Genomic DNA, 112,844 nt, shown 5'->3' with positions numbered 1-112,844 from the left:
GCAGGAGTTCGACCTTCTCGTAGTGGGTGGTGGCCCCGGCGGGTACGTCGCGGCCATCCGGGCCGCGCAGCGCGGCCTGTCGGTCGGCGTGGTGGAGAAGGAGAAGGCGGGCGGTGTCTGCCTCAACTGGGGCTGCATCCCCACCAAGGCGATGCTGCGCTCGGCCGAGGTCTACGAGACCGTGCTGCACGCCGCCGACTTCGGCATCAACGTCGGGGACGTCAGCGTCGACTACGACGCGATCAGCCGCCGCAAGGACGACGTCGTCAAGGGCCTCACCGACGGGGTCGCCGGGCTGCTCAAGGCCAACGGCGTCACCGTGATCAACGGTCACGCCCGGTTCACCGGACCAACCACCCTCGACGTCTACGCCACCGGCGAGTCCCCGCTCGGTGCGGGCGGCCCCCGCTACGCGGCCGAGCCGACCGGCGCGGAGCCGATCGAGCAGGTCTCGGCGCGCGACGTCATCATCGCCACCGGCTCGGTCCCCGTGCAGCTCCCGCTGCCCGGCGCCGACCTGCCCGGCGTGATCACCTCCGACGGGGCGTTCGGCCTCCAGGAAGTGCCGAAGCGGCTCACCGTCATCGGCGGCAGCGCGGTCGGCGCCGAATGGGCCAGCCTGTTCAACACCCTCGGCAGCGAGGTCACGATCGTCGAGATGCTCGACACCCTGGTGCCCGCCGAGGACGCCGAGATCGGCAAGGCGCTGGGCCGCTCGTTCGGCAAGAGCGGCATCAAGGTCCTCACCGGTGCCACCGTCTCCGGGATCGAGCAGGCCGACGGTGCGCTGCGGGTCGCCGTGGACGGCGCCAAGCCGCAGCAGGTGGACGCCGACGTGGTCCTGTTCGGCGTGGGGCGCAAGCCCAACACCGCGCAGCTCGACCTGGAGCGCGCCGGGGTGAGCACCGACCAGCGCGGCTTCATCGGCGTGGACGAGGCGCTGCGCACCGACGTCGAGCACGTCTACGCGATCGGCGACGTCACCGGCAAGGCGCTGCTCGCGCACGTCGCCTCGCACCAGGGCGTGGTCGCCGCCGAGACGATCGCCGGGCACCACGCCCGGATCGACTACGACGTCATCCCCGCCGCCACCTTCACCCACCCCGAGATCGCCAGCGTCGGCCTCACCGAGGCGCAGGCGAAGGAGGCCGGGCACGAGGTGGTCGTCGGCAAGATGCCGTTCGCGGCCCTGGGCCGGGCCAAGTCCTACGGCGACACCGAGGGCTTCATGAAGGTCGTCGCGGGCGCGAAGTACGGCGAAGTCCTCGGCGTGCACATCATCGGCCCGTCGGCCAGCGACCTGATCACCGAGGGTTCGCTGGCGATGGCTCTGGAGGCGACGCTCGACGAGCTCGCCGAGACCATCCACGCGCACCCCACGCTCGGGGAGATCGGCATGGAGGCGGCGATGGTCGCGCTGGGACTGCCGATCCACGTAGCACCGCCCAAGAAGCGCTGACCTGACGTCGAAAGGACATCCCGATGGCGCAGCAGACCGCCACCCGCGGCAAGACGTCCTCCCGCAGCACCAAGTCGCGGCGCGCCGCGAGCTCGGCGCACGGCTCGCAGAGCGGACCGCTCGCCGGTGAGCCGCAGGAACTCCTCCGGGACTACTTCCGCGAGATGACCCTGATCCGCCGCTTCGAGGAGCGCGCGGCGCAGGGCTACACCCAGGCCAAGATCGGCGGCTACTGCCACCTGAACCTGGGTGAGGAGGCCACCGTCGTCGGCCTGATGCGCGCCCTGCGCAAGACCGACGTGCTGTTCACCAACTACCGCGAGCACGGCTACGCCCTGGCCAAGGGCATCGAGCCGGGCCGCGTGATGGCCGAGCTCTACGGCCGCACCACCGGCACCTCCCGGGGCTGGGGCGGCTCCATGCACATGTTCGACGTGGAGGCCGGGCTGCTCGGCGGCTACGGCATCGTCGGCGGGCAGATCCCGCTGGCCACCGGCGCCGCGCTGGCCATCGACTACCGCGGCGGCGACGAGGTCGTGATGTGCCAGATGGGCGACGGCACGACCAACATCGGCGCCTTCCACGAGTCGCTGAACATCGCCGCGCTGTGGAACCTGCCGGTGGTGTTCGTGGTGGTCAACAACCAGCTCGGCATGGGCACCACGGTGGAGATGTCCTCCGCCGAGCCCGAGCTGCACAAGCGCGCCGCCGCCTACCGGATGCACGGCGAGCGGGTGGACGGCAACGACGTGCTGGCCGTCCGCGATGCCGCCGCCAGGCTGGTCGAGCAGGCCCGCTCCGGCGGGGGCCCGGCGCTGCTGGAGCTGGTCAGCGAGCGGCTCAAGGGCCACTCCGTGGTCGACCCGGGCAAGTACCGCAGTGACGAGTCCATCACGAAGGCGCGCGAGTCCGACCCGGTGGCGGCCTTCCGGGCCCAGCTCATCGAGGCCGGTGTGCTCGACGAGGACGCCGCGGCGGAGATCGAGTCCGCGGCGCAGGCCGACGCCGACGCCGCGGTCTCCTTCGCCGACGACAGCCCGCACCCGGACCCGTCGACGCTGTTCGACTACACCTACGCCACGCCGGTGGCCAACGACTCGCGTCGGCTGCCGGCCGACCCGGTCTTCTGACCGGACCGCTCCCACCACCACCGCGCAGGCCGCCCGCGCCACCGGGCGGAACCGACGCCCCGCCACAGCGGACCGCGGCTCGTCGCCGAGACGCCACGAGGTCACGAGCCGCGGTCCTCACCCAGGAGAATCACCCTTGGCCGTCATCACCTACCGCCAAGCGCTGCACGACACGCTTCGCGAGGAAATGCTGCGCGATGAGGACATCTTCCTCATCGGCGAGGAAATCGGGATCTTCGAAGGTTCCTACAAGATCACCGCCGGGCTGCTCGACGAGTTCGGCGAGAAGCGGGTGCGCGACACCCCGATCGCCGAGGAGGGCTTCGTCGGCGCCGCGATCGGTGCCGCGATGCTCGGGCTCCGCCCCGTCGTGGAGCTCATGACGATCAACTTCTCGCTGATCGCGCTGGACCAGATCGTCAACCACGCGGCCAAGATCTACGGCATGTTCGGCGGTCAGACCAGCGTGCCGATGGTGCTGCGCACCCCCGGCGGCGGCGGGCAGCAGCTCGGCGCCACCCACTCGCAGAACATCGAGCTGTACTACGCCTTCGTGCCGGGCCTCAAGGTCGTCGCGCCGAGCACCCCGGCCGACGCGAAGGCGCTGCTCAAGGCCTCCATCCAGGACGACGACCCGGTCCTGTTCCTGGAGAACCTCTCGCTCTACAACACCAAGGGCGAGGTGCCCGACGTCACCGAGCCGGTCGAGATCGGCAAGGCCAAGGTGACCCGGCCGGGTGCCGACATCACCATCATCGGCTACTCCCGGATGGCGATGGTCGCCCAGCAGGTCGCCGACAAGCTGGCCGACGAGGGCGTCGACGCGGAGGTCATCGACCTGCGCAGCCTGCGGCCGCTGGACCGGGAGACCATCGTGGAGTCCGTGCGCAAGACCGGATGCGCCGTGGTGGCCGAGGACGACTGGCTGACCTACGGCATCGGGGCCGAGATCGCCGCGTCGATCTCCGACGGTGCGTTCGACTACCTGGACGCCCCGGTGCGCCGGGTCGCCGCGGCCGAGGTGCCGCTGCCGTACGCCAAGCCGCTGGAGAAGGCGGCGCTGCCGTCCGCCGAGTCCCTGACCGCCGCGGTCCACCAGACGCTGGAGGCCGTCGGCCGCCGCCGCTGAGGCCCGTCTCTTCCGAGGAACTGATGACTGAGATTCAGATGCCGAGGCTCTCCGACACGATGGAGGAGGGCGTCATCTCGACCTGGAACAAGCAGGTCGGGGACCAGGTCAGCCGCGGCGACGTGGTGGCCGAGATCGAGACCGACAAGGCCATCATGGAGCTGGAGGCCTACGACGAGGGCGTGCTGGAGAAGATCCTCGTCGGCGAGGGCCAGACGGTGCCGATCGGGACCCCGATCGCCGTGGTCGGCGACGGTTCCGGCGCCGCGGCCGAGGCTGCCGGCCCCACCGAGTCCGCCCGCCCCGCCGAGCCCGCTCCGGCGGCCGAGCCGGAGCAGGAGGCCGAGGCGGAGCAGCCCGCGCCCGCCGCCGAGCCCTCGCCGCAGCCGGCCGCGCAGCCGCAGGCCGCGCCCGGGTCCAAGCCCAAGGCTTCGCCGCTGGCCAAGGCGGTCGCCCGGGAGCTGGGCGTGGACCTGGCGGGGATCCGGGGTTCCGGCCCCGGCGGCCGGATCATCCGCGCCGACATCGAGGCCGCCGCGGCGTCGGCCCCGGCCGCGCCGCCGCAGGCCCCCGCCGCCGAGGCCGCCCCCGCCGCGGCCGCGCCCGCGGTGGCGAGCGAGGACGTCGAGGAGATCCCGCTCAGCGGCGTCCGCAAGGTCACCGCGAAGCGGCTGACCGAGAGCAAGCAACAGGCCCCGCACTTCTACCTCACCAGCGCGATCGACGTGACCGACCTGGTGGAGTTCCGCGGGCACCTCAACGAGCGGCTGCAGGCCTCCGGGGGCCCGAAGGTCAGCCTCAACGACCTGGTCGTCAAGGCGGTCGCCACGGCGCTGCGGGCCAACCCGTCGGTCAACGTCTCCTTCGCCGGGGACAAGATGCTCCAGCACAAGCGGATCAACCTCGGCGTGGCCGTCGCGGTCGACGCCGGGCTGCTGGTGCCGGTGATCCCGGACGCCGACCGCAAGAGCGTCTCGGAGATCGCCGCGGAGAGCCGGGAGAAGGCGCTCAAGGCCCGCGACGGCAAGCTCAAGCTCGACGAGATGTCCGGTGGCACGTTCACCATCTCGAACCTGGGCATGTTCGGCGTCGAGCAGTTCTCCGCGGTGATCAACCCGCCGGAGGCGGGGATCCTGGCGGTCGGCTCGGCCAGCGACGAGGTCAAGGTGCGCGACGGCGAGTTCGTCGTCCGCAAGATCCTGCGGGTGACGCTGTCGGCCGATCACCGCGCCGTGGACGGCGCCGTGGGCGCCGCCTTCCTGCAGCAGTTCACCGCGCTGCTGGAGGACCCGATCCGGATCATCGCCTGACGGTCCCCCGATCCGACCCCTCCCGCGACGAGCCCGGCTCTCGCGGGAGGGGTTCGCCCACGCCCGCAACCCGCCCGGGTGAGCTGAGCTGAGTGAGGGGCACCCTTGTCCGAGTAACTCGGGCAAGGGTGCCCCTCACTCATGTCACGTTCGGGTGAGGTCCTTTCAGGATGCGGCGGAGCCGCATGCGGTGCGGCACGCAGCGTGCACCGCTGAGGTTCCGCCACCCGCACCGCCACGCAGGCCATTGGCGAAAGCAGTCCTCACCGGGACATCACTCACGTCGCTTCCGGGCGGCCTCGGCGTGCGGCCGGGCTGCTGGGGGTGCCCGGCCGCACGTCCGATCAGACCTGCAACGCCTGGGCGATCTTCGGGGTCAGCCGGTCCAGCGCGAACGGGATGCTGGAGACGGTGGCCGAACCCAGCGCCATGGTGAGGTCGTAGTCGTCGAGCAGCACCAGCGAGCCGCGCTTGGCCGCCGGGAGGTTGTTCAGCAACGGGTCGTTGCGCACCGCCGCCACGTCGGTGGGCTTGGCGGTGGTCACGATGACCACGTCGGCGTCGAGCAGCGACACCCGCTCCTTGCTCACCTTGACGTTGAACTTGCCGCCGCTGTCCAGCCCGTCGATCGACGGTGCCAGCACCAGGCCGAGCTGCTCCAGCAGCACGGTGCGGGCGTCCTGCTTGGTGTAGGCCGCGTAGGTGCCCGCCGAGTCGGTGCGGACGGTGACGTGGGTCCGGCCGGCGAAGCCGGGGTTGGCGGTGCGGGTCTGGTCGATCCGCGCCTGGGTGTCGGCGATCAGCCGGGCGACCTCCTCGACCTTGCCCACCGCCTTGCCGATCGTCTCGGCCTGCACCCGCCAGTCGACGCCGTAGTCGATGGACCCCGGCGGCTGCGCCACGACCGGGTTAAAGCTGGTCAGCCGGTTGTACTGCTCGGCGGTCAGCGCGCTCTGCAAGGCGAGCATCACGTCCGGGTTCAGCGAGAGGACGCGCTCCACGTCCACCTCGCCGCTGAGCAGTTCGGGGCGCTGCCCGTCGAGCATCGGCTCGACCCACGGGCCGACGCCGCTGTCCCACGGGCCCCACTGGGTGAGCCCGGCCGGGACCAGGCCCAGCGGCAGCAGCACGTCGTGGTCGGTGATGCCGAGGGAGGCGATCCGCTGCGGGGCGGCCGGGATCTCGGCGGTGCCGTAGCGGTTCGGGATGCTGGCGGGGAAGCCGGGACCGGCGGGGCGCGCCTGGTCGGCGGGGGCCTGGTCACCGCCTCCGGTGCCGCACGCGGCGAGACCGGCCGCCGCCAGCACGCCGGTCGCGCCGAACAGGAAACCCCGGCGGTTCAACTGCCGAGGACCAGCGAGGGGAGGAGTCATGACCGCATCCTTCTCGTGCCGTGGGCGGGACGCCCGTGTTGCGAAGCAAGGCTAACCTAACAAACTGGTGGCGCACTGTGGTCGTCGTCGGCTCCGGTCACCCGCTCCGCGGCCCGCGCCGCGGCGCTGCGCAGCGCGGCGAGACTTCCGTGATCCGCCTCACCGGCAGCGCGGCGGCCTCCCTTCGGGCTCCGCTGCGCAAGTCCCCCGGCTCCTATGATGGACGTGGGGTGTTCGCGCCACTTCGGGGAGTCGCGATGGGTGACGACGTCTTCAGCCGCCGATGGGTCCTCGCGGAGGACGAGCTGCTGCGCCTGCTGTGGCGGTGCCGGGCCGGGGAGGACCCGGACGCCGTGCTGGTCGAGCTGCACGCCCTCCGCAGCAGCCACCGCGACCGGGGGATCCGCCGGGGCAGGCGGCGCACCCCGCCGCCCTCGCGCGGGGCGCGGCGGCGGTGGCACGTCGCGCGGCACCGGTGACCTCTCGGTCCCGCCCCACGCGCGGGTGACGGGGCGGTAGCGTGGGCTCCTGATCGACGATCACCTGGAGAGCCCACCCCGATGAGTTCCTTCTTCGCGGGCGCCCGCACCCTCGGCACCGGGTTCGGCGTCCTCGTCCGCCACCCGAAGCTGCTGCTGCTCGGCGCCATCCCCGCACTGATCAGCGCCGTGCTGCTGCTCGTCAGCCTGGGCACCCTGATCTGGTTCAGCCCCGACCTGGTCACCTGGATGACCCCGTTCGCCGACGGCTGGGCGGAGGGCTGGCGCACCGCGCTGCGGGTGCTGATCGGCGTCGTGCTGGTCGGCTCCACCGCGCTGGTGGCCTCGGTGTCGTTCATCGCGCTCACCCTGCTGATCGGCGGGCCGTTCTACGAGCACATCGCCGAGGTCGTGGAGCAGCGGCTCGGGCTGGACACCTCCGACGACGGCGCCGGGCTGATCCGCTCGACCGGCCGGGGCGTGGTCGACTCGCTGAAGCTGGTGCTGGTGGCGCTGGTCGGCGCGGTGCTGCTGTTCGGCCTCGGGTTCGTCCCGGTGCTCGGCCAGACCGCGGTCCCGGTGCTGGGCGCGCTGTTCGGCGCGTGGCTGGTCACCCTGGAGATGATCGGCATGGTGTTCACCCGGCGCGGCCTGAAGGTCGGCGCCCGGCACCGCGCGCTGTGGCGGCGCAAGGGCACCGCGCTGGGCTTCGGGCTGCCGACCTACCTGCTGTGCCTGGTCCCGGTGGCGCAGCTCGTGGTGATCCCCTCCGCGGTGGTCGGCGGCACGCTGCTCGCGCACCGGCTGCTCGGGCCGCGGGAGCGCGCTAGCGCCGACGACCCCTCGCCGACGCCCTAGGGTTCGGGGTGTGACGCTGCATGACGAGCCAACCCAGCCGGACGACTCCTACCTCCGCTCGGTCGCCGCGGCCACGGCCCGCGCCGTGGCCGGCGCCGAGCCGCTGCGGTCCCCGTTCAGCGGTGCCGATCCGGCGGTGCGCGCCGCGGCCGACCGCTGGATCGAGCGGCACGGCGCCGACCTGGTGGAGCTGAGCCGCGACCTGCACGCGCACCCGGAGGAGGCGTTCGAGGAGCACCGCTCCGCCGCCCGGGTCGCCGAGCTGCTCGGCGCGCACGGTCACGACGTCGAGGTGGGCGTCGGCGGGCTGCCCACCGCGCTGCGCGCCGAGGCGGGGTCGGGCGGTCCGCACCTGGCGGTGCTGGCCGAGTACGACGCGCTGCCCGGCATCGGTCACGGGTGCGGGCACAACGTGATCTGCGCGGCCGGGACCGGCGGGTTCCTGGCCGCCGCGGCGGCGGTGGAATCGGTGGGCGGCCGGGTCAGCCTGATCGGCACCCCGGCCGAGGAGGGCGGCGGGGGCAAGGAGCTGCTGGCCCGCGCCGGGGTGTTCGAGGACGTGGACGCGGTGGCGATGCTGCACCCGTTCTCGCACGACATCGCCGCCCACCCGTTCCTCGGCAGGCGGCAGGTCGAGGTGGTGTTCCGCGGTGTCGCGGCGCACGCCTCGGCGCAGCCGTTCATGGGCCGCAACGCGCTGGACGCGGTGGTGGCGACCTACCAGGGCGTGGCGATGCTGCGCCAGCACCTGCCCTCCACCGACCGGGTGCACGGCATCATCACTGATGGCGGCAAGCGCCCGAACGTGGTGCCCGACCGGGCGGCCGCGGTGTTCTACGTCCGCTCCGCCGACCCCGGGTCGATGTCCGACCTGGTGCGCCGGGTGGAGGCCATCGCGCGCGGTGCTGCGGAGATGACCGGCTGCGGCGTCGAGCTGCACTGGGACCGCAGCCCCGGCTACCTGCCGATCCGGCACAACGCCGCGCTCGCCGCCCGGTGGGCCGTGCACCAGGCCGGGCGGGGGCGCACCGCGCTGCCGCGCGGCGTGGTGCCGGAGCACATCACCGGCTCCACCGACCTCGGCAACCTCAGCTACCGGATGCCCGCGATCCACCCGATGATCGGGCTGGGCGAGGAGTCGCTGTCGCTGCACACCGAGGAGTTCGCCGCCGCGGCCGGTTCGGCGGCCGGTGACCGGGCGACCGTCGACGGTGCCGCGGGCCTGGCGCTCACCGCGCTCGACTACCTCGCCGATCCCGAGCTGCGCGAGGCGACCCGCACCGAGTTCGCCGAAGCGGGCGGCCCCCTCGACGTCAGCGCCTACTTCGCCTGATCACCCGTTCGGGACGTGAGTGAGGGGCACCTTCATCCGACTGCGCCGGATGAAGGTGCCCCTCACCTGGTTCAGCGTCCGGTGCGGAAGGCTTCGAGGTTGTTCCTGGTGACGACCTGGACCGGGATGCTGGTCGTGGTTCCCGCGTCGGCCGGGACCTCGCCGCGGGCGGCGCGGACCGCCTGCTCCACGGCGGCCCGGCCGAGCAGCTTCGGCTGCTGGGCCACGGTCGCGGTCGCCGTTCCGGCGCCCACCGCGTCGAGGCCCTCCGGGGTGCCGTCGAAGCCGACCACCTTCACCTGATCGCCCGCGCGGTCGCCCAGCGCCTTGATCGCGCCCAGCGCCATCTCGTCGTTGGCCGCGAAGACGCCGCGCACGTCGGGGTGGGCCTGGGCGATGTTCTGCATCACGTTCAGCGCGCGGGTCCGGTCGAAGTCGGCGGGCTGGGAGGCCACCACCTCGATGCCGGGGAAGCGGGCGATCTCCTCGGTGAAGCCCCGGCCGCGCTCCCGCGCCGCCGACGTGCCGGGCTGGCCCTCCAGCACCGCCACCGGACCGGACCCGACCAGCCGGGCGAGTTCCCGCGCCGCCAGCCGGCCGCCCTCGACGTTGTCCGAGGCCACCGTCGTGACCACGGTGCCGGAGCTGGGCGCGCGATCCACCGCGACCACCGGGATCCCGGCGCGTTCGGCGGCCTCGACCGAGGGCACCACCGCGTCGGAGTCCACCGGGTTCACCACGATCGCGTCGACGTCGCGGGCGATCGCGTTCTGCACCGCGTCGGCCTGCCGGGAGGCGTCCTCCCCGGCGTCGGTGACGTTCAGGTCGACCCCGAGCCGCGCGGCCTCCTGCTCGGCGCCGGCCCGCAGGTCCACGAAGAACGGGTTGTTCAACGTCGACACCGACAGCGCGATCTCCAGCCTGCCGTCCTCGGCGCCCTGCTGGCGCTGGTACACCGCCCAGCCCCCGGCGACGACCACCAGCGCGACCACCGCCGCCAGACCGCGCCGCAGCGCGGGGGAGCGCAGCGGGGGCGGTCCGCGCCGCCCGGTGCGCCGCCGCTGCCGCAGCGTGTCGAACAGGACCGCCGCGGCGATCACGGCGCCGATCACCACCTGCTGCCAGAACGCCGAGACGTCCAGCAGGTTCAGGCCGTTGCGCAGCACCGCGAGGACCAGCGCGCCGAGGAAGGTGCCCAGCGCCGAGCCGACGCCGCCGGCGAGGCTGGCCCCGCCGATCACCACGGCGGCGATCGCGTCCAGCTCGTACCCGGTGCCCGCCTCGGGCTGCGCCGAGGCCAGCCGCGCGGTGAGCAGGATGCCCGCGACGGCGGCGAACAACCCGGACAGCGCGTAGATCAGCAGCTTCTGCCGGGTGACCTTGATGCCGGACAGCCGCGCCGCCTCCGCGTTGCCGCCGATCGCGTACATCGCCCGGCCCGCGTAGGTGCGGCGCAGCACCAGCGCGGTGAGCAGCCCGATCACCACCATGACCAGCACCGGGTAGGGCAGGAATCCGAACAGCTCGCCGCTGCCGAGTTCGCCGAGCCAGCCGCCCACCGAGATCGGCCGCCCGTCGGCGATCACCAGCGCCAGACCGCGCGCCACGCTGAGCATCGCCAGCGTCGCGATGAACGGGGGCACCCGGCCCGCGGTGACGAGCACGCCGCTGACCAGCCCGGCGGCGGCCCCGGCCGCCAGACCCAGCGGCACCGCCAGCCACAGCGGCAACCCGGCGCCCGCCACCGCCCAGCCGGTGACGATCCCGGCGAGTCCGGCGACGCTGCCCACCGACAGGTCGATGCCGCCGCTGACGATCACGAACGTCATGCCGAAGGCGAGCACCGCCACCACCGACGCCTGCACGCCGACGTTGAGCAGGTTGTTCGCGGTGAGGAAGTCCGGCGACAGCAGTGCGAGCAGCACCACCAGCACGACCAGTCCGCCGAGCGGCCCCGCGGCCCGGCCGAGCGCGGCCGTCCGCCGCTGCGCGCTGACCCCGTCGTCAGGCATCGTCATCTCCCGTGGTGTTGTCCGCCGAGACCGCGAGCGCCAGCACGCGCTCCTGGGTGGCCTCGGCTCCGTCCAGTTCGCCGCGCAGCGCGCCGTCGGCGAGCACCAGCACGCGGTCGCTGAGCCCGAGCAGTTCGGGCAGGTCGCTGGAGACCACCAGCACGGTGGTGCCATCGCGGGCGAGTTCGCCGATCAGCTCGTAGATCTCGGCCCGCGCGCCGACGTCGATGCCCCGGGTGGGTTCGTCGAGGATCAGCACCCGGGGCGCGGCCTGCAGCCACTTGCCGATCACGATCTTCTGCTGGTTGCCGCCGGAGAGGGTCAGCGCGGGCTGGTCCAGCCCGGCGACCCGGATGCCCAGCCGCCGCACCGAGTCGGCGGCGCGGCGCCGCTGCTCGGCCAGGTCCACCAGCCCCGCGCGGGTGCGGTCGGCGAGGGTGGCCAGGCCGAGGTTCTCGACCACCGAGGCGCCCAGCACCAGGCCCTGCCCGGCGCGGTCCTCGGGGACCAGCGCCAGGCCCGCGGCGCGGGCGGCGGCGATGTCGCCCGGCGGCAGCGCGCGGCCGTCGACCAGCACCTCGCCGGAGTCGTAGCGGTCGGCGCCGAACAGCGCCCGGACCAGCTCGGTGCGGCCCGCGCCGACCAGCCCGCCGATGCCGACGACCTCGCCGGCCCGCGCGGTGAAGCTGATGCCGTCGAGCACGCCGCGCGCGGTCAGGTCGCGCACCTCCAGCCGCACGTCGCCGACCTCGGCCCGGCGCGGCGGGTACTGCTGGTCCACCGAGCGGCCGACCATCAGCCGCACCAGCTCGTCGGGGTCGGTGTCCGCCGGGACCTGCGCCACCGCCGCGCCGTCGCGCAGCACGGTCACCCGGTCGCCGATCTCGGCGACCTCGCCGAGCAGGTGCGAGATGAACACGACGCCGACGCCCCGCTCGGTGAGGTCGCCGACGATCCCGAACAGCGCGTCCACTTCGGACCGGCTGAGCACCGCCGTCGGCTCGTCCATGATCAGGAAGCGGGCGTCGAGGCCGAGGGCCTTGGCGATCTCCACGGTCTGCCGCTGCGCGACGCCCAGCTCGCCGACGACCGCGTCCACGTCGAGGTCCAGGCCCATCCGCGCCAGCAGCGCCGCGGCCCGCGCGCGCATCCGGGACCGGTCGACCAGGCCGAAGCGGCGCGGCGGGCGGCCGAGGTGGATGTTCTCGGCGACGGTGAGCTGCGGGACCAGCGCCATCTCCTGGTGGATGGTGGCGATGCCCAGCGCTTCGGCGTCCTCCGGGCCGGTGAGCCGCACGCGGTCGCCGTCCACCCGGATCTCGCCGGTGTCGGGCGGGTGCACCCCGGCCAGCATCTTGATCAGCGTGCTCTTGCCCGCGCCGTTCTCGCCGAGCAGCACGTGGACCTCGCCGGGGCGCACGTCGAAGTCCACCGCGTCCAGGGCGCGCACGCCCGGGTAGATCTTGGAGACCCCGACCAGCTCCAGGTGACCCCGGCGCGCTTCGTCGGCCATCAGCGCTTCACTCCTCGTTGAGCCGCGTCCGCCGTGGAAATCGGTTTCCACGGCGGGGCTACAGTGAACCACGCGGATTCGGGCGTCCACTAGGGTGTGGCGGAGGCAACCGATTTCCACGGCGAGGTCCAGCGCGCCGGAGAGTGGGGGAGCGGGTGGGCGTCACCATCCACGACGTCGCGGCGCGGGCCGGGGTCTCGGTGGCGACCGCGTCGCGGGCGCTGTCCGGGCAGCGCGGCGTGCGCCCGGAGAACCGGAGCAAGGTGCTGGCCGCGGCCGACGCGCTGGCCTACCAGCCCAACGCGGTGGCCGCCGCGCTGCGCAGCCGGACCACGCGCAGCCTCGGCGTGGTGGTGCCGCGGATCGCCAACCCGTTCTTCGCGACGCTGGTCGAGGAGGTGGAGCAGCGCCTGCACGCCGCGGACCGCAGCCTGCTGCTGGCCAACTCGCGCTACGACCCGGAGCTGGAGCGCCGCCAGGTCGGCGCGCTGCTGGACCGCCAGGTGGACGCGCTGCTGATGGTCCCGTGCCACCGCGCCCGCAGCGCCGAGGTGCTCGCCGAGGCCGCCGGACGGGTGCCGGTGGTGCAGCTCGACCTGCACGTCGACGGGCCCGCCGCGAGCTGGGTCGGGGTGGACAACGCGGCGGGGATCTCCCTGGTCGTCGAGCACCTCGCCGCGCTGGGCGCCCGCCGCACGGCGTTCGTCGGCGCCGAACCCACCGACTCCGCCGCGCAGGCCCGGTTGGACGGCTACCGGCGGGCGGCCCCCGGCGAGGCCGACGACGTGCTGCTCGGCGACTTCAGCAAGGAGTGGGGGCAGCGCGCGGGGGCGCTGCTGCTGGACCGGGCGGAGCTGCCCGGGGCGATCGTGTGCGGCAACGACACCATCGCGCTGGGCGTGCTCAGCGCGCTGGCCGAGCGCGGCGTCGCGGTCCCCGACGAGGTCCGGGTGACCGGCTTCGACGACATCCCCTACGCCGCGCTGGCCCAGCCGCCGCTGACCACGGTCCGCCAGCCGCAGGGCGCCATCGCCGCCGAGGCGGTGCGGCTGCTCACCGCGCGGTGGGAGGGCGCCGAGCCGGTGTCGCAGCGGACCGCGATCGCGCCGGAGCTGGTGGTGCGGGCCTCGACCTGACCGGCGGACGGCGGCGGATACGCTGCCGGTGCCCCTGCACTCGATCGGTGGATGGCCCGTGGACGCTCCTGCTCTGGCCGATGTGGTCCGCGACTGGACCGACCGGCTGCTCGACTCCAGCAGCACCGCGGCGCTGCTGACCGCGGCGGCGGCGCTGCTGCTGGTGGCGCACCGGCGGAGCTGGCGGCTGCTGCGCAACGTGGTGACGATCGCCCACGAGGGCGGGCACGCGGTGGTCGCGCTGCTGTCCGGCCGCACCCTCAACGGCATCCGGCTGCACTCGGACACCTCCGGGCTGACCGTGTCCACCGGGCGCTCGCGCGGGCCGGGCATGGTGCTCACCCTGTTCGCCGGGTACCCGGCGGTGTCGCTGCTCGGGCTGGGCGGGGCGTGGCTGGTGGCCGAGGACCGCGCCCGGCTGGTGCTGTGGGTCCTGATCGGACTGCTGGCGGCGATGCTGCTGGCGCTGCGCAACGCCTACGGCGTGCTGTCGGTGCTGCTGACCGGGGGTGCGCTGTTCGCGGTATCCTGGTTCGCCACGCCGGGGTGGCAGGCGATCTGCTGCGCGCTGGTGAGCTGGTTCCTGCTGATCGGCGGCATCCGACCGATCGGTGAGCTGGCCCGGCTGCGGTCGCGGGGCCGCGCCCCGGACTCCGACGCCGACCAGCTCGCCCGGCTGACCCGGGTGCCCGCCGCGCTGTGGCTGGGGCTGTGGCTGGTGATCGGGGTGGCCGCCCTGGTCTTCGGCGCGCGCTGGTTGCTGCTGATGCCGCAGTGGTGACGGGCGCGAACCGGCCCCGGCGGTGACTACCATCCGGGGCATGACGACTTTCGCGCCGCGCCCCGGTGGCACCTTCCCGCTCTCGGCCCAGGTCACGGTCAACCGCGTCGGGTTCGGCGCGATGCAGCTCGCCGGTCCCGGCGTGTTCGGCCCGCCCGCCGACCGCGACCGGGCGATCGGCGTGCTGCGCCGCGCCGTCGAGCTCGGCGTCGACCACATCGACACCAGCGACTTCTACGGCCCGTGGGTGGTCAACGAGCTGATCGCCGAGGCGCTGCACCCGTACCGGGACCTCGTGGTGGCCACCAAGATCGGCGCCTACCGCGACCACCGGGGCGGCTGGCTGCCCAGCGGGCACCCGGACTCGCTGCGCGCGCAGGTGCACGACAACCTGCGCCGGCTGCGGGTCGACTCGCTCGACCTGGTCTACCTGCGGCACATGGGGGACGGGTCCGGCTACGGGCTGGCCGACCAGCTCGGCGCGCTGGCGGAGCTGCGCGAGCAGGGGCTCGTGCGCCTCATCGGACTGTCCAACGTGGAGGTCGAGCACCTGGAGCGGGCGCGGGAGATCACCCCGATCGCGGCGGTGCAGAACCGCTACAACGTGGTGGACCGCGGTTGTGCCGCGCTGCTGGACCGCACCACCGAGCTGGAGCTGGCCTTCGTCCCGTTCTTCCCGCTCGGCTCGGGCTTCACCGCCAGCCAGGCGCGCGATCACCCGGTGCTGCGCGCGGTCGCCGAGCGGGTCGGCGCGACCCCGGCGCAGGTGGCCCTGGCGTGGCTGCTGCACCACGCGGCCAACGTGCTGCTCATCCCGGGCACGTCCACGCCCGAGCACCTGGAGGAGAACACCGCCGCGGGCCGGGTGGAGCTGTCGTCCGAGGACGTCGAGGAGCTCGGCGCGATCGTGGCCGAGGGCCAGTCGCTGGAGGGCGAAGCGCACTGAGCCCCCGTTCCCGCTCGCCTTGCGTGGCGGTGCCGGTGGCGGAACCTCAGCGGCCTCCTCGCTCCGGGAGCCGCTCCTGATGTACCAAGCACGTACACGGCGTCGCGGCTGTCCTCGCGAGAAGGCCGCTGAGAGCCCGCGGCGGTGCGAGCGCCGTAGGTGGCCGCAAGGCGGCTACCGCCGCTTCGGCGGCACGCGCTGAGCCCCCGTTCCCGCTCGTCCGGCGGTGCCGGGACTCGTGATCCTCGGTAACACTTCCGGAACCCGATCGACGATCGATACGGTGGGTCGCGGCCCGGCTACTGGTCGTCCGGTCGCGCACCGTGACGCAGTAGGGTGGAGCGACACGCGACGGCCGGACTTCCGAGGGGTGACCGTGACCGAACAGGCGACGTGGGTGCCGAGCGGCGTGGACGAGGAGATGCCCAGCGCCGCCCGGTTGTACGACTACCTGCTCGGCGGTGCGCACAACTTCGCGGCGGACCGGGAGCTGGCCGAGCGGTTCCTGGCCGCGCTGCCCAGCGCCCGCGACGTCGCCCGGCTGAACCGGGCGTTCCTGCGCCGCGCGGTGGTCTTCCTGGCGCAGCAGGGCGTGCGGCAGTTCCTCGACGTCGGTTCCGGCATCCCCACCGTGGGCAACGTGCACGAGATCGCCCAGGAGATCGCGCCGGAGTCCCGGGTCGTCTACGTCGACTACGAGTCGGTGGCCGTGGCGCACAGCCAGCTCCTGCTCGCCGACGACCCCCGGTCGACGATCGTGCAGGCCGACCTGCGCGATCCGGACGCGGTGCTGGACGATCCGGAGACCCGGCGGTTGCTGGACTTCGACCGGCCAATCGGGCTGATCATGGCCGGGGCGCTGCACTTCGTGCCGCTGGAGGCCGACGCGCCCGGCATCCTCGCGCGGTTCCGGGACCGGCTGGTGCCGGGCAGCTACCTCGCCCTGTCCCACTTCACCGCCGACATCAGCCCGTCGGAGATGGCCGGGGTGGTGTCGGTGATGAGCCGCAGCGCGGACCCGATCCACCCCCGCAGCCGCGCGGAGTTCCTGGCGCTGTTCGACGGGTTCGACCTGGTGGAGCCGGGCGTGGTGGGCACCGCGCTGTGGCGGCCGGAGCGACCGGAGCGGGCCGGGTCCGAACCGGGCGGCTCGCAGATCTACGCCGGTGTCGGACGCAGGAGGTGAGCGGCACCGCACCGGCGCGGCGCGGCGCCCGGGTGCGATGACCGCGCGCCCGCCGGAGGTGCTGCGACCGCAGCGGTACGACGAGCTGTGGCGCGCCGAGGTCGCCGAGCGCTGGGCCGAGGAGCTCAGCACCGCCTCCTACCTCCCGCTGGCCCGCGAGACGATCGAGCGCTGCCTGCGGGACCTGGTCGAGGACGTGGTCGCCGCGCTGGACGAGCCGTCCCGGATCCAGGAGGCCGGGCGGGCCGTCGGCAGGCGGCTGGTGGAGATCCACGCGCGCGGGCAGGACAGCCTCGCGGTGAGCCTGCGGCTGATCCGCGAGGCGCTGCTGGGCGAGGGCGCCGCCGATGCGGTGCACGACGTCCTCGGGCTGCTCACCGCGATCGCCGTGGAGTACGCGCGGGCCGACCGGGCGAGCACCTTCGAGCAGCAGGAGAACCTGAAGCGGGCGCTGCTGCGCTCGAAGCTGCGCGCCGACCGGGAACTGGCGGCCAGCGAGGCGCAGCTCTCCGAGGTGTTCCTGACGACCCCGATCGGCGTCGCGATCTGCGCGCTCGACGGCCGGTTCGTCGAGGTCAACAGCGCGTTCGAGGAGACCCTCGGCTACCGGGGCGAGGAGCTCGACGGACTCACCATCCACGACCTGTTCCACCCCGACGACGCGGAGTTCCTCGCCGCCGCCTACGCGGAGCTGGTCGAGGGCGGCGAGGCCCGGCGGCTGACCGACCGCAAGCGGCTGCTGCGCGCCAACGGCGAGGAGGCCTCGGTCTACCTGGCGGTGTCGGTGCTGCGCGGCCCCGACGGCGCTCCGGCGAAGCTGGTCACGATGGTGGAGGACATCACCGAGCTGCACGCGTTGCAGGAGCGGTTCCACTACCAGGCGCTGCACGACGCGCTGACCGGGCTGCCGAACCGCCAGTACTTCCGGACCCGGTTGGAGGCCGCGCTGGCCGGGTTCCCGCCGGATGCCGCGCTCGCCCTCTACCACCTCGCGTTGGAGGGCTTCGAGCTGATCAACGACGGTCTCGGGCACGAGGTCGGCGACCAGGTGATCCGGCTGGTGGCGCGCCGGCTCGCCGAGCTGGTCGAGGGCGAGGAGGCCCTGGTGGCCCGCTTCGGCGGCACCGAGTTCGCGATCCTGGTGCGGCAGGGGTCCGCGACGCCGACGGTCCCGGAGTTCGCGGCGCTGATCAACGAGGTGCTGGCCGAGCCGTTCAGCACCGAGACCTACGGGATCGCGGCCTCGGCCAGCATCGGCGTGGTGCAGCGGGCGGTGCGCGACGGCGACGCGACGAACATGCTGTGGGCGGCCGACGTCGCGCTGCGCCGGGCGGAGGCGGCGGGCACCCGGCAGTGGGCGCTGTTCGACCCGGACCGGGCACCCGAGGAGCGCACCGAGGCCCGGCTGGCCGCGGTGATGCCCGGTGGCCTGGAGACCGGCGAGTTCGACGTGGTGTACCGGCCGCTGGTCGCGCTGGCCACCGGCGGCGTGGTGGCGCTGGAGACCGAGCTGCTGTGGGACACCGCGGGCGACGGCGCCATCGGGCACGCCGAGTGCCTGCGGCTGGCCGAGCGCTCCGGGGTCACGCTGTCGCTGCGCGACTGGATGCTGGTCACGGCGTGGGAGCAGCTCGACGACTGGCACTCGACGGGCCACCCGGTGCGGCTGGCGCTGGCGCTGAGCGAGAACCAGACCCGCGACCCGGATCTGGTCGTGGTGATCCGCCGCGCGCTCGCCCAGCGCGCCCTCGACCCCCGGTGGCTGCGGCTGCTGGTGCCGATGTCGGCGCTGCTCGGCGAGCGGTGCGAGGAGGCCCGGGACAACGTCCACCACCTGAACCGGATGGGCGTGCGGTCGTCGGTGCACGGCTTCCGCGGCTCACCCGAGGAGCTGCACCACCTGCGGGCGCTGCCGGTGGACGTCGTCCGGTTGGACGACCACCTGGTGCGCCTGGTCCACGAGGCCGAGTCGCCGGACGTCCCGGAGATCCGCGCGCTGCACGCGATCGTGCCGCTGATCGAGGCGGTCGGTGCCCGGCTCTGCGTCGACGGCATCCGGACCGAGGAGCAGGCGGCGCGCTGGCGCGAGCTGGGCTGCGCGGTCGGGGCGGGCGAGCTGTTCAGCCGCCCGGTGCACGCCTTCGACGTGCCGGACCTGCTCGGCAGGATGCCCGTCGAACCGGACTGATGGTTCGCGGGCGCGAAGAACCCCCGCCCGGATCACCGGACGGGGTTCTCCGTGTTCGTGGTTCAGCCTTCGTAGCGGCCGGTCTTGATGGCGCCGAGGAACGCCGACCACTGGGGGCCGGTGGTGGTGAAGTACCCGGCGGCGCGGTCCTTGGTGTCGCGCACGGCCACCGCGGTCGCCGTGACCGCGACTTCGACGCAGGCGCCGTTGTTGCCGGAGCGCGAGCTCGTGCGCCACCGGTCGTCGAACTGGGTGGGGATCACAGGTGGTCTCCACTCTGATCGATCATCGTGCGGGAGTCCGCCGCGGACAGCGATTCGTCGAGCAAGGCGCTGGTGACCAGCGTGTACTCGTCGATCGAGTCCGGGTCGTCGATGACGCGGCCACCAAGCCGGTCCTCCACGTAGACGAGTCCATCATCCCCAGGCAGCCCGAATTGCATCTGGATGAACGGGCCGGACAACGCGATGGGAACGACCGTGGTGTAGGGCAGGACCCGGATGCTGACGTTGGGCAGGGTGCTGATCTCGCTGAGGTGACCCAGCTGCGCGCGGAGCACGTCGGGCCCGCCGACCTGCCTGCGCAACACGGACTCGTCGAGGATCGCGGTGACCCGCACCGCGTCGTGATCGCGGTGGAGCGCGGCCTGACGGCGGAGCCGCTGCTCGACGCGGCGCTGCACCTCTCGTGCGGTGATGCCACCGGTTTCACCGGAAGCGAGCACGGCGGTGGCGTACTCGCGGGTCTGGAGCAGGCCGGGCACGGTCATCACCCCGAACTCGGTGATCGCGGTCGCGCCTTGCTCAAGCGTGGCCGGAGCAGCGGATACCGTGCTCCTGGGGAGAGGACGCCATGTGTCGGCGATCGAGGACTTGGCCCGCAGGCTCGGGGCGATCGAGGGGATGCTCGGCCGCGCCCGCGAGGCGCTGCTGATGGCGCGGGACCGGCACGCCGAGGCCGAGGCGCCGCTGTGGCTGCTCGACGGCACCCACGACCCCGAAGCGCTACGACGCGCTGCAGAACTACGCGGCCGGCGGCGCCGAAATGCTCCGCGCGTGGCAGTTGCTCACGCCCGTCATCGACGCCGTCACCGCCTACCGGGCCGGCCTCGACGTCGCCGAGGCCGTCGAGCGGACACCGCCGAGCGCCTCGCACCCGTCGACCACGGGGAAGGTGCCGACCGATGCCGCCCGCGACCGGTCATGGATCGCCGCCGTCCGCGCTCGGCTTCCCGAGCGGCCGGGCGGCCGGGGCAGACCAGCGGCATCGTCTTCGACCGCGACGGCAACGAGCACCGCCTCGTCAGCGGCATCGAAGACGTGTCCGAGCGGGCAAGGCTGATCTTGCACAACTCGGACAGCTTCACCCCTACAGCGATGCGGGGCCGCCGTCGATGGTTACCCATGTCGAGACCAAGTACGCCACCATGATGCGCGAGAGCGGGCAGACCTACGGCGTGATCGTGCTCAACAACGCGGTGTGCAACCTGAAAACGGGGTGCGGCGCGTCGGCGCGCGCCATCCTGCCCCGCGGCTCCACCCTCGTCATCTGGGAGCCCGGAGCCACGTCGCCCGTCGAGATCCACGGAGAGGCCAGGCCATGACAGCGATCGACACCACGACCGTGATCACGGTCGTGTTCCACCACATCTTCCGCTACGCGAGCACGCCCGGTGAGGTTGAGGCGCTGGTCGGTGAGATCGTCGAGGCGCCGCCGCAGGTGACGTGCGAGGTCTACGTGTGGGACCGGCCGTGCGTGTCGTTCCGCGAGCCGACCGGCCCGGCCTTCCCGGACGGGCGCCTGCGGGTCACCAGCGAACCCGGTCTCGGGTGGGGTGCCCTGAACTACGTCCACCGCACCCGGGAGGACGGCGCGCTGGTCGACTCCTTCAACCCTGCTGCGGACGACACCACGCCGGTCGTGCCATTCGACGACGAGGGCGGCATCGACTTCCCCCGCTCGGCGTCGCTGCCGCTGGACCAGGTGCGCGAGGCCGTCGCCGAGTACGCCCGGACGGGGGCGCGGCCGACGTGTGTGCAGTGGCAGCCCGGCTACTGGTACTAGACCAGCGGAACGACGAACGCGCCCCGTGCCGCTGATCGAGGCGGTCGGTGCCCGGCTCTGCGTCGACGGCATCCGGACCGAGGAGCAGGCGGCGCGCTGGCGCGAGCTGGGCTGCGCGGTCGGGGCGGGCGAGCTGTTCAGCCGCCCGGTGCACGCCTTCGACGTGCCGGACCTGCTCGGCAGGATGCCCGTCGAACCGGGCTGATGGCTCGCGGGCGGCACCGGCCGGTGGTGGGTCCACTTCGGACGGACGAACGGCCCCGCCGGGGTGGCGGGGCCGTTCGTCGTCAGCGGATCAGCGGCGGCCGTAGACCGGCTGGGTCTGCGGGTTGAACTCCTCGAAGCGGACCTTCTTGGCCGGGTTGGTCCGGTGGTCCCGGATGTCCAGCACGTCCAGTCCTTCCTGGATGCCGCTGGAGTAGATGTAGCCGTTGTAGTAGTACGCCGACCACGAACCGGCGAGCTGCAAAGAGCCCTCGTCGAAGGTCGTGCGGTCGAAGAAGCCGATCTCGTGCGGGTTGTCGGAGTCGGTGAAGTCCCACACCGACACGCCGCCCTGGTACCAGGCCTGGACCATGATGTCGCGGCCCTCGACGGGGATCAGCGAACCGTTGTGCGCCACGCAGTTCTCGGTGTCGGCCTGGTGGCGGGGGATCTTGTAGTAGGAGCGGAACTCCAGCTTCGCGTCCGCGCCGCTGCCGACGATGTCGTAGACGCCGTTGGCGCCGCGCTGCGGGCCGGTCTCGGCGTTGCAGGTCGCCGCCGCGCCGCCGCCGAGCTCGTCGGTGAACACGACCTTGCTGCCGTCGTTGTTGAAGGTGGCGCTGTGCCAGAACGCGAAGTTCTCGTCGTCGCGGACCTGGTTGATCACCCGCGGCGCGGTCCGGTCGCTGATGTCGAACAGCACGCCGTCACCCATGCAGGCACCGGCGGCGAGGTCCTTCTCCGGGAACACCGTGATGTCGTGGCAGCCGGAGGTCTGGCTGACCGTGGGCGTGCCCGGGTTCCCGCCGTCCGGGAACAGCACCGGCGCGTCGACCAGCACCGGGTTCGCCGGGTCGGCCAGCGGCACCTCGACGATCGAGATCTTGTCGTGCGGCGGCTGGCACTTCGGGAACTTCTCGCTCGGCCCGTAGGACGAGATGTAGAGGTACACCGACTCGCCGGCCTTGTCCGGCACCAGCGTGTGGGTGTGCGAACCGCAGGCGGTGGGGATGGAGGAGACGTAGCGCGGCTTCGCCGGGTCGCTGACGTCGAAGACCTTCATGCCCTCCCAGCCGTTCGGATCGGCCGAGTCGGTCGCCTCGCTGGTGCAGGTGTCGTTGCTGCGCGGGTAGTCGGTGGAGACGAACAGCAGGTCGCCCGAGATGGACACGTCGCCCTGACCGCCGGGGCACAGCACCTGGCTGACGATCCGCGGCTTCTTCGGGTGCTTGATGTCGTAGACGACGAAGCCGTCGTAGTTGCCGACGAACGCGTGGTCGCCCTGGAAGGCGATGTCGGTGCCCACCGCGTCGACGGTGTCGAACGGCGCCTGCTTCGGCAGGTGCGCGACCTGCTCGATGTTGTCACTGCTGATCACGTCGCGGGAGGCCGATGCCTGCGCGGACACCGGCTGGTTCGCGGCGACCTCCGGTCCGTCGCTCGGCGGGGTCGCCGCCGACGGCGTGGCCAGGGCCATGCCCAGCACGAGCGGTGCGATCCCGATCAGGACCCCTGCCGCCCGCCTGCTCTTGGAACTCGGATTCAACGACACCCACCCCACATTCGCCCGGTTCAGCGCTTCCCGGTGTCGGGGCGAGCGCGAACAGCGGTACCCACGTACCACCGCCGATCAGTATCCTGTCCCGCGTTCGTGGGCCCAATCGGCTGGTTGGGCGCTTTTCCCGGTCGCGAGGAGTATCCGATGCCCCTTCGATCCGCGCTCGGCACCGCCGCGCTGGCGCTCGCCCTCACCGGCTGCGCCGCCGCGGAGCCCGAACCGCAGCCCGCCCCGGTCGTGCTGCCCGGGGCGCCCGGTGACCGGCCGGAGGTCGTCACCGGCGCGGAGGTGCCCGCCCGGACCGAGCCGCGCCCGGTCGCGGTGGAGGCCGACTACCTGCGGGACATGATCGCCCACCACGGCCAGGCGTTGGAGATGACCGCGCTGGCCCCGGAACGCGCCGCGCACCCGCAGGTCCGGGCCCTGGCCGAACGCATCGGTGGGGCCCAGGGCCCGGAGATCGACGCGATGCGGGGCTGGCTCGCGACCCACTCCCTCCCGGAGCACCCCACCGGCGAAACCCACGGCCACGGCCACGAAGGCCACGGCCACACCGCCATGCCGGGCATGGCCACCCCAGAGCAGCTCGCCGCGCTGGCCGCCGCGCACGGCGCCGAGTTCGACCGCCTGTTCCTGGACCTGATGATCACCCACCACGAAGGCGCCGTGACGATGGCGACCGACCTGCTCGCCGAGGGGCGCGATCCCCAGGTGCACGCGATGGCCCAGGACGTCCTGGTCACCCAGCACGACGAGATCGCCACCATGCAACGCCTCCGCCGCGAGCTGCCCTGACCCCCCACCCGTCCCACGATGTGAACTGAGTGAGGGGCGCCCTGTACCAAGTGACGGGGGACAGGGTGCCCCTCACTCGGCTCACGAACAGGTGTCCCCTGGCCTGGCGTCGCTAGGTCGGGTGCCCCTGCTCGGGAGCGGGACGCCGGTCTCTTCGCCGGTGGCGCGTCAGGTGTCGAGGGCTGCTCGGACGATGTCGAGGGCCTGGTCGCGGTCGAGGCCGAGGTCGCGGGCGGTGCGGGCGTAGGCCGCTGCCGCCTCGGCCGCGCGGGCGCGGCTGCGGTCGCCGGTGGCGGCGACGAAGGTCCCCGCCCGGCCCCGGGTCTCGATCAGCCCGGCGCGCTCCAGCTCCCGGTAGGCCTTGGCCGCGGTGTTCGCGGCGATGCCGAGGTCGGCGGCCAGCGCCCGGACGGTGGGCAGCTTGGCGCCCACCGGCAGCGCGCCGTCGTTGATCTGCCCGGCGATGCCGGACCGTACCTGCTCGAACGGCGCCACGTCCGAGTCCGGGTCGACGCTGAGTCGCATGGTCACCCCTGGCGGAAGGCGTCGAGGAGCTGCTCGGCGGCCAGGCTCGCGGTGAGCTCGCCCGCGCGGACCCGCTCCTCGACGTCGTCGACGATGCCGCGCACCCGGGGGTGGCCGGTGAGTTCGGACATCAGTTGATCACGGACCAGCGCCCAGGTCCACTCGACCCGCTGGCGGCTGCGCTTGGCCGCCAGCTCGCCCGCCTCGTCCAGCGTCGCGCGGTGCTGCCCGACCTGCTCCCACACCGAGTCCAACCCGTCGCCGGTCATCCCGCTGCACGTCAGCACCGGTGGCCGCCAGGCGGCGCTGACCGGGGTGAGCAGCCGCAGCGCACCGCGCAGCTCGCGGGCCGCCTTGCGGGCCTCGTCCCGGTGCGCACCGTCGGCCTTGTTCACGGCGATGATGTCGGCCAGCTCCAGCACGCCCTTCTTGATGCCCTGGAGCTGATCGCCGGTGCGGGCCAGGGTCAGCAGCAGGAAGCAGTCGACCATGCCCGCCACGGTCACCTCGGACTGCCCGACGCCGACGGTCTCCACCAGCACCACGTCGAACCCCGCGGCCTCCATCAGCACGATCGTCTCGCGGGTCGCGCGGGCCACCCCGCCGAGCGTGCCCGCCGACGGGGACGGCCGGACGAAGGCGCCCGGGTCGGACGCCAGCGCGCCCATCCGGGTCTTGTCGCCGAGGATGCTGCCGCCGCTGCGGGTCGAGGACGGGTCGACGGCCAGCACCGCCACCCGATGCCCGGCGGCGGTGAGCGTGGTGCCCAGCGCCTCGATGAACGTCGACTTGCCCACCCCGGGCACCCCGGTGATGCCCACCCGGTGCGCGCCTCCGCTGCGCGGCAGCAGCTCGACCAGGAGTTCGCGGGCCAGCGCCCGGTGGTCGGCGCGGGTCGACTCCACCAGGGTGATCGCCCGCGCCAGCGTGGTGCGGGACCCGGCGAGCACGCCGTCGGCGTACTGCCGGACGTCGGGGATGCGGCCCATGCGGTCCTCAGCCGTCCAGCCGCTCGCGCAGCTCCGCCAGCAGGCCGAGCGCGGCGTCGGCGATGACGGTGCCGGGCGGGAAGATCGCGCTGGCCCCGGCGTCGCGGAGCGCGTCGTGATCGGCCGGGGGGATGACCCCGCCGACGACGACCATGATGTCCTCGCGGTCCACCGCGCGCAGCTCCTCGCGGAGCGCGGGCACCAGGGTCAGGTGCCCGGCGGCGAGGCTGGACACCCCGACCACGTGCACGTCGGATTCGGCGGCCTGCCGGGCGACCTCGGCGGGGGTCTGGAACAGCGGCCCCACGTCGACGTCGAAGCCGAGGTCGGCGAAGGCGGTGGCGATCACCTTCTGCCCGCGGTCGTGGCCGTCCTGGCCCATCTTGGCGACCAGCAGGCGCGGTCGGCGGCCCTCGGCCTCGGCGAACTCCGCCACCTCGGCGCGGGCGCGGTCCAGCGAGTCGGAGGCGCCGGCTTCCTCCCGGTACACCCCGGTGATCGTACGGATCTGCCCGGAGTGGCGGCCGAAGACCTTCTCCAGCGCGTCGGAGATCTCCCCGACGGTGGCCTTCGCCCGCGCCGCGTCCACGGCCAGGGTCAGCAGGTTGTGCGCCAGGTCGTCGGGCCGCTCGTCGGACAGCGCTGCCTCGGCGGCGCCGGTGAGCCTGCGCAGCGCGTCCTCGCACGCCTGGGGGTCGCGTTCGGCGCGCAACCGGCGGAGCTTGTCGAGCTGCTGGGCGCGGACGTCGGCGTTGTCGACCTTGAGCACCTCCAGGTCCTCGTCGCCGTCGAACCGGTACTTGTTGACGCCGATGAGCGGCTGGCGGCCGGAGTCGATGCGCGCCTGGGTGCGGGCGGCGGCCTCCTCGATGCGCAGCTTCGGGATGCCCGCGTCGATGGCCTGCGCCATGCCGCCCGCGTCCTCCACCTCGGTGAGGTGGGCCCAGGCGCGCTCGGCGAGGTCCTGGGTGAGGCGCTCCAGGTAGTAGCTGCCGCCCCACGGATCGATCACCCGGGTGGTCCCGGACTCCTGCTGGAGCACGAGCTGGGTGTTGCGGGCGATGCGCGCGGAGAAGTCGGTGGGCAGGGCGAGCGCTTCGTCGAGGGCGTTGGTGTGCAACGACTGGGTGTGGCCCTGGGTGGCGGCCATCGCTTCGACGCAGGTGCGCACCACGTTGTTGTAGACGTCCTGGGCGGTCAGCGACCAGCCGGAGGTCTGCGAGTGGGTGCGCAGCGACAGCGACTTCGGGTTCTCCGGCCCGAAGGTCTTGACCAGCTTGGCCCACAGCAACCGCGCGGCCCGCAGCTTGGCGACCTCCATCGCGAAGTTCATGCCGATGCCCCAGAAGAACGACAGCCGGGGCGCGAACGAGTCGATGTCCAGCCCGGCCTGCCGACCCGCGCGCAGGTACTCCACCCCGTCGGCCAGCGTGTACGCCAGCTCCAGGTCGGCGGTGGCCCCCGCCTCCTGGATGTGGTAGCCGGAGATGGAGATCGAGTTGAACTTCGGCATCCGCTGCGAGGTGTAGGCGAAGATGTCGGAGATGATCCGCATCGACGGCTGCGGCGGGTAGATGTAGGTGTTGCGGACCATGAACTCCTTGAGGATGTCGTTCTGGATGGTCCCGGCCAGCTTCTCCGGCGCCACCCCCTGCTCCTCGGCCGCCACGATGAACAGCGCCATCACCGGCAGCACCGCGCCGTTCATGGTCATCGACACGCTCATCCGGTCCAGCGGGATGCCGTCGAAGAGCTGCCGCATGTCCAGGATCGAGTCGATCGCCACCCCGGCCATGCCGACGTCGCCGCCCACCCTCGGGTGGTCGGAGTCGTAACCGCGGTGGGTGGCCAGGTCGAAGGCCACCGACAGGCCCTTCTGCCCGGCGGCCAGGTTGCGCCGGTAGAAGGCGTTGGACTCCTCGGCGGTGGAGAACCCGGCGTACTGGCGGATGGTCCAGGGCTGGTTGACGTACATCGTCGGGTACGGCCCGCGCAGGAACGGCGGCAGCCCCGGGTAGGTGCGCAGGAAATCCAGGCCCTCGACGTCCGCGGCGGTGTAGAGCGGCTTGATCCCGATGCCCTCGGGGGCCTCCCAGGTCAGCGCGTCGGCCTCCTTGCCGGTGGCGGCCAGCAGCGCCTCGTGCCACCGGCCGGAGCCCTCCGGCGCGTCGGCGACCGGGTCCAGCGGAACCTCGGCGAAGTTCGGGATCCGCGTCATGCTCCCACTCCCAACCGGCGCTGCACCTCGTCGAGGACGGCCAGCGCGTCGCATCCGGCGAAGACGAACCCGTCGACGCCCTCGGGCGGCGGGTCACCCGGCCGACCCGCCAGCAGCACGTGCTCGGCGCCCGCCGCGCGCAGCGCCCGGGCGGTCTCCTCGGCGCGTTCGGCGTAGAGGGCGTCGCTGCCGCACAGGCACACCACCGGCGTCCCGGGGTAGGCGGCGACCACCTCGTCGGCGGTGCCGGTGGGTCCCGCCTCGGTCGCGCCCACCCCGCCGGCGGCGAGCAGGTTGCGGGTGAAGGAGGCGCGCGCGGTGTGCGCGGCCAGCGGGCCCAGGGTGGCCAGGAAGACCGACGGCCGACCGCCCGGGTGGGCGTCGGCGGCGTCCCGGAGCCGTTCGAACGGCTCGGCGTAGCGGTGCCGGGGCAGGCCGCCGGTGGGCCGCGCCGGGGCGGCGGCGCGCGGCAGCCGGGGTTCGTCGAGGTCCGGGAACTCGCTGACGCCGGTGAGCGGGTCGGTGCGGTGCGCCACGGCGCTGTACCGCCGCTGCCAGGTGGCGTCGAGCCGGTCGGCGACCAGCCCCGAGCCCAGGGCGGCGGGCAGGCCACCGGCGGCCTCGATCTCCTGGAACCACCGCCACCCGGCGCGGGCCAGCTCGTCGGTCAGCGATTCCACGTACCAGGACCCGCCCGCCGGGTCGATCACCTGCGCCAGGTGCGACTCCTCCAGCAGCAGCGACTGGGTGTTGCGCGCGACGCGCCGGGCCGTGGTGTCCGGCAGCCCGAGCGCGGCGTCGAAGGGCAGCGCGGTGACCGCCTGGGCGCCGCCGACCCCGGCGGCGAAAGCGGCGATCGTCGTGCGCAGCATGTTCACCCACGGGTCGCGCCGGGCGAGCATGGCCTCCGAGGTCACCGCGTGCTGCACCTGCCCGCGGGCTCCCTCCGGGACGCCGCAGGTCCGGGTCACCTGCTCCCAGAGCCGCCGGGCGGCGCGCAGCTTGGCGATGGTGAGGAACTGGTCGGCGGTCGCGGCGAAGCGGAACTCCAGCTGCCCGGCCGCGGCCGCCACGTCCAGCCCCGCCTCGGTCAGCCAGCGCAGGTAGGTCGTCCCCGCGGCCAGCGCGCACCCGAGCTCCTGGGCGTCCGAGCCCCCGGCATCGTGGAACGGCAGGCCGTCGGCGACCAGCGCCCGCAGCCCGGGCTCGGTGCAGCGCGCGGCCAGCGCGGTGGCGGCCTCGCGGTCGCCCGCGGTCCCGGTCCTGGCCTGCTCGCCGAGCGGATCGGCGCCGAGGGTGGCGCGCAGCGCGCCGGTCGGCACCCCCTGCTCGGCGGCCGCGGCCAGCAGCGCCTCGGCGGCGCGGGTGGTGTCGGGGCCCGCGTCGAGCACCACGCTGATCATGTCCAGGTGGACGCCGTGCAGCACGTCGGCGAGGTCGTCCGCGGCCAGCCCGCCGGGGCCGAGCCGCAGCCACAGCGAGGACACCCCGCCGTCGAGGTCGGCGAGGACCTCGCGGTGGGTCTCGGCGGGGTCGGGGTGCGCGTGCAGCTGCCGGACCTCCCAGCCCGCGGTGGCGCCCTCCGGGCGGCTGCCGCGCACGAACGGCGCCAGCCCCGGAAGACCCGAGCCCGCCGGAGCGCTGGTGTAGAGCGGGTGGATCGGGATGCCGTCGTAGGTCGTGGAGTCCAGCACGTCCTCCGGCGCACCGGCGTGCTCGTCGTCGAGGAGCCCCGACCGCCGCAGCACCTTCGCGACCTGCTCCTGCCACTGCTCGCGGGAGGGGTCCGGGAATTCCGCGGCCAGCGCCAGGTCCGGGCCGCCGCCGCTCGACGTCGAGTGCGCCACCATGAGCACTGATGGTAAGCGGGCGGAGTCGGGGCGGAACCGGTCCACGCTGTGAGCCATGTCGCAGGGGTGCCTAGGGGGCACAGCCACCAGCAGCGGCGCGGCCGCGCCCACCATCAGGCAAGAGCGAACGGCAGCATCGCCAGTCTCTCGCCAGCGTCACCACCGTCAGGCAAGCGGCGAAGCCGCTTCCGCCTTGCCCCACCCAAGCAACTTGCACCGCCGCGGGTTCTCAGCGGTCTTCTCGCGAGGACGCCCTGACGCTGTGTACGTGTTCGGTACATGAGGAAGGGCGCCCGGAGTGAGAAGGCCGCTGAGGTTCCGCCACCCGCACCGCCACGCACAAGGACCACCACATCTCAAGACCGATCTTGGCCTAGGAGTTGGTATACCCATCCTCCGCCTGCGGTGTAGTGCAGTTCGTAGTGCGTCTCGATCTTCGGGCCGTCGTGCAGGTGGATGTGCCGGAGCAGTCGTCCCGCGACGGCGTCGGTCTCCCGGAGGGACTGCTCCCGCCCGTCCAGCGGTCCCCCCACGAAGCGCACGCGATGGTTCGGCATCGCTCACCTCCCGGTGCTGGTCGTGGTCCCGGTGTTCGCCGGCGCGCCGCCACCGGACGCGCGGGGGTTTTCCGGCCATGAAGTGTAGAGGTTCGGAAAGCCGCTCGACAGTGCGGAAATCGGCTTGCCGAATGAGCGGTGCCGTGCTTTCGTGTCCGCTCTCGGCGGCGGATTGTGCCGATTCCCGAGCGGCTCCGCAAAAGCGCGAACGGCTTTCCGCCGCACGCCGGGGAGCAGCGCGAACACCCGCTGCCGGGGTCGCTCCGGCGGAATGCGCGAACGCGGTGCCGTGATCCGTTTCCGGATGATTTCCGATCGCCCGGTGCTTCCGGTCGTGCGGGCCCGCGGAATGGTGCCCATTCGCGGTCGGGAGGGGCCGCGCGGAATTCCGGTTCCGCCGGGCGCGAACCGCGCGTGGCCCTGGCCACCCCGGGTGGTCGGTGGCGGAGCTGACCGGGGACGATCGGGGGCACGATGAACCTCACCGAGCAGCTCCCGCCCACCGACCCCACTTCCGGCAGCGCCGATCCGGACGCGCTGCTGGAGGCCTTCACCGCCTGGACCGCCGAGCAGGGCATCGCGCTCTACCCGGCGCAGGAGGAGGCGCTGATGGAGGTCGTCACCGGCGCGAACGTCGTCCTCAGCACCCCGACCGGGTCCGGCAAGAGCCTGGTCGCGGCGGGGGCGCACTTCACCGCGCTGGCCTCGGGCGGTCGCAGCTTCTACACGGCGCCGATCAAGGCGCTGGTCTCGGAGAAGTTCTTCTCGCTGGTCGACGTCTTCGGCGCCGACAACGTCGGCATGATGACGGGGGACAGCAGCGTCAACGCCGACGCGCCGATCATCTGCTGCACCGCGGAGATCCTGGCCAACATCGCGCTGCGCGACGGGGCGGACGCCGACGTCGACCAGGTCGTGATGGACGAGTTCCACTTCTACGCCGAGCCGGACCGGGGCTGGGCGTGGCAGGTCCCGCTGCTGGAGCTGCCGAAGGCGCAGTTCGTGCTCATGTCGGCCACGCTGGGCGACGTCAGCGGCTTCCAGGAGGACCTGACCCGGCGCACCGGCCGCGCCACGGCGGTGGTCACCTCCGCCGAGCGGCCGATCCCGCTGAGCTTCCGCTACGCCAAGACCGCGCTGCACGAGACCATCGAGGAGCTGCTGGGCGGGCAGCAGGCACCGGTCTACGTCGTGCACTTCAGCCAGGCCGCCGCGCTGGAGCAGGCCCAGTCCCTGATGAGCGCCAAGGTCGCCTCCCGGGAGCAGCGCGACCGGATCGCCGAGGCGATCGGCGACTTCCGGTTCACCGCCGGGTTCGGCAAGACGCTGTCCCGGCTGGTGCGGCACGGCATCGGGGTGCACCACGCGGGGATGCTGCCGAAGTACCGACGGCTGGTCGAGCAGCTCGCGCAGGCCGGGCTGCTCAAGGTCATCTGCGGCACCGACACCCTCGGCGTGGGCATCAACGTGCCGATCCGCACGGTGGTGCTCACCGGGCTGACCAAGTACGACGGCGTGCGCACCCGGCACCTCAAGGCCCGCGAGTTCCACCAGATCGCCGGGCGCGCCGGGCGCGCGGGCTACGACACCGCCGGGTTCGTCGTGGTGCAGGCCCCCGAGCACGAGATCGAGAACGAGAAGGCGCTGGCCAAGGCCGCGGAGGACCCCAAGAAGAAGCGCAAGGTGGTCCGCAAGAAGCCGCCCGAGGGCACCGTGTCCTGGAGCGAGAAGACCTTCGAGAAGCTGGTCGAGGCCCAGCCGGAGCAGCTGACGTCGAGCTTCAAGGTCAGCCACTCGATGCTGCTCAACGTGATCAACCGGCCCGGTGACGCGTTCGCGGCGATGAAGCACCTGCTCACCGACAACCACGAGGACCGGCCCGCGCAGCGCAGGCACATCCTGCGCGCCATCGCGATCTACCGGGCGCTGCTGGCCGCCGACGTGGTGGAACGGCTCGACGAACCCGACGAGCAGGGCAGGCGGGTGCGGCTCACCGTGGACCTGCAGTTCGACTTCGCGCTGAACCAGCCGCTGTCGCCGTTCGCGCTGGCCGCCATCGAGGTGCTCGACGTCGACTCCCCGGACTACCCCCTGGACCTGCTGTCGGTGATCGAGTCGACGCTCGACGACCCGCGCCAGGTGCTGTCCCAGCAGCAGTTCAAGGCCCGCGGCGAGGCCGTCGCGCGGATGAAGGCCGACGGCATCGAGTACGACGAGCGGATGGAGCTGCTGGAGGAGGTCACCCACCCCAAGCCGCTCGCCGAGCTCCTCGAAGCCGCCTACGAGACCTACCGCAAGGGCCACCCGTGGGTCGCGGAGCACGAGCTGTCGCCGAAGTCGGTGGCCCGCGACATGTACGAGCGGGCGATGAACTTCGTCGAGTTCGTCAACCACTACGGCCTGGCCCGCTCCGAGGGCTTGGTGCTGCGCTACCTCGCCGACGTCTACAAGGCGCTGCGGCACACGGTGCCCGACGACGCCAAGACCGAGGAGCTCACCGACATCATCGAGTGGCTGGGCGAGCTGGTCCGCCAGGTCGACTCCAGCCTGCTCGACGAGTGGGAGAAGCTGCGCAACCCGGACCTCGACGGCGAGTCCGTCGCGGTGGCGCCGCCGTCGGCGCCCGCCGGGGTGACCGCGAACCGGCGCGCGTTCCGGGTGCAGGTGCGCAACGCGCTGTTCCGGCGGGTCGAGCTGGCGGCGCGGCGCGACTACGCGGAACTCGGCGCCCTGGACGCCGATTCCGGGTGGGGCGCCGAGGAGTGGGCCGACGCGCTGGAGGAGTACTTCGACGAGCACGACGAGATCGGCACCGGCGCCGACGCCCGGGGCCCGGCGCTGCTGATGATCACCGAGGAGCCGGGGCGCTGGGTGGTCCGGCAGATCTTCGACGACCCCGCCGGGGACCACGACTGGGGCATCAGCGCCGTGGTCGACCTGGCGGAGTCCGACGAGATCGGCGCGGCGGCGCTGGAGATCACCTCCGTCGACCAGCTCTGAGCCCGCTCCGCGCGGGCATCGGTGCAGGTGAGAGCTTCGACCGGTGCGGTTCCCGAGCGGTTGTCCTAGGCTTTCGCGTGATCGACCGAGGTGTCGCGGAGGGAGCCGACCATGCCGAAGACCGTCATCGCCGGAGTGGATGGATCGGACGAGTCCGGCAACGCCCTGCGCTGGGCGGCCGACTACGTCGACCAGGTGGGCGGCGTGCTGCACGCGATCACCGTCTGGCACCAGCCGGTCCAGTTCGGCTACCGGCTGGCCACCCCGGACAGCGAGCTCAAGCAGCGCGCGCAGAGCACCCTCGACGCCGCCGTTCGCCCGGTCCGGGAGCAGTACCCGAACGTCGACATCAAGGGCCGGCTGATCCGCGGCGACGACGTCGACGAACTGGTGCGGCTCTCCGAGCAGGCGGATCTGATGGCGGTCGGCAACAAGGGGCACAGCGCCTTCACCAGCATGATGGTCGGTTCGGTGGCGATGCGGCTGGTGCAGCACGCCCACTGCCCGGTCATCGTGGTGCGCTGAGCCGACGGCCGCGCGGTCAGTCCCGGCGCAGGGCGAGCTCTTCGAGGTCGAGGTCGTGCAGCACGCGGCGCAGCACTTCGTCGTCGATCCGGCGTTCGTCGCGGAACCGGATGAACACCGCGCGCTCGGCCGCCAGCACCTCGGCGCGCAGCCGCCGGTAGGCCGCAGTCGGGCTCTCGCCCAGCTCCTCGGTGGAGCGGCCGAGCCGTTCCCACGCCTGGTCGCTGCGCTGCCGGATCGAACCGCGCAACGCCTCGGCCACCTGCTCGCCCACGGGCTGCTCGGCCAGCAGCTCCTCGAGCCGCTGCTCGGCGGCGCGCGCCGCGGTGTGCTGCGCCTGGGCCTCGGCGAGCGCGTCGGTGTAGTCCTCGCGGCCGCGCACGTCCAGCCGCCGGATCAGCCACGGCAGCGTCGACCCGTGCAGCAGCAGGGTCGCCAGGGTCACGAACAGCGCCAGGAACTGCACGTCGGAGCGGTGCGGGAAGGGCGTCCCGGCCTCGGTGAGCACCGGGATCCCGGCCGCCGCCGCCAGCGACACCACGCCGCGCATCCCGGCCCAGGAGACCACCGCGGCCCACTGCCACGGCGGCGGATCGGGCCCGCGCCGCCCGGGCAGGTGCAGCGTCGCGAAGACCCACGCGGCCCGCGTCAGCACGGCGGTGGCGGTCACCGCGATCCCGGTGAGCACCAGCGGCGCCAGATCGTGCCCCACGCCCCGCACCACCGCGCTGAGCTGCAACCCGATCAGCGCGAACACCACCGCCTCCAGCAGCGTGTCGACGGCGTTCCACACCGCGCGGTCCTGCAACCGGGTCGCCGGGTCCGACACCGGGGCGCGGTGCCCCAGGTACAGCCCCGCGACCACCACCGCCAGCACGCCGGAGGCGTGCACGTGCTCGGCGAACAGGTACGCGGCGAACGGGACCACCAGCCCCACCGCGCTCTCCATCAGCTCGTCGCGCAGCAACCGCCGGATGCGGTGCACCAGCACCCCGACCAGCAACCCGACGGCGAGCCCGCCGAGCGCGGCGAGCAGGAACACCCCGATCCCGCCCAGCACCGTGTAGCCGGCACCGACCACCGCCGCCACCGCCACCCGGTAGGCGGTCAGCGCGGTGGCGTCGTTGACCAGGCTCTCGCCGCTGAGCACCGTCATGATCCGGCGGGGCAGCCCGAGCCTGCGGCCGATCGCGGTCGCCGCCACCGCGTCCGGCGGGGCGATCACCGCGCCGAGGACCAGCGCCGGTCCCAGCGCCAGGTCGGGCAGCAGCCACCACGCGACCAGCCCGCAGCTCACCGAGCTGAGCAGCACCAGGCCGACGGCGAGCAGGCCGATCGGGCGCAGGTTGGCGCGGATGCCGGTGGTGGAGGAGTTCAGCGCCGCCGAATACAGCAGCGGGGGCAGGACCAGCAGCAGCACCACGTCCGGTTCGATCCGGTAGTCCGGCACCCCGGGCAGGTACGACACCGCCAGGCCCACCACGACCAGCAGCAGCGGCGCCGGAGCGCCGAAGCGGCGCGCCACGGCGGAGACCGCCAGCGCGCCGCAGAGCAGGAACACGGTGTGCGGCAGTTCGTGCATCCTCGGTCCCCGTCCGGCTCACCGCGGCTGCGCGGGTCGGTCCCGACGGCTACGTTCGCCAGGTCGCTGCGGTCGCCAGGTCATTGTCGTCGGGCCGCGGCGGTTCGGCCCGGGACCGGACGGGAGGTCGCCCGATGGCGCGGAGTTGCGCGCACCTGCGCGGTGCGGCGGAGCAGGAGCCGCCGGAGCGCGCCCTCGACCGGTGCGAGGACTGCGCGGCGATCGGCGCGGACGTCTGGGCGCACCTGCGGCAGTGCCTGGAGTGCGGGCACGTCGGCTGCTGCGATTCCAGCCCGCACCGGCACGCCACCGGGCACTTCCGGGAGTCCGGCCACCCGGTGATCCGCTCCTTCGAACCGGGGGAGGCGTGGCGGTGGTGCTACCTGGACGAACTCATCGGCTGACCAGCGGGCGGGAGGGGTTCAGCCCCGCTTGATCCGCTCGTTCCACTCCCGGTTCAGCCGGTCCATCGCCGGGGAGCGGGTGCCGTCGTCGGCCTCGCCGGGCGTGCGCAGCGTCCCGCCGTCGTGGGCGGGCTCGTTCTCGGGGGTCCAGGTCCGGGTCCCGCCGTCCGGTGCGGGCCGGTCCTCGGCCGGTGCTCGGGCGCCGCCGTCCCGGACCGGCGGGGCGGAGGAGGGGCGCACGGGCGCCATCCGGGCCGCTTCCGGCGGCACTGCGGAGGTGCCGTCCCGGCGCAGCTCCGGTCCCGGCGCGGGGCGCGGCGCGGTCCGGGACCGCTGCCCACCGCGGGCGAGGAACAGGCCCTGGAGCACCAGGAGCAGGACGCCGAACACGAGCGCGGCGATCGCCAGCCACAGCGCGAACGGCTGCTGACCGGTCCACCACAGCGCGGCGCCGACGCCGATCCCGGCGCCCGCGACCACCGCCAGCAGGTGGAACAGCAGATGAACCGCGTAGCCCTTCACGACCTGGTTACCTCCCTGAGCGCGCCCGGACGCCCCGGGCAGGCTCCGGTCGACACCGGCACGCACGCATCCGCCTCGTCGTTGCCCGGCGTGCCCCGGATCACCCCGAAGCGCGACACCGGACGTGGAGCCTTCTCCCGATCGTACCGCCCGTCGAACGCGTTTTGCCTGATCGGGCAGTGGTGAGCCGGACACCGGCGGCTGTGCCGAGGAGTGTCACTGACACGGGTGAGCCAGCCGCGACACGCCGAGCACCCGACCGGGTGTGGCCCTACGGTGAACCGCGGGCGCTTCGAGGCGCCGAGGGGCACATCACCTGACGGATCCAGCTCTTTCCAGCCTGCCATCGAGTTCAACGTGCGCCGCGGAGGTGGTGCCGGTGATCAATTCGCTGTCCGGTTTCGCAGTGGCCGCTTCGATCGGGATCAGCGCGATCCTGGTGTCCCTGCTCGGAATGTGCTGGGTGGAACGACGGCTGGTCGGGTCCGGCCGCGCTCGCCGCCGGATCCTGCCGAAGGTCCACCGGCCGGTCCGCGCGCCGCTCGCCGACCGCGCCGTGCTGCTGCTGCGCCCGCCGAGCCCGAGCTGGCAGCGCGGCGGGCCGGGGGCGATGCGCCGTCCCCGCCGGTGGCGCGGGGTGCTCACAGCGCGCGGAAGTCGGCGAAGTCGAAGCCCGGCGAGACCACGCAGCTGACCAGCGCTTCCACCGTCGCCGAGGCGGTGGCCGACTGCCAGGTCCCGGCCGGGACCAGCACCTGCGGCCGCTGCCCGGCGCCCGCGCCGAGGACGGTGGTCTCCGGCTCGTCGTCCGGGCGCTGCCCGCGACCGCCCAGGTGCAGGGTCAGCGGCCCGCCGCGGTGCCACAGCCACAGCTCGTCGGAGGCCACCGCGTGCCAGCTCGACCGCTGGCCCGACGGCAGCAGGTAGTGGATCGCGGTGGCCGACGGGCGCGGCCCGCCCGGCGCGTCCACCCGCACCGGGCTCTCCCAGGTCCGCCGGTACCAGCCGCCCTCCGGGTGCGGCAGCAGGTCGAACTCCTCGGCGGTGCGGCTGCGCGTCTCCAGGGCGACGAACCCGCCCGCGGTGTCCCGCCGCGCGTACCGGACGTCGATCACCGCCGCCCGCTCCAGCGGGCCGTAGACGTGCGGGAACAGCGCGTCGCCGGGCACCCCGGGCAGCGCCGGGCTGGCCTGCTCCCAGCGGACCGGGGCCGACAGCGCGTCGGCGTCGAGTTCGAGCGCGACCATCGGGCCCTCGACCTCCCGGTACAGCGCGTTGGCCACCGCCAGCGTGGTGTCCGGGTCCGGCGAGCAGTGCACGAAGCCCTCGTCGGCCAGGCTCGCGCTGCTGATCGGCGCGTCCCGGTCGGCGTGGAAGGTGCTCAGCGGGATCAGGTGCAGCAGGCTCGTCATGCCGACATCCTCTCCCGCGCCCCCGGCGCGGAACCAGGTCCTCGGCGCGCTCCGCGCAACCGCGTTGATCGACCGGATTACCATCGGCCGGGTCGTCGAGGAAGGAGAACGTCATGGCGGTGCGGGTCGCGGTGCTGGACGACTACCAGGACGTCGCGCGGTACTACGCGGACTGGGACGCGCTGGACGCCGAGGTCGAATTCGTGCACGAGCACATCGCCGACCCCGACGAGCTGGTGCGGCGGCTGGAGCCGTTCGAGGTCGTCGCCGCGATGCGCGAGCGGACCGCGTTCCCCCGGGCGGTGCTGGAGCGGTTGCCGAACCTCCGGCTGCTGGTCACCACGGGGATGCGCAACGCCTCGATCGACCTGCGGGCCGCCGAGGAGTGCGGGGTGGTGGTCTCCGGCACCGGCAGCGGGGCGGTGGCCGCCGACCGGTCCTGGGCGCCCACGGCCGAGCTGACCTGGGGGCTGATCTTCGCGGTCACCCGCAACATCGGCCTGGAGGACCGGGTGATCCGGGACGGCGGCTGGCAGCGCACGATCGGCGTCGAGGTCTCCGGCCGGACCCTCGGCGTGCTCGGGCTCGGCCGGCTCGGCGCCCAGGTCGCGCAGGTCGGCCGGGTCTTCGGGATGGACGTCATCGCCTGGAGCCAGAACCTCACCGACGAGGCCGCGGCGGCGGCCGGGGCGCGGCGGGTGACCAAGGAGGAGCTGTTCGAGCTCTCCGACGTGCTCACCGTCCACACCGTGCTGAGCAAGCGGACCCGCGGGCTGGTCGGTGCCGCCGAGCTGGCCCGGATGCGGCCGACCGCCTACCTGATCAACACCTCGCGCGGGCCCGTGGTGGACGAGGCGGCGTTGCGCCGGGCGCTGCACGAGGGGCGGCTGGCCGGCGCCGGGATCGACGTCTTCGGCCAGGAGCCGCTGCCCGCCGACGACCCGTGGCGCGACACCCCGCGCACCGTGCTCACCCCGCACCTCGGCTACGTCACCGACGGGACGTACCGGTCGTTCTACGCCGAGACCGCGGAGGACATCGCCGCCTACCTGCGCGGAGAGCCGATCCGGGTGCTCACGGCGGGCTGAGCCCTCCGGAAATCCGTTCTTGACGCGAGAGGAGACGCACATCACAGTCATACCAACCGGTCGGTCTGCGGTGATCGGCTAGGCGCAGCAGAGGGAGACCCCATGTCAGCGACTGCCCCGACGACGGCCCGAACACCCCGGAAGCTCAAGCTCGCGGCGCTGATCGCGAGTTCGATCGAGTGGTACGACTTCTTCATCTACGCCACGGCCGCGGCGCTGGTCTTCGGCCCGCTGTTCTTCCCGGAGGCGACGCCGCTGATCGGCGTGCTGCTGAGCTTCGCGACGTTCTGGGCGGGCTTCATCGCTCGGCCCATCGGCGGACTCGTCTTCGGCCACCTCGGCGACCGGATCGGCCGCAAGCCCGCCGTGGTGACCTGCCTGGTGCTGATGGGCACCTCGACGTTCCTGATCGGCGTGCTGCCCGGCGCCGCGACGGTCGGCGTGGCGGCGCCGATCCTGCTCGTGGCGCTGCGGTTCCTCCAGGGCATCGCCGTCGGCGGGCAGTGGGGCGGGATCATCCTGCTGCTCACCGAGAACACCGACGGCGGCAGCCGCGGCCGGGCCGGGACCTTCGGGCAGATGGGCGTGCCGCTCGGCGTGATCCTCGGCAACGTGTCGTTCCTGGTCGTCGGCGCGCTGGTCACGCCGGAGGCCTTCGCGGCGTGGGGTTGGCGGATCCCGTTCCTGGCCAGCGCGGTGCTCGCCCCGGTGGTGCTCTACATCCAGCTCAAGGTCGAGGACACCCCGGTGTTCCAGGAGCTGCGGGACCGCGCCGCGGAGGCCGACCGCGAGGTGGTGAAGGCGCCGCTGGTGGAGGTGCTGCGCGAGCACAAGCGGACCGTGCTGCTCGGTTCCGGGCTGCTGTTCGCCACCAACTCGGTGTTCTACATCAGCATCTCGGGGCTGCTGGACTACGGCACCCGGGAGCTCGGCATGGCGCGCACCACGCTGCTGCTGGTCACGCTGCTGTCCTCGGCGGTCGGCGTGCTGGTGATCTACGCCAGCGGGGCGCTGTCGGACCGCTTCGGCAGGCGCCCGATGATCCTCGCGGGTGCGCTGCTGCTGGCGCTGTGGGCGTTCCCGTTCTTCTGGCTGGTGGACACCGCGACGGTGGTCGGCGTCGCGCTCGCGGCGTGCGTCGGCAGCGTCGGGTCGAGCCTGACCTACGGTCCGCTGGCGGCCTACCTCAGCGAGCTGTTCGAGGCGCGGGTCCGGTACTCCGGGGCCTCGCTGGCCTACCAGCTCGCGGCGATCCTGGTCAGCGGCGGCACGCCGTTCATCATGACCGCGCTGCTGGCCGCGACCGGGAGCTCGGCGGCGGTGTCGGGCTTCCTGCTGCTGATGGCCCTGGTCACGCTGCTCTCGGCGTACCTGCTCCGCGAGACCGGGACCCGCACCCCGGTCCGGTGATCCCCGCCCAGGTGGGGGGCACCTTCATCCGGCGCAGTCGGACGAAGGTGCCCCTCACTCAGCACACTTCCGGGTGAGAGGTGGGTGGTCAGGCGTCGGCGGCGAGCTGCTTGACCTGCTCGATGAGGCGAGCGCGTTCGGCGGCGTCGCGGCCCAGCGCATGCACGTTGAGCGTGGTGACGCCGGATTCCTTCAGCGCCGCGAGCCGTTCCTTGACGTGGCCGGGCGGGCCGATCAGCGAGGTGCGCTCCAGCAGCTCGCGCGGCACCTCGGCGGCGGCCTCGTCCTTCTTGCCGTCGAGGTAGAGCTCCTGGATCCGCTCGGCCTCGGCCTCGTAGCCGTAGCGGCGGGCCAGGTTGTTGTAGAAGTTCTTGCCCTTGGCGCCCATCCCGCCGATGTAGAGCGCGAGGTTCGGCCGGGCAGCGTCGAGCAGGTCGTCGAGCCCCTCGCCGATCGCCAGCGGCGCCTGCGCCACCACGTCGAGCTCCGGCAGCGAGGCGTCCCGCTTGGCCTTGCCCGCCGCCAGCGGCTCGCCCCACACCTCGTGCGCCTTCTCCGGCAGGTAGAAGATCGGCTCCCACGACTCGGCGATCTCGGCGACCATGGCGACGTTCTTCGGCCCGATGGCCGCGACCATCACCGGGATCCGCTCGCGCACCGGGTGGTTGATCAGCTTCAGCGGCTTGCCGAGCCCGGTGCCCTGTTCGGCGGGCAGCGGGATGGAGTAGTTCTTGCCCTCGTGCACCAGCTTCTCCCGCCGCCACACCTTGCGGCAGACCTCGACGATCTCGCGGGTGCGGCCCAGCGGCGCCTGGTAGGGCACGCCGTGGAAGCCCTCGATCACCTGCGGCCCGGACGCGCCGATGCCCAAGGTGAACCGGCCGTCGGAGACGAAGTCCAGCCCGGCGGCGGTCATCGCGGTGAGGCTGGGGGTGCGGGTGTAGATCTGCAGGATGCCGGAGGCGATCTCGAGCCGCTCGGTGCGCGCGGCGATGAATCCGAGCTGGCTCACCGCGTCGAACGAGTACGCCTCCGGGACGTAGACGATGTCGAGCCCGGCCTTCTCGTAGGTCGCCAGGTCGTCAACGGTCTCCTTGAAGCCTCCGCTGTAGTTCAGCGGCATCCCGATGCGCATGGGCGGTCCTCTCGGCGTCGCGGTGGCGACGGCCTGCGGCGGCGTCGCCGGGTTGGATCAGAGGTTACCCGCGAGTCACCGGCCTGCGGGAGGGATGGTTGTGACGCGCATCTCAGTCAATTCGCGCGTTCGGTACCGAACTGCATGATTCGGGGACACCCTCGGCGGGTATGCCGAACGGACCCGTCGCACCCCCGGAGCGACGCAGGAGCACAGGTGGTTGCCGAATGAGGTTGGGATTGCTGGACATCGGCTCCACCGCCGCGCGCGTGGAGATCGTCGAGCTGGACAGATCCCGGATGCCCAAGGCGGACTGGAGCGTCAAGGCCAAGACCAAGTTGGCCGAGCACACCGGCGGAGACGGTGTGGTGACCGAGCGCGGCATCGAGCAGGCCGTGCGCGCGGTGCGGCGCTGCGTGCGGGCCGCCGCCGCGGAACAGCCTGACGTGCTGGTCGCCTTCGGCACCTCCGCGGTGCGCGACGCGGTCAACGGGGCCGAGCTGCGCTGCCGGCTCGCCGAGGCGGCCGGGACGCGGATCGGCGTGCTCAGCCCCCGCGACGAGGCGGCGGTGACCTACTGCGCCGCCCGCCGCTGGCACGGCCGCCCGGGCAGCCTGATGACCACTGTGGACATCGGAGGGGGCACCATCGACGTCGCCGCGGGGACCGCCGACGAGCCCGACGACGTCGTCACCCTGCCGTGCGGCGCGGCCCGGCTCACCCGGCAGTACCTGCCCGACGACCCGCCCGCGCCGGAGCAGCTCGCCGAGCTGGACGCGGTGCTCGGCGAGCGGCTGCCCGCCGCGCTGCACCGGTTCGCCGGGCGCGACCTGGGGCACCCGCTGGCGCTGTCCTCGGTGCTGCGGCAGCTCGCGGTGCTCAGCGAGAGCACCGGCACCGACGTGGTCCGCCACCCGATCCGGCTGCGCCGGGACCGCCTGGCGCCGTGGATCGACCGGCTCGCCGTGCTGGACAAGGCGCAGCGGGCCGCGCTGCCCGGGGTGTCGCGCAGCCGCGCGCGGCGCATCCTCGCCGGGGCGGTGGTGGCCGAGCGGACCCTGCGCTGCATCGGCGTCGAGGAGCTGGAGATCTGCCCGTGGGGACTGCGCGAAGGGCTGGTGTTCCGGTTCGGCGAGGCCTACCGGGAGGGCTGGCCGGAACCCAGGGGAGCGGTCAAAGGCATGGCCTCGGCACTTTTCGCCTGAGGTGTTTCGGGTGTCCGTGGTCCGGTTGCGTAGGGGTGCGGGTGGCGGAACCTCAGTGGCCTTCTCGCTCCGGGCGCCCTTCCTCATGTACAAGCGCGTACCCGGCGTCAGGGCGTCCTCGCGAGAAGGCCGCTGAGAACCCGCGGCGGTGCCGGTTTCTTGGGTGGGGCAAGGCGGAAGCGGCTGGCGCCGTTTGCCCGACGGTGCTTGGGTTTTGTTGCGTGAGTGGGCATGCGACTTCGCCGCTTGCCGGGCGGTGGTTGCGAGTGGCGTGCTCGGCTCGGTCGGCTTCCGGTGGTCCGGGTGTTGGGCCGTGCGGGTGGGGGTCGCTGCGCGGGCGGTGGTTCCCGCCGGGCCGGGCGCGGCATTCGATCGTGGGCCCCGGTAGCGTCGGCGGGAAGGACCGACGACGGGAGGATGTGCCGTGCTGATCCTGCTCCAGGTGTTGATCACGATGGTGTCGGTGTGGATCACCACCGCGCTGCCCGGCATCACGCTGGGCGGCCGGGACACCATCGCGCAGATCCTCACGCTGCTCGTGGTGAGCCTGCTGTTCGGCATCGTCAACATCGTGATCAAGCCGATCGCCAAGACGCTGGGGTGCCTGCTGTACGTGCTCACCCTCGGGCTGTTCGGCCTGGTCGTCAACGCCCTGCTGTTCTGGCTGACCAGCTACCTCGCCGGCACGCTGAACCTGCCCTTCCACGTCGACGGCTTCTGGTCGGCGTTCTGGGGCGCGCTGATCGTCACGATCGTCAGCAGCGTGCTGTCCGGGGTGGTGCGGCGGCGCGCCGAGCCGCGCGTCGAGCGCTGAGCCGTGCGGTGCGACGCGCCGGGGTTCCGGGCGCTGCTGCGGGAGCGCCCGGTCGGCGCGGACGTGACCGGGTTCCTGCTCGACGACCCGATGCCGGGCGCGGGCGCGGCGCCCGGCGGCGCCCGCTGGCGGCGGGTGCTCGCGGTGCTCGCCGAGGCCGCGGTGTTCGGCTTCCTGCGCTCGGCGGACCTGCGCGCGCTGGTCGCGGTCGCGCGCGGGGCGGCGGTGCGGATCCGGGTCCGCGCGGCGGAGGTCGTCGCCGACCGGGTGCGCCCGGACGCGCCGTGGCCCGCGCTGGTCGGCGCCCTGCCCGCCGCCGAACCCGCCACCGGCAGCGAGGTCACGGTGCCGACCGCGCTGCTCGCCGAGGCCCGGGAGGTGGCCGCCGCCCGCACCGACGCCGGGGCGGACTGGCTCGCCTACGAGCTGACCCGGCGGGACGTCCCGGCCGACGACGCCCGCGCGATCGGGGCCTTCCTGCACGGAGCCGACCGCGGCGCCGAGCTGTCCGTCGGGCTGCGCGAGTCCGGGGCGGTGCGCCGCGCGCCGTGGCGCATCGAGGTGCGGTGGGGTTCGGCGGGCCGGATCGCGGTGGTCCCCGAATCGCCGTCGGACACCTACAGCATGGTGACCCCGGCCGGGCCCTACCTGCTCGGCAGGAGCCTGCAACGCCACCTCGACGACCTGTGGCAGCGGACCGGTCCGCTGCCCCGCTGATCCCGGACGTGTCCGCGCTGCTGCGCGCCGAACCCCGCTACGACGTCCCCGGCTGACCGCACCGACCGGCGCCGCCGAGCTCAGGAGCCGGCGCGGCGCACCAGCTCGCGCACCTGCTCGACCCCGCCGCAGCCGGAATCCAGCAACCGGGCGCGCATCCGGGCGAACTCCGCGCCCAGCGCGCCGCGCCGGTCGCGGGTGAGCCGCTCGCGGGCGTCGTTGAGCAGGGTGCGCTCCTCCTCGTCGAGGTGGTGGGTGATCGCCCCGCTGAGCTCCTCCAGGGCCTCGTCCCACCCGGAGCCGCCGGGCTCGCCCACCTCCAGCAGCGCGAGCAGCGCGCGGTGCCCCTCGTCGTGCTCCTCGGACCCGTGCTCGACCTCCTCGCCGTCGGCCGCGCCCAGCCGCCGCAGCGCGGGGTAGACCTGGGTCTCCTCGGCTTCGGCGTGCGCCACCAGCAGACCGGACAGCTCGGCCAGCGCGGTGCGGCGATCGCCCTCGGCACTGCGCAGCTCGCGGAACAGGTCCTCGAAGCGGCGGTGGTCGGCGAGGATGAGCTCGACGACGTCGGTGTCCACGGACGGCTCCTCTCCCGGGATGCGGCGGTTCGGCGGGCGAACCGGTTCCTCGATCGTCTGCGCTACCCGCCCGGCCGTGCCGCGAAACCCGCTCACGGCGAGTCGGGGCGGTAGACCCGCAGCGCCTCGTCCCGCGCCTCGAACTCGAAGCGGGTGCCCGGGCGGCCGATCTCGCCGTCGTGGGCCACCGCGACCGGAGCGCCGTCCACCTCGACCAGCAGCCGCGGGGTCTCGTGCTGCACGTAGGCGTGGCTGCGCGCCAGCGCGCCGGTCAGCGCCGCCGCGATGAACCGGGCGCGGGAGAACGGGAGGTCGGCCCGCACGTACCGGATGTCGAGCAGCCCGTCGTCCAGGTGCGGGCGCCAGGACGGCGCGAACCCCTTGGGCTGGTAGCCGCTGCTGCCGACGAACAGCAGCCAGATCCGCCGCGGGACGCCGCCGATGCGCACCGGGATCGGCTCGGCCCGGGCCAGCACCCGCACCAGGGCGGCCGCCGCGGCCGGCCACTTCCCCAGCGCGGAGCCCACTTCTCCCGCAACCGCACCAGGTCCGGGTAGCCGCCGAGGCTCGCGGTGTTGACGAACCAGTGCGCCGGTCCGTCGTCGATCCGGACGGTGCCGAGGTCCACGTGCACCGCCGACCCGTCCCGCAGCGCCCGGTCGGCGTCGCCCGGGCCGGTCACCCCGACGTCCCGGGCGAAGTGGTTGAGCGTGCCCGCGGGAACGACCACCAGCGGCAACCGCCGGGTGGCCGCCACCGAAGCCGCCGCCGCGACCGTGCCGTCCCCGCCGGCCACCCCGATCGCCCGCACCGGGTGCGGGCTCGCGTCCAGCGCGCGGTGCAGCAGCAGCGCCAGGTCCTCGCCCGGGGCCGGGCTCACCGCGGTCGCCTCCGGCCACAGTTCGGCCAGCCCGCCGGTCTGGTCGCGGAGCCCGGCGGCGGCGTTGACCAGCAGCAGCAGTCCGCGCCCGGACTCCAGCGCGGCGACCTGCTCCACCGGCCGGGCGTAGCCGGGCCGCGAGGGCCGCACCGGCCACCAGTGCCGGGTGACCAGCGCCGCGGCGACCCCGACCGCCGCACCGAGGACCGGCCGCTGCCCGGGGCGCGTCCGCGCGCAGATCCACCCCGCCGCGACCGGGGCCAGCACCGCGCCCCAGTCGGACTCCATCGTCGCCGCGGTGGCGAACGCGGCGGCGCTCGCGGTCGGCGCCGCGCTCCGCAGCGGTCGCACCAACCGGGTCACCGCACCGGCCCCGGCGAGCGCGGCGGCACCGCGCAGCCCGACCCGCCTGGTCCGCCCCTTGCGCAACGCCAGGCTGGCCGCGGCGGCCCACCACAGCAGGCGGTGCTCGGCGATCGCCGCCGCCCGGTCGGGGGACGGCGCGCGCACCCGGTCGTCGGTGGCCTCGGTCCGCAGCCGGGTGCGTCGCATGCCCGGACGGTATACCGGCGCCGAACGCCCGCGACGGCGGCGCCGGGCCGTCATCCGCCGGGGGAGCGCACCGCGCGTCCCCACCGCCACAGGCTCGCCAGCACCAGGCACCAGCTCGTCCCCAGCGCCCAGCCCGCCAGCACGTCGGTGGCCGCGTGCACCCCGAGCACCACCCGGGACAGGCCCACCGCGAGGACCACCAGCACCGCGCCGATCACCAGCACCGACCACAGGGCGGCGTGCCGGTCCCGCGTCGGATCGCGGCGGCTGCGGTCGCGCAGCAGCAGCGCGCTGACCACCGCCAGCAGCAGGTAGACCGCGGCGGAGTTCGCGGAGTGGCCGGACGGGAAGCCGAAGCCGCTCTCCTCGACCACCGCCGCGGCCGGGTTCGGGCGCGGCCGGGAGATGCCGTTCTTCAGCACGCCGACCAGCACCCCGATGCCCGCCGAGGCGATCGCCACCAGCACCGGCGGCACCCACGTCCGGAACCGCACGGCCAGCAGCAGCGCCGCGGCGAGCCCGAGCGGGACCACCACCAGCGTGTCCCCGGCCCAGGTCAGCACGGCGAACATCCCGGCCAGACCGGCGTCGCGCACCGTCTCCCCGAAGCGGGTGAACCGGGCGTCGAGCCAGGTCCCGGGGTGCTCGTGGAACTCGGCGGCGATCGTCCCGAACAGCCAGAAGCCGAGCGCGGCCAGCAGCAGGCCGGTCAGCGGCCAGGGCCGGAGGCGGCCGCGCGGACCGGGCGGTGCGCCGCGCGCGATCGGCTGCTGGTGGGCTTCCGGCTGCGGCACGGGCGGCTCCTCTCCTCGGCGGTCGGGTGCCGGTTGAGTACCCACCGAGCATCCCGTTCCCGGCCACCCGAACGGCTGGTGGGGTCCTGGGTGGCCCGTGCCCCGTTCGAGGGCTGTGTGGCCGGGAGCCGGAGTCGGTACGCTGTAGGCAGGGTTGAGCAGTCAGCCTCTGGTCCTGAGTTCACCCGCCGGTCGCGGGGTCACCCGTCGGCGGCTCGGTATCATGTCGAGGCTGCGCCGAGCTCGGCCGACAGTGAGGAGTCTTTCGCCCGTGAGCGCGACAGCGACGAGCACTGGTCGTCCCTCTACCGGGCGTGCGCCCGGAACGGATCCCGAGACCGCCCGGATGGCGGCGGTGGCGCGCTACGACATCCTGGACACGCCCGCCGACGGGTCGTTCGACCGCATCGCCAAGCTCGCCGCCCGGATGCTGGGCACGCCGATGGCCTCGGTGTCCTTCGTGGACCGCGACCGGATCTGGGCCAAGGCGTCCCACGGCCTCGATGGGGGCGTGGAGACCCCGCGCAGCCCGGGGCTGTGCGCCACCGCGATCCTGCAGGACGAGCCCTACGCGATCAGCGACGCCCGCACCGATCCCCGGGCCGCCGAGCACCCGCTGGTCCGCTCCGCGCCGCACATCCGCTTCTACGCCGCGGCCCCGATCACCACCGCCGACGGCTTCCGGTTGGGCGTGGTCAGCGTGTTCGACACCGAGCCGCGCCAGGCCACCGAAGCCGAGCTGGACACGCTGCGCGACCTCGCCGCGGTCGTGATGGACGAGCTGGAGCTGCGGCTGTCGGCGATGGCCCGGCTGCGCACCGAGCGCCAGCTCCGCGAGCACTTCGAGGGCTTCGCCACCACCCTGCAGCGCACCCTGCTCCCGCCGTCGCTGCCGAAGGTGCCCGGGCTGGAGCTGGCCGCGCACTACCACGCGGTCTCGCCCAGCGACGTGACCGGCGACTTCTACGACGTCTTCTCCCTCGGCGACGGCCGGTGGGCGTTCTTCCTCGGCGACGTCACCGGGCACGGCGTCGCCGCCGCCACCGCGACCTCGCTGACCCGCTACACGTTGCGCGCCGCCGCGCTGCACAGCCCGGACGCCGAGAGCGCGCTGGCCGAGCTCAACACGGCGCTGCTGATCGACCCGAACGTGCCGCAGCACTGCACGGTGCTGCTGGGCATCCTGCATCCGCTGCCGGGCGGCGGGTTCGACGTGACCCTCGCCGGGGGCGGGCACCCACCGGCCATGCTGCTGCGCCCGGACCGGCACCCGCGCGTGCAGGAGGTCGACCTGCTCGGCGGGATGCTGCTCGGCGCCTTCGGCGACGCGCACTTCGAGAGCCGCCGGCTGCGCCTGGCGCCGGGGGAATCGCTGCTGCTCTACACCGACGGCCTCACCGAGGCGCGGCCGGGCGGGGAGTTCTTCGACGAGCGCAGGCTGGCCGACTTCCTCACCGACCACGTCGGGACCGGCGCCGGTGCGCTGATGGACGAACTGGTGGACCTGATCAACGGGTTCGCGCCCGCGCCGGAGGACGACGTGGCGCTCGTCGCGCTCAGCGTGCCGCGCTGAACCCCCGCTGCGCTCAGCTGGTGAGCCGGAAGGCCATCCGCACCGTCGTGCCGCGCTCGCCGTGGCGCACCTCGGCCTCGTCGGCCAGGCTCCGGATCAGCAGCAGGCCGCGGCCCCGGAACTGATCGTCGTTGTGGCCCGGCGGACGCCAGCGACCGTCGTCGGAGATCGTCACGTCGACGGTACCGGCGCGCGAGACGGCCCACACCGCCACGGAACCCGTCACCCCGGCCGGGTGGGCGTGCTCGGCGGAATTGGCCAGCGCCTCGTTGGCGGCCAAGGCCAGGGCCTCCACCCGCTCCTCGGACATGCCCGCACCGGTCGCCCACGCCGCGAGCTCGCGGCGCAGCGTGCGGATCCGGGTCGGCTCGGCGGGACCCGCCGGGCGGTGGAAGTCGTCCGCCCGCGATGGTGCGGTCTCTTCGTCTTCCCGGGTGGCCATGGCTGGGCCGTCCTCTCCTGCCTCGCCTGCACGCAACAGATGGGACTTACCCGCTCAGCGGTCTGAACCAACACTTCCCGGCGGAAAATGGTCCAGCATCACCGAGCGGGGTCTTCCGGTCACCCGGCGAGGGCCTCCGCGCGCGTCTCGAACACCGGCATCTTGCGGTCCAGACCGGTGGCCTGGATCGGTCGCAGCGCGGCGCGGCCCTGGGCGACGATCCGCAGCCCGACGTCCAGTCCGGTCGCGCGCTCGTGCGCGGCGACCAGCACGGACAGCCCGGCGGAAGCGAACAGCGAGACCTCCGAGAGGTCGATCACGAGCAGCCGCGGCCCGTCGTCCAGCGCGGAGTCGACGGCCTCCCGGAGGCGGGGCGAGCTCAGCATGTCGATCTCGCCGGAGACGAGCACCGAAGCCGCGTCGCCCTGCCACTCGACATCCACCGCCACGTCCGCGGCAGGCTCCGGATCTGCGTGCGTAGAAAAGTCAGCGGAACTCACGTTCGCCACTATGGCACATCGCGATGCCGCCCGGCCAAGCTGCGCATCGGCTCCCCGACCGGCGGTGATGCCGCTGTGTCCGGTGTCTCGGCCGGTGCGGGTGTGGGAAGGCGCCGCCCTGGGTAGGCAGGGCTCCCGCGGCCGGACGGTCGCGGAACGACGAGTGCGAGCGGGGGAGCAGCGGGTGGCGCAGGAACACCGGGCGGAAGGCGATCAGGACTCCCGCGGCCAGGAGCAGGTGCTCGGACTGGTCGCCGACCCCGACATGCCCACCCAGGCCGGCGCCCGCCTCTCCGAGGGCGTCACCCGCTGGCTGGAGGAGCGCACCGGGCTGGACTGGGTGGTGGAGGTGGTCTCCGAACCGGTGGCCGCCGGCGAGTCCAGCAGCGAACGCATCCTGGAGGGCGTGCGCCGGTACCGCGAGCAGCGCGGCTGGCGGTTCGCGGTGTACCTCACCGACCTCCCGCTGCTGCCGCCCGGCGGACCGCTGGTCTCCGACGTCAGCACCCGGTGGCACGCGGCGCTGATCTCGGTGCCCGCGCTGGGCAGCATCCTGCCCTACCGGCGGATGCGGCGGGTGCTGACCCAGGTCGTCGCGGACCTGCTGCGCGGCGAGCAGGAGGAACCCGACCAGGAGCGGCCCGGTCGCGGGCTGGCCGGCCGCACCTCCCCGGTGCGGCGCAGCGGCTCCACCGACGCCCGGGTCGACGTCCGCTACACCGGGACCCGGGTGCGCGGCTGGTGGCGCCTGGTCACCGGGATGGTCTTCACCAACCGGCCGTGGCGGCTGCTGTGGGGCCTGTCCAGCGCGCTGGCGGCGGCGCTCGCGGCGGCCGGGTTCGGCCTGTTCACCTCGACGGTGTGGCAGATCGGTGACGTGCTCAGCCCGTGGCGCGCGGCGGCCACCAGCGTCTTCGCGGTGGCCCTGATGACGACCTGGCTGATCGCCTCGCACGGGCTGTGGGAGCGCATCGGCGGGAGCGGGGGCGCGGGCCGCCGGGTGGCGCTGCTCTACAACACCTCCACGATCGCGACCCTGGTCGTCGGCGTCGGGCTGCTGTACGTGACCGTGTACGCGGTCAGCTTCGTCGCCGCGCTCAGCCTGCTCGACCAGCAGGTGCTCGCCAGCACCCTCGGGCACCCCAGCAGCATCGGCACCTACGCCCGGCTGGCCTGGATGGTGGCGTCGATGGCACTGATCGCCGGGGCCCTGGGCTCCGGGCTGGAGTCCGATGCCGCGGTGCGCCAGGCCGCCTACGGCTACCGGGAGCGGCAGCGCCGGAAGCGCAAGGCCGAGGAGAAGGAGGCGGACGAGGACACCCAGCGGGGCGCCGCGGACTAGGACTCTGCGCGCAGCGCCGCCTCGCGGCTGTCGAACAGGGCGATCTTGCGGTCCAGCGCGGTCATCCGGAACGGCCGCTCGGTGGTGCGGTGGGTCGACACCACGCGGATCGAGGTCCGGTCGCCCGCGCTCTGGTAGGCCGCGACGACGGCGGACAGACCGGCGGAGGCGAACAGATTCGTGCCGCTCAGGTCGATGAGGAGCACGGCGGGGGAGCGCTCCAGCACCTCGAGGAGCCGTTCCTGGAGCCGCGGCGCGGTGAGCATGTCGACCTCGCCGGAGACGACGACGATCGCGGTGCGGTCGTCCCACTCCACTGCGAGGCCGAATTCGGGGGCGTCGGCCGGGGTCGCTTCGGGCGGATTCGTCGTGGACACCGGCTCACCCTGTCAGGACACCGCCGGGCGATCAACGCTCGAACGGGCGGGTGCCCGGGCTTCGCCCGCCTGCGGGCAACGAACCCTCGGGAAACGCGATCGGGTGGGATCCTGCACGGTTGGGAGCCGTCCGGACGGGGTACGCAGCGCTCGTACGCACTCGAGGACCACGACGGGAGCGGTGATGAACGAGGCGGTACCCGGAATCGAACAGCTCACCCTCTGGCGCACGGTGCTCGACGCGCTGGGGCAGCTCAGCTCGGCGTGGGAGACCGTGCACAGCAGCGTCGAGCAGACCGGGGAGCCGCTGGAGGTCCCCGAGGAGGTCGCCGCGGCGCTCGCCCGGGCGGGGACCCGCGGCGCGGAGGCGCTGTCCGGGGTGGCGGAGGCCCTGGCCGCCTCCTCCGGCGGCGCCGCGTTCGCCGACCTGGCCGACGACCAGCAGCGGACCCGCGACGGCTGGCAGCGCGCCACGCACGGCCTCACCGGCGACGGGCAGGAGTAGCTCAGCCCGCCCCGCGTTCCCGGGGCCCGGGGGACGCGGGGCGGGCGGTACCGCGCGAGGCGGGTCTCACGACATCGCGGCGGGCCTGCGCTGCTCCGGTGCCGTCGCGATCCCCGAACCCGGGGTGATCCCCAGGGCGGCGCCGACCGTCGGGTGGCATTCCAGCAGCACGTCGACGCCCGCGTCGGCCAGCGCCCGCCGGGTGGCGTCGTCGGCCACCACGACCCGCAGCGCGATGCCGTGGTCCTGGGTGTGCATGTACGACCGGGTCACGAGCTGGATGCCCGGCACGTCCATCGACCGCACCCCGGTGAGGTCGAGGACGATGACCTCGACCGTCGCGTCCAGCAGCGGCCACAGCGCGGTGTCCAGCTCGTCGGTGGTGGTGGCGTCGATCTCGCCGTCCACGGTGACCACCAGCGCGTCGGCCCTGGGCACGGCCACGCGGAGCCGCTTCGCCCCCGGGGTCCGGGCGGGCGCGGTGCGTCCCGCGGCGTCGACCTCAGGTGCTGGGTGCTGCGCGGTCATGCTGGGCGTCCTCTCTCGTGCCTGCGGGGCGGTCGGCGCCGGTGCGCCACCTGTCCGTCCCCGGCATCCGGCGTATTGCGGTGCGCAAGGGTGATACCCGAACCGGCGGAAGTCAAACCAGCGATTTTCACCCGGTGCGCTCGTCCGAACACGCACCGCCGACCGGCCGCACGGGCTTCCGGCGAACGGCTCAACGCACCGCGGTTCCGTTGCCCGAGGGCGAGCACTTCGCGCAGACCCCCTGCGGTTCCGCCATTGCGCCGCCGCGGCCGAACGTGCGCCGAGCCGACCGGGCGCGCGGGCCGGTGCGCGTCGGCCGGGGTCCGGGGGCGACGCGGAGGAGGGGCGGAGAATCACCCGTTCGGGGGGCCGGTCCGGACCGGCCCCCCGGGTGTCGGGTCCCGGTGTCAGGCCCTCCTGCGGACCGCCAAGCGGTAGATCAGCAGGAGGATCAGGGAGCCGATCACGGCCCACACGAAGCTCACCACGTTGAACCCGGTGACCCCGCCGCCGCCGAACACGGAGCTGCCGAGCCAGCCGCCGAGCAGACCGCCCACCACGCCGATGACGATCGTCACGATGATCCCGCCGGGATCCTTGCCGGGCATGAGGAACTTCGCGATCGCACCGGCGATGAGCCCGAACACGATCCAGCTGAGGATGCCCACTGCGCTGCCCTCCGTTCCGTGCGCACGGGTCGTTCTCCTTCGTGCGGCTGGGTACCCGTTCCGGGGCCCGCCATGCGCGCGGCGCTCGTGGCCGGGATCACGCGCGGGGCGGCCGGGTCCGCCGACGGCCGGGCGCCGCGATTCCAGTGCGGGGCAAGGGAGGAACGGGCTGTTCGCGCCGTGGTCGGCGGGCCGGTCGGATCGTCTACAGTGGCGATGCCCGGACGCGGCCGAGGCCGTGCCGGGCGAGTGCGCTCGACGTGGCCGGTACGCGATGAGGTCCGGACGCTGTGTCGGTCCGGATGCCGAGGGGAGGAGTGGCCAGTGTCGGAATCCGGAGGGGCCCGGTCGCTGGTGTTCGAGACGCGGGTGAGCGCGGTGGCCGAGATGATCCCGCCGCTGCGCAACGTCGCGGCCGATCTGGCGATGCGCAAGGACTTCGACCTCGACGGCATCGAGGACATCCGGATGGCCGTCGGCGAGGCCTGCGCCCTGCTCGTCCCGGTGTCCGCCGACGGCTACGTGAGCTGCGCGTTCAGCATCGCCGACAGCAGCCTGGCGGCGACCGTCTCGGCCCGCTCGGCGGCCGAACCCTGGGCGGGCGAGGACGATTCGCTGAGCTGGCAGCTCCTGACCGTGCTGGCCAGTTCCGCGCAGCGCACCGTGGTCGCCGAAGGCGACGGCCATCGCGCGCGGCTCGAGCTGGTCCTCGACCGTGCGCAGGGCCAGGGGTGACGGTGCCCACCGACGGCCAGGACACCCTCGACCTGTTCCGCGAGCTCGCCGCCGCCGAGGACGAGGCGCGCAAGGAGCGGATCCGCGACCGGCTCGCCCGGGAGCACCTGGACCTGGCGGGGCGGCTGGCGTGGAAGTTCAGCAACTCCGGCGAGGCCCACGAAGACCTCGTGCAGGTCGCGCTGCTCGGCCTGACCAACGCGATCAACCGGTTCGACCCGGAGCAGGGCAACGACTTCCTGTCCTTCGCGATCCCCACGATCACCGGTGAGCTGCGCCGCTACCTGCGCGACCGGACCTGGTCGGTGCGGGTTCCCCGGCGGCTCAAGGAACTCCACACCTCGATCAGCGCGGCGCGCTCCGAGCTGACCGCGAAGCTGTCCCGGGCGCCCCGGCCCAGCGAGATCGCCGAACACCTCGGGATCGGGGTGGAGGAGGTCTACGAGGGCCTGGCCGCCGGGCAGAGCCGCTACGGCACCTCGCTGGACGGGATGCTGGAAGGCGACCCGCACGACCGCTTCGGCGCCGCCGACGACAACCTCGCGCAGGCCGAGCTGCGCGAGCTGCTGCGGCCGGTGCTCGACACGCTCGGCGAGCGGGAGCGCAAGATCATCCTGCTGCGCTTCGTGATCGGGATGAGCCAGACCGACATCGCGCGCCGCGTGGGCGTCTCCCAGATGCAGGTCTCGCGCCTGCTGACCAGGACGCTGAACGAGCTGCGCGGCAAGCTGGGCGACGACACCCCGCTGGACCTCTGACCCGCCGGACGCGCAGCGGCTCGTGCGGTGCCGGTCCGATCAGGCGAGTTCCTCGTCGGGCGGGCCGAGTTCGGTCGCCGCCAGGTGGAAGGCGTTCAACCCGTCGAGCAGCGCGGTGCGCGAACGCGCCCCCATCGTCGGCAGCACCTCTTCGAGGTCCGCCCGCCGATCGCGGTGGAACCGGCGCAGCAACCGCCTGCCGTCCTGGGTCAGCCGCAGCACCACTTCGCGCCGATCGCCCGGACTCGTGCCGCGCTCCGGCACACCGGCCGCCTCGAACCGATCGCAGCGGCGGCTGGCCACCGACGGCGTCGAACCGAGCTCGTCGGCCAGGCTGACCAGGTTGATCGTCCGATGCCGGTCCACGACGATCAGCGCCCGCAGCTGCGCCGCCGAGATCGTCGGCTTCAACCGCTCGGAACTGCGGCCCCAGACGACGACGAGCGCCCTGGCCGCGGCTTCGACCTCGGCCGGGAGCTCCGGAGGCAGTCGGTCAGCGTGGCGGGCCAGGGCGGAACTCCATCCTGGTCGCACCGGTTTCGGCACCGACGGGCGAGTGTCCGCAAGGGACGCACCGGGATTCATCGTCTCACGTCAGCACCAGGATGCGCGGGTGTCCGCTCGGACGGGGGCGGTCGGACTCGCGCTCAAGCCCGGACCGGATCGTCGCGGCGTTCGCGGAAGTGCTGCGGCGGCCTGCCGCGGTCCGCCCCCGGAACCGGTGCTCGACCGCGCGGCCACCGCGGGCGGAAACCGGCGAACATCGGGCACGTGCGGATCACGGACTGATCACGTCGTGCTAGGGTCCGGTCTCCAGTCTGGGTGGCTCCGGCGGAGCGGCCTCGGGGGCAGTGGTACCAAGTTCGGTCCGGGAATGAGGGTGCGGAGCACGGCCGCGCCGGGACGTCGGTCCCGCGGGACGCCGGTGTCACCGCGGCGGACGGGGAGCTCCCGTCGACCGCGCGGACGCGCCGCTCGTCGAACCGAACTGGGGCGGTCATCGCCCTTACCCGGTCGAGGCGACAGTTGCGGAGCGTTGTGGCGAGCAGTTCAGAAGAAGACGGCCGGACCCTCCGGTCCCGGCTCTCCCGCGTCGTCGTGGTGCCGTGCGTCGTCCTGCTCCTGCTGTGGGCGGTGTTCGCGGCGGTCCTGCTGCACGGGGCGCAGCAGCGGTGGAGCGCCGCAGGCGCCCTGGAAGCGACCACCGCCCCGCTGGTCAACAGCCTCGTCGCGGTGCACGCCGAGCGCAGGCTCGTGGTCGCGGGCGCCGATCCCGAGGCGCTGGCGTCGCAGCGCACCCTCACCGACCGGGCCGCGCGGGACATGCGCGACGCGCTGCGCGAGCACTCCCGGTCCGCCCCCGTCGCGGCGCGGGCCGCGGAACTGGACCGGGCCCTGGCCGGGCTGCCCGCGGCTCGCGCGCTCGTCGACTCCGGGCAGGCCCCGCCCGAGTCGCTGGCCGCGCACTGCGACAGCACCCTCGCCGCCGCGATCGACCTGCTCGCCGCCCAGGCCCGGACTTCGCCGGTCCCGCACGCCGCGCTGGTCGCCAGCGAGGTGTTCGGCGCCGCGGACCGGATGTCGCGCGCCGCGGCGCTGGCGAGCACCGCGCTGGCCGAGGGCGGGTTCACCCCGGCGGCGCACCGGGAGTTCGCCGGGCTCGTCGGTGCCTACCACGCCGCGCTGGACTCCAACGCCGGGCGCGCGGCGCCCGCGGCGGCGGAACTGCACCGACGGCTGGTGGCGGGACCCGCGTGGCGCTGGTGGGTCCCGGCGGAGGACGCGCTGGTCGGCTTCGCGCCGGGAGTTCCGGCCCCCGCCGTCGATCCGGTGCGGTGGCGCGCGCTCGGTGCGGAGGTGGCCGCGGACCTCGTCGCGGTCGCGGTGGAGCAGGCGCACGCCGCCACCGGGCTCGCGGTGGCCGACGCCGCCGGGCGGTGGTGGCGGGCCCTCGGCATCAGCGTCGCCGCGCTGCTGGCGGTTGTGGCCGGGATCGGGCTGGCCGTGCGCGGGGCCCGCCGCTTCGTCGACCGCGCGCTCGTCGACCGCCTGACCGCGCTCCGCGACGGTGCCCGGGAGCTGGCGGGGCAGCGGTTGCCGGACGTGGTGGCCAAGCTGGAGCACGGCGAGCGGGTCGACGTCGACGCCGAGCGCGGGCGGTTGGCGCACGGCCCGGACGAGATCGGGCAGATCGCCCAGGCCGTCGACTCCGCCCACCACGCGGCGGTGACGGCGCTGGTGCGGGAGAACCAGGCCAAGGACGGGCTCAACCGGGTCTTCCTCGGCATCGCGCACCGCAACCAGGGGCTCGTGCACCGCCAGCTCAAGGTGCTCGACCGGATGGAGCGGCACGAGGAGCAGCCGGAGCGGCTCGACGAGCTGTTCCAGCTCGACCACCTCATCACCCGCTCGCGCCGCAGCGCGGAGAACCTCATCATCCTGGCCGGGCAACGCCCCGGGCGGCGGTGGCGCAAACCGGTGCGCTTGGTCGACGTGCTTCGGGCGGCCGTCGCCGAGACCGAGCACTACTTCCGCATCCGGGTCAACCGGGCTCCCGAGGTGGCGTTGGCGGGCACCGCCGTCGGCGACGTGATCCACCTGCTCGCCGAGCTCATGGACAACGCGACCGCGTTCTCCTCGCCGCGCTCGTCGGTGCACGTGCGCTGCGGCTCGACCCCGCGCGGGCTGCTCGTGCAGGTGCACGACGAGGGTCCGGGGCTGGGGCAGGCCGACCGGGAGGCGGCCAACGCGCTGCTCGCCGATCCGCCCGGGTTCGCCGAGATCACCCAGCGGGGTGAAACCCGGCTCGGCCTGTTCGTGGTGGCGACGCTCGCCGCGCGCCACCGGATCGGCGTCGACCTGCGCCCGGGGGAGCGGACGGGCACCACGGCGTTCGTGCTGCTGCCCAAGGACCTGGTGGCCGCGGAACCGTTCGCCGACCAGGACGGGGCTCCGTCCGGGGGTTCACCAGGCGATGTCGCGGTGGCGGTGCGGTCGGCGGAGCCGGAGGCGCGGTCGCGGCCGCGGTCGGTGCCGAGCGGGCACGGGCTGCCCGCGCTGCCGCGCCGCCGGCGGCAGCACAGCCTGGTGCCCGAACTGCGGGAGGCGCCCGCCGAACCGGTGGTCGAACTTACCGAGCGAAATGCATACTCCGCGGAGCGGACCCGTGGAAACATGGCCGCGTTCCAACGGGGTACCCGCCAGGCCCGCCACACCTCCGGCGGGCGACGGAGCGGTCGTCGATGAGGGGAAGAGCGCAGTGGGGAAGAACGAGGCCACCGGAGCCGGCGAGTCGTTGGGCTGGCTGCTGGATGACCTGATCGGACGCGTCGTGGGAACGCAGCACGCCGTCGTGCTCTCGGCGGACGGGTTGCTGACGGCCAAGTCCGCCGGATTGTCCACTGAGGACTCAGAACACCTGTCCGCGATGGCTTCGGCGTTCCAGAGCCTGGCGCGGGAGACCGGACGGCACTTCGAGGGCGGTGACGTCCGGCAGACCGTGGTGGAGATGGAGCACACGTTCCTGTTCGTCACCGCGGCCGGTTCGGGTGCGTGCCTGGCGGTGCTGAGCACCGCGGACTCCGATATGGGCATGATCGCCTACGAGATGAACCTGCTGGTCGTGCGGGTCGGTGAGCACCTGAGCTCGGCGCCCCGGGAGACCACGGGAACCGGATCGCCGGGCCGCTGAAGGCGCCGGGATGCCGTGGGTCAGCGGCGAGTTCTGGGTCGACGAGGCGGCGGGTCCGCTGGTCCGCCCTTACGCGTGGACGCGGGGGCGGACCCGTCCGGGTCGTCCCGAATTGCACCTGGTCACCCAATTGGTCGCAGCGCGGCGGGAATGCGAACGCGTCGGGCTGTCCGCGGAGCACTGGGAGATCATGGAGCTGTGCAGGCAACCGTTGTCGGTCGCGGAGGTCGCCGCCTACCTGGACATCCCGCTCGTGGTGGTCAAGGTCCTGGTCAGCGATCTCCTCGAACGCGGGATCGTGGTCGCCGGCGCGGTTCCCCAAGTGACCGGAATGTTCGATCGGAAACTACTGCAGGCGGTGCTGGATGGTGTTCGCAAGCTCTGATCAGATGGCCGACGACGTCGCACCGAAGGCGCTGAAGATCGTCGTCGCCGGTGGCTTCGGCGTGGGCAAGACGACGTTGGTCGGGTCGGTGAGCGAGATCGCGCCGCTGCGCACCGAGGCGATGCTCACCGATGCCGGTACGGGCGTGGACGATCTGTCGGGCATCGAGCAGAAGAAGGGCACCACTGTCGCGCTGGACTTCGGGCGCATCACGATCACCCCGCAGATCGTGCTGTACCTGTTCGGCACCCCGGGTCAGGACCGCTTCTGGTTCATGTGGAACGAGCTCGCGCAGGGCGCGATCGGCGCGGTCGTGCTGGTGGACACCCGTCGGGTCGAGGCGAGCTTTCCGGCCGTGGACTTCTTCGAGCGCCGGGCGATGCCGTTCGTCGTGCTGCTCAACCGCTTCGACGGCGCCCCGCCGCACGGCGTCGAGGAGGTGCGCCAAGCGCTCGACCTCGACGCGTCGGTGCCGATCGTCGAGGGCGACGCCCGGCAGCGCGAATCGTCCAAGGCAACCCTGATCGCGCTGGTCAAGCATTCGCTGCAACGGCTCGACGGGGAGATGGTCTCGGCCTGAACCGCCGCCGCGAGGCAGCGCCCGGGCGGGTCCGGCTCGACCCACCCGGGCGCTGCTCCTCGACTCCGGCGAATCCGGGGTGGGCGAATCCGCACCGCCGAGTGCTGCCACCAGCCGCCCGGGTCCGCCGCCGCGGGCAGTCCTCACCGCACGGCGCTGTCCGGGGAAGGCGCTGGTGCGGCGTCCCGGCGCAGCGGCACCACGCGCCACCAGGTCGAGCAACGCCACGCCCATTCCAGCGGGCCGTAGCGGAACCGGGACAACCACAGTCGGCTCCACACCAGTTGCAGCACGATGATCCCGCAGGCGAGCAGCAGCATCCGGACCCAGTGCCCGGAGTGCGCCACGCCGGTGAGGTGTCCGAGCGGGATGAACAGCAGCGTCGCGGTGAGGTAGTTGGTCAGCGCCATCCGGCCGAACGGTGCCAGCACGGCCGACAGCGCGGGGCCCACGCGGGTCCGCAGCAGCAACAGCAGACCGGTCGAGTAGGTGGTCGCCAGGCACAGCCCGGCGATGGCGGAGGAGGCGCTGAACCCGGCCATCAGCGGTTCCTGCTCCTGCCACAGCAGTGCGGCGACGGAGGCGGCGGTGGCCAGCGCGAACAGGACCGCGATCGCTCGGCCGTGCCGGTGCAGCGCCCAGGGCACCCCGGACTGGCCGAGCGCGAAGCCGAGCAGCAGCATCCCGGGCAGCAGCGCGATCCCGCCGGAGGCCAGCACCATCGCCACGACCAGGAGCACCGCACTGGCCACCAGGTTCAGCCACCACGGCAGGTAGCTCAGCGGCAGCAGGACGACGATGCCCACCATCGCGTAGGGGAGCAGGGCTTCCCCGGGTTGCAGGACCTGGTGCAGCCAGCCGAGGACGGCGAGCACGAGCAGGCGGCGCAGCAGCAGAACTCGCGGACGGCGCGCCTTCGGACGGGCGCGGTCGAGGAAGATCGCGAAACCGATGCCGAACAGCACCGAGAAGATCGGGAAGAACCGCTGCTGCACGAACAGGTCGAGGAAGTGGCGGATCGACCACGGTTCCCCGGCCACCGCGGTCATGCTCAGGACGGGCGGGATGTTGACGAAGAGGATCCCGGCGAGCGCCAGCCCCCGGAGCGCGTCCAGCGCCCCGACCCGGTCGCCGCCCGCGTTCCGGCCCGCGGCGGCCGCGCCGGACCGGTCGTCTCCTCCCGGCGGATCGGACACCCGGGGCCACCGCTCACCGGGGCCACCGGGATGGCCTCCGGGGCGGTCGGTGCCGCCGGGATGGTCGGGCGTGCCCGCCTCGTGCAGCCGCGTCATTCCGGGCGGTGCCGGGAGTCTGACGGTGCGCGCGGCGTCCTCTGCTGCCATTGCTGCTCTCCAGGGCTCGGATCGGTGCGGAGGGTTCCCTCCGTCACATCCGATCTTTCGCCCTCGGCCGCACCAGCACCTCGGCCCGGAAGCCGGTGCACCTCAGCCGGAAGGCCGACTCCGGACCGAAAAGACGAGCCGATCGGCCGACCCCGGCACCACCGCAGCCGAGAAGGAGCGCGGGCCGCTGACTCCACGCGGTCGGGACATGACGAAGGGGCCTGGCCGAAACCTCCTCGTGGAGGTTCTGACCAGGCCCTCTACCCGGTGGGCGATACTGGGATCGAACCAGTGACCTCTTCGGTGTGAACGAAGCGCTCTCCCGCTGAGCTAATCGCCCGGGTCCGCCGCCGTTCCCGGCGACGAAGAGAACATTACACGATCGTTCTCAGGGTCCGAACAGGGGGGAGGCCAGCCAGTGCCAGTGCAGGCCGAACCAGCCGCCGACCATGTTGAACAGGCCCAGCATCCACATGGTCACGAGCACGATGAGGCCGGTGCAGCCCATCACCCCGAGCTTGGTGGCGAGGTGCTGGCGGCCCAGCCACCGGACCCAGCGGTGGTAGTGGCGCTTGGCGAAGGTGTTGCAGCGGTGCGCCCAGTGGAACTCGGTGGCGAGGATGCCGAGCCCGGCGAACACGATCAGCCAGCCGGGGCCCGGGTACGGCACCATCACCAGGCCGGCGATCAGCACGATGGCGCCCAGGGTGCCGAGTCCGACCCGGTAGGTCAGGTTCAGCGCGGGTCGGGTCCGCACCCGTTCCCGCCGGGCGTGCATCCAGGTGCGCGCGGCGTGCAGCCGTGCACGCCTCGGTCGCTGTTCGTCGATGGTCGGCTCCGTTCCGGCGCGGCTGGGGTCCGACTCGGCTGTGCTGCTCAGGGCTTCCACCTGTCCGGCTCGTCGACGGGACATCGTTCTGGTCGCTCAACGAACGGCGGTGCGGGTTTGCTCCGCCGTTCGCGTCCGCTGTGGGCAACGATACGGCCCATCGTCGTCGCCGACGTCCCGTCGTCGAGGGCCCGCTGCGATGTCTTGGCTGGTTGTCAACCGGGCGGACGGGTGCGGTTCACCGCGCGCCGGACCGGTTTGTGACATGAATCATGACGTTGTCTCGGGTTTTTCCTCGGAGTTGTCCGGATGATGTTCTCCGATCCAGGTCACCGAGGCTCGTGCCGCTCGCGCGCGTGAGCGCGGGCGTGGCAGTCGGTCACGGAGGGGCGATGGCTGCTTAACCCTTTCCGGGGAACGAGGGTGGTGAGCATCTCATCGGTGCGCACCTGGCGGAAGCCCGGAGCGCCGCCGATCCCTTATTCTGAATCGGACGCTCGGCGTTGCCGACGAAGCGTGTATCCGGTGGTCAGCCGGGCGCGGAGGGGGTGTTCGCCGAAGTGGAGCGGCCGATCTCCAGTCGGTCGCGCGCACAGTTCGCTTGATTACGGAAAGTGTCCACGTTCGTCACCGAACGGGCAGGGCCGCGCGAGCCAAGCGCCGGCCGACCGTACCGGGGCGCCGGGACGACGTCGTGATCGTCGGCGGACGGCCCGGCCCCGGTGCGATCGCCGGAAGCGGGCTGCTGAACACGCAGTGCGTCCGCCCGGTCGCCCAACGAATTCGGTCCTGCCCTGTACGGGTGATGTATCGGAGAGTTGCGAGCGTGCCGGCCCGCGAAGGCGTCACAACTGTGTTGCTCGGTCCGATAGCCAGGCCGGGAGGGAGTTGAAAGGGGAGGACAATGCGCAACGATCACGTGACACTCCGTTCGACCGCGGTGTTCGATCTGCTGGCGCCGCAGGCGCCCGCCGTGCCGGTCCAGGTCGAGCTGCGCTACGACACCACGGACCCCTACGCGGTGGTCGCCGCGTTCCGCACCGGTCGCGCCGGTTGGGTCGAGTGGGTGTTCGCCCGCGACCTGCTCGCCGACGGCCTGATCGCGTACGCGGGCGAAGGCGACGTCACCATCCGCCCGGCCGCCGACGACCCGGAGGTCGTGGCCGTCGAGCTCAGCTCGCCGTCCGGGCACGCCGTCTTCGAGGCCTCCGCGCAGGAGCTGGCCGACTTCCTCGACCGCACCTACGACGTGGTGGTCCCCGGCAACGAGAACCTGTGGGTCGACGTGGACGAGGCGCTGACCCGGCTGCTGCCGCACGACCTGGGCTGACCAGGTCGTACGCGGCTCGACGCGTCGTCGCCGACCCCCCGGTGAGATCGGGTTCGGCGGCGTGGTCTAAAGTTCATCGTGCAACGCGGCGGCGAACCCGGGAGCTGCTCCCGGCGGATCGGCGCCGACGTGCAGGCGGATGTAGCGCAGCTGGTAGCGCATCACCTTGCCAAGGTGAGGGTCGCGGGTTCGAATCCCGTCATCCGCTCTGGAACTCTGGAGCCCGTGCCCTGGTGCGGGAGCGGAGCACGGCGGAGTGGCCGAGTGGCTTAGGCAAGGGCCTGCAAAGCCCTGTACGCGGGTTCGATTCCCGCCTCCGCCTCGCGCGATTAGCTCAGTGGGAGAGCGCTACCTTGACACGGTAGAGGTCACTGGTTCAATCCCAGTATCGCGCACCACTCAATCGCAGGTCAGAGCCCCTGTCGGTGATCCTCACCGGCGGGGGCTTCGTCGTTTCCGGTCGAGCTGGGCCGCCGCGCTCCCGGTCCCTCCCGTTCCGATCCGATGGGCGGTGTCGGTGCGCCGGGCGGGAGCTTGCACCGAGGCCGACCTGCGGGGCAGCGGTGAGCTCGCCGACCGCATCGAGCAGGCGCGGGACCGGTGGCCGACCTTCCGCGCCCTCACCACCGATGCGCACCGCCTGGTCGATGACCTCGCCGGCGCACGGGGCGAGCTGGCGCAGCTCGTCTGCGGGAAGCCCCCGCGTCGGGGGTGCTCGTGCAGGGTAGTCCCAGGTATGGCCAAGAGCAGGAAGGACTACCGCGACGAGTACACCGACCCCGAGTTGCGGGAGCGGCTGAAGGAGGAGGTCAAGGCATCGGACCGGGGCGCCGCGCCGGGGAAGTGGTCGGCCCGCAAGAGCCAGCTGTTGACCCAGGCCTACGAGCGGCACGGTGGTGGTTACCGGAACCCGGGGCGGAAGACGTCGTCGCAGCGCAGCCTCGAACGGTGGACCGAGCAGGAGTGGCAGACGGCGTCGGGTTCCGTGCAGGCCCGGCACGGTGATCGGACGGAGCGGTACCTGCCGAAGCAGGCGTGGGAGGAGCTCACCGAAGGCCAACGGCGGGAGACCGAGCAGAAGAAGCGCGACACGTCCCGGCGGGGGCGGCAGTACGCCTCGAACCCGCCGGCGGCCAAGAGCGCGCGCCGGATGGCCGAGCTCGACGAGCTGCCCGCGCAGGAAGCCGTGAAGCGGGCGCGCACCTTCGCGCCCGAGGAGGCCGAGCGGGCCCTTCGCCACGAACGTGAGCACAAGGCCCGCAAGACGGTCCTCGGTCAACTGTCCAAGCGCATCCACCGCGATCGGTAGCGGCGGACGGTGAAATCCCGGTGAGGGCCGCGAAGTTCGCGTGGTCGACGCGACGACGGAGGAGGGATCGTGAGCGAGGAAGCGGAAGACATCATCAGCGATTTCCAGCGGTCGGTGAACATGACGCCGACGGAACTCGAGCGGTGGCTGAGCACGCCTGAATCCAAGAACTCCGGCCAGTCCGACGGCGGTGGCGAGTCGAAGGGGCACGAGTCCGGTCGTCGTATCGTCGCCCTGCTGCGGACCAACCGCGCCGACTACACCGACGACGACGTGGCGCACATGAAGAAGGTGCGCGGTTACCTCAACCGGCATCTCGCCCAACGCCCGTCCGGCGACCTGCGCGACACGACGTGGCGGTACTCGCTGATGAACTGGGGCCATGATCCGCTGAAGTGACGGCGCCCCGCCGGTGATCACGCCCCGGTCGGCGAGCGGTTGTCGACTTGCACGGCCTCCGCGTGGTTCTACCGTGGACAGCAGCGAGGTTGGCCGGGGGACGTGCGAAGTTCTTGGTACGTCCCGTGCTCGGCGGTCACCCGACCCGACCGGAGGGACGAACCATGCTGGCCTGCACGATGTCGGCGAAGGCGGCCCGGGCCGATCGGTGGGGCGTCTCTCAGCGGTGAGCCCGCTCCCACGCGTCGGGCGGCAAGGCCGTCCACGCCACCGCCGCGAGGCGGGGACCGCATCGGTTCTCCGCGAGCTCCCCGATCCGCCGGATCTCGCCGCCCCACGCGTGCGGGCCCGGCTGAAGGGCTGGTCCACGTGCATCGAGCGTCCGTCGAAGTGGTGGAAGCAGCAGCGGTGCCTCCTGCGAGCGCGTCCGCGGCCGGTGACCGCTCGGAGCGCGTGGACATCGACCGCTGGTGCACGACATCGTGCGGTGGCGGCGGTTGATCGCGGCCACGCCCGCGCGGCTCCGGATCGAGCAGCTCATCGCCGACCGGGTGGCGGAAGCGCTGCGGCCCGTCGCCGCCGCCCCGGTCGACGACTTCGTCGAGGGCGCGTTGTCGGACCTGGCCCTGCGGTGCACCGGTCGCGACAGGTGAGGAGGCGGGTGCCATGCGGATGGTGAGCGGCCGTGCGGATCACGTCGTGGTGGTCGGCGCCGGGCTGTCCGGCTTGTCCGCGGCCCTGCACCTGGCCGGGCGGGGGCGCCGGGTGACGGTGCTGGAGAAGGAGCCGGTCCCCGGTGGCCGGGCCGGCCGCCTCGACATCGGGGGGTACCGCCTCGACACCGGGCCGAGCGTGCTGACGATGCCCGACATCCTCGAGCAGACCTTCGAGGCCGCGGGTGAGCGGATGTCCTCGCACCTCCGGCTGCGCCCGGTGGACCCCGCCTACGAAGCCCGCTTCGCCGACGGCAGCGGCATCGCGGTGCACAGCGACGGCGAGGCGATGGCGCGCGAGATCGAGGCGTTCTCGGGTGCTGCCGACGCGGCCGGTTACCGCCGACTGCGGTCCTGGCTCACCGAGCTCTACCGGATCGAGTTCGACCGCTTCATCGCGGCGAACCTGGACTCCCCGCTGTCGTTGGTGACCCCGGACCTGGCCCGGCTCGTGGCGATGGGAGCGTTCGGCCGCCTCGACCGGGCCATCGGCCGATTCCTCACCGATCCGCGGTTGCGCCGCCTGTTCAGCTTCCAAGCCCTCTACGCGGGGATGTCCCCGCAGCGCGCGCTCGCCGCGTACGCGGTGATCTCCTACATGGACACCGTCGCAGGGGTGTGGTTCCCCGCGGCGGGATGCGCGCGGTGCCCGATGGTCTCGCCCGCGCGGCGGAGCACGCGGGCGTGCAGATCCGCTACGGCACCGAGGTGAGCTCCCTGGTGCGCCGCGGTTCGCGGGTCAGCGCGGTGCGGACCTCGGACGGCGCGGTGACGGGGTGCGATGCCGTGGTGCTCACGGCCGAGCCGACCGCGGCGTGGCGGTTGCTCGGGCGGCGGCCGCGGCGGATCGTGCCGCTGCGGGCGTCACCGTCGGCGGTGGTGGTCCACCTCGGCGTTCGCGCGCAACCGGCGTCGACGTCGCACCACACCATCCTGTTCGGCGAGCGGTGGGCCTCGATGTTCCGCGACCTCATCGCGGAGGGGCGGTTGATGCGGGACCCGTCCGTCCTGGTCACCAGGCCGACCGCCGGCGACCCGGCGCTGGCCCCGGCGGGACGCGACCTGCTCTCCGTGCTCGCCCCCGTGCCGAACCTGCACCGCGGGTCCGTCGAGTGGCGGCGGCGTGCCGGGAGTTACGCCGAGGAGCTGGTCGAGCTCGTCGAAGACCGGCTGCTGCCCGGGATGGGGGCCGGCGTCGACCTCACCCACGTCGTGACGCCGGAGGACTGGGCCGCGCAGGGGATGGTGGCGGGCACGCCGTTCTCGTGGTCGCACACGGCCGCGCAGACCGGCCCGTTCCGGCCCGGGAACTTCCCCCGCAGCACCGACAACGTGGTGCTCGCGGGTTCGTCGACCGTCCCCGGGGTGGGCGTGCCGACGGCCCTGCTGTCCGGTCGGCTCGCCGCGGACCGGATCACCGGGGCGCGGCGGTCGGCCTCGCCGGTGCGCGCGACGGCGGTGGCCGCGGGGGAGCGCCCGTGAGCGCGGCGGAGCTCGACGCCGCCGGAGTCACCGATCCCGGGCTGCGGCGGGCGTACCAGCGGTGCCGCGGCCTCAACGCCCGCCACGGGCGGACCTACTTCCTGGCCACCCGCCTGCTCCCCGCCTCGCGCCGTCCCGCGGTGCACGCGCTGTACGGATTCGCCCGGTGGGCCGACGACATCGTCGACGAGCCCCGGGCCGGGCACCAGGACCGCACGCTGGACGAGCTGCGGGACGACCTGTTCACCGGCCTCGATCGCGGGCACAGCGCTGACCCGGTGCTCGCGGCGGTGGTCGACACCGCGCGCCGCTACGGGCTCCGGCGCGAGCTGTTCGAGGACTTCCTGCACTCGATGGGCATGGACCTCACGGTGACCGACTACCCGGACCGGGCCGCGCTGGACCGGTACGTGCGCGGCTCGGCGGAAGTGATCGGACTCCTGGTGCTGCCGGTGTTGGGCACCGCGGTGCCGAGGCCGGAAGCAGCGCCGTTCGCCGCCGCGCTGGGCAAGGCGTTCCAGCTGACGAACTTCCTGCGCGACGTCGCGGAGGACCTGGACCGCGGCCGCGTGTACCTGCCCGCGGACGAGCTGGCCGCGCACGGGGTGGACCGCGACCTGCTCCTCTGGTGCCGCCGCCACCGGCGCACCGAGCCGCGGGTGCGCCGGGCGCTGGCCGAGCAACATGCCAGGACCCGGGACATCTACCGGTTCGCCGGAGCGGGCATCGCGATGCTGGACCCGGTGTCGCGGCCCTGCGTCGAGACGGCGCGCACCTTGTACGCGCTCATCCTCGACCGCATCGAGGAAGCCGACTTCGCGGTGTTCGCGAACCGGGCGGTGGTGGGCAAGTGGCGTCGCATCCGGGTCGGCGGTGGGGGACTGGTCCGGGCGGTGCGGGCGCGGCGGGCCGGGCCGTCGTGCCCGGTCGGGGCGGAGGGGGAGGTCACGTGAGCGGAACACGGGTCCGGAACGCGCCGGGGGGTGGGCGGGCATGACCCTCGACCAGGCTCGCTACCTGCTCATCCTCGCCGCGTGCGTGGCGGTCACCGCGCCGCTGGAGTTCTTCGGCGGGAAGGTCTACCGGCGACCGGTGCGGCTGGCCAAGAGCCTGCTGCCCGTCTTCGCGGTGTTCCTGGCCTGGGACGCGGTCGCCACCGCGGGCGGGGTGTGGACGTTCAACCCGCTGTACCTCTCCGGGGTGCGGGTGGTCTTCGGCCTGCCCCTGGAGGAGGTGCTCTTCTTCGTGGTCGTGCCGATCTGCGGTCTGCTGACCTACGGCTGCGTCGAGGCGCTGCTCGCCCGCGCGCGGCGCCCGCGGCGGTCCCGGCACGAAGAGGACGTGCGGCCGTGATCGGCATCGGCTACACCCTGCCCGCGGTGCTGTCGGTCGTCCTGGTGTGCGCGTGGGAGAAGGCGCTGCTCCGGACCGGGCTGTTCGCGAAGCCGGGTTACTGGATCACGGTGGCGATCGTGCTGGGTTTCCAGGTCCCGGTCGACGGGTGGCTGACCAGGCTCAGCGCTCCGGTCGTGCGCTACGACCCGGACCACATCAGCGGCCTGCGGTTCCCGTGGGACATCCCCGTCGAGGACTTCCTGTACGGGTTCGCCCTGGTGACGTCCGTGCTGCTGCTGTGGGAGCACTGGCGCGCCCGGGAGGAGCGGCACGAGTGGGGAGGGGACGTCGGATGAACACCGCCAGGGTCGGGCTGCGCGGGGACGCGGTGCCCGCGGCCTTCGGCAGCGCGGCGGCGGCCTACGACGCGCTCGTGGCGCTCAACCCGGGCTACCACCGGCACCTCCGCGAGTCGGCCCGCCGCATGCGGCTGCCGGACGCGGGGGCCGGCCTGCGCCTGCTCGACGCCGGGTGCGGGACGGGGGCCTCGACCGCGGCCCTGCTGGCCGTGGCGCCGAGCGCGGAGATCGTGGCCGTCGACGCTTCGGCGGACATGCTGTACCGGGCGCGGCGGAAGAGCTGGCCGCCGACGGTGCGGTTCGTGCACGCGCCGATCGAGGAGCTGCCCGGGGCGGCGGTGCGCGGCCCCTTCGACGGGATCTTCGCCGCGTACCTGATCCGCAACCTGGCCGACCCGGACGCGCGGCTGCGCGCCTTCCGCGCGCTGCTGGAACCGGGCGGCACCCTGGCCGTGCACGAGTACTCCGTGCGCGACTCGCCGCCCGCGCTGGCCGTGTGGCAGGCCGTGTGCTGGGGCGTCATCATCCCCGCCGGGTTCGTCACCACCGGGGACAGCACGCTGTTCCAGCACCTCCGGCGCAGCGTCGCGGCCTTCGACGGGGTGGCCCGCTTCCGCCGCAGGCTGGCGGAAGCGGGTTTCGCGGAGGTCCGCGAGGCGACCATGACGGGCTGGCAGCGGCGGATCGTGCACACCTTCGTCGCGCGCAGCCCGGCGGATCCGGGGCGGGACCGCGATGGGCGCTGAAGTCGGTACCGATCCCAGGATGGTCGAGCACCCGGCCCCGCCCGCCCGCGCGGGGGCCGGTCCGGACACCCGGCCGCGGGTGGTCGTCGTCGGTGGCGGCATCGCCGGCCTCTGCGCCGCGACGGGACTCGCCGAACGCGGTGTGGACGTCGAGCTCGTCGAGCGGCGGGCGCACCTCGGCGGACGGGTGGGCGGATGGACCGAGCAGATCGGTGACGGCAGCTCGGTGGCCATGAGCCGCGGCTTCCACGCGTTCTTCCGGCAGTACTACAACCTGCGCGGCCTGCTGCGGCGCACCGACCCGGAACTGCGACGCCTGACGGCGGTGGACGACTACCCGCTCGTCGACGCGCGGGGGAATCGCGACACCTTCCGCGGGCTGCCGCGCACGCCTCCGTGGAACGCCCTGGTCTTCGCGCTGCGAAGCCCGACCTTCCGGGCGCGGGACATCCTCCGGCTCGACCACCGCGCGGCGGCGCCGCTGGCCGACGTCGCGGTGCCGGACATCTACCACCGGCTGGACCACCTCGACGCCGAGACCTTCCTGCGGCGGATCAACTTCCCGGATTCCGCGCGCCACCTGGCCTTCGAGGTCTTCTCCCGCAGCTTCTTCGCGCCGCCCGCGCAGCTGTCCGCCGCGGAGCTCGCGATGATGTTCCACCTCTACTTCCTCGGCTCCAACGAAGGAATCCTCTTCGACGTCCCCGACGCCGGATTCGACCGGAGCCTCTGGTCGCCGCTGCAGAAGTACCTGACCGCCCGCGGCGTCGACTTCCGCTTCGGCACCTCGGTCGACCGCGTCGAACCGGTCGGCGCCCACCGGGCGCTGCGCGTCCACGACGACACCGGGAGCACCGTCGAAGCCGACGGGGTCGTCCTGGCCGCCGACGTCGCGGGGCTCCAGCGCATCGCCGCGGCGTCACCGGAGCTGGCCGGACCGCGGTGGTCCGACGCGGTGCGCGGCCTGCGCACCGCCCCGCCGTTCTTCGTGCACCGCCTCTGGCTCGACCGGCGGGTGGCACCGCACCGGCCCGCGTTCCTGGCCACGGGCGGGCTACAACCGCTGGACAACATCAGCGTGCTCGACCGCTACGACGGCGACGCCCGGGAATGGGCGGTGCACCGCGGCGGTTCGGTCGTCGAGCTGCACGCCTACGGCCTGCCCGCGGTGGACCGACCCGGGCGGGAGGCGCACACCGCGCGGTTGCGGCAGCAGCTGGTGCGGCGGCTGCACGAGCTGTACCCGGAGACCGCGCGGGCCGGGATCGTCGCCGAATCGGCCCTGCACCAGGACGATTGCCCGCTGTTCGGGCCCGGCGACTTCGCCGGGCGCCCGGGGGTGCGCACCCCGCACCCCGGTCTCGTGCTCGCCGGTGACGGGGTGCGGATCGACCTCCCGGTCGCCCTGATGGAACGTGCCGCCACCACCGGGTGGCACGCCGCAAACTGCCTGCTCGAACGCTGGGGCCTGCCGGGCCACGCGCTGCGCTCCGTGCCGACCCGCGGGCGGCTGGCGGCGCTGCGCTGGTTGGCCGCGCGCGGACGGGAGGAGGGGCCGTGAACGGATGGGACCTGCTGCACCGGCGATGGCCCCGGGGCTGGCCGCTGCAACCGGTCGTCGAAGGCGCCTGGGCGGAGCAGGAACCCACCTACCGCGGTGCCGCCCCGGCGATCATCGAGGCCGCCGTCGCACGCGCCGAGGCGAGGCCCTCGGGCAACTGGTACGTCTTCGGCGCCAGCAGGCAGATCACCGCCGACCGCCCGCACGGTTCCCGGGTGGCCGGGGTGGAGCTCGTCGCGTGGCGCGACTCGGCGGGGCGGCTGCGCGTCGGTCCCGGGGCGTGCCCGCACCTGGGCGCACCGCTGGACACCGCCAGGGTGGACTGCGACGCGCTCGTGTGCCGCTGGCACGGGCTCCGCGTAGGCCCGGCGGCCGGGCACGGCTGGACCCCGCTGCCGTGCCACGACGACGGGGTCCTGGTGTGGGTGCGGATGGACCGCGTCGGAGGCGAGGAACCGCGGGACGCCCCCGTCATCCCCGCGCGCCCGCCCGCGGCGGCGAGCGTGGACGCGGTCGCCTCGATGGTCGGGGTCTGCGAGCCGACGGACATCATCGCCAATCGCCTCGATCCGTGGCACGGGGCCTGGTTCCACCCCCATTCGTTCACCCGGCTGAAGGTGCTCAGCGCGCCGCGGCAGGGCGACGGGGACGACCGGTTCCTGGTGGAGGTGACGTTCCGCGTCGCCGGACGCCTCGGCGTTCCCGTGCACGCGGAGTTCACCTGCCCCGAACCGAGGACCGTCGTGATGCGCATCGTCGGCGGGGAAGGGGCGGGCAGCGTCGTCGAGACGCACGCGACACCGCTGGGGCGCGGCCACGACGGGCGGGACCGGTCCGCCGTCATCGAGGCCGTCATCGCCGGTTCCGACCGCCGCGGCTTCGCCGTCGCGCGGGGCGCCGCCGCGGTGCTCCGGCCGATCATGAAGCGCGCCGCGGCGCGGTTGTGGCGCGACGACCTGGCCTACGCGGAACGGCGCTACGCGCTGCGGACCTCGCCGTCACCGGAGTGCTGAGCACGCCGTCAGCGCGGGCGCCGGACCAGCCGCAGCGTGCCCGCGATCCCGAGCAGGGCGGCGACGACCATGCCCAGACCGAGCCAGATCCGCCCTCCGCCCGAGACCGCGGCGGCGCCGTAGGGCCGTTCCGCGGGCGGCACCGCGGCGACGTGGCCGTCCACGAGGCCCTGGATCCGCCGCTGCTCGGTGGTCGACAACCCGTCCTCCCCGAGTTCTTCGGCCAGGACTTCCACCTCGTCGTTCTGCGCGCCGGTGAAACCCGGCAGCCTGACGTGGCCACTGCCGAAAACCCCGCCCACCGCGCAGTCGAGCACCGCCCCGTCGTCGGTGTGGAGGTACAGCTCGTGGCCGTCGTCGCAGTCGGAGCCGGGGACGAAACCGACCACGTAGGCGCGGTCGGCGTGCCGCTGCTCGGCATATCCGACCAGCACGGACGTGATGCCCACCGCGAACAGCACCGCGCCGGTGAGGCACGCGAGACACCCCAGCAACAGCCGCATGCGCACCTCGGTCCCGTGGTGGCGGCCCCCCACCGCGGGAAGTAAAGCACGGGGGAGCCGGGTGACGTCCAGGATCTTTCCGGCACCGGTGCGGTCGAGCCGTGCGGGGCGTCAGGACGAGGACTGGTCCTGCTGGGCGGTGAGCGGGGTGGCGATGTCCTCCAGCGACCGGCCTTCGGCCTTGATGCCGAACGCGAGCTCGGCGATCCCGCCGAGCGCCATGATCGCAGCCCCGATGTAGAAGCCCAGGGCGACCAGCTCGGCGCTGCCGGATTCGATGAACCGGCCGAACAGCACGGGACCGGCGACGCCCCCGGCGGCGGTGCCCACGGCGTAGAAGAACGCGATCGCCAGGGCTCTGGTCTCCATCGGGAAGATCTCGCTGACGGTGAGGTAGGCGGCGCTGGCCCCGGTCGAGGCGAAGAAGAACGTCACGACCAGCATCAGCAGGAACGTCCACGAGGTCAGCCCGCCGCCGACGAACAGCAACCCGGTCGCGGTGAGCAGCGCGGCGGAGCCGAGGTAGCAGCCGGAGATCATCGTCTTGCGGCCGACCGTGTCGAACAACCACCCGAGGGTCAGCGGACCGGCGAGGCTGGCCAGCGCGTAGATCGCGAAGTAGTAGGGCACGGCCCCGGAGTCCACCGCGAAGAACTCGCTGAGCAGGGTGCCCAGGTCGAAGGTCACCGCGTTGTAGAGGAACGCCTGCCCGAGGAACAGCGCCAGGCACAGCAGGCTGCGCCGCGGGTAGGTCCGGAACGCGGTCCGGGCGATCTCGGCGATGCTGATGGAGCGGCGCTGGCGGACGGTGATGCTCTGCTCGGGCCGGGCGAGCTGCCGGCCGGTCTGCTCGGTGACGGCGCGTTCGATGCCCTCGACGGTGTTCTCGGCCTCGCGGTCGCGGCCGTGGATGAACAGCCACCGGGGGCTTTCCGGGACGTGCCTGCGCACCAGCAGCACCGCGAAGCCGAGCACGACCCCGATCAAAAACGCGATCCGCCAGCCGAGGTCCGCGGCGACCACCGCGGTGTTGAGCAGGACCACGGCCAGCAGCGCGCCCCCGGCCGCGCCGAGCCAGTAGCCGCCGTTGATGGCCAAGTCGACCCGGCCGCGGTACCGGGCGGGGATCAGCTCGTCGATCGCCGAGTTGATCGCGGCGTACTCGCCGCCGATCCCGACGCCGGTGAAGAACCGGCAGAGGTAGAAGAACCACGGCTCGAACGACGCCGCCGTCGCCGCGGTGGCGATCAGGTACACCGACAGCGTGATCAGCAACAGCCTCTTGCGGCCGTACCAGTCGGTGAGCTGGCCGAAGACCAGGGCGCCCAGGCACGCCCCGACGACGTAGATCGACCCCGCGAGGCCGATCTGACCGGCGGTGATCTCGATGCCGCTGCCCGGCTCGGTCAGCCGCGAGGACACGTTGCCGACCATGGTCACCTCGAGCCCGTCGAGGATCCACGCGGTGCCGAGCCCGAAGACGATCAACCAGTGGAACCGCGACCACGGCAGCCGGTCCAACCGGGCCGGGATCTCGGTCCGGATCGTGCGCAGTCCAGCGGCGTCCGACACCGGCGTCCCTCCCCTCAGGCGCTCCACGCGGGCCATCAGGCGTTCCATGCGGGTCGGCGACCAGCGTGCTGGGTGACGAGCACCTCCGCGACCGGGACCCCATGACCGGGTGGTCGCCCGGCGCCGGGGACGAGATGGTGCCCACCGGAGCCCTCCACCGTCGTGACATGCGGCCGCTCGTCCTTCACGATGGGGGTATATGCAGTACGGTCGTACTGCATGTCCGATGGTGGAGGAGTCCGCACCCTTGATGAACCAAGCCCCCGACGGCCTGCAGCTGACGGCCGACGTCTACCGGACCATCCAGCTCCGGGACGGGCACCAGCCCGAGTTCAGCCAAGCTGCGCACGAGGTCCTGGAATCGCTGGAACCAGCCCTCTCGCGGCACCCCGAGTACCTGAACTCCGGGGTGGTCGAACGGCTGTGCGAGCCTGAGCGCCAGATCATCTTCCGCGTGCCGTGGGTCGACGACTCCGGCGACGTCCGGGTCAACCGGGGCTTCCGCGTCGAGTTCAACTCCGCGCTCGGGCCGTACAAGGGCGGGCTCCGGTTCCACCCGTCGGTGAACATCGGCGTGATCAAGTTCCTCGGCTTCGAGCAGATCTTCAAGAACGCGCTCACCGGGTTGCCCCTCGGCGGCGGCAAGGGCGGCTCCGACTTCGACCCCAAGGGCAAGTCCGACGCCGAGATCATGCGGTTCTGCCAGTCGTTCATGACCGAGCTGCACCGCCACCTCGGCGAGTACACCGACGTGCCCGCCGGCGACATCGGGGTCGGCCGCCGCGAGATCGGCTACCTGTTCGGCCAGTACAAGCGCATCACCAACCGCTACGAGTCGGGCGTGCTCACCGGCAAGGGGCTCAACTGGGGCGGCTCGCAGGTGCGGACCGAGGCGACCGGGTACGGCACGGTCTACTTCGTCGAGGAGATGCTGCGCACCCGCGGGGCCGGGTTCGACGGCAGCCGGGTCGTGGTGTCCGGTTCCGGCAACGTCGCCATCTACGCCGCCCGGAAGGCCGAGGAGCTCGGCGGCACCGTGATCGCCATGTCCGACTCCGGCGGCTACGTCGTCGACGAGGCGGGCCTCGACGTCGAGGCGGTCCGGGAGCTCAAGGAGGTCCGCGGCGGGCGGCTCAAGGAGTACGTCGAGGGCCGGGGCAGCGCCAAGTTCGTCGAGGGCGGTTCGATCTGGGACGTGCCCTGCGCGATCGCGCTGCCCTGCGCGACGCAGAACGAGCTCGCGGAGGACGCGGCCACCACCTTGGTGCGCAACGGCGTGACCGCGGTCGGCGAAGGCGCGAACATGCCGACCACCCCCGGAGCGATGAAGGTGTTCCTGGAGGCCGGGGTCGCCTTCGGGCCCGGCAAGGCCGCCAACGCCGGCGGGGTCGCCACCTCCGGCCTGGAGATGCAGCAGAACGCGTCCCGGGACTCGTGGCACTTCGACTACACCGATGCGCGCCTGTCGGAGATCATGGCCGACATCCACGAGGGCTGCCGGGAGACCGCCGAGGTCTACGGCGCTCCGGGCAACTACGTCCTCGGCGCGAACATCGCCGGGTTCATCAAGGTCGCCGACACCATGCTCGACCTCGGCGTCATCTGAGCGCCGGTCTCCGGTTCGGGTGGCGGCGCGGGAGGTGCCGCCCCGCGGGTCGTGCTCGCGGGCCCGCCGTCGACCGCTGCGAGGAGCGATGCCGTTGCTGTCCGCATCCGGCCTGGAACGGCACCAGGTCGCCGTCTACGTGACGGCCCTGGTGGCCGGGGCCCTGCTGGGCTGGATCGCGCCCGGCGCGGCGCCGGGGCTGGAGCACGCCATCAACCCGGTGCTCGCTGCCCTGCTCTACGTGACGTTCCTGCAGGTGCCCGTCGCCGAGCTGGGACGTTCGCTGCGGGCGGGGCGGTTCCTGGGCGCGGCGCTGGTGGTGAACTTCGCGGTGGTGCCGCTGGTGGTCGCGGCGCTGTTCGCGTTCCTGCCCGACGACCGGGCGGTGCGGCTCGGCGTGCTGCTGGTCCTGCTGACGCCGTGCGTGGACTACGTGATCGCGTTCAGCGGGTTGGCGGGCGGCAGCAGCAGGCGGCTGCTGGCCGCCACCCCGCTGCTGCTGCTGGCGCAGATGGTGCTGCTCCCCGGCTACCTGCTGCTGTTCCTGGGGCCGGAGCTGGCCGAGGTCGTCGAGGTCGGCCCGTTCCTCGAAGCGTTCGTCGTGCTCATCGCCCTCCCGCTGGCGCTCGCCTGGCTCACCCAGGGCTGGGCGGCCCGCCGTCCGGCGGGGCGGCGGACCGCCGACGCGCTGGGGACGGCGATGGTCCCGCTGATGGCCGCGACCCTGTTCACCGTGGTGGCCTCCCAGGTGCCCGAGCTGCGCGGCGGCCTCGCCGACGTGGCCGGGGTCGTGCCGTTCTACGTGCTCTTCCTGGTCGTGATGGCCTTCGCGGGTCTCGGCGTGGCCCGGCTGTTCCGGCTCGCGGTCCCGGAGGCGCGGGCGATCGTGTTCACCGGTGCCACCCGCAACTCGCTGGTGGTCCTGCCGCTGGCCTTGGCGCTGCCCGACGCGTTGGCCCTCGCCGCGGTCGTCGTGGTCACCCAGACCCTCGTCGAGGTGGTCGGCATGGTCGCCTACGTCCGGGCGGTGCCCCGGCTCCTGCCCGACCGGTGATCGCCGCACGCGGCGTCAGTCGCCCGGTCCCCGCTCGCCCGGTCCTCGCTCGCCCGGTCCGCGCTCGCCGGGTCTCCGCTCGCCCGGGCCTGTCGGGGCTGGGTAGGGCTTGGGGAGCTTCAACCCGCGGTCGGCCATCAGCTCGCGCAGCCGGTCCGGGTAGTCGGTGATGATCCCGTCCACGCCGGCGTCCATCAGGGCGGCCATGGTGGCCTCGTCGTCGACCGTCCACGGGATCACGGCCAGCCCCGCCGCGTGCGCGCGGGTGACGAGCCCGGGCGTGGTGTAGGGCCGGTAGTCCGGGTCGGTGACGCGGCCGTCCTGCGGCATCCCGTGCACCGGCGAGATCGCGTCGGCGCCGAACGAGTCGGCGGCGGCGACCAGATCGCCGCCGAAGTCGTCGATGTCGATCCCGCCGAGCCACGGCGAGGCGCCGGGCTCGCCGACCTCGAGGAAGTCGCCGTTGGTCAGCGCCACGAGCGGCAGCCGCGGCTCGACCTCCCGCATCCGCATCAGCGCGCCCCAGTCGAAGCTCTGGACGCTCACCCGGTGCAGCAGCCCGGCCTCGCGCACCTCGCGGGCCACGATGCGGACGAACTGCTCGCGGGGTGCGGTCTCGTCCGGGGCGGCGGCTTCGACCTTGGTCTCGACGTTGAACCGCACCTGGTGGGCGCGGTAGCGCTCGACGAGGTCGAACACCTCCGACAGCAGCGCCATCCGGGCGCCCGGGACCGGTCGCTGCCCCGGGTGCTGCGGCTTGGTCCGCGAGCCGCAGTCCATCGTGCGCACCTGCGCCAGCGTCAGGGTGCGCACGTACTTGCCGACGTACGGGTATTCGGGGTCGCCGGGGAAGGCCGGTTCGGTGTCCTGGCACACCGCGGCCGAGACCTGCCGGTCGTGGGTGACCACGGCGCGGCGGTCCTCGGTGATCTGCACGTCGAGCTCCAGGGTGCTGACCCCGAGCTCCAGCGCGTTCGCGAACGCCGCGAGCGTGCTCTCCACCACGAGCCCGGTACCACCGCGGTGCGCCTGGAGGTCGAAGCGCCCCGGCCCGGGACGCGGCTCGGCGGTCGCCGGAGCGGTGAGCCCGCCGCACAGGCAGGCCACCACCAGGCCGACGAGGGCGGTCCTGGGCGCCCGTCGCGGACGCCGGTCCCCGCGCGGCGCCGCGGCGGTGCCGGTCGCGCGCGGCTGCCGCCGCCGCATCGACAGGTGCGGCATCGACCCTCCTGGTGTTCGACCACTTCGACCGGTGAGGATGCCGCCCGCACGTGGAGCCCGCCTGGATTCGCGCTGTCGACCGCCCGGAGGCCCGGTGAACGGCAAGCAACCCGCCGTGGCTCAGCCCAGGGCGTCGCGGGCGCGGGTGCGCGCGGCGTCCGCGCCCGTCGCGGTCAGGGCGGCCCGCGCGGCCTGCTCGCAGTCGGCCAGCGCGTGCCGGGCCAGGCGGGCGCCGACGGCGGGCAGCGCGGCCGCGGTCATGGACAGGCTGGTGATCCCGAGCCCGGTCAGGACCGCGGCCAGTGCCGGGTCGGCCGCGGCTTCGCCGCACACCCCGACCGGTGTGCCGCGCTCGCGGCCCGCGTCGGCCAGCATCGCGATCAGCCGGAGCAGCGCGGGCTGCCACGGATCGTTGAGCCCCGCCAGCGCGCCGGTCATCCGGTCCGCCGCGAAGGTGTACTGCGCGAGGTCGTTGGTGCCGATGCTGACGAAGTCGACGACGTCGAGCAGTGCCGCGCCGCTGAGCGCGGCGGCCGGGGTTTCGACCATGACGCCGATGCGGTCCAGCCCGGCTTCCCGGGCCAGGTCGGCGAACCACGCGGCTTCCTCGGCGGTCGCGACCATCGGCGCCATCACCGACACGTCGGCGCCGGTGTCCCCGGCCGCGGCGGCGATCGCGTCGAGCTGCCGCCGCAGCAGGTCCGGCCGGTCGAAGGCGAGGCGCAGTCCGCGCACGCCGAGCGCCGGGTTCGGTTCGGCTCCGGAGTCGAGGAACGGCAGCGGCTTGTCCGCGCCCGCGTCGAGGGTGCGGACCACGACGGGCTTCCCGCGCAGCGGGGCGAGCACCTCGGCGTAGGCGGCGCGCTGGGCGGCCACCCCGGGTTCGGCGGTGGCGGCGAGGAAGCAGAACTCGGTGCGGAACAGCCCGACGCCGTCCGCCGCCCCGGCGGCGCGCGCGTCCGCGGGGGAGCCGATGTTGGCCAGCAGCTTGACCGGATGGCCGTCGGCGGTGGTGCCGGAGCCGTGCCAGTCGCCGCGGCTGCGCGGTGCGGCCACGGCGGGTACCGGCGCGGCGTGCAGTTCGACCACACCTCCGTCACCGTCCACGGTGGCGCCCGCGGCCGCTGCGGCGAGGACACCGCGGGCGGCGACGACGGCCGGAATCCCCAGCGCCCGGGCCAGGATCGCCGTGTGGCTGGTGGGGCCGCCCTCCTCGGTGACCAGGGCCAGCACCAGCTCCGGGTCGAGGTCGGCGGTGTCGGCCGGGGCGAGGTCGCGGGCCACCAGCACGCTCGGACCGGTCAGCACCGGAACGCCCGGTGGCGCGACCCCGCCCAGCTCGGCCCGGATCCGGTCGGCCACGTCGCGCACGTCGCGGACCCGCTCGGCGAGGTAGTCGCCGGCGGCGGCCAGCATCTCGGCGACCTGCTCGGCCGCCTCGTGCACCGCCCGCGCGGCGGGCAGCGACCGCTCGGCGACCGATTTCTCCGCCTGCGCCAGCAACGTCGGGTCGACCGCCATCGCGGCCGTCGTCTCCAGCACCGACCGGGCTGCGCCCGCGGCCGCCGCTGCCCGGGTCCGCAACTGCCGCGCCACGGCCTCGGCGGCGGGCCGGATCCGGGCCGCTTCGGCCGCCGGGTCGGCCGGTGCCGGACCGCGAGCCGGCTCCGGCAGGGGCTCGGCGACCCGCACGACCGGGCCGGAGGCGCGGCCGGGGCTGACGCCGACCCCGGATGGGACGGCGGGAGTGCTGCTGCCGGTCATGGAGCTCCCCTCGGGTTGCGCGTTGCTCATCCGCCGTTCGCACGGCCTTGACAATATGGCAACAAGGGGCATACTCGGGCAACACCAAATATCAACCGGAGGAAAACGGGCATGTACGGGGCGGAGCGGCAGCAGCTCCTGGCGCAGCGGGCACGCCGCGACGGGCGCATCGACGTGATGACCGCGGCGACCGAGTTCGAGGTGGCCCCCGAGACGATCCGGCGCGATCTCGGCGCGCTGGAACGACGCGGCGTGGTGCGCCGGGTCTACGGCGGCGCCATCCCGGTGGAACGCCTCGACTTCGAGCCCGGCGTGTCCCTGCGGGACCGGACCAACTCCGCCGAGAAGGAACGCATCGCCCGCGCCGCTCTGGACTTGCTGCCCCCGCGCGGCACGCTGCTGTTCGACGCGGGCACCACGACCGCGCGGCTGGCCGCGCTGCTGCCGAACGACCGGGAGTTCACCGCGGTGACGAACTCGCTGCCGGTGGCCAACCAGCTCGCCACCCGGAGCAACTGCACCCTGCACCTGCTGGGCGGGCGGATCCGGGAGACGACGCTGGCCTCGGTCGAGTCCTGGGCGCTGAACGTGCTCAGCGGGCTGACCGTGGACGTCGGCTTCTTCGGCACCAACGGGTTCTCCGCGGCGCGCGGCTGCACCACGCCCGACGCGGCCGAAGCCGCGGTGAAGACGGCGATGGTGACCGCGAGCAGGCGCCGGGTGCTGCTGGCCGACCACAGCAAGTACGGCGACGACCAGTTCAGCCGGTTCGCCCGGCTCGCCGAGATGGACGTGGTCGTCACCGACGACGGTCTGGACGAGGCGGCGTGGACCGAACTCACCGCCGAGACCGAAGTGGTGGCGGCATGATCGTCACCGTCACCCCGAATCCGAGCCTGGACCGCACGGTCCTGGTGGACGCCCTCGTGCCCGGGGCGATCCACCGGGTCGGCCCCGCGCGGCTCGACCCGGGCGGCAAGGGCGTCAACGTCGCCAGGGCGCTCACCGCGGCCGGGCGCCCGGCGGTCGCGGTGCTGCCCTCCGGCGGCGCCGAGGGGGCCAGGATGGCGGAACTGCTCGCCGCCGAAGGGGTGCCGGTGGTCGAGGTGCCGATCGAGGCGGCGACCCGCAGCAACGTCACCGTCGTCGAAGCCGGCGGGACCACGAGCAAGTTCAACGAGCCCGGCCCGGAGCTGACCGGTGCCGAACGCGCCGCGCTGGAGGGCAAGGCGGCCGAGCTCGCCGCGCGGGCCGACTGGCTGGTCAGCTCCGGCAGCCTGCCCGCGGGCGACGGCACCGATCTGCACGCCCGGCTGGTGCGCGCCGGACGCGGTGCGGGAGCGCGCGTCGCGGTCGACGCCTCGGGCCCGGCTCTGACCGCGGCCTGCCAGGCGGGACCGGACCTGATCAAACCGAACCTCCAGGAGCTGTCCGAACTCGCCGGCCGGCCGCTGCGGCGGCTCGGCGACGTGCTCGCCGTCGCCACCGAGGTGCGCGCGGCCGGGGTGCGGACGGTCCTGGTCAGCCTCGGCGAGCACGGGGCGCTCCTGGTGGAGCACAGCGGAGCCTGGCACGCGACGAGCCGGGCGGCGGCGGTGCGCAGCACCGTCGGAGCGGGAGACGCGGCACTGGCGGGTTTCCTGCACGCGGGCGGCACCGGACCTTCGGCCCTGCGCGCGGCGGTCGCCCACGGTGCCGCCGCCGTCGGGCTCGCGGGCTCCCGGATGCCCGGTCCGCACCAGGTGCGCACGGCATCGGTGCGGGTGCACGAAGTGGACGAATCCTTGAGCCTCACTGGAGCGGCGGCATGACGCCCACCGATACCGAACTGATCACGCCCGACCTGGTCGACCTCGACCTCCGGGCCGACGACCGGCGCGAAGCCGTGCGGTCGCTGGCGATGCGGCTGGCCGACGCCGGGCGCGTCACCGACCTCGACATCTTCCTGTCCGACGTGGAAGCCCGCGAGCAGCAGATGGCCACCGGCCTGGAAGGCGGGATCGGGATCCCGCACTGCCGCTCGTCGGCGGTGACCGCGCCGACGCTGGCCTTCGGCCGCAGCGCCGCGGGCGTCGACTTCGGCGCCGCGGACGGGCCCGCGACGCTGATCTTCCTCATCGCCGCACCGGCAGGCGGTGGGGACGCGCACCTGGCCGTGCTCGCCGCGCTCGCCCGGCGGCTGGTGCGCGCGGAGTTCGCGCAAGCGCTGCGCGAGGCCGACGACCCGGCGGCGCTGGCCGAGTACGTGCGCGGGGAGGTCGCGCCATGAGGCTCGTCGCCGTGACCGCCTGCCCGACCGGCATCGCGCACACCTACATGGCCGCCGAGTCCCTGGAGCAGGCCGCGAAGGACGCCGGGGCCGAGATCCGGGTGGAGACCCAGGGTTCGGCGGGATCCGCCCCGCTGTCCGCGGCCGACATCCAGGCGGCCGATGCGGTGATCTTCGCCGCCGACGTCGGCGTGCAGGACCGCGAACGCTTCGCGGGCAAGCCGCTCGTCGAGGCCGGGGTCAAGCAGGCCATCAACGACGCCGCGGCGCTGCTGGACCGCGCGCGGACCGCCGCCGGAGGGCGGCCCGCCGAGCCCGGTGACGCCCCAGCCGCGGAACCGGCGGCGCCGCCGGAGCGGACCGGTGCGGTCGAGTCGGGTGCCGGGCCGGCCGCCCGGCTGCGCCAGTGGCTGATGACCGGGGTGAGCTACCTGATCCCGTTCGTGGCCGCGGGCGGCCTGCTCATCGCGTTGAGCTACGCGCTCGGCGGGTACCGGATCAGCGACGCCCCGGACGTGACCGAGCACTTCGACGCGGCGAGCCTGGCGAGCTGGGCGGCGCTGACCAACCAGATCGGCACCGGGGCCTTCGAGTTCCTGGTACCGGTGCTGGCCGGGTTCATCGCCTTCGCCATGGCCGACCGCCCGGCGATCGCCCCCGGGTTCGTCGGCGGCTACGCCGCGGTGACCGTCGGCGCCGGGTTCCTCGGTGGCCTGGTCGCCGGGTTGCTCGCCGGTGCCGTCGTCGCCGGGCTGCGCCGGGTCCGCGTCCCCCGCGCGGTGGCCGGGATCATGCCGGTGGTGGTGCTGCCGCTGGTGGGCTCGCTCGTGGTCGGCACCGTCATGTTCGTGCTGATCGGCAAGCCGATCGCCGCGGTGATGACCGGGCTCACCGACTGGCTCGGCAGCCTGTCCGGGGCCAACGCGGCGCTGCTCGGCGGGCTGCTGGGCGCGATGATCGCCTTCGACATGGGCGGACCGGTCAACAAGGTCGCCTACACCTTCGCGGTCGGCGGCCTGAGCATCGGCAACCAGACCTCGCTGGAGATCATGGCGGCGGTGATGGCCGCGGGCATGGTCCCGCCGCTGGCCCTGGCGCTGGCCGCCGCGGTGCGCGGCAGGCTGTTCACCCCGGCCGAGCGCAACGCGGGGCGCACCGGATGGCTGCTCGGCGCCTCGTTCATCACCGAGGGCGCGATCCCCTTCGCCGCGAGCGATCCGCTGCGGGTGATCCCGTCCATCGTGGTCGGTTCGGCCACCACCGGGGCGCTGTCGATGGCCTTCGGCGCCACCCTGCGCGCCCCGCACGGCGGGCTGTTCGTGCTGCCGCTGGCGGGCAACGCGCTGCCGTACCTGCTCGCGATCGCCACGGGCGTGGTCGTCGCCGCCGGGGCGGTGCTGGTGGCCAAGCGGATCGGCGGCGGCACCGAACCCGGGACCCCCGCGCCGACCACCACGGCCGCCACCGCCTGAGCTCGGCCCCGCACGAGCAGCAATCGACCCGGGAGGAGTCCCCATGCAACGACGCGCCACCATCGCCGCCTCGGTCGGCCTGCACGCCAGGCCCGCGGCCTTGTTCGCCGAGCAGGCCGCCGCCCAGCCGTCCCCGGTGACCATCGCCAAGGTCACCGACGGCCGGCCCGGAACGCCCGTCGACGGAGCCAGCGTGCTCGCCCTGATGACCCTCGGCGCCCGGCACGGGGAGGAGGTGGAGCTGACCTCCGACAGCCCCGAAGCGCTCGACGCGCTCGCCGCGCTGCTGGAGCAGGACCTCGACGAAGAGCCCGTCACCGCGTGACCGCCGCGGCCCGATCGCCGAGTTCCGGCTCGACACGGCCACGTCGTTCGGGCTCGACGTCTTCGCGGGGGAGGCGGGGCGCACCCGCGTCGGCTACGACGTCGCGGCGGGCGAGCTGGTCGTCGACCGCACGGCGTCCGGGTCGACCCCGGTCAGCGCGACGTTCCCGGCGAAGCACGGCGCACCGCTGCTCGCGTTGCCCGACGGGGTGCTGCGGTTGCGGTTGATCGCCGACCGGTCCTGCGTGGAGGTCTACGCCGACCGCGGCCAGGCCGTCCTGACGGAGCCGGTGTTCCCCGACGCCGGGAGCGACGCGCTCCGGCCGTTCGCCACCGGCGGTCGGGTCCTGGTCCCGTCGCTGGAGGTCTTCGACCTGACCGCGTGAGGGGTCTGCCGGAGCGGTGCGGGTGGCGGACCGCGGCGGTCCACCCGCCGCGGTCGGCGGCGGGATTCGGGTGCCCGGCCGGTGGGTAGCACCCACGGCGGGAACGATGGCCCCTCGTCGTGGAGGTGCGACATGGCCGTGAACACGGCACGCGAGATCATGACCGGCGATCCCCGGTGCATCCGCACCGACCAGACCGCGGCCGACGCCGCGCGGCTGATGGCCGATCAGGGCGTCGGTGCCCTGCCGCTGTGCGGACCGGACGACAAGATCAAGGGCGTGGTCACCGATCGGGACCTGGTGGTCAAGGTCGTCGCCCAGGGGCGCGACGCGGGCACCTTCCCCGCCGGCGACCTCAACCAGGCCGAGGCCGTCACCATCGGGGCCGACGACCCGCTGGAGGAGGTCATGACGACCATGTCCCGCCACGGGGTCAAGCGGTTGCCGGTCATCGACGGCAGCAGGCTCGTCGGGATGATCGCGCTGTCCGACGTCGCCCGCTCGCTCCCCGGTTCGCGCACCGGCGAACTGGTCGACGCCCTGTCCCGCTGACCGCCGGGGGCGGTGACGTCGGCGCCGTTCGCCGGTGCCGCGACGTCGCCGCCCCCGGGCTCGGCGGCGCGTCGACCGCATAGGTGATCCACATCACAGTTAACTCTTTCTGGTGAACGTTGTCGGCGTGGCTGGCGTGTTCCCGGCGTGCCAGCAACCGCCGTCGTTCAGCGCGCCGCGGCTTCCCCGCGCGGGTGCGGTCGCATCGACAGCCCCGCGAACCGGGAGAGGAGTCCGCGCGCGTGACCATCGAGCAGAAGTTCGTCGCCCCCGACTTGGAGGCGACGGCGGATCCGCCGCCCTCGGTGCGCACCGCCCGCCGCCCCGGGACGCTCCGCCGCCGGGAGCGCGCCCCGTGGTGGGTGCTCGGACTCGGGTTGCTGGCCGGACTCGGCTTCGTCGGGGTGAACCTGTACTACAACGGCGGGCGCTACATCCCGCCGCTGGACGACGCCTACATCCACATGCAGTACGCCAAGCAGATCGGCTCCGGGCACTTCCTGCAGTACAACACCGGTGATCCGATCAGCACCGGCGCGAGCAGCCTGCTGTACGTGGTGCTGCTCGGCGCGCTGTACTTCCTCGGCGTGCAGGGCGCGCTGTTCCTGCCCGCCGCGGTGCTGTTCGGCGTCGTCTGCCACGCGCTGACGGCGGCGGGCGTCGTGGTCCTCGGCGGTCGGCTGTCCGGTCGGCGCACCGGCATCTGGGCCGGGGTGCTGGCCGCGCTCAGCGGGCCGCTGCTGTGGGGCGCAACCAGCGGCATGGAGGTGTCGCTCACCGCGCTGCTGCTGGTCGCCGCCCTGCTGGCGTTCACCGCGGAGGCGCCGCGCGCGCTGTTCCGGGTCACCCCCGCGGTCGTCGCGCTGGCCGCGCTGTGCCGGTTGGAGGCGTTCGTCTTCCTGGCACCGCTGGTGCTGCTGATGCTCGTCGCCGCGTGGCGCAGGCACCGGCCCGCGCGGGCGGCCGGGTGGTCGCTGTGGGCGCTGCTGCCGATCTGGGTCACCGGCGCCCAGCTGCTGTTCTACGAGGCCGCGACCGGGAGTTCGTCGCCGAACGGTTCGCAGGCCAAGTCCCTGCTCAGCGCCCCGCACTTCACCTGGGGCGAGTTCGCGGGCGGGGTGGCGGCCAACGCCCGCGAGTTCCTGTCCATCCTCAGCGGGCTGAGCAGGCAGGACTTCGCGTTCCCCGGTGCGCTGGCGGTGGCCGCGATCGGCGTGGTGGCGCTGGCCGCGCGCGGTGGCGTGCGCAGGCAGGTCGGGCTGGCGATGGCGGCCGGGATGGCGCTGGCGGTGCTGGCGATCTCGACGATGGCCACCGCGCTGTGGCAGCAGGTGCGCTACCTCCAGCCGTTCCTGCCGCTGTTCGCGCTGGCCTGCGTGGTCGGGCTCACCTCGGTGGCGACCTGGCTGGCCGGTCGTGCCGGGCGTCGCGCGGCCACCGCGCTGCTCGGCGTCGCGCTGGTGTTCACCGCGGTGTCGCTGCCGCTGTGGGCGAACAACGTCGGGCGGGACTCGGAGTCGATCCGGACCCGGATCGTGGCCCTGGCCACCTGGATGAAGGGGCACCTGCCGCCGGACGCCTCGATCGGGGTGCACGACGTCGGCGCCGCGGCCTACCTGGGCGGGCACGAGACGGTGGACCTCGTCGGGCTCACCACCAACGGCGTGGCCGACGCCGCGATCAACGGCATGGGCAGCCTGTACGAGGTGCTCAGCGGGTGGACCGCGCAGCAGCGACCGGACTACATCGCCATCTACGACGCGATGCCGGACGGCATCCGGCTGGAGGAGCTGGCCGACGGATCGGTGTTCGGCACCACCATGCTCGCGCTGCCGAACATGACCGTCTACCGGGCCGACTGGAGCGAGCTGGGCAGCGGGGCGCAGCCGCTGGTCGAGGTCTCCGGGCAGCTCCGCGACCGGCTCAACGTCGGGTCGATGGCCGACGAGGAGGCGCACGACCACAGCATCGACCCGCCCCGCCGGAACTTCCAGCCCGCGACCGGTCTGCACACCGTCGAGGCGGGCGGCCGGGAGGTCGTCGACAGCTACCGGCACGTCTGGGGGACCGAGGAGTTCACCCTGAACGGGCTGACCCCGGGGCAGCCGGTGGAACTGGTCATGCGGCACGACTCGACCGAACCCAAGCCCGGCGCCTACACCGGTGCGCGGGAGGTCCGGGTGCAGGTCGACGGGGTGGAGATCGGCAACCAGCTCCTCGAACCGCACCCCCGGGGCTGGGCGGAGTCGGTGATCACCATCCCGGCCGAGCGGGTCACCTCCGACACCATCGAGATCCGGATGGCGCCCACCCAGGAGTACGTCGGCCCCTACCCGAACTACCGCTCCTTCGGCTACTGGGCCTACCAGTGAGGTCCCGGCTGTAGCCGAGCGCTGCGGGGCCGGACTCGGTCTCACCCGATCGGGCTAGTGCGTTGCTAGGATGCCCCGCGCCGCGGACCGCGGTGTGCCGTCGCAGCCAGGGGAGTCCGATGTCCGAGCCCACCCACCCGGCGTCCGGCGACGCCGCGGCAGGCGCCGCGCGGCCGCGGGCCAAGCGCGTCGCGGTCCTCGGCAGCAGCGGCGGCAACCTGCACAGCCACGGCGGGGACGATCCGGCGGCGCTGCTCGGCGACATCCGGCGCCAGCTCGCCGCCGCGGGCGTCGAACTCGCCGCGATCCAGTTCGTCGCCGCCGAGGGGTCGATGGACGGCATCGCCGAGGACGCCCCGGCGGCGCTGTGGGCGCTCCGCGACGGTGCGCCCGCGGTCGTGGAGCGGGGCCCGCTGGCGGCGGTGAACGCCGCCGCCCGGGAACGCGACGGGCAGCTCGCCGAGGCGGTCCGGACCGGCGAGGTGGACGGGATCGTGCTGGTCAGCGCCGATCCCGACGACATCAACCACCTGACCGTGCGGGCCGCCGCCGATGCGGGCCTGCCCGCGGGCGGCACCGGGGGCACCTCGCTGGCCGGGGCGCGGGCGCTCGGCCTGGACCTCGTCGCCGCCTCCGGCACCACCGGGACCACCAGCGCCACCCGCGCGGTCTCCTACGCCGCCGGGCTGGCCCGCCACTGGGGGCTGAAGTACCGCCCCTCGATCGGCAGCGCCACCACCGCGGCGGCGGGCAGCCCGTGGCGGCGGATCAGCCCGCGCGGGATCATGGTCGGCAGCATCCCGGCCTTCATCGCGCTGGCCCTGGTGCTGGCGGTCAGCAAGATCCCCGGGATGGACTTCCTCGGCCCGGTCTTCGACACCCTGATGGACGGCCTGCCGGTGGTGGTGGCTGCGGTCGCCGCCCGCCGGGTCTCCGGGCTCGACGAGGTCGGGCTGGTCGCCGGGGTCGTCGCGGGGGTGCTCGCGGTGCCCGGCGGCGTGCTGGGCGGACTGGTCGGCGGCGTGCTGGCCGGGGTGCTCGCGGCCGCCCTGCTCGGCTGGACGCTGGCGCGCCGCTTCCCGGCCACCACCGCCAACATCGTCAGCGGGGGACTGGCCGGTCTCGTCGGCGGACTGGTGGTGCACGGAGCGCTCGCCCCGGTGACCGACGCCCTCGGCGCCGGGGTCAAGACCGGGATCGAGGCCCTGGTGGCGTTCAACCCGCTGCTGGCCGGGGCCGTCGCCGGGCTGGCGATGTGGCCGGCCATCATCGGCGGCGTCTACCACGCGGTGATCCTGCCGCTGGTGCTGGTCGAGATGGGCGAGAAGGGGCACAGCTTCTTCGGCGCGATCGACATGGTGGCGCTGGTGATGGTCAGCCTGGGCGTCACCCTGGCCAACGCGGTGCTGCCGCGCACCGGCGGGGAACGCGCGCTGGCCGCCTCCGGGGCGGTCGTCAACTTCGGCTTCGGCACCTTCGTCGAGGCGTCCTACCCGTTCCTGTTCGCCGACAAGCGGGTCTTCGCCGGGGCGCTGCTCAGCGCCGGGCTCGGCGGTGCGCTGGTCGGGCTGTCCGGTTCCGAGGCGACCGCCTACCTGCCCGCGTTCGTCCCGCCGTTCATCGCGACGGACAAGGTGGGCATGGCGGTGGCGATGCTGGCCGCGTTCGGCTGCGCCTTCGGCCTCACGGCGCTGGTGAACCTGCACGTTCGGCGGCGGCCGGCCGCGGCGTAGCCGGTGCGGTGCGCTCGCCGGGCAGCAGCCGGTCGAGCAGCACCAGCGCGCTGCCGAGCAGCCAGAACGCCACCGCGTAGACGACCACGTTGAGCAGCAGGCCGTCGTAGCCGAGCGCGTCCACGTCGATGAACGGGTAGGGGTAGCGGTCCGGTCCGTCGACGAAGCCGCCGCGGATCATCGCGAACGCCAGGTAGCCGAACGGGTAGACCAGCCAGAGCGCGGCGTGCGACCAGCGCAGCCTGCGGTGCGCGGCGAACAGCAGCCAGTCCAGCGCCGCGAGCACCGGGGTGACGCTGTGCAGCAGGTCGCTGCCGAGCTGCTCCGCGGCGGGCTGGACGTGGGCCGGGGCGAACTCGTCGGCCGCGGTGTCCACCAGCACCAGGTTGAACACCAGGCCGGTGATCAGGATGTAGACGGTCACCGCGCCCTTGAGCGCCGGGGGCAGGTGGCCGCGGCCGAGCGCCGAGGCCACCGCCGACCAGGCGAAGGCCGCCGCGAGCAGCACGTTGCTCTGCACGGTGAAGTAGACCAGCGAGCCGCTGAAGCTGCCGTCGCCGACGGTCAGCACGATGCCGACGACCGCGATGACGGCGATGGCCAGCCGGAACAGCACGGCGAGCGCTCGGAGCACGGGTGTTCCCCCAGGGAATGCGAAGAATATTCGCTACCCAGTGTAGGGGAACGGCGACCCCGGACGGGGCGGTGATCAGCTCGACGAGATCAACGAGCGCAGGAAGAAGCCGAGGTTGGCCGGGCGCTCGGCGAGCCGCCGCATGAAGTAGCCGTACCACTCCTCGCCGTAGGCGACGTAGACCCGCATCCGGCTCCCCTCGGCCGCCAGCCGCCGCTGCTCGGCGTCCCGGATGCCGTAGAGCATCTGGTACTCGTGGTCGTCCGGTCGGCGCCCGGCCCGCGCCGCCAGCTCGGCCGCCAGCGCCACCATCCGCGGGTCGTGGGTGGCCACCATCGGGTAGCCCGCGCCCTCCATCAGCACCTTCAGGCAGCGCACGTAGGAGCGGTCCACGTCCTCCTTGCGCTGGAAGGCCACCGAGGCGGGTTCGGCGTAGGCGCCCTTGCACAGCCGCACCCGCGAGCCCTCGCCCGCGAGGTCCCGGCAGTCCTGCTCGGTGCGGTGCAGGTAGGCCTGCAGCACCGCGCCCACCCACGGGAAGTCCACCCGCAGGTCGCGCAGGATGCCGAGGGTGGAGTCCGTGGTGGTGTGGTCCTCCATGTCCAGCGTCACGGTGGTGCCCGCCGCGGCGGCGGCCTCGCAGATCCGCCGGGCCCCGTCCAACGCCACCTTCTCGCCGTCCGCGGGCAGGAACTGGCCGACCGCCGAGAGCTTCACCGACACCTCGGCGCGGTCGGCGAGCCCCTCCTCGCCCAGCAGCCGCAGCAGGTGCCGGTAGGCCCGCACCGTGGTCGCCGCCTGCTCGGTGTCCGAGGTGTCCTCGCCCAGGTGGTCGAGGGTGACGAGCCAGCCGTCGGCGCCGAGTCGGCGGACCGCCCGCACCGCGTCCTCGGGGCCGGTGCCGACGACGAAGCGCTCGACGACCTTGCCGGTCAGCGGGTTGGCCTCGACGAGCCGGCGCACGCCGCGGGACCGGGCGGCGGCGAGCATGCTGCTGCGGAGCATGGCGCTCTCCTTCGGGAGTGATCTGCGGTGCGGGCGGGTGCCGGGGGTCGCGACGGGCTCCCGGGGGACCGGTGCCCGTCGCGACCCGCCGTCGCGCGGACGCGCCGGTTCAGCCCATGTGCGGATAGGTGTGCGAGACCGGGGCGACGAAGGTCTCCTTGATCGCCCGCGGGCTGGTCCACCGCTGGATGTTGAGCAGCGATCCGGCCTTGTCGTTGGTGCCGGAGGCCCGGCTGCCGCCGAAGGGCTGGCGGGACACGATCGAACCGGTGGGCTTGTCGTTGACGTAGAAGTTGCCCGCCGCGTGCCGCAGCACCCGGTGCGCCTGCTCCACCGCGGCCCGGTCGGTGGCGAACACGGCGCCGGTCAGCGCGTACGGGCTGGAGGAGTCGACCACCTCCAGGATCTCGGCGTAGCGGTCGTCGTCGTAGACGTGCACGGCCAGGATCGGCCCGAAGTACTCGGTGGTGAACGCCTCGTCGGTCGGGTCGGTGCCGACCAGCACCGTCGGCTCGACGAAGTAGCCGGTGGAGTCGTCGCAGCCACCGCCGACCAGCACCTCCAGCGACGGCGTCGCGGCGGCCCGCTCCAGCGCGGCCTGGTGCTTGGCGAACGCGCGGGCGTCGATCACCGCACCGCCGAAGTGGCTGAAGTCGGTGACGTCGCCGTAGCTGATGGCGCGGGTCAGCTCCACCAGCTCCTCGCGCAGGCCGCCCTCCCAGATCGACCGGGGGACGTAGGCGCGGGAGGCCGCCGAGCACTTCTGGCCCTGGAACTCGAACGCGCCGCGCGCGAACGCGGTGGCCAGCGGCGCCGGGTCGGCCGACGGGTGCACGACGATGAAGTCCTTGCCGCCGGTCTCCCCGACGATGCGCGGGTAGCTGCGGTAGTCGTCCAGGTGCTCGCCGATGGTCCGCCACAGCTTCTTGAACGTGGCGGTGGAGCCGGTGAAGTGCAGTCCCGCGAAGTCGGGATCGGTCAGCGCGACCTCGCTGACCGCCTGACCGTCGCCGGTGACCAGGTTGATCACGCCCGGCGGCATCCCGGCGGCCTCGAACGCCCGCATGGTGTGGTGCGCGGCGAACTGCTGCGAGGGGGTCGGCTTCCAGATCACCGTGTTGCCCATCAGCGCCGGGGCGGTGGGCAGGTTGCCCGCGATCGCGGTGAAGTTGAACGGGGTGATGGCGGTGACGAACCCGTCCAGCGGGCGCCAGTCCATCCGGTTCCACTCCCCGGGCACCGAGTTGGGCTGCTCGGCCATGATCCGCCGCGCGTAGTGCACGTTGAAGCGCAGGAAGTCGATGAACTCGCAGGCCGCGTCGATCTCGGCCTGCTGCACCGACTTGGACTGGCCGAGGATGGTGGCGCCGTTGATGGTGTCGCGCCACGGCCCGGAGATCAGGTCGGCGGCGCGCAGCAGCACCGCCGCCCGCTCATCGAACGGGGTCGCGGCCCACTCCGCGGCGGCGTCCTTGGCCGCCCGCACCGCGTCGGCGACGTCGGCGCGGGTGGCCTGCGCGCTGGTGCCCAGCACGTGCGCGTGGTCGTGCGGCTGCACGACGTCGAAGCGCTCGCCCCCGGCCATCCGCTGCTCGCCGGCGATGGTCTGGGTCAGCTCGATGCGCTCGGACTCCAGCTCGGCGATCCGCTTCTGCAGCGACTCCCGCTCCGGCGAGCCCGGCGCGTAGCCCTGGACCGGTTCGTTCGCCGGCACCGGTACTGACGTGATGGCGTCCACGGCCATTCGCCTCCCTTCGAAGCCGGCCCCGCGCTGGAGCCGTGAGGTTCGTTACTAGGAGATTAGGAGTTCGCGGCGGTCGCGGATTTGTCCGTTCGGCTATCGTTGCCGCCATCCGATTGTGCTGCCCGACAAGCCGAGGTGGACGTGCGCGAGATCGCCGGGGTGCCGCTGCGCCAACTGCTCAACGCGGTGGGGGAACCGCTGGTGGACGTGCTGGCCGCGCCCGGCGGGTTCGACGCCGAGGTGCGCGACGTGGTCCTCGTCGACCCGGAGGAGGAGGTCGCGGCCCGCGCCGGGGACTTCGCGCTGGTCATCGGCGCCCGGGGGCGGGCGGCGATGCCCCTGGTGCGGGCGGCGGCGCGGGACGGGGCGGTCGCGGTGGCGGTCAAGGTCGGCGCCGAGCAGGACGCCCGCGCGCTGCGCGACACCGCCATCGACGCCGGGATCGCGCTGCTCGGGGTCCGGCCGGAGGTCCGCTGGGAGCAGCTGGAGTCCTTCGCCCGCACCGCCGTGGACAACGCGCGGCTGACCGGGGACGCCGACCTCGGCGAGGCGCTGGGCGACCTGTTCTCGCTGGCCCAGACGGTCGCGGCGATGACCGACGGCACCGTCACCATCGAGGACACCGCCAACCGGGTGCTGGCCTACTCGCGCTCCGACGACGAGGTGGACGAGCTGCGCAGGCTGTCCATCCTCGGGCGCCAGGGCCCGGAGTCCTACCTCGCCAAGCTCCGCGACTGGGGCGTCTACCAGCGGCTGCGCGCCGGTGAGGAGGTGGTGCGCATCGAGGAGCGGCCGGACCTGGGCATCCGGCGGCGCAAGGCGATCGGCATCCACGCGGGCAGCCAGCCGCTCGGCACCATCTGGGTGCAGGAGGGCAGGCGCCCGCTGTCGGAGGACTCCGACCGGGCGCTGCTCGGCGCGGCCCGCGTCGCCGCGCTGCACCTGGTCCGGCAGCGCACCGAGGCCCACGCCGGACCGCGGTTCCGGGAGAACCTGCTCGCCGGGCTGCTCGACGGGCGCGTCGACGCCCGTTCGGTGGCGGCGAACATCGGCGCCGACCCGGCCAAGCCCGCCGTCGTGGTGGTGTTCGCGCTGCGCCCGGACCCGGAGCACGCCGGTGCGGACCGCTCCGAGCGCGAGCTGGAGCTGGCCGAGCTGAGCAGCCTGATCTCGGTGCACGCCGCGGCCTACCGGCGCAGCGCGCTGGTCACCACGACCGGCTCGCGGGTGCACGTGCTGCTGCCCGACCTCCCGGAGCGCTCCGGCGCCTCCGCCGCGCTGGGCCTGGCGCAGGAGATCGCCGGGGCGGCCCGGCAGCACCTGCGCGCCCAGGTGCAGGCGGGGGTGGGCTCGGCGGTGCCCACGCTGGACGAGGTCGCCGACTCCCGCACCGAGGCCGACCGGGTGCTGGAGGCGATGGCGCAGGACCTCGGCGGCGGGATCGCCACCATCGCCGACGTCCGGGCGCGGGTGGTGATCAGCGAGCTGCTGACCGTGCTGCACGGCGACGAGCGGTTCCGCGATTCCCGGCTGGCGGCCCTGCACCGGCACGACGCCGAGCACGGCGCGGGGCTCGCCCCCTCGCTGCTGGCGTACCTGGAGCACTTCGGCGACGTCCGCGGCGCCGCCCAGCGCCTGCACGTGCACCCGAACACGCTGCGCTACCGGGTCAAGCGCGCCGCCGAGATCACCGGGATCGACCTGTCCGACCCCACCGAACGGCTCAACGCGCAGTTGCAGCTACTAGCCGCCCGCCGCGGTCGTTAGGGTCGTTTTACGACTCGCTTTGCGTGGCGGTGCCGGTGGCGGAACCTCAGCGGCCTTCTCGCTGCGGGATCGCCTCCTGATGTACCAAGCGCGTACCCGGCGTCGGCGCTGTCCTCGCGAGAAGACCGCTGAGAACCCGCGGCGGTGCCGGTTTCTTGGGTGGGGTGAAGCGGAAGCGGCTTCGCCGCTTGCCTGACGGTGGTTCGGTGGGCGTGGTGCGAGGCCCCCAGGTGAACCGGTGGCCGCTGGGGTTCCGCCACCTGCACCGCCACGCAAGGCGAGACGGGAATCCACACCCCGGAAATGGTCAGAGCTTGCGCAGGCGTACCCGGTTGATGGCGTGGTCGGCGTCCTTGCGCAGGACCAGGGTGGCGCGGGGGCGGGTGGGCAGGATGTTGTCCACCAGGTTCGGCTCGTTGATCGTCTTCCACAGGTGGTGCGCCTCGGCCCGGGCCTCCTCGTCGGAGAGCTGGGAGAAGTGGTGGAAGTGCGAATCCGGATCGGCGAACGCCGTGCCGCGCAGCGCCAGGAAGCGGTCCACGTACCAGTGGGCTATGTGGTCGGTGTGCGCGTCGACGTAGATCGAGAAGTCGAACAGGTCCGAGACGGCCAGGCTCGGTCCCGGTTGCAGCACGTTGAGGCCCTCGACCAGCAGGATGTCCGGCTGCCGGACCACCTGCCGCTCCCCGGGCACGATGTCGTAGGCGACGTGCGAGTACACCGGTGCGGACACGACCGGCTCGCCGGACTTCACCTCGGTGACGAAGCGCAGCAGCGCCCGCCGGTCGTAGCTCTCCGGGAAGCCTTTGCGGTGCATCAGGCCGCGCCGCACCAGCTCGGCCTTCGGGTGCAGGAAGCCGTCGGTGGTGACCAGGTCGACGCTGGGGTGGTCGGGCCAGCGGGCCAGCAGCGCCCGCAGGATGCGGGAGGTGGTGGACTTGCCGACCGCGACGCTGCCCGCGATGCCGATCACGAACGGCACCTTGGGGCGCTCCTCGCCGAGGAACGTCGTGGTGGTCTCGTGCAACCGCTGGCGGGCCGCGACCTGGAGGTTGATCAGCCGGGATAGCGGCAGGTAGACATCGGCGACCTCGGCCAGGTCCACCGGCTCCCCGAGCCCGCGGAGGGCGACCAGCTCGTCCTCGGTCAGCGGCAGCGGCATGGCGTTGCGCAGTTCCCGCCACTGCTCGCGGTGGAGTTCCACGTACGGGCTGAGCTCGCGGACGCGCGTCATCAGGCACCCCTCGGCGTTGAGGCCCGGCAGCAACTTCGCCGCCACCATAAGCCGCTCGGCAGCGGGAACGCTGTGATGCACTGCACGCTGAGACCCGTTCGACACCCTTGATCGATCGCGCCTCGGCCCGGCGGCGCGGGCGCCGGGGCGCACCGCACCGCCGGGCGGGGGTTCAGCCCTGGTCGCCGGGGCGGTTCAGGGCGGACTTGCGGTAGCCGTAGAGGGCGTAGATCGCCAGGCCGATGAGGAACCAGAGCCCGAAGCGCAGCCAGGTCTGCGGGTTGAGGAAGGTCACCAGCCAGAGCGAGAACACGATGCCGATGATCGGCACCACCGGCATCCCCGGGCACTTGAAGCCGCGCGGCAGGTCCGGGCGCCGGTAGCGCAGCACGATCACCGCGACGCAGACCACGACGAAGGCGAGCAGGATGCCGATGTTGGTCAGCTCGGCGGCCTCCCCGATCGGCAGCAGCCCCGCCATGACCGCCGACGCCGCGCCGATCACCCAGGTGACGCGGGACGGGACCTTGCGCACCGGGTGGGTCTTGGCGAACCAGCGGGGCAGCAGCCCGTCCCGGCTCATCGCGTAGCCCACCCGCGTGACACCGAGCATGAAGGTGAACATCACGGTGAGGATGCCCAGGATCGCGCCGACGGCGATCACCGCGCCCAGCGCGGGCAGCCCCACGTCGGTGAAGGCGGTCGCGAACGCGCTCTCCGAGCTGATCTCCTGGTAGGGGATCATGCCGGTCAGCACCAGGCACGCCAGCACGTAGAGCACCATCGCGATGACCAGCGAGTAGATGATGGCCTTCGGCATGTGCTTCTGGGCGTCCTTGGACTCCTCGGCCGCGGTGCTCATGGCGTCGTAGCCGAACACGGCGAAGAACACGGTCGCCGCCCCGGTGAACGCGCCGCCGACGCCGTAGGGCAGGAACGGGTCCCAGTTGCCGGTGTTGATGTGGAAGGCGCCGACCACGATGATCAGCAGCACCACGCCGACCTTGAGGTAGACCAGCATGGTCTCGAACCGCGCGGCGTTCTTCATGCCCTGGTTGAGCACGAACGCCATGAACAGGCACAGCAGCGCGGCGAACAGGTTGATCTGGTAACTGCCCTCCGGCGCGGCGCCGTTCTCGGTGCCGGGGGCGCCCATCATCCACAGCGGCAGGTCCAGGCCGAGGAAGCCGAGCAGCTCGTTGAAGTAGCCGGAGATGCTGATGGCCACCACCGCGGCGATCGCGGTGTACTCCAGCAGCAGGTCCCAGCCGATCAGCCAGCCGACGACCTCGCCGAGCACGGCGTAGCCGTAGGTGTAGGCCGATCCCGCCTTCGGGATCATCCCGGCGAACTCCGCGTAGGAGAACGCCGCGGCGGCGCTGGCGATCCCGGCGATCAGGAACGACAGCAGCACGGCGGGCCCGGCCTTCTCGTTGGCCACGGTGCCCGCCAGCGAGAAGATGCCCGCTCCGATGATGCCGCCGACGCCGATCGCGGTGAGCTGCCACAGCCCCAGCGAGCGCTGCAACCCGCTGGTCTCCTCGGTGATCAGCTCGATCGGTTTGCGGCGGAACATGCCGCGTCCGGGCTGGAGGTCGGTGCTCACAGCGCTCCCTCGTCGTGCTCGTGTCGCGGAAGCCCGGCGCGGACGTGACACGTCTCGCTCCGTGGTGTTCCGCACCATGTCGCGGCGAAACGTACGCCGAATGGCCGATCGCGAGGTTGTGGGGGTGTCCGACGGTGCGGCGGAACTGTTGTGCGAACGCACAACGGGCGTCGGCGCGGGGACGATGCGTGACCGGGGCGCGCCCCGATCGTTAGTGTTCACGTCGGAGCACGCGCCGTGCGTCCCGCCGGAAGAGGGAGTTCGATGGCCAGTTACCGCACCGTCGTGGTCGGCACGGACGGCTCGCCGCCGTCCCTGCGCGCGGTGAGCCGGGCCGCCGAGGTGGCCCGCGACGCGTCGGCCCGGCTGCTGATCGTCTGCGCCTACTACCCGAGCGACCGGCGGGAGATCGAGCAGGCCCAGGACGAGCTCGGCGACGAGGCGTTCCAGGTGATCGGCTCGGCCCCGGCCGAGGACACCTTGCGGGAGGCCGCCGACGTGGCGCGGTCGGCGCGGGCCGAACGGGTCGAGACCGCGGCGGCGGTCGGCGCGCCCGTCCCGGTGCTGCTGGAGGCCGCCGAGCGGCACGGCGCCGACCTGCTGGTGATCGGCAGCCGCGGGCTCAACAGCCTGAAGGGCCGCATCCTCGGTTCGGTGCCTTCGGACGTGTCCCGGCGAGCGGACTGCGATGTGCTCGTCGTACGAACCACGCGATAGCGCCGAGCTCCGCGGGTCCGAGGTGGAGCGGGTCCTGCTCGGCGGCGTGGCCCGCTACACCAAGTCCGAGGTCGCCGAGGCCACCGGCGTGCGGCTCGACCGCGCCGAGCGGTTGTGGCAGGCGATGGGCTTCGCGCACGTCGAGGACGACGCCGTGGTGTTCACCGACGCCGACGTGGCGGCGCTGCGGTCGCTGGTGCAGCTGGTGTCGGCGCAGGTCATCTCCCCGGAGCTGGAGACGGCGGTGGCGCGGTCGCTGGCGCAGACCATGTCCCGGCTGGCGGAGTGGCAGATCGGCATCTTCCGCTCGGTGCTGGGGGAGCGCTTCGCCGTCGATCTGGACACCACCGCGCAGGTCGCGGAGGCGATCATGCCGGTGATGGAGCGGTTGCAGGGCTACGTCTGGCGCAGGCACCTGGCCGCCACCGCGAGCCGGGAGCTCACCGAGCGCGACGCGGGGGCCGACGAGCGGGTGCAGGTGATCGGTTTCGCCGACATCGTCGGCTACACCCGGCTGATCCGGGACTTCACCGAGCTGGAGCTGGCCCGGCTGATCGACGGCTTCGAGGAGCTGGCGACCAGCGTGGTGGCGGAGAACCGCGGCCGGATCGTCAAGACCGTCGGCGACGAGGTCCTGTTCGTGACCGACGCGGCGGAGGAGGCGGCGGAGATCGCGCTGACGCTCAACGAGCGGATCGGGCGCAGCGACCGGCTGCCCCCGCTGCGCATCGGGTTGGCGCAGGGCTCGGTGCTGGCCCGGTTCGGTGACGTCTACGGCTCCACGGTGAACATCGCCAGCAGGTTGACCTCGGTGGCGCGTCCGGCGTCGGTGCTGGTCGACCGGGAGCTGGCGGAGGCGCTGCGGGACCACCCGGACTACCGGCTGATCTCCGTGGGCCCGACCAAGGTGCAGGGCTTCCGCGGGTTGCGCGCGTGGGCGCTGCGGCGGGCGGTGTGACGGAACCCGCGGTGCGGGTGCGCGCTGCGCGCATCCGGCGGTGGAGAGCGGCGCGGACCGGAAATGCGAATTGATTTTGCGTTGATTGCCGGAGGCCGATGGGCGCTCCAGCGGGATGCCCGGGTCGGCGACCCGCCATAGAGTCAGGGCATGGCCGATCCGGGAACCGTGGCCGAAAGCCGCCACACCGACGACGTGGCGGCGCTGACCGCCGAGTACTCCCGGCTGCCCGCGGGGGCCGGGGTGCGGCTCGCCAAACCCACCTCGAACCTGTTCCGGTTCCGCGCGCCGGAGGGCGCCGGGCTCGACGTCGGCCGGTTCGACCGCGTCCTCGACGTCGACCGCAGCACCGGCCGCGCCCAGGTGCAGGGCATGGCGACCTACGAGTCCATCGTGGACGCGCTGCTGCCCGCCGGGTACGTGCCGCTGGTGGTGCCGCAGCTCAAGACCATCACGCTCGGCGGGGCCGTCGCCGGGCTGGGCATCGAGGCCAGCTCGTTCCGCAACGGGCTGCCGCACGAGTCGGTGCGCGAGCTCGAAGTGCTCACCGGCTCCGGTGAGGTCGTCCGCGCCCGCCCGGACAACGAGCACGCCGACCTGTTCCGCGGGTTCCCCAACTCCTACGGCACGCTCGGCTACGCGCTGCGGCTGGAGATCGAGCTCGAACGGGTGCACCCGTACGTGCGGCTGCGGCACCTGCGCTTCGGCTCCGCCCAGGAGTGCGCCGACGTGCTCGCCCGGATCTGCCGCGACCGGGCGTTCGACGGCGAGCGGGTCGACTTCCTCGACGGCACGGTGTTCACCAGCACCGAGCAGTACCTCACCCTCGGCACCTTCACCGACGAGGCGCCCTACACCAGCGACTACACCGGCCAGCAGGTCTACTACCGCTCGATCCAGCGGCGGCGCGCCGACTACCTCACCGTCCGGGACTTCCTCTGGCGCTGGGACACCGACTGGTTCTGGTGCTCCCGCGCGTTCGGCGCCCAGCACCCGCTGGTGCGCCGGCTCTGGCCGCGCCGCTACCGCCGCTCCGACGCCTACCGCCGGATCGTCGCGTTCGACCGGCGGCACGGGCTGACCGACCGGCTCGCGGTGCTGCGCGGTCGCGGGGTCAACGAACCGGTGATCCAGGACGTCGAGATCCCCGTGGACCGGCTGCCCGAGTTCCTGGAGTTCTTCCACCGCGAGATCGGGATCAGCCCGGTGTGGCTGTGCCCGGTGCGGCTGCGCGACCGCGCCGGGTGGCCGCTGTACCCGATGGACCCCGACACGCTCTACGTCAACGTCGGGTTCTGGTCGGCCGTCGGGCTGGAGCCGGGTGAGCGCCCGGGCCGGCACAACCGCGCCATCGAACGCGTCGTGCGGGAGCTCGACGGGCACAAGTCGTTGTACTCCGACTCCTACTACCCGCGGGAGGAGTTCTGGGAGCTCTACAACCGGCCGGCCCACCAGCGGCTCAAGGAGCGCTACGACCCCGACGGGCGACTGCCCGGGCTGTACGAGAAGTGCGTGGGGGGAGAAGTGAGGAAGGAGGACCGCTGATGGGTTGGGCGGAGTTGTTCCCGCGCATCCTCGGCGAGGACGTCGCGGTGGAGATCCGCGCGTACGACGGGAGCCGGGCGGGCACGCCCGGGGCGCCGGTGGCGGTGGAGATCCGGTCGCCGCTGGCGATCGCGCATCTGGCCGCGGCGCCAGGGGAGCTGGGGCTGGCGCGCGCCTACGTGACCGGCGCGCTGGAGGTCCACGGCGACATGCACGCCGCGCTGTCGGCGTTCCCGGCCGTCACGCTGGAGACCATCCCGCCGAAGCTGCGCTGGGAGCTGATGACCCGGCTCGCCCCGATGCGGCTGTGGTGGCCGGTCGGCGTGCCCGCGGTCGAGCACCGGCCGCGCGGCTGGCGGCACTCCAAGGCGCGGGACAGCAGCTCGGTGTCCTACCACTACGACGTGTCGAACCGGTTCTACGAGTGGGTGCTCGGGCCGTCGATGGCCTACACCTGCGCGGTGTACCCGGAGGCGGGCGCGACCCTGGAGCAGGCCCAGCACGCCAAGCACGACCTCGTCGCCCGCAAGCTCGGCCTCACCGAGGGGATGCGGCTGCTCGACGTCGGCTGCGGCTGGGGCGGCATGGTCATGCACGCCGCCGAGCAGTACGGGGTCCGCGCCTTGGGCGTGACGCTGTCCCGGCAGCAGGCGCAGTGGGCGCAGAAGGCCATCGCCGAACGCGGGTTGGCCGACCTCGCGGAAGTCCGCCACCTGGACTACCGCGACGTCGCCGAATCCGGGTTCGACGCGGTCAGCTCGATCGGCCTCACCGAGCACATCGGCGCCGCCCAGCTCCCCGGCTACTTCTCGTCGCTGGCGGACAAGCTGCGCCCCGGCGGTCGGCTGCTCAACCACTGCATCACCCGCCCCGACGGCAGCCACGGGTCGCGGCCGGGCAAGTTCATCGGGCGCTACGTGTTCCCGGACGGCGAGCTGGAACCCGTCGGCGCCCTGGTGTCGGCGATGAACGACCACGGCTTCGAGGTGCGCCACGAGGAGAACCTCCGGGAGCACTACGCGCTCACCCTCGCCGACTGGTCGGCCAACCTCGAACACCGCTGGGACGACGCGGTCGCCGAGGTGGGCCTGTCCCGGGCGCGCGTGTGGCGGCTCTACATGGCCGCGTGCCGCCTGGGCTTCGAGCGCAACGTGGTGCAGCTGCACCAGGTCCTCGGCGTCAAGCTCGACGAGTACGTCTCTTCCATGCCACTTCGCCCGAACTGGTGACGCACCCGGCGCTCCTTTCCTGGGGTGAGGGGCACCCTGCACCACGTGACTTGGTGCAGGGTGCCCCTCACCCATGGGTTTTCCGGGGGACCGCCGGACGGGTGGTGCCGGTGGGTCAGCGGCTCGTGAGGTCGTCGAGGGTGGTCGGCGGGACGAACTCGCCGACCTCGTGGCGGACCCAGTGGGCGCCGGTGGCGCGGTGCTCGGCGCGGTCGGCGAAGCGGTAGCGGTACATCCGTATCCGCACCGCGCCCGGCGGGGCGTCGGGGAAGGGGTTGCCGCGCAGCAGCCGGAGGACGTGCCGGTCGCCGCGCAGCAGCGCGGCCAGGAAGCGCGGCAGCCAGCCCCGGCCGTAGGTGGGCGAGAGCGCCAGGAACCAGAACTGCCAGTCCAGCCGCAGGTGGTACGGCGCGATCTGGGGCGGTCGCCGACGGGGATCGCCCGGCTTGCCCTTGAACTCGTACTCCCGCCACGGCCCGTCCTCCCCGGGCGCGCCCTCGACGACCAGCTCGTAGCGGGTCCGGGTGATGCTGCCGAACGCGCCGTAGGTGTTGCCCAGGTGCAGCTTGTTGAAGCTGCGGTTCATCACCTGGCCGCGCCCCAGCATGTTCCGCACCGGCCAGTAGCTGAGCACGACGAACCCGCCGGTCAGCACCAGCAGCAGCACGGCGAACCACGTCGGCGGCGCGGCGGTGACCGGCCCGCCGCCGACCGGTGCCACCGCGGCCAGCGCCAGGGTGATGGTGAGCGCGTTGAGCCAGGCGAAGTTGCCGCTGAGCACCAGCCAGAGCTGGGTGACGACGATGATCCCGGCGGCGATCGTGGCCACCGGCTGCGGTGCGAACAGGCCGAACGGCACGACGAGCTGCGCCGCGTGGTTGGCCAGCACCGCCACCCGGTGCAGCCGTCCGGGCAGCAGGTGGAACCGGCGGCTCAGCGGTCCCGGCATCGGCTGGGTCTCGTGGTGGTAGTGCAGCGCGGTGAGGTCGCGCCACACCGGGTCGCCGCGCAGCTTGATCAGCCCGGCGCCGAACTCGACGCGGAACACCAGCCAGCACAGCAGCCACACCACCGGCGCGGGCGGCGCCAGGTGCGCCGGGCCGAGGAACACCGCGAGGAAACCCGCTTCGAGCAGCAGCGATTCCCAGCCGAACGAGTACCAGATCTGGCCCACGTTGACGATCGACAGGTACAGCACCCACAGCAGCGCCCAGTAGCCCAGCCACCCGCCGAGCGGCAGCAGGTCGGGCAGCCCGAGCACGGCCAGGGCGCTGAGCACCACCCCGGTCCAGGCGACCCCGGCGAACGCGCGGTCGGAGTAGTGCAGGTGGAACAGGCTCGGCGAGCGCCGCCACGGCACCCGGGCCAGGAACCGCGGGATCGGCGTCAGCCCGCGGCTGCCGAGCAGACCGCGGAACTGGAGCGCGGCGCTGAGGAACGCGAGCAGGTAGACCACCGCGAGCAGGCGGGTCACCGCCAGCCGCGCGTACCAGTAGTCCGGGAGCGCCAGCCAGTCCCACGTCATGCCGTCGACGTACCCGGCGCGGGCCGTTCTCAGTGCTCGCCCGCCGGGGACCGGCCGCCCGCACCGCTGCGCGGGGCGGCCTCGGCGCGGCACTAGGATCGGCGCTGACGGTCCGGGGTGGGGGTGCGCGGTGCTCGACGACGTGATGTCCGCGCTGGCCTGCCCGCACTGCGCGGCGGAGCTCACCAGGGCGGACGGCGGCCTGCGCTGCCCGCGCGGTCATATGTTCGACATCGCCCGGCAGGGGTACGCGAGCCTGCTGTCGGCGGGCAGCCGGACCGGGACCGGGGACACCGCCGCCATGGTCGCCGCGCGGACCGCGTTCCTCGACGCGGGGCACTACGCGCCGATCGCCGACGCGGTGGCCCGCCTGGTCGCCGCCCTCGACACCGGCGGGACGCTGCTGGACGTCGGCGCGGGCACCGGGCACCACCTCTCCCGCGCGCTGGCGGAGCTGCCCGCGGCGTCCGGGATCGCGCTGGACGCCTCGAAGTACGCCGCGCGCCGGGCGGCCAAGGCCCCCGGCCGGATCGGCGCGGTGGTCGCCGACGCCTGGCAGCGGCTGCCGGTGCGGGAGGGCGCCATCTCCACGGCCCTCGACGTGTTCGCCCCGCGCAACGCCGCCGAGCTGCACCGGGTGCTGCGCCCCGGCGGCCACCTGGTCGTGGTCACGCCCGGTTCCGGGCACCTGTCCGGGCTGGTCGCCGAGCTCGGCCTGATCAGCGTGGACGCCCGCAAGCGGGAGCGGCTCTCCGAGCAGCTCGCCGACCGGTTCGCGCTCGTCGAGCGGCACGGGCTGGAGTTCCCGCTGGAGCTGTCCCGGGCCGATGCCGAAGCCGTCGTCGTGATGGGGCCCAGCGCCCGGCACCTCGACGAGGGGGAGCTGCGCGACCGGCTCGCCGCGCTGCCGGAACCGATCGCGGCCACCGCCTCGGTCGAGGTCGCCGGGTACCGCCGGGTCGGGTGACCCGGCGGTACCCGGCTCCGGCTCAGCGGGGTCCGTGCACCGCCTGCGGCACGCCCCACGGGTTGTCGTCGCGCAGCGGCTGCGGCAGCAGTTCCTGCGGGGTGTTCTGGAACGTCACCGGCCGCAGGAACCGGTCGATCGCGGCGGTGCCCACCGAGGTGAAGCGGGCGTCGGTGGTCGACGGGTAGGGGCCGCCGTGCTGCATCGCCGGGGACGGCGACACCCCGGTCGGCCAACCGTTGCACAGCACCCGCCCGGCCCGCTCGCGCAGCACGCCGAGCAGCCGGGCGAGGTCGGTGGTCTCGTCCGCGGCGTGCTGCACGGTGGCGGTGAGGTTGCCCTCCAGCGCCGCGGCCACCGCCAGCAGCTCCTCCTCGGAGCCGTAGGTCACCACGACCGACAGCGGGCCGAAGACCTCCTCCAGCAGCTCGTCGCGGTGGGCGAGCAGCGTCTCGGCGCTGGTCTCCAGCAGGGTGGGCGTGGCACCCTCGGCCGCGTCGCCGGGTGCGCTGCCCTCGGCGAGCACCCGCACGCCGGGTACCGAGGTCACCGCGGCGCGGCGGTCGCAGTAGCCGCCGTGCAGCCGTTCGTTGAGCAGCCGGTGCGGGCCGACGTTCCGGGTGGCGGCGGCCAGCTCCTCGGCCAGGCCGTGCCCGGCGGGCAGCAGCAGCACGCCCGGCTTGGTGCAGAGCTGGCCCGCGTTGCCGGAGAACGACGTCACGTAGCCCTGGGCGAGCTCGGCGCCGCGCTCCTCCAGCGCCGCCGGGGTGACGAACACCGGGTTGAGGCTGCCCAGCTCGCCGAAGAACGGGATCGGCTTGGGGCGCTGGGCGGCGATGTCGAACAGCGCCCGGCCGCCGGGCACCGAACCCGTGAAGGCCGCGGCCTTGACCCGCTCGTCGGTCAGCGCGCGGGTGCCGGTCTCGACGCCGAGCACCACCGCGAAGGTGCCCTCCGGGGCACCGGCGGCGCGCAGCGCCTCGACGATGACCTCACCGGTGCGCACCGACAGCTCCGGGTGGCCGGGGTGGGCCTTGAGCACCACCGGGCAGCCGGCGGCCAGCGCCGAGGCGGTGTCGCCCCCGGCGACGGAGAAGGCGAACGGGAAGTTGCTGGCGGCGAACACCAGCACCGGGCCGATCGGCAGCTGCACCCGGCGCAGGTCGGGCTTCGGGCCGAGCGCGAAGTCCGGATCGGCGCGGTCGATGGTCGCTTCCAGGTAGCGGCCTTCGTCGAGCACCTCGGCGAACATCCGGAGCTGGAAGGTGGTGCGCTTGAGCTCGCCGGTCAGCCGCCCCTCGGAGAGGTTCGACTCGGAGATGGCCAGCGGGACGAGCTCGGCGGCGGCCGCGTCCAGGGCGTCGGCCACGGCGTTGAGCAGGCGGGCGCGGTCAGCGGGCGCGAGGGCGCCGAACGGTTCGGCCGCTTCGGCGGCGCGGGTCAGGACGGTGTCGAGTTCTTCGTGCGTGGTTTCCGGGATCACCGTGCATCCTTCGGCTCGGCGGGAGCTTGCCGCCCACACCGTAATACGGATCACCGACGACTGGTCGCACAGTGTTCGACATGACGTCAGCCACGCCCACCTCACCCGGAAGGGTGGTGAGTGAGGGGCACCTCCATCCGGCACAGTCGGATGAAGGTGCCCCTCACTCGGAAAACGACGAGGTGGTCAGGACGGGTCGCGGGAGATGCGGACCATGTCCTCGCGCGGCACCACCTTGACGCGCTCCCGGCCCTCGGACTCGCCGAGCGCCCGCTCGTGCGCGTCGAGCCGTCCCCAGCCCTCCCAGGTCGTGTACTCGACCTGGCGCTCCTCCAGCAGCCGCAGCACCGCGTCCGGCTCGGGCTCCTCGGCGGCGGCCAGCGCCTCGCGGTCGGCGAGCAGGTTGTTCACCGTCTCCAGCGCGTCGCCCTTGGTGTGGCCGATCAGGCCGACCGGGCCGCGCTTGATCCAGCCGGTCGTGTAGACCCCGGCCATCGGCTCGCCGTCCAGGCCCAGCACCCGGCCCGCGTCGTTGGGCACGGTGCCGCTGGCGTGGTCGAACGGGATGCCCGCCACCGGTGAGCTCAGGTAGCCCACCGCGCGGTAGACCTGCTGCGCGGGCCAGGTCTCGAACTCGCCGGTGCCCCGGACGCCGCCGGTGCCGTCGAGCTCCATCACCTCGACGCGCACGCCCTCGACCCGTTCGGTGCCCTGCACCTCGGCGGGGGCGCGCAGGAAGTGCAGGTGCAGCCTGCGGGGGGTGTCGTGCTTCGGGTCCCGCAGCGCCCAGTCCTGCAGCGTCTTGACGATGCTCTTGACCTGGTTGTTGGTCCGGATGGACTCCTCGCTGGCCTCGTCGAGCTCGAAGCCCTCCGGGTGCACGATGATCTCCACGCCGGGCTGGTGGTCGAGCTCGCGCAGCTCCAGCGGGGTGAACTTGGCCTGCGCCGGGCCGCGCCGGGCGAACAGGTGGACGTCGGTGACCCGGGAGTCCTTGAGCCCGCGGTAGACGTTGTCCGGGATCTCGGTGCTGAGCAGGTCGTCGGCCTGCTTGGCCAGCACCCGGGCGACGTCCAGCGCCACGTTGCCCGCGCCGATCACCGCGACCTGCTCCCCGTCCAGGGTCCAGTCGCGCGGCGCCTCCGGGTAGCCGTCGTACCAGTAGACGAACTCGGCGGCCCCGTAGCTGTGCGGCAGGTCGGCGCCCGGGATCTCCAGCACCCGGTCCTTGTCCGCCCCGGTGGCGAACAGGACCGCGTCGTAGTGCCGGTGCAGGTCGTCGAGCTTGATGTCGACGCCGTACTCGATGTGGCCCAGGAAGCGGATCTCCGGCTTCTGCATCACGCGGTGCAGGGCGCTCACGATCCCCTTGATGCGCGGGTGGTCGGGTGCCACGCCGTAGCGGATCAGCCCGTAGGGGGCCGGCATCCGGTCGAGCAGGTCGATGTCGACCGCGACATCCGACTTGGTCAGGATGTCGGCGGCGTAGACGCCGGCCGGACCGGCTCCGACGATCGCCACTCGCAACGGGCGGGTCATGCGCTCTCCTCCTGGTGTACTGCGGTGGACCCGCGACCGGTCGACCCGCGTCATCGTCAGGTCCCGGCTCGCCGGCGGTCCCGGGCCGCTGGCACGTCGGCGGACGTGCGCGGAAGTCAGCACCCAGCTTAGGTACCCCTTACCCGGTATCCCGGTATCCGGACCGGTGACAATGCTCTCAGCGGAGATCGGCGGGGCCCGACGTGCCGAGCCGACTGCGCTCCGTGGCCAAACCGCGACGACCTCAGTAGGATGCCTCCCGATCATCGCTGGACCCCGCGAACGGGTAACGCCCAGCACCCCATCGAGGATCAAGGAGATGTCAGGCGGACGTGGACCAGCCGCAGGAGGGTGCAGGTGTCGGCACGAAGTTCTCCGCTGGGCCGGGCTCCGGGCGGGCGCGCGCTACCGCGCCGCGCGAGGGGCCGTACGCCGTGACGGGGACGGCGGTGGCGGACTTCGTGCGGCGTTGGAAGCGCGGCATCGTCCACACCAGCTACGTCCCGGCCAGCAGCGCCGAGCTCGACGACCGGCTCGGCGGCTGCTTCGAACGCCTGCGCGCGGAGCTCACCGGCACCGCCGCGGGCCCGGCGGCGCTGGAACTCGGCGCCGAACTGGTCCAGATCCACTTCACCAACCCGGCGGCGCTGTCCAGCACGCTGCGGTTGTTCGGCGCCGAGCTGCCCCGGTTGTTCCCGGGCCTGGACGCGCACCGGCTGCACGCGGTGCTCGCCGACATCGCCGCCGGATTCTCCGGACGCTTGCGGGAGCAGACCCTGGACGAGCAGGAAGTCATCAAGGTCGCGGTGCTGCACGCGCGGGACGCGGCCGAGGACAAGGTGCGGGCCAGCGAGGCGAAGTCGCGGGCCGTCTTCGAGACGTCGGTGCTCGGGCTGGCCGTGGTGCGGCTGGACGGCGGTATCGACGAGGTCAACCCGGCCATGGCGCAGATCTTCCAGCGCTCCGAGGAGGAGCTGCTGGCGGGGACCATCTTCGACCTGTGCGACCAGGACTGGGTGGCCGACCTCGACGACGTCGAGGCCGGGCTGGTCGCGGGTGATCAGGAGACCTTCCACGTGGAGCTGCGGTTCACCCGCGCCGACGAGACGCAGGTCTGGACCGCCGTGACGGCCTCGCTGGTCCGGGACCGCGACGGCGCCCCGCAGTACCAGGTGGTGCAGTACGAGGACATCACCGACCGGCACCTGCTGCAGGAGCACTTCCGGCGGCAGTCCACCGTGGACACGCTGACCGGGTTGGGCAACCGGACGTTCCTGCGCGGCAGCATCGACCAGGCGCTGGAGCCGACGTACCGGGGCAGGCGGGTCGGGTTGTGCTACGTCGACCTGGACGGCTTCAAGGCGATCAACGACAGCCTCGGCCAGGAGATCGGCGACGCGCTGCTGCGCCAGGTCGCGCAGCGGTTGCGGGCCATGGCCGAGCTGGAGGGCGCGGAGGCGACGCGGCTGGGCGGCGACGAGTTCGTCGTGCTGCTGCCCGACTCGCACGGCGCGACCCCGCTGATCCAGTTCGTCGAGCGGATGCTGCGGGAGGTCCAGCAGCCGGTGCGGATCGGCACCCACGAGCTGAGCCCGTCGGCGAGCGTGGGCGTGGTCGAGCGCGAGGTGGTCGGCGCCGAGGCCGAGGTGCTGCTGCGCGACGCCGACATCACGCTGTACCGCGCCAAGCGCGACGGCCGGGCGCAGTGGGTGCTGTTCGACTCCGAGCACACCGCCGCGGCCCGGGACCGGTTCAAGCTCTCCGCGACGCTGCCCGCCGCGCTGGACCAGAACGAGCTGTTCGTGCAGTACCGGCCCGTCCGGCGGCTGTCCGACGGCAAGCTGACCGGGGCGACCGCCACGGTGCAGTGGGACCACGAGGAGTTCGGCGAGCTCTCCGCCGAGCAGTTCCTCGGGGTCGCCGAGGAGACCGGCCTGATCACCCGCCTCGGGAGCTGGATGCTGGAACGGGTGTGCGAGCACGCGGCGCGCTGGACGCAGCGGCTCGGTGCCGACGCCCCGATCGCCGGGATGGACCTGTCGCTGCGGCACTGCCGCGATCCCGAACTGGTCGCCGAGGTGCAGCGGGTGCTGCGCAAGACCGGGTTGGCGCCGCAGCAGCTCGCGCTCGGGATGCCGGAGGTGGCGCTGTTCGACCACCAGGGCGACCCGGTGGACACCCTGGAGATCTTCGCCGACATGGGCATCGGCCTGGTGCTCTACGACTACGGCGACGATTACACGCGGGTACCGTTGTTGAAGGGCCTGCCGTTGCAGGCGTTGCAGATCAACGGGCCGCACCTGGCCAGCTTCGCCGACCCGGCGGGTCCGGACCCGATCCACGACTTCCTGGTCAAGGCCGCGGTCGGCGCGGCGGCCTTGGTGAAGATCCCGGTCGTCGCCACCGACGTGCGCACCGACCAGCAGGCCGAGCGGTTGCAGGCGGTCGGTGTGTCGAGCGTCTCCGGCGAGTGCGCGGGAGGTCTGGTGTCGGCCCTGGAACTGGAGGAGCTGGTGGTGGCGCAGCGCACCTGACCGCCCTGGTCGGGAGCTGCGACGCGGCCTCCGGACCCCGGCCGATAGCATCGGGTCGAAGGGTATCCGCTGCCGGTCGGTGACCGGCTCCATCCGAGGAGTGACCGTGTCCGTTCAGCCTTCGCCAGCCCAGCAAGCTCTCCGGGTGAAGGTTCCGGCGGGCACCACCGCGGGCGAAGCGGTCGCCGGGGCGGGCCTGCCGAACAAGGGCCCGGAGGCGATCGTGGTGGTCCGCGACGCCGCGGGTGAGCTGCGCGACCTCTCCTGGGCGCCGGAGTCCGACGTCGAGGTGGAGGCGGTGCCCGCCGACTCCGAGGACGGCCGCGGCGTGATCCGGCACTCCGCCGCGCACGTGCTCGCCCAGGCGGTGCAGGACACCTTCGACGACGCCAAGCTGGGCATCGGCCCGCCGGTCAAGGACGGCTTCTACTACGACTTCGACGTGGACCGCCCGTTCACCCCGGACGACCTGCGCGCGCTGGAGAAGCGCATGAAGCAGATCATCAAGTCCGGGCAGAAGTTCTCCCGCCGCAGGCTGGACTCGGTGGAGGAGGCCCGCGCGGAGCTGGCCGACGAGCCCTACAAGCTGGAGCTGGTCGACCTCAAGTCCGATGTGGACACCGATGAGGTGATGGAGGTCGGCGGCGGCGAGCTCACCGTCTACGACAACGTGGACCGGCACGGCGAGGTCGTCTGGGGCGATCTGTGCCGGGGACCGCACGTGCCGCACACCCGCTACCTCCCGGCCGTCAAGCTGATGCGGGTGGCCGCCGCCTACTGGCGCGGCGACCAGAGCAACCAGCAGCTCCAGCGGATCTACGGCACCGCGTGGGAGTCCAAGGAACGGCTCGACGAGCACCTGGAGTGGCTGGCCGAGGCCGAGCGCCGCGACCACCGGCGGATCGGCGCCGAGCTGGACCTGTTCTCCTTCCCGGACGAGGTCGGTTCCGGGCTGCCGGTGTTCCACCCCAAGGGCGGCATCATCCGGCGCGAGCTGGAGGACTACTCGCGCAAGCGCCACGAGCAGGCGGGCTACGAGTTCGTCTACTCGCCGCACATCACCAAGGACGCGCTGTTCAAGACCTCCGGTCACCTCGACTGGTACAAGGACGGGATGTTCCCGGCGATGCACCTCGACGAGGAGCTCGACGCGGACGGCGAGGTGCGCAAGCCCGGCCAGGACTACTACCTCAAGCCGATGAACTGCCCGTTCCACAACCTGATCTACCGCTCGCGGGGCCGGTCCTACCGCGAGCTGCCGCTGCGGCTGTTCGAGTTCGGCTCGGTGTACCGGTACGAGAAGTCCGGCGTGGTGCACGGGTTGACCCGGGTGCGCGGCATGACGCAGGACGACGCGCACATCTACTGCACCCCCGACCAGCTCCAGGAGGAGCTGAAGTCGCTGCTGGGCTTCGTGCTCGACCTGCTGCGCGACTACGGGCTGGAGGACTTCTACCTGGAGCTGTCCACCCGCAACGAGCAGAAGTACGTCGGTGACGACGCGAGCTGGGACCTGGCCACCGAGGCGCTGCGCGAGGCCGCCGCGTCCTCCGGGCTGGAGCTGGTGCCGGACCCGGGCGGGGCCGCCTTCTACGGCCCGAAGATCTCGGTGCAGGCCCGCGACGCGCTGGGCCGGAGCTGGCAGATGTCGACCATCCAGGTCGACTACCACCTGCCGGAGCTGTTCGGCCTGGAGTACACCGCCCCCGACGGCAGCAAGCAGCGGCCGATCAAGATCCACCGGGCGCTGTTCGGGTCGATCGAGCGGTTCTTCGGGGTGCTCACCGAGCACTACGCGGGCGCCTTCCCGGCCTGGCTGGCGCCGGTGCAGGTGGTCGGCATCCCGATCGCCGACGAGCACGTGGAGCACCTGCGCGAGGTGGCCGACCGGCTGCGCGCCGAGGGCCTCCGGGTCGAGGTCGACGCCGGGGACGAGCGGATGCAGAAGAAGATCCGCACGCACACCACGCAGAAGGTGCCGTTCCAGCTCCTCGCGGGAGGTCAGGACGTGGAGTCCGGCGCGGTGTCGTTCCGGTTCCGCGACGGCAGCCAGATCAACGGCGTCCCGGTGGACGACGCGGTCGCCGCGCTGACCGGCTGGGTGCGGCGCCGGGAGAACGCCTCGCCGACCGCCGAGAACTTCCCGGTGGTGGAGCCCGCGTGAACCCCGAGGGCGTGGACGTGACCGAGCAGCGGGGCTACGGCGTGCCCGACGCCCTGCAGCGGCTGTGGACGCCGCACCGGATGGCCTACGTCCAGGGCGAGAACAAGCCGGTGGGGCAGGACAGCGAGGGCTGCCCGTTCTGCGTGCTGCTGGAGTCGGCGGCGCCGGATCGGGACACGCTGATCGTGGCGCGCGGGGAGCTGGTCTTCGCGATCCTCAACCTGTACCCGTACAACCCGGGCACCTGATGGTGCTGCCGTACCGGCACGTGGCCGACTACACCGACCTCACCACCGAGGAGACGGCCGCCGTCGCGGCGTTCACCCAGCGCGCGATGCGGGTGGTCCGGGCGGTGTCCGGTCCGCACGGGTTCAACATCGGGCTGAACCAGGGGCCGGTGGCGGGCGCGGGCATCGCCGCCCACCTGCACCAGCACGTGGTGCCGAGGTGGGGCGGGGACGCCAACTTCATGCCGGTCATCGGCCACACGAAGGTGCTGCCGCAGCTCCTCGGGGAGACCTGGGAACTGCTGGCGGAGGGCTGGCGCGAACTCGACTGAGGTGCGGGCGCCCTCGTCCAGCCGGACGAGGGCGCCCGCGCGGGCGGGCTCAGCTCCGGAGCTGAGCCTCGACCTCGATGGTCAGCTTGACCTTCTCGCCGACCATGGCGCCGCCGTCGGGGCCGACGCCGAAGTCGGTGCGGTTGAGGGTGGTCTCGGCCGACAGCCCGAGCACGCCCTCCTCGGTGATGCCGCCGAGCTCGGTCTCCAGCGCGATGGTCCTGGTGACGCCGTGGAGGGTGAACTCGCCCTCGATCACGTAGTCGTCGCCGTCCGCGCGGATCGCGGTGGAGCGGAAGGTGGCCGTGGGGTGGTTCTCGCTGTCCAGGAAGTCCGGGTTGGCGAGGTGCGCGTCGCGGTCGGCGTTGCCGGTGTCGACCGAGTTCGTGTCGATGGTGGCGGTGACCGAGGACTCGAGCGGGTTCTCGGCGGTCACGATCTCGCCCCGGAAGCTCTGGAACCGGCCGCGGGACTTGCCCACGCCCATGTGCCGCACGGAGAACTCGATCGCCGAGTGGACCGGGTCGATGTCCCAGGTGCCGACGGTGTAACCCGGGACCTGCTCGGTCGTGGTCATGCTGCCTCCTCGTTCGTCGGGGGTGTCGTGGGGACGAACCCCGTTGCGGCGCCGCCGATTCCGGTTTGTGTCCGACCTCACCGGACCGGTGGGCCACCGGTGCCCGCAGGTCATCCCGCGCAGGGGCGGCTAATCTTCGGGTGTAGGCACCTCGGCGCTAGGCGGTCGTTCCAGGGCGATGCTCAACTTCTCGGCGCGGGCGACACTGGCCCGGCTCCTCGATCCGGTCGGCGCGGGTCTGGTGCGGCTCGGTCTGTCGCCGAACGCCGTGACCCTCGTCGGCACCCTCGCCGCGATCGCGGCCGCGCTGTGGTTCTTCCCGCGCGGTGAGCTGTTCGCCGGCACCGTCGTGGTCACCCTCTTCCTGCTGTTCGACCTGCTGGACGGGGCGATGGCCCGGGCGGGCGAGCGCGCGACCGCCTTCGGCGGCGTGCTGGACGCGACCTGCGACCGGCTGGTGGACGGGGCGCTGTTCGGCGCGCTGGCCTGGTGGGCGCTGGCGGTGGAGGGCGACCGGGCGCTCGGCGCCGGGTTGCTGATCTGCCTGGTGTGCGCGCAGGTCATCTCCTACGTCAAGGCGCGCGCCGAGGCCAACGGGCTGCGCGCCGACGGCGGCCTGGCCGAGCGCGCCGAGCGCTTCATCGTCGTGCTGGTCGGCACCGGTCTGCACGGCCTCGGCGTGCCGTTCGTGCTGGACGTCGCGGTGTGGCTGCTGGTGGTGCTCTCGCTGCTCACCGTCGCGCAGCGGATGGTCGCGGTGCGCACCGAGCACCGCGGCGCCCAGGGCTGAGCTCGACCCGCTCCGCCGGAAAGTGGACTACTGAAATGGGCCTCTAGTGGCCCGTGTCCGTGGTCCAGTTCGCGCCTAACCTCGTCCCCGCAGGATCGCGGTGGAAGGAGTTCACAGGTGAGCGCACAGACGGGTGCCGAGCGCACCGGTACCGACGGGGTCAAGCGCGGCATGGCCGAGATGCTCAAGGGCGGCGTGATCATGGACGTGGTGACGCCCGAGCAGGCGGTGATCGCCGAGCAGGCCGGGGCGGTCGCCGTGATGGCGCTGGAGCGGGTGCCCGCCGACATCCGCGCGCAGGGCGGGGTGGCCCGGATGTCGGACCCCGAGCTGATCTCCGGGATCGTCGAGGCGGTGTCGATCCCGGTGATGGCCAAGGCGCGGATCGGGCACTTCGTCGAGGCCCGGGTGCTGCAGGCGCTCGGCGTCGACTACGTCGACGAGTCCGAGGTGCTCACGCCCGCCGACGAGGAGCACCACATCGCCAAGCACGACTTCACGGTGCCGTTCGTCTGCGGCGCCACCGACCTCGGCGAGGCGCTGCGCCGGATCGCCGAGGGCGCCGCGATGATCCGCTCCAAGGGCGAGGCGGGCACCGGCGACGTCGTGCAGGCCACCCGGCACATGCGCCGGATCCGGCGGGACGTCCGCCGGCTGGCCGCGCTCGACGCCGACGAGCTGCCCGCCGCGGCCAAGGAGCTGCGGGCGCCGCTGGAGCTGGTCCGGGA

General features: G+C 73.2%; 104 protein-coding genes, 4 tRNA genes and 2 pseudogenes (2 of these 110 running past the window's edge). 69 read left to right on the top strand and 41 right to left on the bottom strand.

Annotated elements, in window-relative coordinates; all coding sequences use genetic code 11:
* The 4 genes from lpdA to ACQP0T_RS20445 all read left to right on the top strand — a co-directional run.
* Positions 1-1,459 carry the 3' portion of a dihydrolipoyl dehydrogenase gene (gene lpdA / locus ACQP0T_RS20460; protein ID WP_433869530.1) on the top strand. It extends 2 nt beyond the left edge of the window, so 1,459 of the gene's 1,461 nt are visible here — the last part of the coding sequence; only part of the start codon is in view: it crosses the left edge, with 1 base visible at position 1; it ends in the stop codon at positions 1,457-1,459.
* 23 nt (positions 1,460-1,482) lie between these two features.
* Positions 1,483-2,589, top strand: a complete 1,107-nt coding sequence (pdhA, locus tag ACQP0T_RS20455; protein WP_345367023.1) for a pyruvate dehydrogenase (acetyl-transferring) E1 component subunit alpha — start codon at positions 1,483-1,485, stop codon at positions 2,587-2,589.
* 136 nt (positions 2,590-2,725) lie between these two features.
* Positions 2,726-3,718: an alpha-ketoacid dehydrogenase subunit beta gene (locus ACQP0T_RS20450; RefSeq protein ID WP_345367021.1), complete on the top strand. Its 993-nt coding sequence runs from the start codon at positions 2,726-2,728 to the stop codon at positions 3,716-3,718.
* Positions 3,719-3,741: 23 nt separating this feature from the next.
* A complete protein-coding gene (locus ACQP0T_RS20445; RefSeq protein ID WP_433869529.1) occupies positions 3,742-5,028 on the top strand; it encodes a pyruvate dehydrogenase complex dihydrolipoamide acetyltransferase in 1,287 nt (428 codons plus the stop codon).
* A 344-nt stretch (positions 5,029-5,372) separates the two neighbouring features.
* Here the strand turns inward: ACQP0T_RS20445 and ACQP0T_RS20440 are convergent, their stop codons facing one another.
* A complete protein-coding gene (locus ACQP0T_RS20440) occupies positions 5,373-6,401 on the bottom strand; it encodes an ABC transporter substrate-binding protein (protein ID WP_433869528.1) in 1,029 nt (342 codons plus the stop codon).
* Between the two features lie 257 nt (positions 6,402-6,658).
* On the opposite strand from ACQP0T_RS20440, the gene ACQP0T_RS20435 reads away from it, so the two are divergent.
* The 3 genes from ACQP0T_RS20435 to ACQP0T_RS20425 all read left to right on the top strand — a co-directional run bounded on the left by ACQP0T_RS20435 (position 6,659) and on the right by ACQP0T_RS20425 (position 9,071).
* Positions 6,659-6,880, top strand: coding sequence for a hypothetical protein (locus ACQP0T_RS20435; protein WP_433869527.1), 222 nt, complete (start codon positions 6,659-6,661; stop codon positions 6,878-6,880).
* 81 nt (positions 6,881-6,961) lie between these two features.
* On the top strand, positions 6,962-7,738 hold the full coding sequence (locus ACQP0T_RS20430) for an EI24 domain-containing protein (protein WP_433869526.1): 777 nt from the start codon (positions 6,962-6,964) through the stop codon (positions 7,736-7,738).
* 10 nt (positions 7,739-7,748) lie between these two features.
* Positions 7,749-9,071: a M20 family metallopeptidase gene (locus ACQP0T_RS20425; protein ID WP_433869525.1), complete on the top strand. Its 1,323-nt coding sequence runs from the start codon at positions 7,749-7,751 to the stop codon at positions 9,069-9,071.
* Between the two features lie 71 nt (positions 9,072-9,142).
* On the opposite strand, the gene ACQP0T_RS20420 is transcribed toward ACQP0T_RS20425, so the two are convergent.
* Complete coding sequence (locus ACQP0T_RS20420; protein ID WP_433869524.1) at positions 9,143-11,083, bottom strand: ABC transporter permease/substrate-binding protein; 1,941 nt, start codon at positions 11,081-11,083, stop codon at positions 9,143-9,145.
* Positions 11,076-12,596, bottom strand: coding sequence for a sugar ABC transporter ATP-binding protein (locus ACQP0T_RS20415; RefSeq protein ID WP_433869523.1), 1,521 nt, complete (start codon positions 12,594-12,596; stop codon positions 11,076-11,078). The genes ACQP0T_RS20420 and ACQP0T_RS20415 overlap by 8 nt, the downstream gene beginning before the upstream one ends.
* 155 nt (positions 12,597-12,751) lie before the next feature.
* Here ACQP0T_RS20415 and ACQP0T_RS20410 point away from each other — a divergent pair, with 155 nt between their 5' ends.
* The 5 genes from ACQP0T_RS20410 (at position 12,752) to ACQP0T_RS20390 (ending at position 18,833) form a co-directional block, all read left to right on the top strand.
* A complete protein-coding gene (locus ACQP0T_RS20410) occupies positions 12,752-13,732 on the top strand; it encodes a LacI family DNA-binding transcriptional regulator (RefSeq protein ID WP_433869522.1) in 981 nt (326 codons plus the stop codon).
* A gap of 58 nt (positions 13,733-13,790) precedes the next feature.
* Entirely contained in the window at positions 13,791-14,513 is a 723-nt protein-coding gene (locus ACQP0T_RS20405) for a M50 family metallopeptidase (protein ID WP_345367002.1), read from the top strand.
* 40 nt (positions 14,514-14,553) lie between these two features.
* Positions 14,554-15,459, top strand: coding sequence for an oxidoreductase (locus ACQP0T_RS20400; RefSeq protein WP_433869521.1), 906 nt, complete (start codon positions 14,554-14,556; stop codon positions 15,457-15,459).
* A gap of 376 nt (positions 15,460-15,835) precedes the next feature.
* Positions 15,836-16,645 (top strand): SAM-dependent methyltransferase, encoded by an 810-nt coding sequence (locus tag ACQP0T_RS20395; protein ID WP_433869520.1) that lies wholly within the window; start codon positions 15,836-15,838, stop codon positions 16,643-16,645.
* On the top strand, positions 16,626-18,833 hold the full coding sequence (locus ACQP0T_RS20390) for a putative bifunctional diguanylate cyclase/phosphodiesterase (RefSeq protein WP_433869519.1): 2,208 nt from the start codon (positions 16,626-16,628) through the stop codon (positions 18,831-18,833). The genes ACQP0T_RS20395 and ACQP0T_RS20390 overlap by 20 nt, the downstream gene beginning before the upstream one ends.
* A gap of 62 nt (positions 18,834-18,895) precedes the next feature.
* Here the strand turns inward: ACQP0T_RS20390 and ACQP0T_RS20385 are convergent, their stop codons facing one another.
* Together ACQP0T_RS20385 and ACQP0T_RS20380 are read right to left on the bottom strand one after the other, a co-directional pair.
* Positions 18,896-19,096, bottom strand: coding sequence for a DUF397 domain-containing protein (locus ACQP0T_RS20385; protein ID WP_433869518.1), 201 nt, complete (start codon positions 19,094-19,096; stop codon positions 18,896-18,898).
* Positions 19,093-19,821, bottom strand: a complete 729-nt coding sequence (locus tag ACQP0T_RS20380) for a DUF5753 domain-containing protein (RefSeq protein WP_433869517.1) — start codon at positions 19,819-19,821, stop codon at positions 19,093-19,095. The genes ACQP0T_RS20385 and ACQP0T_RS20380 overlap by 4 nt, the downstream gene beginning before the upstream one ends.
* Positions 19,822-20,016: 195 nt before the next feature.
* Between ACQP0T_RS20380 and ACQP0T_RS20375 the strand changes: the two genes are divergently transcribed.
* Genes ACQP0T_RS20375 through ACQP0T_RS20365 form a run of 3 tightly spaced genes read left to right on the top strand, consistent with a single transcriptional unit; the run spans position 20,017 to position 21,102 of the window.
* Positions 20,017-20,436 (top strand): DddA-like double-stranded DNA deaminase toxin, encoded by a 420-nt coding sequence (locus tag ACQP0T_RS20375; RefSeq protein ID WP_433869516.1) that lies wholly within the window; start codon positions 20,017-20,019, stop codon positions 20,434-20,436.
* Positions 20,433-20,897, top strand: coding sequence for an Imm1 family immunity protein (locus ACQP0T_RS20370; RefSeq protein WP_433869515.1), 465 nt, complete (start codon positions 20,433-20,435; stop codon positions 20,895-20,897). The genes ACQP0T_RS20375 and ACQP0T_RS20370 overlap by 4 nt, the downstream gene beginning before the upstream one ends.
* A gap of 25 nt (positions 20,898-20,922) precedes the next feature.
* Positions 20,923-21,102, top strand: a complete 180-nt coding sequence (locus tag ACQP0T_RS20365; RefSeq protein WP_433869514.1) for a hypothetical protein — start codon at positions 20,923-20,925, stop codon at positions 21,100-21,102.
* A 90-nt stretch (positions 21,103-21,192) separates the two neighbouring features.
* Here the strand turns inward: ACQP0T_RS20365 and ACQP0T_RS20360 are convergent, their stop codons facing one another.
* Positions 21,193-22,647, bottom strand: coding sequence for an LVIVD repeat-containing protein (locus tag ACQP0T_RS20360; protein WP_433869513.1), 1,455 nt, complete (start codon positions 22,645-22,647; stop codon positions 21,193-21,195).
* A gap of 156 nt (positions 22,648-22,803) precedes the next feature.
* Here ACQP0T_RS20360 and ACQP0T_RS20355 point away from each other — a divergent pair, with 156 nt between their 5' ends.
* Positions 22,804-23,454, top strand: coding sequence for a DUF305 domain-containing protein (locus tag ACQP0T_RS20355; RefSeq protein ID WP_433869512.1), 651 nt, complete (start codon positions 22,804-22,806; stop codon positions 23,452-23,454).
* A 168-nt stretch (positions 23,455-23,622) separates the two neighbouring features.
* On the opposite strand, the gene ACQP0T_RS20350 is transcribed toward ACQP0T_RS20355, so the two are convergent.
* The 5 genes from ACQP0T_RS20350 to ACQP0T_RS20330 form a co-directional block, all read right to left on the bottom strand.
* On the bottom strand, positions 23,623-23,979 hold the full coding sequence (locus tag ACQP0T_RS20350) for a GntR family transcriptional regulator (RefSeq protein ID WP_433869511.1): 357 nt from the start codon (positions 23,977-23,979) through the stop codon (positions 23,623-23,625).
* A 2-nt stretch (positions 23,980-23,981) separates the two neighbouring features.
* Positions 23,982-24,968, bottom strand: coding sequence for a methylmalonyl Co-A mutase-associated GTPase MeaB (gene meaB, locus ACQP0T_RS20345; RefSeq protein ID WP_433869510.1), 987 nt, complete (start codon positions 24,966-24,968; stop codon positions 23,982-23,984).
* Positions 24,969-24,975: 7 nt separating this feature from the next.
* Positions 24,976-27,186 carry a methylmalonyl-CoA mutase gene (gene scpA / locus ACQP0T_RS20340; protein ID WP_433869509.1) on the bottom strand — a complete coding sequence of 737 codons (2,211 nt, stop codon included), beginning with the start codon at positions 27,184-27,186 and terminating at the stop codon, positions 24,976-24,978.
* The gene (locus ACQP0T_RS20335) at positions 27,183-29,036 is read right to left on the bottom strand and encodes a methylmalonyl-CoA mutase family protein (RefSeq protein WP_433869508.1); all 1,854 of its coding nucleotides are present in this window, start codon (positions 29,034-29,036) and stop codon (positions 27,183-27,185) included. Before ACQP0T_RS20335 ends, scpA begins: the two co-directional genes overlap by 4 nt.
* A 356-nt stretch (positions 29,037-29,392) precedes the next feature.
* Positions 29,393-29,593 (bottom strand): hypothetical protein, encoded by a 201-nt coding sequence (locus ACQP0T_RS20330; protein ID WP_433869507.1) that lies wholly within the window; start codon positions 29,591-29,593, stop codon positions 29,393-29,395.
* A gap of 474 nt (positions 29,594-30,067) precedes the next feature.
* On the opposite strand from ACQP0T_RS20330, the gene ACQP0T_RS20325 reads away from it, so the two are divergent.
* Complete coding sequence (locus ACQP0T_RS20325) at positions 30,068-32,593, top strand: DEAD/DEAH box helicase (RefSeq protein ID WP_433869506.1); 2,526 nt, start codon at positions 30,068-30,070, stop codon at positions 32,591-32,593.
* A 111-nt stretch (positions 32,594-32,704) separates the two neighbouring features.
* Complete coding sequence (locus ACQP0T_RS20320; RefSeq protein WP_345366959.1) at positions 32,705-33,118, top strand: universal stress protein; 414 nt, start codon at positions 32,705-32,707, stop codon at positions 33,116-33,118.
* A gap of 16 nt (positions 33,119-33,134) precedes the next feature.
* Here ACQP0T_RS20320 and ACQP0T_RS20315 read toward each other — a convergent pair whose 3' ends face one another.
* A complete protein-coding gene (locus tag ACQP0T_RS20315; protein ID WP_433869505.1) occupies positions 33,135-34,700 on the bottom strand; it encodes a Na+/H+ antiporter in 1,566 nt (521 codons plus the stop codon).
* A gap of 134 nt (positions 34,701-34,834) precedes the next feature.
* On the opposite strand from ACQP0T_RS20315, the gene ACQP0T_RS20310 reads away from it, so the two are divergent.
* Entirely contained in the window at positions 34,835-35,104 is a 270-nt protein-coding gene (locus ACQP0T_RS20310) for a UBP-type zinc finger domain-containing protein (RefSeq protein ID WP_433869504.1), read from the top strand.
* 18 nt (positions 35,105-35,122) lie between these two features.
* Here ACQP0T_RS20310 and ACQP0T_RS20305 read toward each other — a convergent pair whose 3' ends face one another.
* Both ACQP0T_RS20305 and ACQP0T_RS20300 read right to left on the bottom strand, forming a co-directional pair.
* Positions 35,123-35,626, bottom strand: a complete 504-nt coding sequence (locus ACQP0T_RS20305; RefSeq protein WP_433869503.1) for a hypothetical protein — start codon at positions 35,624-35,626, stop codon at positions 35,123-35,125.
* Positions 35,627-36,267: 641 nt separating this feature from the next.
* Positions 36,268-37,038 carry a cupin domain-containing protein gene (locus ACQP0T_RS20300; protein WP_433869502.1) on the bottom strand — a complete coding sequence of 257 codons (771 nt, stop codon included), beginning with the start codon at positions 37,036-37,038 and terminating at the stop codon, positions 36,268-36,270.
* A 119-nt stretch (positions 37,039-37,157) separates the two neighbouring features.
* On the opposite strand from ACQP0T_RS20300, the gene ACQP0T_RS20295 reads away from it, so the two are divergent.
* Both ACQP0T_RS20295 and ACQP0T_RS20290 read left to right on the top strand, forming a co-directional pair.
* A complete protein-coding gene (locus ACQP0T_RS20295; protein ID WP_345367085.1) occupies positions 37,158-38,126 on the top strand; it encodes a D-2-hydroxyacid dehydrogenase family protein in 969 nt (322 codons plus the stop codon).
* Between the two features lie 102 nt (positions 38,127-38,228).
* Positions 38,229-39,536: an MFS transporter gene (locus ACQP0T_RS20290; RefSeq protein WP_433869501.1), complete on the top strand. Its 1,308-nt coding sequence runs from the start codon at positions 38,229-38,231 to the stop codon at positions 39,534-39,536.
* Positions 39,537-39,624: 88 nt separating this feature from the next.
* Here ACQP0T_RS20290 and ACQP0T_RS20285 read toward each other — a convergent pair whose 3' ends face one another.
* On the bottom strand, positions 39,625-40,671 hold the full coding sequence (locus tag ACQP0T_RS20285; RefSeq protein WP_433869500.1) for an LLM class F420-dependent oxidoreductase: 1,047 nt from the start codon (positions 40,669-40,671) through the stop codon (positions 39,625-39,627).
* A 227-nt stretch (positions 40,672-40,898) separates the two neighbouring features.
* On the opposite strand from ACQP0T_RS20285, the gene ACQP0T_RS20280 reads away from it, so the two are divergent.
* The 3 genes from ACQP0T_RS20280 to ACQP0T_RS20270 all read left to right on the top strand — a co-directional run bounded on the left by ACQP0T_RS20280 (position 40,899) and on the right by ACQP0T_RS20270 (position 43,407).
* Positions 40,899-41,876 carry a Ppx/GppA phosphatase family protein gene (locus ACQP0T_RS20280; protein WP_433869499.1) on the top strand — a complete coding sequence of 326 codons (978 nt, stop codon included), beginning with the start codon at positions 40,899-40,901 and terminating at the stop codon, positions 41,874-41,876.
* Positions 41,877-42,300: 424 nt separating this feature from the next.
* Complete coding sequence (locus tag ACQP0T_RS20275) at positions 42,301-42,690, top strand: phage holin family protein (protein WP_433869498.1); 390 nt, start codon at positions 42,301-42,303, stop codon at positions 42,688-42,690.
* Positions 42,691-42,693: 3 nt separating this feature from the next.
* Positions 42,694-43,407, top strand: coding sequence for an ESX secretion-associated protein EspG (locus ACQP0T_RS20270; protein ID WP_433869497.1), 714 nt, complete (start codon positions 42,694-42,696; stop codon positions 43,405-43,407).
* A gap of 80 nt (positions 43,408-43,487) precedes the next feature.
* Here the strand turns inward: ACQP0T_RS20270 and ACQP0T_RS20265 are convergent, their stop codons facing one another.
* The 4 genes from ACQP0T_RS20265 to ACQP0T_RS20250 form a co-directional block, all read right to left on the bottom strand.
* The gene (locus ACQP0T_RS20265; RefSeq protein WP_433869496.1) at positions 43,488-43,982 is read right to left on the bottom strand and encodes a hemerythrin domain-containing protein; all 495 of its coding nucleotides are present in this window, start codon (positions 43,980-43,982) and stop codon (positions 43,488-43,490) included.
* Positions 43,983-44,074: 92 nt separating this feature from the next.
* Positions 44,075-44,305 (bottom strand): hypothetical protein, encoded by a 231-nt coding sequence (locus ACQP0T_RS20260; RefSeq protein ID WP_433869495.1) that lies wholly within the window; start codon positions 44,303-44,305, stop codon positions 44,075-44,077.
* Complete coding sequence (locus ACQP0T_RS20255; RefSeq protein ID WP_433869494.1) at positions 44,254-45,414, bottom strand: diacylglycerol/lipid kinase family protein; 1,161 nt, start codon at positions 45,412-45,414, stop codon at positions 44,254-44,256. The genes ACQP0T_RS20260 and ACQP0T_RS20255 overlap by 52 nt, the downstream gene beginning before the upstream one ends.
* A 50-nt stretch (positions 45,415-45,464) precedes the next feature.
* A complete protein-coding gene (locus tag ACQP0T_RS20250) occupies positions 45,465-46,208 on the bottom strand; it encodes a phosphatase PAP2 family protein (protein WP_433869493.1) in 744 nt (247 codons plus the stop codon).
* 271 nt (positions 46,209-46,479) lie between these two features.
* Here ACQP0T_RS20250 and ACQP0T_RS20245 point away from each other — a divergent pair, with 271 nt between their 5' ends.
* Positions 46,480-47,781 (top strand): PP2C family protein-serine/threonine phosphatase, encoded by a 1,302-nt coding sequence (locus ACQP0T_RS20245; RefSeq protein WP_433869492.1) that lies wholly within the window; start codon positions 46,480-46,482, stop codon positions 47,779-47,781.
* A gap of 13 nt (positions 47,782-47,794) precedes the next feature.
* Here the strand turns inward: ACQP0T_RS20245 and ACQP0T_RS20240 are convergent, their stop codons facing one another.
* Both ACQP0T_RS20240 and ACQP0T_RS20235 read right to left on the bottom strand, forming a co-directional pair.
* The gene (locus tag ACQP0T_RS20240; protein ID WP_433869491.1) at positions 47,795-48,223 is read right to left on the bottom strand and encodes an ATP-binding protein; all 429 of its coding nucleotides are present in this window, start codon (positions 48,221-48,223) and stop codon (positions 47,795-47,797) included.
* Positions 48,224-48,342: 119 nt separating this feature from the next.
* Complete coding sequence (locus tag ACQP0T_RS20235; RefSeq protein ID WP_433869490.1) at positions 48,343-48,672, bottom strand: STAS domain-containing protein; 330 nt, start codon at positions 48,670-48,672, stop codon at positions 48,343-48,345.
* Positions 48,673-48,907: 235 nt separating this feature from the next.
* On the opposite strand from ACQP0T_RS20235, the gene ACQP0T_RS20230 reads away from it, so the two are divergent.
* Positions 48,908-50,065: a 5,10-methylene-tetrahydrofolate dehydrogenase gene (locus ACQP0T_RS20230; protein ID WP_433869489.1), complete on the top strand. Its 1,158-nt coding sequence runs from the start codon at positions 48,908-48,910 to the stop codon at positions 50,063-50,065.
* On the opposite strand, the gene ACQP0T_RS20225 is transcribed toward ACQP0T_RS20230, so the two are convergent.
* Positions 50,062-50,442 (bottom strand): STAS domain-containing protein, encoded by a 381-nt coding sequence (locus ACQP0T_RS20225; protein WP_433869488.1) that lies wholly within the window; start codon positions 50,440-50,442, stop codon positions 50,062-50,064. The genes ACQP0T_RS20230 and ACQP0T_RS20225 overlap by 4 nt on opposite strands.
* A 184-nt stretch (positions 50,443-50,626) precedes the next feature.
* Here ACQP0T_RS20225 and ACQP0T_RS20220 point away from each other — a divergent pair, with 184 nt between their 5' ends.
* On the top strand, positions 50,627-50,947 hold the full coding sequence (locus tag ACQP0T_RS20220; RefSeq protein ID WP_433869487.1) for a hypothetical protein: 321 nt from the start codon (positions 50,627-50,629) through the stop codon (positions 50,945-50,947).
* A gap of 66 nt (positions 50,948-51,013) precedes the next feature.
* On the opposite strand, the gene ACQP0T_RS20215 is transcribed toward ACQP0T_RS20220, so the two are convergent.
* Together ACQP0T_RS20215 and ACQP0T_RS20210 are read right to left on the bottom strand one after the other, a co-directional pair.
* Positions 51,014-51,475, bottom strand: coding sequence for an STAS domain-containing protein (locus tag ACQP0T_RS20215; RefSeq protein WP_433869486.1), 462 nt, complete (start codon positions 51,473-51,475; stop codon positions 51,014-51,016).
* A gap of 407 nt (positions 51,476-51,882) precedes the next feature.
* Positions 51,883-52,143 carry a GlsB/YeaQ/YmgE family stress response membrane protein gene (locus tag ACQP0T_RS20210; RefSeq protein ID WP_345366917.1) on the bottom strand — a complete coding sequence of 87 codons (261 nt, stop codon included), beginning with the start codon at positions 52,141-52,143 and terminating at the stop codon, positions 51,883-51,885.
* Between the two features lie 324 nt (positions 52,144-52,467).
* On the opposite strand from ACQP0T_RS20210, the gene ACQP0T_RS20205 reads away from it, so the two are divergent.
* Both ACQP0T_RS20205 and ACQP0T_RS20200 read left to right on the top strand, forming a co-directional pair.
* Complete coding sequence (locus ACQP0T_RS20205) at positions 52,468-52,878, top strand: anti-sigma factor (protein ID WP_433869485.1); 411 nt, start codon at positions 52,468-52,470, stop codon at positions 52,876-52,878.
* Positions 52,875-53,636, top strand: a complete 762-nt coding sequence (locus ACQP0T_RS20200; protein WP_433869484.1) for a SigB/SigF/SigG family RNA polymerase sigma factor — start codon at positions 52,875-52,877, stop codon at positions 53,634-53,636. The genes ACQP0T_RS20205 and ACQP0T_RS20200 overlap by 4 nt, the downstream gene beginning before the upstream one ends.
* A gap of 39 nt (positions 53,637-53,675) precedes the next feature.
* Here ACQP0T_RS20200 and ACQP0T_RS20195 read toward each other — a convergent pair whose 3' ends face one another.
* Entirely contained in the window at positions 53,676-54,170 is a 495-nt protein-coding gene (locus tag ACQP0T_RS20195) for a MarR family winged helix-turn-helix transcriptional regulator (RefSeq protein ID WP_433869483.1), read from the bottom strand.
* Positions 54,171-54,674: 504 nt separating this feature from the next.
* Between ACQP0T_RS20195 and ACQP0T_RS20190 the strand changes: the two genes are divergently transcribed.
* The 4 genes from ACQP0T_RS20190 to ACQP0T_RS20175 are packed head-to-tail and all read left to right on the top strand — an operon-like array spanning position 54,675 to position 58,292.
* Positions 54,675-56,882 (top strand): sensor histidine kinase, encoded by a 2,208-nt coding sequence (locus tag ACQP0T_RS20190; protein ID WP_433869482.1) that lies wholly within the window; start codon positions 54,675-54,677, stop codon positions 56,880-56,882.
* Positions 56,883-56,895: 13 nt separating this feature from the next.
* Positions 56,896-57,327 (top strand): roadblock/LC7 domain-containing protein, encoded by a 432-nt coding sequence (locus ACQP0T_RS20185; RefSeq protein ID WP_433869481.1) that lies wholly within the window; start codon positions 56,896-56,898, stop codon positions 57,325-57,327.
* A 10-nt stretch (positions 57,328-57,337) separates the two neighbouring features.
* Entirely contained in the window at positions 57,338-57,712 is a 375-nt protein-coding gene (locus ACQP0T_RS20180) for a DUF742 domain-containing protein (protein ID WP_345366905.1), read from the top strand.
* Complete coding sequence (locus tag ACQP0T_RS20175) at positions 57,693-58,292, top strand: GTP-binding protein (protein WP_369775044.1); 600 nt, start codon at positions 57,693-57,695, stop codon at positions 58,290-58,292. The genes ACQP0T_RS20180 and ACQP0T_RS20175 overlap by 20 nt, the downstream gene beginning before the upstream one ends.
* 143 nt (positions 58,293-58,435) lie before the next feature.
* Here the strand turns inward: ACQP0T_RS20175 and ACQP0T_RS20170 are convergent, their stop codons facing one another.
* From ACQP0T_RS20170 to ACQP0T_RS20160, 3 genes are all read right to left on the bottom strand, one after another.
* Positions 58,436-59,635 carry a DUF418 domain-containing protein gene (locus ACQP0T_RS20170; RefSeq protein WP_433869480.1) on the bottom strand — a complete coding sequence of 400 codons (1,200 nt, stop codon included), beginning with the start codon at positions 59,633-59,635 and terminating at the stop codon, positions 58,436-58,438.
* A gap of 268 nt (positions 59,636-59,903) precedes the next feature.
* Positions 59,904-59,975 (bottom strand) — tRNA-Val (locus tag ACQP0T_RS20165).
* A gap of 48 nt (positions 59,976-60,023) precedes the next feature.
* Positions 60,024-60,524, bottom strand: a complete 501-nt coding sequence (locus tag ACQP0T_RS20160; RefSeq protein WP_433869479.1) for a TIGR02611 family protein — start codon at positions 60,522-60,524, stop codon at positions 60,024-60,026.
* A gap of 844 nt (positions 60,525-61,368) precedes the next feature.
* Between ACQP0T_RS20160 and ACQP0T_RS20155 the strand changes: the two genes are divergently transcribed.
* From ACQP0T_RS20155 to ACQP0T_RS20090, 14 genes and pseudogenes are all read left to right on the top strand, one after another.
* Positions 61,369-61,794 (top strand): SsgA family sporulation/cell division regulator, encoded by a 426-nt coding sequence (locus ACQP0T_RS20155; protein WP_345366897.1) that lies wholly within the window; start codon positions 61,369-61,371, stop codon positions 61,792-61,794.
* Between the two features lie 135 nt (positions 61,795-61,929).
* Positions 61,930-62,002, top strand: a tRNA-Gly gene (locus ACQP0T_RS20150).
* Between the two features lie 42 nt (positions 62,003-62,044).
* Positions 62,045-62,116, top strand: a tRNA-Cys gene (locus ACQP0T_RS20145).
* Between the two features lies 1 nt (position 62,117).
* Positions 62,118-62,192, top strand: a tRNA-Val gene (locus ACQP0T_RS20140).
* A gap of 338 nt (positions 62,193-62,530) precedes the next feature.
* Positions 62,531-63,103, top strand: coding sequence for a DUF5872 domain-containing protein (locus ACQP0T_RS20135; RefSeq protein ID WP_433869478.1), 573 nt, complete (start codon positions 62,531-62,533; stop codon positions 63,101-63,103).
* A 69-nt stretch (positions 63,104-63,172) separates the two neighbouring features.
* Positions 63,173-63,502 carry a DUF3140 domain-containing protein gene (locus ACQP0T_RS20130; protein WP_433869477.1) on the top strand — a complete coding sequence of 110 codons (330 nt, stop codon included), beginning with the start codon at positions 63,173-63,175 and terminating at the stop codon, positions 63,500-63,502.
* A 470-nt stretch (positions 63,503-63,972) separates the two neighbouring features.
* On the top strand, positions 63,973-64,155 hold the full coding sequence (locus tag ACQP0T_RS20125) for a hypothetical protein (RefSeq protein WP_433869476.1): 183 nt from the start codon (positions 63,973-63,975) through the stop codon (positions 64,153-64,155).
* 13 nt (positions 64,156-64,168) lie between these two features.
* Positions 64,169-65,697: pseudogene (gene crtI / locus ACQP0T_RS20120) on the top strand (phytoene desaturase family protein).
* Positions 65,694-66,650 (top strand): phytoene/squalene synthase family protein, encoded by a 957-nt coding sequence (locus ACQP0T_RS20115; protein WP_433869475.1) that lies wholly within the window; start codon positions 65,694-65,696, stop codon positions 66,648-66,650. Before crtI ends, ACQP0T_RS20115 begins: the two are co-directional and overlap by 4 nt.
* 40 nt (positions 66,651-66,690) lie before the next feature.
* Positions 66,691-67,050 (top strand): lycopene cyclase domain-containing protein, encoded by a 360-nt coding sequence (locus tag ACQP0T_RS20110; protein ID WP_433869474.1) that lies wholly within the window; start codon positions 66,691-66,693, stop codon positions 67,048-67,050.
* Positions 67,047-67,388, top strand: a complete 342-nt coding sequence (locus ACQP0T_RS20105) for a lycopene cyclase domain-containing protein (protein ID WP_433869473.1) — start codon at positions 67,047-67,049, stop codon at positions 67,386-67,388. The genes ACQP0T_RS20110 and ACQP0T_RS20105 overlap by 4 nt, the downstream gene beginning before the upstream one ends.
* Entirely contained in the window at positions 67,385-68,137 is a 753-nt protein-coding gene (locus ACQP0T_RS20100; protein WP_433869472.1) for a class I SAM-dependent methyltransferase, read from the top strand. Before ACQP0T_RS20105 ends, ACQP0T_RS20100 begins: the two co-directional genes overlap by 4 nt.
* Positions 68,127-69,698, top strand: a complete 1,572-nt coding sequence (locus tag ACQP0T_RS20095) for an FAD-dependent oxidoreductase (protein ID WP_433869471.1) — start codon at positions 68,127-68,129, stop codon at positions 69,696-69,698. Before ACQP0T_RS20100 ends, ACQP0T_RS20095 begins: the two co-directional genes overlap by 11 nt.
* The gene (locus ACQP0T_RS20090; protein ID WP_433869470.1) at positions 69,695-70,711 is read left to right on the top strand and encodes a DUF5914 domain-containing protein; all 1,017 of its coding nucleotides are present in this window, start codon (positions 69,695-69,697) and stop codon (positions 70,709-70,711) included. Before ACQP0T_RS20095 ends, ACQP0T_RS20090 begins: the two co-directional genes overlap by 4 nt.
* Positions 70,712-70,719: 8 nt before the next feature.
* Here the strand turns inward: ACQP0T_RS20090 and ACQP0T_RS20085 are convergent, their stop codons facing one another.
* Both ACQP0T_RS20085 and ACQP0T_RS20080 read right to left on the bottom strand, forming a co-directional pair.
* Complete coding sequence (locus ACQP0T_RS20085; protein ID WP_433869469.1) at positions 70,720-71,214, bottom strand: hypothetical protein; 495 nt, start codon at positions 71,212-71,214, stop codon at positions 70,720-70,722.
* A gap of 111 nt (positions 71,215-71,325) precedes the next feature.
* Positions 71,326-72,786 carry an MFS transporter gene (locus ACQP0T_RS20080; protein ID WP_433869468.1) on the bottom strand — a complete coding sequence of 487 codons (1,461 nt, stop codon included), beginning with the start codon at positions 72,784-72,786 and terminating at the stop codon, positions 71,326-71,328.
* Between the two features lie 250 nt (positions 72,787-73,036).
* On the opposite strand from ACQP0T_RS20080, the gene gdhA reads away from it, so the two are divergent.
* Both gdhA and ACQP0T_RS20070 read left to right on the top strand, forming a co-directional pair.
* Positions 73,037-74,392, top strand: coding sequence for an NADP-specific glutamate dehydrogenase (gene gdhA / locus ACQP0T_RS20075; protein ID WP_433869467.1), 1,356 nt, complete (start codon positions 73,037-73,039; stop codon positions 74,390-74,392).
* 88 nt (positions 74,393-74,480) lie between these two features.
* Entirely contained in the window at positions 74,481-75,446 is a 966-nt protein-coding gene (locus tag ACQP0T_RS20070; protein ID WP_433869466.1) for an arsenic resistance protein, read from the top strand.
* A 15-nt stretch (positions 75,447-75,461) separates the two neighbouring features.
* Here ACQP0T_RS20070 and ACQP0T_RS20065 read toward each other — a convergent pair whose 3' ends face one another.
* Both ACQP0T_RS20065 and ACQP0T_RS20060 read right to left on the bottom strand, forming a co-directional pair.
* Positions 75,462-76,667 (bottom strand): glycerophosphodiester phosphodiesterase family protein, encoded by a 1,206-nt coding sequence (locus ACQP0T_RS20065; RefSeq protein ID WP_433869465.1) that lies wholly within the window; start codon positions 76,665-76,667, stop codon positions 75,462-75,464.
* A gap of 120 nt (positions 76,668-76,787) precedes the next feature.
* Positions 76,788-78,431 (bottom strand): putative PEP-binding protein, encoded by a 1,644-nt coding sequence (locus tag ACQP0T_RS20060; RefSeq protein ID WP_433869464.1) that lies wholly within the window; start codon positions 78,429-78,431, stop codon positions 76,788-76,790.
* Positions 78,432-78,542: 111 nt separating this feature from the next.
* On the opposite strand from ACQP0T_RS20060, the gene ACQP0T_RS20055 reads away from it, so the two are divergent.
* The 9 genes from ACQP0T_RS20055 to ACQP0T_RS20015 all read left to right on the top strand — a co-directional run bounded on the left by ACQP0T_RS20055 (position 78,543) and on the right by ACQP0T_RS20015 (position 87,539).
* On the top strand, positions 78,543-79,301 hold the full coding sequence (locus tag ACQP0T_RS20055) for a DeoR/GlpR family DNA-binding transcription regulator (RefSeq protein WP_433869463.1): 759 nt from the start codon (positions 78,543-78,545) through the stop codon (positions 79,299-79,301).
* Positions 79,298-80,242, top strand: coding sequence for a 1-phosphofructokinase (gene pfkB / locus ACQP0T_RS20050; RefSeq protein ID WP_433869462.1), 945 nt, complete (start codon positions 79,298-79,300; stop codon positions 80,240-80,242). Before ACQP0T_RS20055 ends, pfkB begins: the two co-directional genes overlap by 4 nt.
* A complete protein-coding gene (locus tag ACQP0T_RS20045; protein WP_433869461.1) occupies positions 80,239-80,700 on the top strand; it encodes a PTS sugar transporter subunit IIA in 462 nt (153 codons plus the stop codon). The genes pfkB and ACQP0T_RS20045 overlap by 4 nt, the downstream gene beginning before the upstream one ends.
* On the top strand, positions 80,697-82,172 hold the full coding sequence (locus ACQP0T_RS20040) for a PTS fructose transporter subunit IIC (protein ID WP_433869460.1): 1,476 nt from the start codon (positions 80,697-80,699) through the stop codon (positions 82,170-82,172). Before ACQP0T_RS20045 ends, ACQP0T_RS20040 begins: the two co-directional genes overlap by 4 nt.
* 43 nt (positions 82,173-82,215) lie before the next feature.
* Positions 82,216-82,497 (top strand): HPr family phosphocarrier protein, encoded by a 282-nt coding sequence (locus tag ACQP0T_RS20035; protein ID WP_433869459.1) that lies wholly within the window; start codon positions 82,216-82,218, stop codon positions 82,495-82,497.
* A gap of 13 nt (positions 82,498-82,510) precedes the next feature.
* On the top strand, positions 82,511-82,882 hold the full coding sequence (locus tag ACQP0T_RS20030; protein WP_433873794.1) for a GH32 C-terminal domain-containing protein: 372 nt from the start codon (positions 82,511-82,513) through the stop codon (positions 82,880-82,882).
* 138 nt (positions 82,883-83,020) lie between these two features.
* The gene (locus ACQP0T_RS20025; protein ID WP_433873792.1) at positions 83,021-83,434 is read left to right on the top strand and encodes a CBS domain-containing protein; all 414 of its coding nucleotides are present in this window, start codon (positions 83,021-83,023) and stop codon (positions 83,432-83,434) included.
* 242 nt (positions 83,435-83,676) lie between these two features.
* On the top strand, positions 83,677-85,806 hold the full coding sequence (locus ACQP0T_RS20020; protein ID WP_433869458.1) for a hypothetical protein: 2,130 nt from the start codon (positions 83,677-83,679) through the stop codon (positions 85,804-85,806).
* 119 nt (positions 85,807-85,925) lie between these two features.
* A complete protein-coding gene (locus tag ACQP0T_RS20015; protein ID WP_433869457.1) occupies positions 85,926-87,539 on the top strand; it encodes a hypothetical protein in 1,614 nt (537 codons plus the stop codon).
* Here the strand turns inward: ACQP0T_RS20015 and ACQP0T_RS20010 are convergent.
* From ACQP0T_RS20010 to pruA, 3 genes are all read right to left on the bottom strand, one after another.
* Positions 87,490-88,173 (bottom strand): Pr6Pr family membrane protein, encoded by a 684-nt coding sequence (locus ACQP0T_RS20010; RefSeq protein ID WP_433869456.1) that lies wholly within the window; start codon positions 88,171-88,173, stop codon positions 87,490-87,492. The genes ACQP0T_RS20015 and ACQP0T_RS20010 overlap by 50 nt on opposite strands.
* 75 nt (positions 88,174-88,248) lie before the next feature.
* Positions 88,249-89,178: a proline dehydrogenase family protein gene (locus ACQP0T_RS20005; protein ID WP_433869455.1), complete on the bottom strand. Its 930-nt coding sequence runs from the start codon at positions 89,176-89,178 to the stop codon at positions 88,249-88,251.
* A 109-nt stretch (positions 89,179-89,287) separates the two neighbouring features.
* Entirely contained in the window at positions 89,288-90,916 is a 1,629-nt protein-coding gene (gene pruA / locus ACQP0T_RS20000; RefSeq protein WP_433873790.1) for an L-glutamate gamma-semialdehyde dehydrogenase, read from the bottom strand.
* 147 nt (positions 90,917-91,063) lie between these two features.
* Between pruA and ACQP0T_RS19995 the strand changes: the two genes are divergently transcribed.
* Positions 91,064-92,689 carry a PucR family transcriptional regulator gene (locus ACQP0T_RS19995; RefSeq protein ID WP_433869454.1) on the top strand — a complete coding sequence of 542 codons (1,626 nt, stop codon included), beginning with the start codon at positions 91,064-91,066 and terminating at the stop codon, positions 92,687-92,689.
* 307 nt (positions 92,690-92,996) lie between these two features.
* On the opposite strand, the gene coaA is transcribed toward ACQP0T_RS19995, so the two are convergent.
* Together coaA and ACQP0T_RS19985 are read right to left on the bottom strand one after the other, a co-directional pair.
* Positions 92,997-93,923: a type I pantothenate kinase gene (gene coaA, locus ACQP0T_RS19990; protein ID WP_433869453.1), complete on the bottom strand. Its 927-nt coding sequence runs from the start codon at positions 93,921-93,923 to the stop codon at positions 92,997-92,999.
* Positions 93,924-94,095: 172 nt separating this feature from the next.
* Complete coding sequence (locus tag ACQP0T_RS19985; RefSeq protein ID WP_433873789.1) at positions 94,096-95,499, bottom strand: amino acid permease; 1,404 nt, start codon at positions 95,497-95,499, stop codon at positions 94,096-94,098.
* Between the two features lie 294 nt (positions 95,500-95,793).
* On the opposite strand from ACQP0T_RS19985, the gene ACQP0T_RS19980 reads away from it, so the two are divergent.
* The 4 genes from ACQP0T_RS19980 to ACQP0T_RS19965 all read left to right on the top strand — a co-directional run bounded on the left by ACQP0T_RS19980 (position 95,794) and on the right by ACQP0T_RS19965 (position 99,978).
* Positions 95,794-96,246: a universal stress protein gene (locus ACQP0T_RS19980; RefSeq protein ID WP_345362396.1), complete on the top strand. Its 453-nt coding sequence runs from the start codon at positions 95,794-95,796 to the stop codon at positions 96,244-96,246.
* A gap of 22 nt (positions 96,247-96,268) precedes the next feature.
* A complete protein-coding gene (locus tag ACQP0T_RS19975) occupies positions 96,269-97,204 on the top strand; it encodes an adenylate/guanylate cyclase domain-containing protein (RefSeq protein ID WP_345362393.1) in 936 nt (311 codons plus the stop codon).
* Between the two features lie 150 nt (positions 97,205-97,354).
* Entirely contained in the window at positions 97,355-98,749 is a 1,395-nt protein-coding gene (locus ACQP0T_RS19970) for an FAD-binding oxidoreductase (protein WP_433869452.1), read from the top strand.
* Entirely contained in the window at positions 98,749-99,978 is a 1,230-nt protein-coding gene (locus tag ACQP0T_RS19965) for a class I SAM-dependent methyltransferase (protein WP_433869451.1), read from the top strand. The genes ACQP0T_RS19970 and ACQP0T_RS19965 overlap by 1 nt, the downstream gene beginning before the upstream one ends.
* 115 nt (positions 99,979-100,093) lie before the next feature.
* Here ACQP0T_RS19965 and ACQP0T_RS19960 read toward each other — a convergent pair whose 3' ends face one another.
* Positions 100,094-101,503, bottom strand: a complete 1,410-nt coding sequence (locus ACQP0T_RS19960; RefSeq protein WP_433869450.1) for a lipase maturation factor family protein — start codon at positions 101,501-101,503, stop codon at positions 100,094-100,096.
* 130 nt (positions 101,504-101,633) lie between these two features.
* Between ACQP0T_RS19960 and ACQP0T_RS19955 the strand changes: the two genes are divergently transcribed.
* Complete coding sequence (locus tag ACQP0T_RS19955) at positions 101,634-102,470, top strand: putative RNA methyltransferase (RefSeq protein ID WP_433869449.1); 837 nt, start codon at positions 101,634-101,636, stop codon at positions 102,468-102,470.
* Between the two features lie 22 nt (positions 102,471-102,492).
* On the opposite strand, the gene ACQP0T_RS19950 is transcribed toward ACQP0T_RS19955, so the two are convergent.
* Both ACQP0T_RS19950 and ACQP0T_RS19945 read right to left on the bottom strand, forming a co-directional pair.
* Positions 102,493-103,953 carry an aldehyde dehydrogenase (NADP(+)) gene (locus ACQP0T_RS19950; protein WP_433869448.1) on the bottom strand — a complete coding sequence of 487 codons (1,461 nt, stop codon included), beginning with the start codon at positions 103,951-103,953 and terminating at the stop codon, positions 102,493-102,495.
* Positions 103,954-104,139: 186 nt separating this feature from the next.
* Positions 104,140-105,492 carry an FAD-dependent oxidoreductase gene (locus ACQP0T_RS19945; RefSeq protein WP_433869447.1) on the bottom strand — a complete coding sequence of 451 codons (1,353 nt, stop codon included), beginning with the start codon at positions 105,490-105,492 and terminating at the stop codon, positions 104,140-104,142.
* A 434-nt stretch (positions 105,493-105,926) separates the two neighbouring features.
* Between ACQP0T_RS19945 and ACQP0T_RS19940 the strand changes: the two genes are divergently transcribed.
* The 3 genes and pseudogenes from ACQP0T_RS19940 (at position 105,927) to ACQP0T_RS19930 (ending at position 110,749) form a co-directional block, all read left to right on the top strand.
* The gene (locus ACQP0T_RS19940) at positions 105,927-108,026 is read left to right on the top strand and encodes a putative bifunctional diguanylate cyclase/phosphodiesterase (protein WP_433869446.1); all 2,100 of its coding nucleotides are present in this window, start codon (positions 105,927-105,929) and stop codon (positions 108,024-108,026) included.
* Positions 108,027-108,171: 145 nt separating this feature from the next.
* Positions 108,172-110,190 (top strand): threonine--tRNA ligase, encoded by a 2,019-nt coding sequence (gene thrS, locus ACQP0T_RS19935; protein WP_345362369.1) that lies wholly within the window; start codon positions 108,172-108,174, stop codon positions 110,188-110,190.
* A gap of 80 nt (positions 110,191-110,270) precedes the next feature.
* A pseudogene (locus tag ACQP0T_RS19930) lies at positions 110,271-110,749 on the top strand (HIT family protein).
* A 49-nt stretch (positions 110,750-110,798) separates the two neighbouring features.
* Here the strand turns inward: ACQP0T_RS19930 and ACQP0T_RS19925 are convergent.
* Positions 110,799-111,326 carry a YceI family protein gene (locus ACQP0T_RS19925; RefSeq protein WP_433869445.1) on the bottom strand — a complete coding sequence of 176 codons (528 nt, stop codon included), beginning with the start codon at positions 111,324-111,326 and terminating at the stop codon, positions 110,799-110,801.
* 178 nt (positions 111,327-111,504) lie between these two features.
* Here ACQP0T_RS19925 and pgsA point away from each other — a divergent pair, with 178 nt between their 5' ends.
* Both pgsA and pdxS read left to right on the top strand, forming a co-directional pair.
* Positions 111,505-112,116, top strand: a complete 612-nt coding sequence (gene pgsA, locus ACQP0T_RS19920; RefSeq protein WP_433869444.1) for a phosphatidylinositol phosphate synthase — start codon at positions 111,505-111,507, stop codon at positions 112,114-112,116.
* 117 nt (positions 112,117-112,233) lie between these two features.
* Positions 112,234-112,844: the 5' portion of a pyridoxal 5'-phosphate synthase lyase subunit PdxS gene (gene pdxS, locus ACQP0T_RS19915; RefSeq protein ID WP_433869443.1), read on the top strand. It continues 286 nt past the right edge of the window; the window shows 611 of its 897 coding nt (coding positions 1-611); it begins with the start codon at positions 112,234-112,236; the stop codon falls past the right edge of the window.

The organism is Saccharopolyspora sp. CA-218241 (assembly GCF_050954615.1).
Taxonomy (GTDB): Bacteria; Actinomycetota; Actinomycetes; order Mycobacteriales; family Pseudonocardiaceae; genus Saccharopolyspora; species Saccharopolyspora cebuensis.
Note: the sequence above shows the minus strand (reverse complement) of the source record. Positions and strands in the feature narration are given on the sequence as shown.

Coding starts and splice junctions, on each gene's coding strand:
- ACQP0T_RS20375 (WP_433869516.1), top strand. CDS start 20,017: ATGCCGCCCGCGACCGGTCATGGATCGCCGCCGTCCGCGCTCGGCTTC.
- ACQP0T_RS19965 (WP_433869451.1), top strand. CDS start 98,749: ATGGGTTGGGCGGAGTTGTTCCCGCGCATCCTCGGCGAGGACGTCGCG.
- ACQP0T_RS20045 (WP_433869461.1), top strand. CDS start 80,239: ATGACGCCCACCGATACCGAACTGATCACGCCCGACCTGGTCGACCTC.
- ACQP0T_RS20135 (WP_433869478.1), top strand. CDS start 62,531: ATGGCCAAGAGCAGGAAGGACTACCGCGACGAGTACACCGACCCCGAG.
- ACQP0T_RS20285 (WP_433869500.1), bottom strand. CDS start 40,671: ATGCGCATCGGGATGCCGCTGAACTACAGCGGAGGCTTCAAGGAGACC.
- ACQP0T_RS20315 (WP_433869505.1), bottom strand. CDS start 34,700: ATGCACGAACTGCCGCACACCGTGTTCCTGCTCTGCGGCGCGCTGGCG.
- ACQP0T_RS20355 (WP_433869512.1), top strand. CDS start 22,804: ATGCCCCTTCGATCCGCGCTCGGCACCGCCGCGCTGGCGCTCGCCCTC.
- ACQP0T_RS19925 (WP_433869445.1), bottom strand. CDS start 111,326: ATGACCACGACCGAGCAGGTCCCGGGTTACACCGTCGGCACCTGGGAC.
- ACQP0T_RS20280 (WP_433869499.1), top strand. CDS start 40,899: ATGAGGTTGGGATTGCTGGACATCGGCTCCACCGCCGCGCGCGTGGAG.
- ACQP0T_RS20255 (WP_433869494.1), bottom strand. CDS start 45,414: ATGCGACGCACCCGGCTGCGGACCGAGGCCACCGACGACCGGGTGCGC.
- ACQP0T_RS20015 (WP_433869457.1), top strand. CDS start 85,926: ATGTCCGAGCCCACCCACCCGGCGTCCGGCGACGCCGCGGCAGGCGCC.
- ACQP0T_RS20055 (WP_433869463.1), top strand. CDS start 78,543: ATGTACGGGGCGGAGCGGCAGCAGCTCCTGGCGCAGCGGGCACGCCGC.
- ACQP0T_RS20100 (WP_433869472.1), top strand. CDS start 67,385: ATGAACACCGCCAGGGTCGGGCTGCGCGGGGACGCGGTGCCCGCGGCC.
- pgsA (WP_433869444.1), top strand. CDS start 111,505: ATGCTCAACTTCTCGGCGCGGGCGACACTGGCCCGGCTCCTCGATCCG.
- ACQP0T_RS20170 (WP_433869480.1), bottom strand. CDS start 59,635: ATGGCAGCAGAGGACGCCGCGCGCACCGTCAGACTCCCGGCACCGCCC.
- ACQP0T_RS20440 (WP_433869528.1), bottom strand. CDS start 6,401: ATGACTCCTCCCCTCGCTGGTCCTCGGCAGTTGAACCGCCGGGGTTTC.
- ACQP0T_RS20300 (WP_433869502.1), bottom strand. CDS start 37,038: ATGACGAGCCTGCTGCACCTGATCCCGCTGAGCACCTTCCACGCCGAC.
- ACQP0T_RS20005 (WP_433869455.1), bottom strand. CDS start 89,178: ATGCTCCGCAGCAGCATGCTCGCCGCCGCCCGGTCCCGCGGCGTGCGC.
- ACQP0T_RS20040 (WP_433869460.1), top strand. CDS start 80,697: ATGAGGCTCGTCGCCGTGACCGCCTGCCCGACCGGCATCGCGCACACC.
- ACQP0T_RS20240 (WP_433869491.1), bottom strand. CDS start 48,223: ATGGCCACCCGGGAAGACGAAGAGACCGCACCATCGCGGGCGGACGAC.
- ACQP0T_RS20415 (WP_433869523.1), bottom strand. CDS start 12,596: ATGGCCGACGAAGCGCGCCGGGGTCACCTGGAGCTGGTCGGGGTCTCC.
- ACQP0T_RS20430 (WP_433869526.1), top strand. CDS start 6,962: ATGAGTTCCTTCTTCGCGGGCGCCCGCACCCTCGGCACCGGGTTCGGC.
- pdhA (WP_345367023.1), top strand. CDS start 1,483: ATGGCGCAGCAGACCGCCACCCGCGGCAAGACGTCCTCCCGCAGCACC.
- ACQP0T_RS20325 (WP_433869506.1), top strand. CDS start 30,068: ATGAACCTCACCGAGCAGCTCCCGCCCACCGACCCCACTTCCGGCAGC.
- ACQP0T_RS19980 (WP_345362396.1), top strand. CDS start 95,794: ATGGCCAGTTACCGCACCGTCGTGGTCGGCACGGACGGCTCGCCGCCG.
- ACQP0T_RS20065 (WP_433869465.1), bottom strand. CDS start 76,667: ATGCCGCACCTGTCGATGCGGCGGCGGCAGCCGCGCGCGACCGGCACC.
- ACQP0T_RS20095 (WP_433869471.1), top strand. CDS start 68,127: ATGGGCGCTGAAGTCGGTACCGATCCCAGGATGGTCGAGCACCCGGCC.
- pfkB (WP_433869462.1), top strand. CDS start 79,298: ATGATCGTCACCGTCACCCCGAATCCGAGCCTGGACCGCACGGTCCTG.
- ACQP0T_RS20435 (WP_433869527.1), top strand. CDS start 6,659: ATGGGTGACGACGTCTTCAGCCGCCGATGGGTCCTCGCGGAGGACGAG.
- ACQP0T_RS19945 (WP_433869447.1), bottom strand. CDS start 105,492: ATGACCCGCCCGTTGCGAGTGGCGATCGTCGGAGCCGGTCCGGCCGGC.
- ACQP0T_RS20215 (WP_433869486.1), bottom strand. CDS start 51,475: ATGACCGCGCAGCACCCAGCACCTGAGGTCGACGCCGCGGGACGCACC.
- ACQP0T_RS20445 (WP_433869529.1), top strand. CDS start 3,742: ATGACTGAGATTCAGATGCCGAGGCTCTCCGACACGATGGAGGAGGGC.
- ACQP0T_RS20310 (WP_433869504.1), top strand. CDS start 34,835: ATGGCGCGGAGTTGCGCGCACCTGCGCGGTGCGGCGGAGCAGGAGCCG.
- ACQP0T_RS20335 (WP_433869508.1), bottom strand. CDS start 29,036: ATGGTGGCGCACTCGACGTCGAGCGGCGGCGGCCCGGACCTGGCGCTG.
- ACQP0T_RS20350 (WP_433869511.1), bottom strand. CDS start 23,979: ATGCGACTCAGCGTCGACCCGGACTCGGACGTGGCGCCGTTCGAGCAG.
- ACQP0T_RS20155 (WP_345366897.1), top strand. CDS start 61,369: ATGCGCAACGATCACGTGACACTCCGTTCGACCGCGGTGTTCGATCTG.
- ACQP0T_RS19985 (WP_433873789.1), bottom strand. CDS start 95,499: ATGTTCCGCCGCAAACCGATCGAGCTGATCACCGAGGAGACCAGCGGG.
- ACQP0T_RS20330 (WP_433869507.1), bottom strand. CDS start 29,593: ATGCCGAACCATCGCGTGCGCTTCGTGGGGGGACCGCTGGACGGGCGG.
- meaB (WP_433869510.1), bottom strand. CDS start 24,968: ATGGGCCGCATCCCCGACGTCCGGCAGTACGCCGACGGCGTGCTCGCC.
- ACQP0T_RS20370 (WP_433869515.1), top strand. CDS start 20,433: ATGACAGCGATCGACACCACGACCGTGATCACGGTCGTGTTCCACCAC.
- ACQP0T_RS20290 (WP_433869501.1), top strand. CDS start 38,229: ATGTCAGCGACTGCCCCGACGACGGCCCGAACACCCCGGAAGCTCAAG.
- scpA (WP_433869509.1), bottom strand. CDS start 27,186: ATGACGCGGATCCCGAACTTCGCCGAGGTTCCGCTGGACCCGGTCGCC.
- coaA (WP_433869453.1), bottom strand. CDS start 93,923: ATGACGCGCGTCCGCGAGCTCAGCCCGTACGTGGAACTCCACCGCGAG.
- ACQP0T_RS20070 (WP_433869466.1), top strand. CDS start 74,481: ATGCCGTTGCTGTCCGCATCCGGCCTGGAACGGCACCAGGTCGCCGTC.
- gdhA (WP_433869467.1), top strand. CDS start 73,037: ATGAACCAAGCCCCCGACGGCCTGCAGCTGACGGCCGACGTCTACCGG.
- ACQP0T_RS20060 (WP_433869464.1), bottom strand. CDS start 78,431: ATGACCGGCAGCAGCACTCCCGCCGTCCCATCCGGGGTCGGCGTCAGC.
- ACQP0T_RS20110 (WP_433869474.1), top strand. CDS start 66,691: ATGACCCTCGACCAGGCTCGCTACCTGCTCATCCTCGCCGCGTGCGTG.
- ACQP0T_RS20085 (WP_433869469.1), bottom strand. CDS start 71,214: ATGCGGCTGTTGCTGGGGTGTCTCGCGTGCCTCACCGGCGCGGTGCTG.
- ACQP0T_RS20175 (WP_369775044.1), top strand. CDS start 57,693: ATGGTGTTCGCAAGCTCTGATCAGATGGCCGACGACGTCGCACCGAAG.
- ACQP0T_RS20035 (WP_433869459.1), top strand. CDS start 82,216: ATGCAACGACGCGCCACCATCGCCGCCTCGGTCGGCCTGCACGCCAGG.
- ACQP0T_RS20220 (WP_433869487.1), top strand. CDS start 50,627: ATGAACGAGGCGGTACCCGGAATCGAACAGCTCACCCTCTGGCGCACG.
- ACQP0T_RS20180 (WP_345366905.1), top strand. CDS start 57,338: ATGCCGTGGGTCAGCGGCGAGTTCTGGGTCGACGAGGCGGCGGGTCCG.
- ACQP0T_RS19960 (WP_433869450.1), bottom strand. CDS start 101,503: ATGACGTGGGACTGGCTGGCGCTCCCGGACTACTGGTACGCGCGGCTG.
- ACQP0T_RS19970 (WP_433869452.1), top strand. CDS start 97,355: ATGGCCGATCCGGGAACCGTGGCCGAAAGCCGCCACACCGACGACGTG.
- ACQP0T_RS20400 (WP_433869521.1), top strand. CDS start 14,554: ATGACGACTTTCGCGCCGCGCCCCGGTGGCACCTTCCCGCTCTCGGCC.
- ACQP0T_RS20420 (WP_433869524.1), bottom strand. CDS start 11,083: ATGCCTGACGACGGGGTCAGCGCGCAGCGGCGGACGGCCGCGCTCGGC.
- ACQP0T_RS20320 (WP_345366959.1), top strand. CDS start 32,705: ATGCCGAAGACCGTCATCGCCGGAGTGGATGGATCGGACGAGTCCGGC.